This is a genomic window from Azohydromonas australica DSM 1124 (genome assembly GCF_000430725.1).
Lineage (GTDB): Bacteria > Pseudomonadota > Gammaproteobacteria > Burkholderiales > Burkholderiaceae_C > Azohydromonas > Azohydromonas australica.
In genome coordinates this window covers 230781-323886 of the sequence record NZ_KE387205.1, presented here as the reverse complement: position 1 = coordinate 323886, position 93106 = coordinate 230781, and the positions used below count along the sequence as shown (strand labels likewise).

Below are 93106 nucleotides of genomic sequence, written 5' to 3'. Positions count from 1 at the left end.
TCGGCCATGGTGCCCGCCGGCACGCCATGGCCTGCTTCCTTGAACAGCGCTTCCAGCTGGGGCCGCAGGCCGCACTCCGGTGACGACGTGACCCAGGGGATCGCGGCCAGCTCGGCCAGGGTCTTCGGTGCGGGTGTGTCCGCAAACCGCGGCGGCAGGACGGCGACGAGGTCACAAGCGGTCAGGCGCACCAGCTCCAGGCCCTCGACCTCAGCCTGGTCGCACAGTGCGTAGGCGCAGTCAAGCTGTCCGCGGCGCACGGCCTGCAGCGTGCGCATCAGCACCGCCTGGTACAGCTGCAGCGCCACCTGCGGGTGCTGCCCGGCCAGGCGCACGAACACGTCGCCCAGCCGCAGCGACAACGGATCGCTGACCGCTGACCGTGCCCGGGCTTGCCCACGGATCCGCACCGCGGCCGCCTGCATGGCCTGGGCCGCGGTGATCGTGCGCTGCGCCTCGACCAGCCGACAGCCGGGATTGCAGACAAACCGGCGTCAGGCTGAATAGCAGGAGTCGGCCAACTGCCGACGGAGAGCGTGCCTTTTCGACCGCCTCTTCAAGGCTGCAAGCCGCCCTTCGCTGACTATGTCGCTGGAGCTGGCATGTGCCCTTGGGAGACCGAGGCGTTGCGGCTAAACGGACTTGCGATGTGACCTGATGAAGGCAACCCTGCGACGGCACGTCGCTAGCGGCCCAGCTGGCGCCATAGCGCCGGCTCTACCGTTGCCGCGGCCATCAGGCCGCCCATGAACGCCGCCTGCACCCCCGGTCCCGTCACGTCCTGGCCCGCAAGCAGAAGGCCCGGCACCGGCGTTCGAAGCCTGAGCGCATCGCTGCTCTGGCGCTCGACGGACATCTCAACACCGTACATCGACCCTCCGACCGCGCGCACGAAACGCCGCTGTGTCAGCGGCGTGGCCGCCTCGTAGAAGCGCACCATGGGCGCCAGCGTCGGGAAGTGCCGGTTGAACTGCCCGAGCAGCCTCTGTGTCACCCAATCCTTGAACGCGGCGTAGTCATTGCTCAGCTGCGGTTCGTCAAGCCAGGTTGCGAAAGCTGCGCGGTCAACGACAGCCAGTACCTCAGCAGTCGGCGAGCCCTTCCATGCCGGATCCTTCAACGATGGAAAACTGATGAACAGTCCCGGCGCGTCCTCGTCCGCCGGTTGCCGCCAGACGCGATCGATATCCTCGCTGTCGTAAATCCAATGGTTGGCGGAGGTCGCGCCGGCGCCGGAGATGTCGCCTTCGAAGCCGATATACAGTGCCACGTAGCCCAGTCCAGGTGCGAGCCGGCTCGCCTGCTCACGCCACGCGGGTGCGACCAAGGCATCCAGACGGGCCAGTGTATTGGCGAGACCGATGTCGGAGATGACGTGCTCGGCACGCTCGATGGCCCGCGAGCCACCTTCCACCACCTCGACCCCGACCGCCCGCTCATTTTCGACGAGGATCTGTCGGACTTCGGCCCCGAGACGGCATTCGCCCCCCGCGGCGCGCACCGTGGGCAGCAAGCTTTCGGCGAAGCGCGCCGGCCCACCGACCGGGTAGTAGGCGCCACCGTCGTATGCCCCGGTCACCAAGGCGTGCTCGATGAACGGGGCGGTCGTCGGCGGTGCACCGTAGTCAGCCCAGCGGGCGCCGAGCACGGCGTGCAACCGCGGGTCGGCAATGTCCGCCAGTTGGTCAGCCAGCGTATGCCTGGACCACCGGTCGGCCTGCCTACCGCGTAGAAGCCGAAAGCCCCAGGCGATCCACGCCGGAAGGTCGTGCGACGCCATCAAGGCCATACCGGCCTTGCGAGCCTCATGGCAGGCGTGAAACCAATCGTCGATGGCCGCCCCCTCGCCGGGGAAGCGCCCGTGCAAAGCTGCACGATAGGCGGCCTCGGGATGTGGGATGCCGAATTCGAAGCCGGGCAGGTGCACGATGTCGTAGGGGTTGACGCACGGTGCGAATCGCAGCGATCCGTCGCCAAGCCATTCCAGCAGTCTGCGAAACTGGCCTTCAGGACCCTCCTGCGGGCCGACGCCGCTGACATAGTGCACGCCCGTGGCGAACACCCAGCCCTGTCGTCGAAACGTCTGCGTCTGCCCGCCCGGCACCGTGTGCTGTTCGAGCAGCAGCACGCGCTTGCTTCGCTTGGCGAGAGCTGCGGCGGCGGCCAGGCCGCCGATGCCGGATCCGACCACGATCGCGTCCCACATACCACCCCCGTCAACCAAGGCGCTCAGTCTTGGGCGCTCGGGCACCGTGGCACTTGATGGAACTCAATTTTTCGCGCTGCGAGTGATCTCGAAGGAAGCGGACGTGTTGCCGCAGGCGATGGACCGCCCTCGATGGCTTTCTGTACGGCTTGGCTCAAGCGTTGCCTGCCTCATGGCCGGAGTTCTGCCGTCTACGGCGCTGGTTGGGCGGCCGCTCCCGCTGCGAAGCGGGTGTTCCCAACGGCGAGTTGAATGCTGGCAACGGGCACAAAGCGGGATCTTGGTGAGATCGTCACTCCACCGCTGCCCACCCCTTTTCTGGCTGAGGCTGCGGATCTTCCAAGATGGGCGGCCATGGCGCCTTTAGTTCGACTGCGGCTTATCTCGACCAAGCGTCTGTGCCAGCGCGGCAGTCACCGCCACCAGGAGATTCAGCGCCCGCTGCGCCATGGTGCGCTGCTGAGCTGCGCCGGCGCGCCGCATGGCGACTTCTCGGCTCTCTGCAAGTCATGCACTGCACATTGCTGCGCGCTGCCGCCCTGACCGCGGCAGCCACCGGGGTGGGACCAGAAACACGGTGCCACCCTCCAACGCTCAGCAGCACGACGGCCTTGCGGTGAATCAGTCGGACCGGCTGCTGCCCATCCCGGCCAAAGCAAGCCCGGGCCTTCAGCCGACGTGAACGGCGCGCTCTGTTGGCTGGCGCGGCTCCAACGAAACTTCGGTGAAAAGCAGTGCCGCATCGCTCCAGTCGCACTCGGCCTCGACGCGCGTGAGCGCATCGACCGATGACTCTCCAAGGAGCTTGAATCTCGACTCGCTCGCAATCCGGTCGCGCTTGAAAAACGGCCTCAACAGCGACATTTCCTGCTCCTGCTTCTGAATCAATTTCGACTTCAACGGAATTGGCGTCGATTTCGATGACAGAAGAATGACGTGTCTTTGCGGCGTACCAAGGCAATGCCCCTTACCTGCGTGGCTGGCGTCCGGGGCAAGCCTGCTTCAACGCAAGCCCACCTCGCATATGGACACCGACTGTCACTGAACACCACCCCGGCGCGGCAGGCTCCCCAGGAAGGCAACGCATGGCAACCGCTGCCTGGAGTGCAGCGTGCCCGCCGCACTTCCTGTTCACTCCTGCAGCGGCGGGCTGAAGAGCGCGTTGGTGAGCACCGGGTCGCCAAGGTCCACGGCCGGCGCGGCTGGCGCCGGGGGCGTGGCCGCCGCAGGCGCAGCCACGGCGGCGGCCGGCACCAGCGTCCAGCCCTGGGCGAGCAGCCCCTCGTAGGCCAGGAAACGCAGCCGGTTGACGCGCTTGGGTCCCTTGTTGAAGCGCACCAGGTCGTCGTAGAGGCGCGGGTTGTCGTCGCGTGACATCTCGAACAGCATGCTCAGCGTCCCCTGCTCCTTGCCTGCGCGCGTGCTCATGCCGCTTCTCCCCCGCCGGACGCCGCCGCGTCGCCACCGGACGCCGCTGTCTCGGCGGTGGCCGAGCGCATGAAGTTCATGCCTGCGAGCTGGAAGCCGCGCACGTTGGCAAAGATCGGCTCGCGCACCTCGTGGATGCGGTGCCGCGGGAAGGCCTCCCGCACCGCCTTGCGGTACAGGAAGGCCCCGCCGCCCACCAGCACGATGTTCTGGAAGCTGTAGTCGGCCGGGATGCGCTCCAGCATCGCGCCCACCGCGCGCTGGGCGTGGGAGTGGGCGACGGGCATCAGGCGCGCGATGTCGAAGGGCTTCTGGTAGACCATCGGGCTCTTGCCGCTGCGCAGCGCCCGGTCGATGGCGTCGAAGTCGGTGTACGGGATGCCGATTTCGGTGCCGATGTCCTTGGCGATGACGCGCAGGATGTCGCTCACGCCGCGCGACACCGAGTCGCTGGTCTTGAGCACCAGCCGCATGCCGCGCGCCACGAGCCAGTCGAAGGTGCGGGCACCGGGATCGATGATCAGGCTCTGCTCGTGGGCGATCGTGCCCATGCGGCCGTGCGTGGCCGCGTAGTACAGCAGCGCGCCCTGCGGCTGCGCCACGGCGAAGGCCTTGCGCACCTGCACCGAGCGGCCGCCGCCGATGTCGTGGCTGCCCACCATCGCGCGCTCCAGCGCGGCCTTCTTCGCCATGAAGTGCCCGACCGGCAGGCCGACCACCAGCAAGTCGATGGCCGGCACCTTCATCAGCGCCAGGGCCCCGCGCAGCAGCGCCATGTACTCCGGCGTCTCGGTGTAGCGGTCGTGCAGGTGCGTGCCGCAGAGGTTGTCGCTGGCCAGCTCGACCTCGGGCCCGACCTCGTAGAACAGGCCGTTGACGGGGATGGCGATCGTCCTGCGCCGCTCGGCTGCCGGCAGCGTGGCCGGGTCGCGTGCGCTCGGGTAGGCGATCGACGGGATGACGCCGCAACGGATCTCGCTGCCCGAGACCCCGGTGACGAACTTGGTGTTGCCGAAGCCGACATCCACCGCCCTGACGACGTTGTCCATGGCGGGACTCCTCGATGGGTTGAAGAACGGCCAGCATTCGCCGGCCGCACAGGCCCCGCCATGCGAATGAAACGTCCTGGACACGGGCTTTCGCGCCCAGGTCCGGACGCTGCGGGAATCCGGTGCGGCTGCGGTCCGGCTGCCGGCCGACCTGCCGTGGCGGTCGGCGCTTGATGCTGCCGTCGCCGGGACCAGGGTCCCACCCGAAAGCGCCTCGTCAAGGACACGGTTCGCAGCGGGTGCTTCGGTGAGGCCTGCGACGGGGTTCTTGTGCGACCAGCGCGGAACCAGAGGCCGCATGCCGGGTTGTCAACCCAAGAGGAAGGACCGCCTCGAACGGCCTTTGTGCGAATACGCGCGGATAAACGCGCGAGTTGCGCCCTGGTGTCGAAAGCCCCCCGAAACCACTGCCCTTTCGACGGGTCCGCGCGCTCCCACGGGCGTCCACTGCAGTTTCTCCCACAGGCTCCTTGCCCTGGACACATCGCGTCGTCGAAAAGGCGTTGCGGTCGTTACCCGCCCATGCAGCACGCCGGCCGCTGTCGGCATGGCCGCCATCCCGATGGATGTCACGGCCCGAGTGGTTCCTTGCAGGCCCTGGGGCCTGCACGCCCACGCGCTGGGCGCATCCCGCTGGATGCGTCCCGGCGCAGAGTCCCGCGCCGGCCCCCGAGGCCGGCGCCGAGCTCCGCCTTCCTCGTCGAGCACGTGCCCGGCACCGCGCGCGGCCATGTGGCCGAAGGGCTCCCCGCGCGTCCCTCGCTCGTCAACCCGGACGCACCCTGGAGACACCGGTCAGGGGTGCAACCCATGCGGGTGGAAGGCGATGTCCGAGAAGAAACCGATCCGATGAGGCGACCAGGCCACTGTGCCAGGCACCGGTGGCGTCGACCCGGCAGCGGGTCATCGCCATCGCCCTCCCCCGCGATCGCCGAAATTCGTGCGCGGGCCGGATCAGCTGTCCATTTTTAAGACCGACCGGGCCGGCTCACGCGGAGCCGGCGAAGCCCTGGGTGGCGGCAGTGCGCTCGTGGTCGCGCACTGTCGTTGATGCGGCGACCACGCCCTGCCGGGGACCGGAGTCCACCCCGGCAGGTCCTCACGCGCGGACTCTGGCCGGCGCTCCGAAAGGTCGCGCTCCTGTCCAACGAGGAGGCCCTGCATGTCCAGGACACCGAAGAGCTCCAGCCGGCGCAGCATCCACAAGGGGGCCATCGCGCCCGGCGTCCACATCGGCCAGCCTGAACGCCGACGCGACTGGACCAGCGCCAGTCCGGCCGAGATCCTGGCACGCCATCCGCCCGGCAGGTTCAAGCCGCTGGAGGTGCTGGAGGTACTGATCAAGCTCTTCAACGCGAACCACACGGCGCTGGACAAGAAGGTCTCGCACAAGACCAGGCACGACCGTGCGGCGTTCCTGCGCCGCTTCTTCCGTGACCTCAAGGCCAAGGCCGGCTTCCGGACGCTCCCCGATCCGCGCAACCTGGGCTACCGGCATGTGCAGGCGATGGCCCGGGTGTGGCAGCAGGAGCGGCTGGCGCCGGCGACGATCCAGACCTACCTGAGCTTCCTGCGTGGACTGGCGCTGTGGCTGGGCAAGCCGGGCCTGGTGCGCGAGCCGGAGCATTTCGGGCTGAGGCCGGACGAGTACCGGCGCCACGAGGCCGCGGAGCGCGACCGCAGCTGGAGCGGCCACGGCATCGACGTCGACTCGCTGATCGAGCGGATCGCCGACCACGACCGCTACGTCGGGGCCCAGCTGGCGGTGATGCGCACGTTGGGACTGCGGCGCAAGGAGGCCGTGATGCTGCGCCCGCGTGCCTGCACCGTGCCTTTCGAGGCACTGGGACTGCTGGAGTCGGAGCGGGCAGCGGATTTCTACGTGCGCATCAAGGCGGGCGCCAAGGGCGGCCGCATGCGGCTGATTCCGCTGGATTCGCCGCTGCGCCTGTCGGCGATGGCCCGGGCCGAGGCCGTGGCCGAGCACGCCGACGCGCACCTGGGCAACCCCTCGCTGGATCTGAAGCAGAACCTGCGGCGCTTCAATAACGTGCTGGCCAGGTTCGGGCTGACGTGGCGTGAGCGCGGGGCGACAGGACATGGCCTGCGGCACGAGGCGGCGCACAGCGCATTCGAGGCGGTGACCGGCGAGCCTCCACCAGTCCGAGGTGGCGGCCCGCTGGCACCGGATGCCGAGCGCGCAGCACGGCTGCACGTAGCCGAACTGGCAGGCCATGCGAGGCTTCGGGCGTCCAGCGCCTACCTGGGGGCAATCCAGCGCCAGCAGCGACATCCTGTGCCACGACCAGCGCCCTCCCCAGTGGACGCCGTTTCATCCGATCCGCCCGTTCGGGTCCCGGAATCCTGAAACTGTCGCGCATGAGGAGCGAACCGTTGCATCGGTCTTGCCCAGAACCGGCCGCGAAGACTCCAGCCCATCATCGGCAGCGACCTTCCCGACCGGGAAGGTGCGGGCACGGATGACAGGACAACATGGAACGTGTCCATGTCTGGGCCATACGATCGGCTGTCAACGCATGGTCGCCGGCACATCACGGAACGGTGCCGGCAGCGCTGCACGCGGGGCTACTCCCCGGGATCCAGCCCCGGCAGGAACTCGATGCCGGTTCGCTGCACCAGCTCGCGGTAGCTGATCGGTTTGCTGGCACGGGCTTCGTTGGAGTTCTCGACCCAATGGCCCCAGGCCCTGTTCACCCCGGCGTCGTACACCAGCTTGTAAAGGTGCGAAGGCACCCATACCCGCCCCTTGCCGATGACCTGCGCCCCGCTGCGGCCATACACCGGCCCCGTGTAGACGTACACCGGCCCCTTGGCACGCTTGACGTACTGGCGCGTCGCCTTCTCGATGTCAGCCCAGACGCCGCGATTGTTCTCGGGTGCCTGGGGAACCATGTTCGCAAGGGAGAAAGACTGTGCCATCGCCTGCGCCGTGGGCATGTCGGCCGCCGGCGCCATGTGCCCTCGGTCGTAGCCCGAGCCCTTGTAGTCCTCCAGCGTCGCGCGCTCGGCCTGAGGCAGCCGGGCGTCGGCGAAGAACCTGTTCGTGCGCTGCTCGTCGGCAGCGTCCTGCAACTGGGCGACGGTCAACCGCTCGACCGCGAACACGGGTGTCTTCGTATGGCCGGAATGCAGGATGGCGAAGGCGTCGTAGCACAGGTCGCGCGGCAACCTGGCCTGCAGGTCCGGCACGCGCGGCAGCTGTCCTGGAAAGAATTCCCGGCACTTGTCGAAGCCCGTGACCGGCTCCGCCGTTGTCGCGACCGCATCCGGCTTGGGCGCTGTGCCTTGGAGCTTGTCCTTGTCGCAGGCGACAAGCACCAGCGCGCACGCCGCGGCCAGGAAGAGAGGAAAGGTTTTCGTCATCATCGTTCGCGAACTGCCCGGCACCTGCTTCAGGAACTTGAAGGGGCTGCTCCGGCCCGGGAGCCGCGGCCCGTCACTGACTGTACCGGGTTCGAGGCCGGGCCTCGAATCGCAAGCCGACGCCGCCGAGCAGCGGGAGCCCGGTGGCCGCATCGCTCCATGCCGTGACGGCGATCCTTGGCTTGCCGTTCGTAGGAATGCGACGCTGAATGCTAACGGGAGCGCCCAACGAACGCCGCCCGCGCCGGCGCGTGGACGTTTCGATACCCACGCATCATTCCGTGCTTGGCTGCAGTCGCTGACCGGAGCGGACACGCACGTCTCCCCAGCAACGGAGACAGGTCCGGGACCGTGCAATCCGACCGTGCGGAGCATGATCTCCGGTCGGCGGATGCAGAAGAGAGGGCGGCTGCTGGTCCGGATGGCCGTGCCACCTTCCAGAAGCACCGCCAGGCCGGCCCGGGTCGTGTCCCGTCATGTGTGCAAGGCCACAACCCGCGCCTGCTGCCCGGAGCACTTGCCGGCATGCAGTCGCAGCCCCGCGCACGGCATTCCCGTGTCCGGCCGGGGGCTCCAGGAAGGACTGCCCCCTGCCCCATCGCAACTGGGCCGGCCGTTGCACCCGGTACGATCAAGGACACATCAACTGTTCGAAGGTCAGCCACCAGCGCCAGCCGGTGCATTGCCAGGAGTCGCCGTTGCAGTCCCTCGCCCCTTGCCCGTTCTGCACCCTGCCTGCGCAGCGTGTGCTCGCCGAACGCCCCACCGCCTGGCTGATCCGGGACGGTTTCCCGATCAATCCCGGCCACTGCCTGGCCATCCCGAAGCGCCACGTCGGCTCCTGGTTCGAGGCCACGGAGCAGGAGCGTGCCGATCTGATGTCGCTGCTCGACGAGGGCAGGCGTCTGGTGGACGCCGAGTTCAGGCCCGCGGCCTACAACATCGGCATCAACGACGGGCCGGCCGCCGGGCAGACCATCTCCCACCTGCACGTGCACCTGATTCCCCGCTTCCAGGGCGACGTCGCGGACCCGCGCGGCGGCGTGCGATGGCTCATTCCCGAGCGTGCCGACTACTGGTCCGGCCGCGCACGGGACTGAGGGCGTGTACGAGAAGCTGATCCGCGACCTGATCCCCGAACTGGCCCGTGCGGAGGGTCGGGAGCTGCAGGTGCGCGTGGCCCGGGACGCGGAGCTGGGCCGGCTGCTGTCGCGCAAGCTGATCGAGGAGGCGAGCGAGGTCGGCGAAGCACTGGCCACGGGCGATCGTGCGGCACTGGTGGAGGAGCTTGCCGACCTGCACGCCGTGCTGCAGGCGGTGGCGCACCGCCACGGCATCGCGTACGAGGAAGTCGTCGCGACTGCAGAACGCAAGGAGGCCAGGCGCGGCGGCTTCGACGCCGGCCTGGTGCTGGGCGAGCCGGCACCCAGGACGCAGCGGCTGCACGTGGGCGGCGGCCACACCCTGGTGGACGCGCTGCGGCACGAGCTGAAGCATTGCCGCGCCGCAGGCTTCGCCGTGGCCTTCGTGATGCGAAGCGGCCTGGAACTCATGGAAGGCGCGCTGCGCGCGGCGCTGCTGCGCGGTGCCGACATCCGCCTCCTCACCACCGACTACCTCGACGTCACCGAGCCCGAGGCACTGGAGCGCATGCTGCAGTGGAGCGGCCGCTTCGAGGCCCGGGTGTTCAGCCATCCGGACCGCAGCTTCCATCCCAAGGCCTACTGGTTCGAGCGTGCCGACGGCAGCGGCCGCGCCTTCATCGGCTCGGCCAACTTCTCGCGCATGGGCCTGCGCGACGGCGTGGAGTGGACCTGGTCGGTGCTGGACATCGATGCGGGCCACCCGATGGCCGAGATCCGCCACCGCTTCGACGAGCTCTTCCACCATGAGCACGCGCAGCCGCTCTCCCCCGGCTGGCTGCAGGCGTACCGCGCCCGGCGCGTGCCGCGCGCCTGGACCCCGCGCAAGGCCCCCACGCGCACGCAGCCACGGCCGGTGCAGTCGCTCGCCCTCAAGGAGCTGGAGCGGCTGCGCGCCGACGGCGAGACACGGGCGCTGGTGATCGCCGCCACCGGCCTGGGCAAGACGTTCCTGGCGGCCTTCGACGCCGCAGGGGCCGACCGGGTACTGTTCCTGGCCCACCGGGAGGAACTGCTGGTGCAGGCGGCCCGGGCCTATGCCGACCTCTACCCGGGCCGCACGCAAGGCTTCGTCATGGCCGGGCGCGAGGACATCGGGTGCGACATCGTGCTGGCCTCGGTGCAGACGCTTTCCCAGCCTCGCTGGCTGGCGAGCCCGGAGCTGGCACGCTTCGACTACGTCGTGGTGGACGAGTTCCACCACGCCGCGGCCGACAGCTACGCGCGTCTGCTGGACGTGCTGCAGCCGCGCTTCCTGCTGGGGCTCACCGCCACGCCCTGGCGCGGGGACAACCGGGACCTGATGGCACTGTGCCATGGCAACGTGGCCTACGAGGTGGGCCTGTTCGACGCCATCGGCTACGGCTGGCTGGTGCCGTTCCGCTACTTCGGCGTGGCCGACCGCATGACGTACACGAGCGAGATGCTCACCGGCGCGGGAACCTACGACACCGAGCAGCTGACACGGGCCTTCAACACGCCCGAGCGCGCGGCGCTGGCGCTGGAGAAGTACCGTGCCCACCCGTCGCGCGCCGCGCTGGGCTTCTGCGTTTCCATCGCGCACGCCGACTTCATGGCGCAGGCCTTCAGCGCCGCCGGCATCCCGGCCGCCCCCGTGCATTCCGGGCCGGGCTCGACGCCGAGGCAGGAAGCCATCGACCGGCTCACGAGCGGCGCGCTGCGCATCCTGTTCACGGTGGACCTCTTCAACGAGGGCGTGGACATCCCCTGCGTGGACCTGGTGCTGTTCCTGCGCCCCACGGAGTCCATGGTGGTGTTCCTGCAGCAGCTCGGGCGCGGCCTGCGCCTGGACGACGGCAAGCAGCACCTCACCGTGCTGGACTTCATCGGCAACTACCGCCGGGCCCACTACAAGCTGCCGTTCCTCGTCGGCGGGCACGGCGAGGACACGGCCAGCGCCAGCACGGCGCTGGAGGTGCTGCAGCGCTGGCAGCAGGGCGTGCGCCCCGAGGGCATGCCGGAGGGCGTCACGGTCGAGCTGGAGCCCGTGGCGCTGGAAGCCCTGCGCCAGAGCCTGCGCACCGCCTCGCCGCTGCGTGCACTGGTGCTGGAGGACCTGCGTTCCCTGCACGAGCGGCTGGGCCGCATGCCGACGCTGGCCGAGGTCGAGCGCCTGGGGCGGTACGGACCCAGACAGTGCAAGCAGGCCCTGGGCTGCCGGCGCTGGCACCAGGTGGCCGTGGCCCTGGGCCAAGCCGACGAGGCCGACATGGTGCTCGACGTCCAGGCCGGTGCCTTCCTGGAGGAAGTCGAGACGACCAGGATGACGAAGTCGTTCAAGATGGTCGTGCTGCTGGCCATGCTGCAGGGGCCGCACTTCCAGGCCGCCATCGGCATGGAGGCTCTGGTGGCCTTCTTCAGGCACTACTTCGCCGAGGAGCGGCACCGGCTCGACATCAACGGCACGGACGTGCAGGAAGGCGAGGCGGCGAGCGACGCCACCTGGAGCGGCTACCTCCTGTCCAACCCGATCAACGCCTGGGTCGGCGGCAACACCGGCAAGCCAAGCCCCTACTTCGCCTTCGACGAAGCCACGCGCGAGTTTCGCTACATCGGCCCACAGCCCGATGACCCGGAACCTTTCCGCGCAGCGTTGCTGGAGCGCGTGGATTGGCGGCTGGCCGAGTATTGGGGCCGGCCATCACCGGGGCGGTTCGTGTTTTCGGTGATTCCGACAGCCAGTGGCAACGGCCTGTGCGTGATGTTCCGGGACGGCACGAACCGCGCCGGGCTTCCGGACGGCTGGCATCCGGTGCGCATCAACGGCCGCTACGCCTACGGCAAGTTCGTGAAGATAGCGCTCAACGTTCTCAAGGTCACACCGACCGACGACTCCTCGGAGCCCAACCTGCTGACCGAAGAACTGCGGCACCTGCTCGGCGTAGCCGATGGCGATGTCCGGGGCAAGCGTCTGCGCGTGCGTCTGGTACCCCTCCCGGCCGAGGGCTCCTGGAGCATCGAGGCCGCATAAGCAACTTCGGAACATGGAGCAGATCAAACGCGCGCCACGAGGCAAGAGGATGGAAGCCGAGCACTGCTGGAGAAATCCCATGGCACGTTACGGCTTAGGGCCGCCGGAAAGCTCAAGGCATCCAAACACAGCTTCACGGACTGCGATCGATTATCCTGCCAAGCATTGGCAGCTGGACTTTACTGATATTTCCCGAACAGGCACGAGACAAACGATCTTATCCGGCACCACATCTGCTGCCGGCACATATCCTTGCCGCAAGAGCACTACCCTTTTGCACGAAACTACATAACAGCCAAACCAGGACAGGCATGTCGACAAGGTACATAACAAACAACGGCACCAACGCCGATCACCTCACGCTGATCAACCGCTGCTTCGCTTCGGCAGAACGCTTCGATTGCATGATTGCATTTGCCAAGGAATCCGGCTTCTCGACAATCATTGAAAAACTCAGGAAGGCATTGGAGCGCGGAATCACTGCTCGCTGCGTCATCGGTCTCAGCTTCCATCAGACTGAGCCATCCGTATTGGCTCAGTTGCTGAGCCTCTCGAGCCAGCATGACCTCACGCTGTACATAAGCCATCCGGAAAGCAGCGTTACCTTCCACCCGAAGGTCTATTGCTTCCGTGGAAAGACCAGCTCAAGGATCGTGATCGGGTCCGCAAATCTCACGAACGGCGGCCTTCGCACGAACCACGAGTCATCGATCTTCATCGAGGACTCTGCAGGGAGCATTGCCAAGGAGATATCGTCCCAGATTGACAGGCTGATCAGCTCGAATGCGATCATCGAGGCGCGACAGGAAGAGCTGGAAGCGTATAAAAAGAAGTATCGGCTGTTCCGAGTTCACCATCGCATTGCAGATGCGAAGGCCAGGAAAGCCCTGCAATCCTCCACCAGTCCCTCTTCCGTGCTCCACGAGATCCTCCGGGAAATTAAGAATGACGAGACAGACAACGGCTTCGACAGCCAGGTCGAAAGACGCCTGCGCTCCAGGAACAAGGCAAGGGTCAGACTGGCGCGGATCAGGAACCTTACCGGCATAAATGCGCGAAGGTTTCTAGAGCATTACGAGCAGCTCACATCGGGGCTCTGGCACTCCGGTGGCCTCCACAGAGGCAAGAACATCGTGGCGACGAAATCCAGGGTTTTCCAGATGGCACTGCAGGACCTCCATGGCAGGAAAGGACTTACGCCGAGCGAGGCATATCGCCTTCTTCACGAGCGATTTTCCGGCGTGAACAACGCCGGCGTGAACGTGATCACGGAAATACTCCATACCATCGACAACGAAAAATTCGCGGTGATGAACCAGAACTCCGTGGCCGGGATGGAGACGGCAGGATACACCGGCTTCCCGGCGAAGCCGACAAAAAGGAACGTGGACGCGGAGCTGTACGAGCAGTTCTGCAGCAGTGCCAGTGCGGTCCGCGACAGTCTCGGACTCGGAAACTTCACCGAACTGGACACGCTGTTCAACTACACCTACTGGAATTAGCCAGAGCGGGACAACCGCTGCCGCTCCCTCCGGCTGGCCCTGACCCAGCTGGCACGGGATTCGCCATGTCTGTGGTCTGTGGGCGTCGAGCCTCGCTCGCCGCGCCACAGCACGGGAGCAACATGGCTGACATCGTCGAGCCGGCAACACGAAGCCGGATGATGGCCGCTATCCGCGGCAAGGACACCCGACCTGAAATGACCGTGCGGCGATACCTGCACGCGGCAGGACTACGCTACGTCGTGCATGACCGCACGCTCCCTGGCACGCCGGACCTTGTATTTCCCGGACGCCAAACGGCCGTCTTCGTGCACGGGTGCTTCTGGCACCGTCATCCCGGCTGCCGGTACGCGACGACGCCGGCGACGCGCCAGCAGTTCTGGGAAGACAAGTTTGCGACCAACGTGAGCCGCGATCGACGCGCGACGGATGCCCTAGAGGCAGCAGGCTGGACGGTGATCACCGTGTGGGAATGCGAGACGCGGTCACCCTGCTTTCTTGAAGAATTGACCCGTAGGCTGAAGGACGTCCCACTGGTCAGGCACAGAAGGCTTAGCGACCGCCCAGGCAAACGTCGATCAACTCGAGCAAGCCGCGCCCCCTGAACCGCCCTCGTTAGGCTCCACGATCCCAGCAGACCGTTCTGCGATGTCGGAATCTCTGCGAACCTGCAATCTCGCGGGCAGCAGTATCCGTGCTCTCCGGGGAGGGGAAAGTAAAGCGTTCCCACACGATCCTATCCAATCGGCAGCTTACGGCAGCAATCTTCGCTGCTGTCTACAACCCCGTACCCAACTGTCGTGCCGGCGGTTGTAACATACCTTTACGTACCAGCAGCCTGTCGGCATGACGATCGACTCCTAGCTTGCGATGCCTGCCGCTGTCCCGACGGTGCGCAGGTAACGTCCGCGGTGTTGGCCAGGAAGTTATCCGTCCGCTCTCCGGTCATGCTACCGGACAAGGTCGCTGCGGGTGTAGCAGCAGACCAGCGTCCGGGCACACGGCCGAAGTTACCGCAGATGCTCCCCCGAGCCGTTAGGCCAGCACGAGTTGGCCGCGGAGGTTGCCGTGGGTCCGAGGCCCCGCCACTCTTCGCCGAGAACCCGTCAGGTGACGGACGACCGCCTCCATAACGGGTGGGCAGACGCCGTTGCCCAGCATCTTGACTTGGTCGCGCCGCGAGCCGTGGGTGAAACGGTACGAAGACGGGAAGCCCATGGCCGCACGGAGTTCCTCGACATGCAGCATTCTCAGGTATGGTTCCGCTCCCTTCCACGTAACTAGGCCGAATCGGTCGAGCGTCGTGAGCGTCCTGATTGGGCGGTCCAGCGGCTGCCACCCGCCTGCGCCGTCAGTTCCGTAGTAGACAATCAGAAAAGGTACGCCAACGCCCAGCTCCGCGATCGCCCTTTCGGCGCGTGCGATGGTGGCCGCAGCTCTCTTGTCGCGGTACAACGGACGCGAAGGCCACCTGTCGGTGAGGTCCACGAACGACCGTGCCGGCTTGTGAACCATTCCTGTCGGAAGCGGAACAGGAGTTGGCTCCGCGTGCCTCTCGCACAGCAGGAATAGACGGCTACGCGTCTGCGGGACGCCAAAGTCTGCTGAATTGATGACCTGAGGACACACCCCGTACTCCAGCTCGTGCAGCTTGCCGATCAAGGGCCGGTAGCCGAACCACTTACGCATCTCGACAACGTTCTCGATAACAATCCAGGTGGGCTTGAGATCCTCAATGAAATTGAATATGTAGTTCGCGGACTGGCGGCTTTCCTCGCAACGGGGAGCGTTGCCCTTTGCAACTGAATGGTTGGTGCATTCCGGCGAGGCAAGCAGGAGATCGACCTTCTTCCGTCTCAGGAACGGATCCGGTCGACTTTCGGCATGGAGCCGCTCGGCGATCGCATGAACATCCGGATGGTTGTCCTTGAGAGTCCGGGTCGCGAGTTCCCAGGCATCGATCGCGCCCACGAGCGTGGCCCCGGCCTGGACAGCTCCCTGACTGGAGCCGCCAGCGCCGCAGAAGAGGTCTAAGGCATGTATGCGCATCCATGGGATTGTGCCTTTTTCGCCGGGAAGACGGCTAAGGCCGACCACTCCGGACACCTCTTTGCGGTCTCTTGGCTCGCCCATTGAAGTCGGCCGACTGGGGCAGGACGCCAAGCAGCGGGTCGCAGGCATGGAAACCGCCTCTACGGCTGCATCCGGAAGACCATACAGTGGGACACCGTTCTGGCGGATCTACGGCCCCCTGAATGAAGCGACATGCTCGTTCCCTAGCCACGGTATCGCTCTAGGTACGGCACGCAAGCACAACTCGGGCATGAAGGTCCCTGGCAGCACAACCTTGCTGCAGCTCCCGGTCAGGCCAGCTCTGGAATCCCTGCAGAAGGGGCTGAGAATGTTGAGCCCATTACAAGTTCGCGGCACTCCGGCTTCTTGGCCCATTCAGAGATAAGCCGCCCGTTCGCGCTCCGTACAAGGATGTCGTTTACCTCACCGGCCCAGACCTGGATCTGCGCCATGAGTTCACTGGAGAGTGACTGCGTGTTCCAGACGCGTTCAAGATCGATACGCCCCCCCAGCCTGTCCGCCAACACCGAGACGGTATAGGCTGCGATGTTTGCCTGACCAGCCTTGAACGCACCGCGTGAATACTTTGCAGTCTCCCGGAAAATCTTGGCCTTTGCGATCATTGCCTTGTAATCGCCAGCGGTCGGCAGCGGTGGTTCGGAGCCGTCCGAACCCGCCAGTGATTCCATGAACTTGTCAAAGTTCTTCTGCGAGCCTAGGCTGACGATGTCCGGACGCCTGTCCCAGGCGACAAGGTATTTCGCCAAATCGGTCTTGGTGATGCGTCTGGACAGCGGAATGGTTTCCTTGAGCACCCTCAGCCTTGCATCCGTGTTGCCTTCGCGGGCAAGCATCGTGTTGTAGCTGCCAGCTGCCCGTTCGTAGAACCAGCGTCCGACGCCATCGGGACAATACACGCGCAGTGAAAGTCTCTCGACCTCGATGTGGAAAGGCTTGTTCGCCGACAGATCCGACTGCCGCACCGCGTTCTGGGTGTTGGCGTAGCGAGAGATGTCCGAGATGAGGGCCTCTTCACTAGCTGGGTCATCGTCCCTCTTCATCACGATGATCTTGGCCGGTACGCGCACCTTCGACAGATCGGTCTGGGTGTGCTTTCTCTTGGTGAAGTAGATCGATGCCGTCGTCTGGCCGCCGTTCACGATTTGCAGACCCTTCAGCCACGAGACACCCGTCACTCCAGCTCCTGCATCGGCAAGCCGCATTTCGTCGGCAACGATGACAATGCCGTTGTTGTAAGCCATGAAACGGCCTGGTGCCGAGCGTAGCGTGCCCTGGATGCCAGCATTGACGCCTTTTGGCCTGACGCTGAGGAACGAGCGCACATTGGCCTCCAGCAGTCGGGGACCGAACTTCTCGTAGAGGAGACGCAGTGCCTCGCCAGGAATGGCTGTCAGTGCGTAATCGCAGTCCTCGGTGCCACCAGGCACAAACACGCAGGGTATCGGGCCGCCGGAGATTTCGTTGAAGTCGACCACTAGCTCGTCGCGTGGTTTTCCCTCGGACCAGTGCCGGTGCAGCCGCTGGATGTCCATCACCTCTAGCCGCACCGCCTTGCCGCCAATCTCACGGGTCTGGAAAGACTTTGACTTGGCAACCTTATCGGTAAGCACGAACACGCGTATCTGCTCTAGGTCGTTATAGATGCTCCGGACCGTCTCAGCCAGAGACCGAGCATCATGGGTCTCGTCAAGTTCCTGGGCGAGCCGTCCTTCGGCACACAGCGAAAGAAAGCGGACGCACTGCTCCACGACTGCCTTCGTATCGGTATCGGACACGGAAACGAGTTCCTCGACACCCTCGTAGAGGCTGGCGAACAGGTCAAGCCGATCCATTTCCTCGGACAGCGCGTATCCATCAAGCCGGAGCTTGTGACGCCCGATCCTGCACGAGACCCTGCATGGCTGAGGATCGGACGTCATGCCGATGTCCTCCATGTGCTGGGTCACCTTTTCGAAGAAGGCGTCCTCGGCAAACGTCTGTGCTTTTACCTCGGCCTGGAGGTCACACAGGAAGTCTTGCAATTCCATGGTCAGAGGATTCCCAGTTTCTTCAATGCGTCGTGAAGCAGGATTGCCGGTCCGGGGACAGCAGCAAGATCAATGTCGTACATAGCGCTCAGCACACCAGGGGGCATGAGCGAAGGGGTAAGGCGTGGGAACCCGGGTACTACCTCGAAGATCGAAGTCTTGTCCGTAATGAACTTGCGTGCGTAACGATCGGCATGCATGTCGAGGTAACCCGCAGCGAGTAGCCGGTCGGACAGGAGCCGTCGCGCCTCCGGATCGCCCGCGGTAGCGGTACGAGCATCAGCAATCACCTCCGGAAGGGCTTTGCCCGAGGCAGCGAGCCGTAAACGTCGGCCGGCGACGAACAACGGCTTGCGTGTGGAGTCGTCGAGCTGCTGCAGTGACCCAATGCGCGCGGGCATGCCGGCCGTCGAAAGTGTGGTCTTGGCTTCGATCGCTCCGGTACCGAGTTCGAAATCCTGGATGCCGCCCAGAGGGCCGACCCAGGCCTCCGCCGCCGTCGCCACTGGGACACCAGCAGCGACGATGTCCGACATCAACTTCAGCTCGCCGACAAGCCCGATCTCCGACTCCGGCGTGAGGGACCCTCCATCGCGCCGCATGAACTCCTGCCAAGCGCGTACCCGCCCCAGGAACACGCGCAGCATGCGAGTGCACCCACTGCCGCTCTCCGCATCAAGGGCATAGGTCATATCGCGTGCCATTGCGAGGAACAGTTCTTGGCTGCCCGACGCCGCACGGGTTAACGCGAGCCACGTTCTCCCGTCGCCGTGCAGGTCAAGGCGTTCCACGTTGAAGCCATGTCCGCTGGGAAGGTTCTCGGCGGCCGGTAGCGTGACCGTGCCGAAGCACGCCAGAAGTGCCTCTTCGTTACCAGGCGCGCGCCTGCCTGCAGCTAGCGGACACATGCCCGCAGGCGCAATGGGTATCGTGCGCCAGCCCGATCCTCCAGGGCCTGATAGGGACCGCCACGCAAGAAGGAACTCGTCACTCGGACGGACCATAATCCTCCCACGTGTAGTGATCGACTTGGTACTTGACCGTCACATCAACCAACCGGCTTGACGGGAAGCTGATGCCAAAGGCGATGACGGGCTCCTTGCGCGCCTCCAAAGCCTTGCATTCCGACTTGCCTGGATCCAGTGGATAGAGCAGCAAGAGTCCGCGCTCAGGAGTCCCGGGAATGCCTGCTCCACTACCCAGGCCCCGTACACGACGGACGGCCCGGCCACTAGGGATATCCGGTCGCACCTGCGGCTCGCCAGTATTGCGCCTTGCGGGAGCAGCTTCAAACGCAGCACAGGTGATATCGAGAGCTGCCTTCCACGCCTTTTCGTCCAGATCGATGGCCTCGTCCCGTGGGGAGAGCAGCCGACCGATGGAATAGCGATCTGGCTTGCTTACCTCGGCCTTGCGCTTGAGCGTCCCGTCAATGTGCACGCCGCTTTCAAACGTCCAGGGATTGCCATCGCCTCCCCCAAGCATCGCGACTGTCCACGAGGTGAGTTCGCCCCTCCTGCACATCGCGCGCACGAAGCCCGCCAGCAGCACGCTGTTGACCTTGCGAGCCGCGGGATGCGTCACGTAGGCATCGAGGAAATCGGCCACGAGGTCAGCAGACACTCTGTTCCAGAGTGCTCCCACCCACTTGTGGTCCCCGCTCTCGCGTCTCCTCAAGATCGTTGGGCTTTCCGAGGGCTTCCCCATCGCCGCAAGCAGTTCCTCCGTAGCACGCAGGTTGGTGTCCAGCGGGGCCTTGTCCTTGTGCAGAGCGACGGTCTCCAGTAGCTCTCCGCTGAACGAAAGCTGCAGCGGCTTGGCGGTCCTCATTTTCAGGGGAGAGGTCACCAGCATGACTGGATGCGACCTCACCTTGAGACCGTAGTCCATGGGCGTTGCGCCGCGCTCGGACATGTCCTCAAATTCCGCGCGCAGCTCTTCCGAGGCATCCGCAATGTGGCCAAACCACTCAACGAGTTCCGGTGTCGTGTAAAGCCTGCAGAGGTCGACGTAGCCGGGGCGGTAGCCGAACCAGCGCCCCATCTGCATCAGCGTGTCATACATTTTCGTTGTCCGGACGAAGTAGCTGACGCACAGTCCCTCGAGAGTCAGACCGCGGGACAGCTTCTCGCCGCCGACGGCAATCACCTTCAATCCCGTGCCACGTCGCTCTTCATAGTCAAGAGCGTCCTTGGCCGAACCATTGATCATGCGCACCTCGATGTCCGACAGAATGTCTGCCAGGACCGAGCGGATTTCCTCCCATGACGGAACACGTGTCTCGCCATCGCCCTCTCCCAGAAGTGGGGCGATGGCGTTGCTGGTAGGGACAAAGTCCCGCTCCCACTGTGTCCTGAGCTGCTCCAGCAAGCCGGAGTCATCGATGCCGCGGGTGATCTGCTGCCGCATTCTCAGCACCGTCGCCCTAACCTGCTCGACCACACGTTTCTGCACTTCGGTCAGCCGAGTCACGTGGATCAGCATCGACGAATGCTCCGACCGCTGCCCACGACAGCTGCGCGCCGCGCACGCTAGGACGAATGCCCGGATAGCTTCCTTGAGCGAGGGCGGGGGCGTTTCCTGGCCGGCGAATACCGGGAGGTGGGCCTTGTCGTGCTTCGGGGGCATCCAGCCACCCGGCGCATCCTCGTTCACATTGTCCCGGAACTCCCGCATCAACGGCAGGCCGCCCTCGCGCCCATCCTCGGTGCACCGACCAAAGATGCGCGCCGGACCGACGTAGTTCGACGGTGCAGCGAGGTTGATGATGAACGACTGGGGAAAGAGGTCCGGTCCTTCGTGGACCGTGCTTCCCCGGCGATGGATAAAGATGTTTGCGAACGGGGTGGCGGTGTAACCGACGTAGGCCTTTTTCTCGAAGGAGTGCAGGATCCTTCGGATTAGACCATTGATCACCTTCGGCTGGTGTTCCTCGTCAGGCTTACCGTCAGCGTCGAAATGCTGCTCGCCAGTGTCCACTGATGCATGGTCCGCCTCGTCATCAATGACGAGCAGCGGCAGGTTCGAAACCACCCGCCGGCCGGTTACCGCATCCGTTGCATCGGTAACGTGTGCACGGATCCATCTGAGGAGTTCCGTCAGTACCGTCTTCTGCTTCTTGACAACGAAAAGCCAGGGGCGCTCCTCCGGCGAGATGCCGATGTGCCTAGCAGCACTTGCCTTGAAGTCGCCATCGTCCGCCCTGGTCGTCGCGCAATTAGGCCTGATCCTCGGGTCACTGTCGATCTCGGCGACACCGATGGGTCTCACCTTGTCCCGATCTGCAGAGGTCTCGAAACCGAGGAAACCTTCCTCCAGGCGGATCTGGGTCTGGGACCGGAGGTTGTTGTGCAGGCCGGCCAGCACGATGATGATCTTGTAGCCAGCATCAGCAGCCTTGCAGACGAGTCCAGAATAGCTCGCGGTCTTGCCTGACTGGACATGCCCAACGACCAAGCCACGACGGTCCCATGCCCCGGGACGTCTCGGATCCTCCAGTTTCGCCAGGATGCCGTCAGTGGACTCGTCAAGTCCGCCCACTACCTCAACCGAGAGCTTGCGCTCCAGGTAAGCCCGATAGCGGTTCCAGTACCGCCAGTCTTTCTTGCGCTGCGCGTTGAGCCAAGCAACGTGTCCTTCGCTGTCTTGAAGCGAGGAGTCCCGGCCGACCCAGTGGCTGAACCGGCGCACGAGTTCAGCGGCCGCTGCCTCCACATCGATGCCGTCGGGAAAGGAGCCTGCGAGGATAGCGGCCGCGACCCTTGTCTTCTCCAGGATGAGAGCAGCCGTGATCGGCGTCCTCTCCTTCTCCGCCTGCAGCATCGTCTGCGCGATGGTCATCACGTGGGCCAGGGCCCTGTCGTTGTCGTTCTCGTTCATCGAGCTTTCAACCAATCCTTGTCCGGTCATTGCTGCTATTGCCACGCAGGGAGGCAACAAGCGCGGGATAGTTCTGGAACGGTTCCGTGGCCATGAGCAGCCGCTTGGCCGCCTCGTCGCTCATGCCGCGGCGCCCTACCATGTCCGCGTAGAGGATGCCTGCGATGCCAACTATGGTCTCGTCGGGTTCACCGGCGAACCCGGTCCGCGGTGTCTCACGGCCTTCTGCCGTGTCCAGCCAGATGCGCTGCACGGGAACCGTTTCCTCTATGACACGCAGCATGGCACGCACGAGCGGACAGATCTCACCGGCGACTTCAAGTACGGCCGCGACGGCAGGATGCTTCTCGTCAATTCGATAACGCGTGCCGGACCGCGTGCGAACGGCCTGCCAGGCCGGTTCAACAGCTCCGCCCCTGGGTCCCGTTACTGGAGAGCCGCGGAATGCGAAGACCTTGCGGGCACGCTCTCGCGTCCTCTCGGCCAAGTCGGTGAGCCAGGGTCGCAGGGACACCGGCGGTCGAGCGGAGGACTTCCGAATGTCGATCTTCCAGGCGGCGTCGGCGGTGTTCGGGATGTCCAGTCGTATGCGCGCCAGCCGGTGGGCCTCCTCGCGGTTCCACGCCCGTCCGGTACCCAGTCCGAGCCATCCGCCCGCAACCAGCAGACGCTGGTTGCGATAGACATAGAAGCCTTGCTGGGCAGTCCAGCCTTCCGGTCCCGCCATTTTCGTGAACTCGTCGGCGCTGAGTCTGTCCTGATGCGGAAGGACATGGCATTCGACCTCGACAGGACCCGCGACGGTGAAAGTGCGCGCCAGCGACGATGTCCACGGCTTGGCCGGGCTGCCGGTCATGAACGGGTCCCAGGGCTCGACTCGACGTCTGTTGATCAAGAGACGAAGCCTGGGATGGCTGCCCTCGAGCAGCCGATGGAACACCATGGCCAGATGGGCCTCGACCCGGTCGATCATCGCGAGGAAATCGTCGGGGGTGTAGCCAGGGGTGACGACCCGATCCAGGCATTCCCAGAGCACGAGCGTCCCGTGGCAACGTTCCCGAATCGGAGCAAGGCACTCTTCCGATCCTTCTGCAGGCCCCTCGAACAGGAGCCAGTCCGTCCCTGACGTGGCGGCCAACGCATCGAGGTCCCAGCGCAGGCATGAGATGACGCCAGCCTTCGAAGAAGCGACGGTTAGCCGGCGGCACTGCGAGAGCGACGCGGTCTTGAGTCCCATCCCGAACCGGCCGAGGTCACCGGGGTGCCGGACCTGCAACGGGTTCTTGTCGCCAAGCCGCATGGCGCTCTCGAGTTCACCGTCGTCCATCCCCCGGCCATCATCGAGTATCGAAATGCGGCTCCGTGCACCGTCCCAGTGGAAGTCCAAGAGCACCTCGGACGCGCCAGCGGACACGCTGTTGTCGATGATGTCCGCGAGAGCAGCTCCTGTCGAATAGCCGAGGCCGCGGAGCGACTCCAGCATCGCACCGGCCCGGGGCGGCGCGCTTCGGGTCCCTTGCCTCATCGCCAGTAGCCTTTTCCGGGGCAGTGCTCGAAGCCCGACATGACAAGTCGGCGCTCCAACGTCCGATGTGCGGTGGTGGTCACCTTCGCGAGATGCACCCAGACAGGCCCTCCCTCCGGTCTCCCGTCGTCGACACCCACGCCAAGCGCCACGGCCTTTGCCAGCAGCCGATCAAGCACGGCGGACCCGTGTGCTTTTTCCTTATCAACACGGCCGCCTTGCTCTGCCGGAGTGCTGCGCGACGCACCAAGGTTGCCATGCACGCTGTGTTCTGAAGCAGCACGATCCGCGCTCTTCGTCAGCAACCCTGCGAACCGCGCATCAGCCAGACGCCGTAGCTGCTCAAGCGCCTTGGCCTCGACCTGCCGCACACGTTCGCGAGATACGTCGAATCGCTGGCCGATCTCCTCCAGCGTCATGTCTTGTTTCACGCCGAGGCCGAAACGCATGCGGACGATCCGAGAAGACTTGACACTCAGACTGTCGACGAGCCGCGATAGCTCCCGTGCCAGCTGCTTTGACGCGGCATGCTCGAGAGGATCGGTGTCACTTTCGGCTCTGGCATTCGAGGACTGAGTGACTTCGTCGATGTCGATCGACGGTAACGACGCGTTCATGTAGAGGGCTGCCTTTGCCGGATCGAGGCCCAGGATGCGCGCGAGTTCGGCGGTGTCCGGACGCTCCCCGCTTGCTGCCTCTCGTGTCCTCGCCTCGCGGTGCAGAGCCATCGCTGCGTCATATGCATGTGAGGGCAGGCGCACGAGCAGAGCGGATTCGGAAACGCAGTGCGCGACCTGCTGCCGAATCCACCAGGTCGCCATCGTCGAGAACCTGTAGCCCCGGCGCCAGTCGAACTTGTCGACGGCCCGGACAAGGCCAATGTTTGCTTCCTGCAGTAGATCGTCCAGCAGGACCCCGCTGCCCATGTACCGTTTGGCAACAGAATAGGCAAGCTTGAGATTGGCCTGCACGAACTGGTCACGCGCTGCCTTCAGGCTGCGCACGCCGTCGGCAAAGGCACGTGCGGGCCCCGAGGAATCCAACAGCGCTTGGTCAGCGAGACCGAGCAAGAAACTTGGCTGGAGCCCCAGCGAACGCAGAGTGTCGCGCATGGAAGCAATTGACCAAGTATCTGTAGCTTCCTCGCGCAGCATGCCAATGCGACCAATGCCTGCAAAGAAGTTGTCGGCGTCGTCGGCGATAGCTTCCTTCGCCAGCTCCACGTCATCCTGTTCTCTGAGAGCATCGCCATCGCTGCATGCCTTTCCAAGCGGGATGACGTCGTCCTCACCGCCTCCACCGCTGTCACTCATTCCCTCCGGATCGGGAACGGTGTCGCGGGGTCCCACTGCAATCCAGCGCAGCGACCGTACGCCGCTTCTCACAGCCTCGGCCCCCTCCACGACCCTGTCGAGTCCTGCCGGCCACAGCGCCAGCGCGCCGATCATTGTCGACACGGCCTCCTCCATGGCCTTCGCGAGGGCCACTTCTTCGGCAGGATCGAGAAGTCCGAAGCGCTGCGCCTCGCGCATGTAGTGGCGCATCGGATCGGTCCAGTGCGACTCGATGTTGTCGAGCAGGTTCAAGGCCTCCGAGAGAACCTCTTCCTCGTTGGGAGTCTCGACTGGATCCACCAGAATGGTGAAGTCTTCCTCGCGCGACGCATACTCGTCCCGCTCGTCCGTTTCCGCGCCCAGATCGCCCAGGACGAGAAGCAGGGCCTTTTTGAAAGCGAAGGCATCAGCCTCATCCTGCCCTTGACATAGCCGCTCGATTTCCAGAAGGGGAACACTGCCTTCGCGAAGCGCGCGCAGCAGGACGCCACGCACCCCTGCACGCCTGTCCAGTTCATAGACATCGCGCGTCTGTATCGCGCGTTCGGGGAGAAACGCCTCGACGTCGTCCCAAGACGCTGATGAATCCACGGGTCGGTGGTCGCCGATCGCATGCTGGACGCTCGCCGCAGCGCACATCACGGTCTCGTCGTTGGACGGGGGAGGCATGTCCGCTTCAGCTACCCAACCTGAAAGATCAAGGTCATCCCAGGGATCCGTCTCCGGGAGGTCAGCGTCGGGGGCTGCCGTGGTCACGATGCCGGCATTCGCATCGAGCGGGGAGTTTTCGGATGCAGCGGCCTTCCGGACCTCGCCAGGAGGCTCTTTGTCCAAGAGGATCGTTCCGCTGGAAACGTCCAGGGCGCATGCTGATGCGGAGGGAGATGTCGAACGCATGATTGCGGCAGACAGGATGTCCACCACTTCCCGTGCGTCGCCGATCCGGGCATGCGCAAGTGCATCGTTGCCCTCGTTGTCGACCAGCCAGATGTCGACCCCCGCATCGAGCAGCAGCCGGCAGATCTGCACCTTTCCTCTGGATGCAGCGATCATCAGCGGAGTACGCCCCAGCTCGTCGCGGGCGTTCATGTCGTCTCCCCGGCTGATGTGCAGGCGCACCGCGCTTTCGATACCACCTCGGAGAGCGATCTTCAACAGATGTCCAATGGCGCGCGGTGCCAGGACGACCTCAGGAAAGGTCAAGTACGCCGCTCCAGGGCACAAAACGTGCACATCCAGACAAGAGCTTGTCCAGCATGCCGTGCTCGGCGTTTCTCTTTACGGATGGCGGGCTTCAACTGCACTCTCCCGTCCTTTTCAGTTTCTGCTGCCTCGGATACCGTTTCAAATTGTACAGAAGGTGGAAGAACTCTTCGACTGCAATGAATGCTCTAGGAGCTAAATGCAGGGCTTCCAGAGGGGGCCCCGATATGAGCCCCCCCTATACGGAGTGGGTCAACGAATGGTCGTGCAGCTTGGCCTCTGCATCTCCTGGCAGCTCGTGAATACACCGACTTCCTGCTCGTCTAAAACCGCATCCCGTCCGGAAAGGGCAGCCAGCCGAGTTGGCCTCATGGTGTCGATGAAGCCCGCTGATCACGAACGAGCAGGGTTTGGGCAACATCATGAGGAGCTGAACCGCCTTATGAGGGATGTCCCTGAGCTTCCGGGCGGAATCCGACGGGCAATGGGTAGAAGGCTTGGATGTCCCTGAGCTGGCTGGGCGTGAACTGGAAAAGCGGTCACCTCGCCACGCCGGCTCCCTGACCCTGCACTTGGCTGGGTCGGTCCCTCGAAAATGCAGCCGGTCTTACGCGAGCCCGAAGACTCCAGGCGCCATGCGCAACCTCTGCTGCAGGCAGCAGGAATACAGTGGCAAGCGTCCGCCACAGCTCAAAACGTTACCGGCGGCGGTAGAGGCCGCGCGAAACTCCCTTCGCTACCTGCAGGTATCGAGCCTGCAAAGCCTTCACCGGGCCTGGCCCGCTGAAGTCCGGCAGCCGCCGGCGTTGCGGTCGTTACCCGCCCTGAAGTCACCGGGCCATCGCCCGGACTGGCCGCCCATGCGGCCCGAGATCGTGTCCTGCCGTCGGCAGGACCTGGAGTGAAACCGGCGGACCGCCCGGTCCGCCGGACATGTGCCCGGCAGCCACGGTGCCTCTCGCACCGTCGGCCTGCCGGCACCGGGCACGGCCCCGACGTTGGCGTCGAGGGCCTGGCCTTCCATGGCGCGCCTCGCGGCCGCGCCATCGAGCCGCCCGGACCCTCGCGGTCCGGGCATCCCGAACGGGGAACCATGTTCCCCGGTGGGAGCAGGCGTTCCCCTTCGCCCCGTGAAGGAGAACGCGATGTTCGCACCCCGTGTAATGCGAGAGACACGGCCGGTAGGCGTCCTGCTGGGCGGCTCCGGCCGTCCCCTGCCCCCGTGCACGCCTTCGGCGAGGACGGCCGCGCTGCTGGCGCCCGCCCGGCCCCGTTGCCGGGAGGTGCCCGTGGCGTCCGGCCGCCGGCCGGCGGAGGCGGTGGCGTGATCGACGTCTACCGCAGGCGGATCGCCACCATGGTGGTCCGGTTGGCCAGGGAGGATCCCGAACTGGTCAAGGAGGTGATCGCCCGCCTGCGCCGGGACCGCGAGATCGAGTCCGACGACCTCGTCTACCTGGAGCGGATCGCGGACGCCTGGATCCGCGTCGCCGCGGACAACCGCCGGTCGGCCCGCCACTGACCGGCCGGAGCGGACGCGGGGCCGGCCCGGACCCTCCGGCCGGCCACCGCGTCGTCATCAACCCCGAGGGGAGTTCGCGCTCCCCTGCCGGGGTGCGCGGCTCCTCCATGACCGGAGACCTTTCATGAACAGGCATGGAGCCGACCCGCGCGGCCGCGCGGGCCCCGTCGAGATGGAGGAAGAGCGGGCCTGGGTCCGCTTCTACCGGCTGGCCGGCGATCCGGCCATGGCCGCGGAGATCCTGGCGCTGCTGGACACGGACTGGCACGCCAGGCACGAGCACATGGCGCTCTACCTGCTCTGCCGGGAGTCCCTGCGCTCGCACGCCATGCGCAGGGAGCGCGACCGGCGCGTCGGCCGCTTCGTGCGGCTGGCCTGCACGACGCTCGTCGTGACCCCGCTGCGGGCACTGCGCCGGGCGGTGACGCACGGCACCGACCTGGCCGTCGAGTGCCTGCCGGAAACCGCCCCTGCCGAGCCGGCGGTCGCGAAGCTGCGCCAGCTGGATGCCGATGACCGGCAGGCGCCGGCCGCCAGCGACGCGCCGCTGCCGGCGCCGCCCGTGGAGGAGATGCCCGCCGCGACGGGCACCGACGCCACCGGGCCGGCGTGAGGCCTGCGCCGATGGCGGCGCGGCGCATGCAGCCGCCGGGCCTGCCCCGGGGCCCCGTGCCCCGGGGCATCCTTCACCAGGGCCGTTCGCAGCGCGCCCGCGCCCGGTCGATCAGGGAATGCAGGTAGCGGGTCTCCCGCGAGACGCCCCAGTAGTGCGCCTTGCAGCGCGCCACGTAGGCATCCAGGTCGGCCAGCGTGCGGATGCCGGCCGGCTCGATGTCGGTGAGCCTGAAGAACAGGTCCCTCTCCGGGCGCGTGAGCCGGATGTGCTGGCCGAGGCGGATCATGGCGGTGGCATGCATGTCGGGGATGAAGGGCATCTTCACGCGATCCGGCCGTGCCATGCAGGGCATTTCCGATGCATGCGTAACGACTTCTACAGCGCGGCTGCAGTGCGACTGGACTGCCGGTGCAGTCCGACCTGTGCGTGATGGACGAGCGGGCCCACCGCACCGGCAGGCAGGGCTCCACGTGCTGCCCGCAATCCCGCCACCACGCCTGCCCTTGCGCGTGGCGCCGGCGGCGCCGCGAGACCCGGCAGGCCGTCCGGCGCGAGACTGGCGGTCCCTACTGATCCCCGGATCAGCCTCCCGCTGGAGGTTCCTGGCCCAGCCAGGCGTCGCAGTCGATACCTGCCCCATCCTTCGCGCGCCCAGGCGCGCGCCCCGCACGGGAACCTCGTTCCCGCCGGGGAGCGGCGTTCCCGTGCTCCATCACGGAGAACGCCATGGAGAAGCTGTCATTGCTGTCGCATGCGGAGCTGGTCGCCGCGCTTCTGGCGCCTGCCGCTCCCGAGGACGTCATGCGGGCCGCCCGGGCCGACGTGCAGGCGCTGGCCTGCCGCGACGGCGCGGTCGATGCCGCGGGCACGGGCGAGGCGCTGCTGGACCACCGCCTGGCCGTCGCGCGCGAGCTGCTGCTGCGGCGCCTGCGGGCGCGGCTGTGCACCGGCCCGCTGGTGGAGTCGCCCCAGGTGCTGCGCGACTGGTTGCGCCTGCACTTTGCCGGTCTGGAGCACGAGGTGTTCGTCGTGCTGTTCCTGGACACCAGGCACCGCCTGATCGACGCGGTGGAGATGTTCAGGGGCACGCTGACGCAGACCTCGGTCTACCCGCGCGAGGTCGTCAAGGGAGCCCTGGCGCGCAACGCCGCCGCGGTGGCGTTCGCGCACAACCACCCGAGCGGCTCGGTCGAGCCCAGCCACGCCGACGAGTTCCTGACGCAGCGCCTGAAGGCGGCGCTGGCGCTGGTGGACGTGCAGTCCCTCGACCACCTGATCGTCGGCGCCGACCAGGTGGTCTCGTTCGCCGAGCGCGGACTGGTCTGAGGGCACGGCGCGGGGCGCTCCCCGCCGTGCCGCGGGCGGTGTCCGCCCTGGACGGGCCTCGAGGCCCTTCCAGGGCGGTCCCGCCTGCGCCAGCGCGGTTCCCTGCCCCGCGCCTGCCACCGGCCTCGCGCGGGAGCCGGCCTCGGCGACGGCGACTGCGCCACCGGGGCCGCGCCCGGCCTGCCGGTCCCGCCGCGCCGGGCGCCGGGTCCGGCAGCCCCGCTCAGACGAGGTCCTGCATGAGGACGGCCAGGGTCGGTCGTTCCCTCGGGAACATCTCGCGCACGGCGCTGCGCTCGCTGATGCCCAGGATCAGCCCCACCTGCTCCTCGTCGGCACCGCGCTCGTACAGGCGGGTCGCCACAGTGTGGCGGACGGACAGCGCGGTCACGCCCTCGAGCTCCGAGTAGCGGAAGAGCTTGCGGTAGGCCTCCAGGATGGCGCGGCAGAGGTAGCGGTGCTGGCCCTTCTCGCCGTGGTAGATGATCCGGAAACCCATCCCCGACGGCGTCAGGAACAGCGGGCTTTCCGGGTCCAGGCCGCGCCAAGCCTGCGACTCCCCGATGCCATGGCGGCGCTCCAGCCGCTGCGCCAAGTACAGGTCGAGCGCCTCGACGAGCCTGCGGCTGGCGAAGTACAGCGGCCGCGGCCGGCCGTTGTTGGCGGCGCTGGCGGGCAGGACGGACTCGACGCGAACCTCGCCCTGCTCATCCACGTAGTCCTTCACCCGGAGCCGCGCGATCTCCAGCGGCTTGGCGCCGGTCGCGAACAGCAGGTAGAACAGGGCCACGTCGCGCGCGGCCTGCGCGCTGCGGCCGCGGATGCGCTTGATGGCCAGATCCATCTCCTCGGGGGACACCACCCGGCTGGCGCGCGCCGCGGGCGCCGGCGCGGGCTCGAAGCGCTCCAGGGCCTGCAGGATCGCGTCCCGGTGCTCGCGCAGCCGTCCCACGAACGCGGTGCCGCCCTCGCTCAGGCCCTCGATCCCCACCTCCCGGCTGAGGCGGCCGGCCAGGGCCTTGATGCGCCGCTCGACGGCCGTGCGCGTGACCCCGAACTCGGCGGCCACGGCCGCGTACGTGCTGCCGGTCAGCACCCGGCGCAGCATCGCGACGGACTGTGCCGCCGTGTCCGGACCGCCTTCCGTTTCCTCGTCAACCATGCCGTACCTCGTGGCCTGTGGAACGCCTGCACCCTCCGGCCCGGCACCTATGGCGCCGGGTCGATCCGGCAACTGCTGCCGGCCCTCGCCCCGGGATGCGGTGGACGAGGGCCGTCCTGCGGCTGGAACTCTGTCGCGATGTCCAGGCCGCACCGCCCGTGCCGGTCGACCGTTGCCCGCCTGCTCGTCAATCCGGGACTAGGTAACGTGCCAGTGACATCAGGAAAACATGCTACGAAATATTTCCACTGCGTGATGACCCGGTCAGGACAAACCGCCTCCCGCGCCTGCGCGGTCGGCGGTGGACGGGCCTGCCGGTGTGATCCGCCGGCAGGCCAGCCGGGATCGTTCAGCGCCCCTGCTCGGCGATCCAGCGCCGCACGTCCTCGGCGCGCCAGGCCGTGACGCGCTCCGACAGGTGGACCGGCTCGGGGAAGCTGCGCGCCCGCACGCGCCGCCAGAGGGTGGAACGGGACACCGGCACGAAGGCCAGCACCTGGTGCTGGCGCAGGAAGCCGGTGTCGGGCAGGCGTGGCCCGGAAGACTCGGCCACGGGCTGCAGCGGGACGGCCGTCATGGGCCGCGGGGAACGGGTGGAAGAAGCCGCCGGGGCGGCAGAAGGCTTGCGCATGATCGGGCTCCTCGGCGGCACCAGCCGCCGGCAGCCATGACCCGCTCTGTGCTGGCCGCGCCCGGTCGTCGGAAGGCGTGGCCGACGGGGACGCAGGCGAGGCCGCGTGCCGCCGGCGTCCCGGACTGGCGGCACGGATGCTTCACTCGGCGGCGTGACGGATCTCGCCGCTTCGGGAGGCCGCGCGAAGGCGCCTCCGCCGCCCGCGGCCCGGCCAGGGTGGCCGGCGCCGGCTGGCGGCCTGGTCACGGGCAGGTATCGTCTGCGGCGCCCCCGCATGTCCGCGGGAGAGGTCCGGGCGGGATGCGGCGGGCCGTGCCGGCACGGCGCCGCATTCCCGCGGCGGCCGGCGTCCCCGGCATCCGGATGCCCGCGGCGAGGCCGCGGGCGGTGATGGTTCGGTGCTGGCGGTCCATGGCCGGCCTGACAGCGCCAGCGGGCTCAGCGGGTCGGCACGAGCGCCTCGGCGTCGCCCTGCGGTGCCAAGGCATCGGGTGCGACGGCGCCTTCGTCCAGTGAGGCCGGCCCGGCATCGGTGTCGGCGGCCTCGGGCGCCGGAAGGGCAGCCACGGCGGCAGCCGGTGCGGCATCCGGCAGCGGCGGCCGGTCCGGCCCCGCGTGCCGCGAGCCCAGCGCGCTCATGCGCCGGCGCAGCAGGGCCGCGTAGCCGCGCGCCGCGATCGCGATGCTGCGCACCTGCCGCTTCAGCACGGCGCGCTGGGCATCGACCTCGCGCGTGCTGATCACGTCGTGGATCTCCAGCGTCTGCAGCATCGGCATGGCGCGGTCCAGGCGGCCCAGCAGTTCCAGGTAGCGGCGGCCGAAGGAGGACAGCACGGGCACGTCGACCTCCAGCGGCCGCGCGTCGTAGGTGGCCGGGTGCCCGATGCCATGGGCCTGGAACAGCGACTCGGCGCCGTCGATGGCCTGGTCGAGCGCCTGGAGCGCCTGCTCGATGCGCTGCCGCAGCGTCGCCTCGATCCGGGCGATCTCCTCGTGGTCCAGCCGGGTCCGGGCGATCACGGAGATGAAGTGCGTGTTGAGCTGCAGCGTGGCGAACATGCGCACGAACAGCCGCTTGGCCTCGGCGCTGTGGAAGCGCGCCGTCATCTTCACGCTCGCGCCCTCGACGCGCCGGTAGTCCGCGGTCACGCGGCGCGCCAGGATGCGCTCGTTGATCCGCCCCTCGTCCATCATCGCGAGGCGCGAGCCGGGGATGGTCGGCGGCGTCTGGGCTGGCATGGATGTCCTCCGGCAATGGCGATGCTCCGTGCCCAGTGTCTGGCACGTCCTGATCCCGTTTCCACGCGAAAGGCCCCCTCCGGAGCGGCCCATTCGCCATCAGCCCCCTGCCCGGTGCACGCGCCCGGTTGACCGCGGCCGCGCCCGGGTCTACGTTGGATCCACAAGCAGCAGCTGGCCCTGCATCCCTGGCAAGCCCTGGAGACGGTCCCCCGTCGCCGCCGGTCCCCGACCGGCGCACGGACCCGACGACACCCGCGTGCGCTTCGGAGGCGGCCCTGCCCCGCCCTCCAAAGCGCACTTCCCCGATCGGTTGCTGGCACACCGATCACGCGGCCATTGCCGCGCCCAGCCAGCCCTGCCACGAGCGACCCGCTGGTCGCCGCCGGTCCCCGCGACCGGCCGATGCCATCCCCCGGGGGCCCGGTCCCCCAAGGGGAGTTCCGCGCGGCCTCCGCATGCCCAGGAGGCCACGATGAAGGACTTCGCCACGGGGCCCGCCCGCGATGCCCGCGGGCAGCCCCTGCGCCGGAACGCGCCTGCCGACGCGCTCGCCGAGGACGCCAGGGTGCCCATGCACGACGCCGCAGGCGCGGCGCCGGGTGGAGGCACCCCGCCGGACCCCTGGTCCGACGAGGAGGTGGTGCTGCTGCACTGGCGGCTGCTCCAGGAGGTCGCGGCCCTGGCCGACCCCGGGACGCCGCTGGAGGCCAAGCTCGACACCCTGCGCTGGGTCTTCACCGAGCGCGACAAGGATGCCGGGCCGTTCTCGTTCGCGAGCTGCGTGCGGGTGGCGGGCTGCAGTCCGCTGTCGCCCATCCCGTACTGCGGCCCCGTGGACGTGGAGGAGATCCGTGACCGCATCCGCCATGGCGTGCGGCGCTGGCTCGCCGCGACGCTGGAGCGCTACCCGGCCTGGGTGCGCGAGGCCGTCGCCCGCCACCCCGGCTGGGTCGAGGTGCAGCTCGCGCGCGACCCGCAGTGGATCAACGAGCAGGTCCGCAGCCGGACCGTCCAGGGCGACCTGTTCGCCTGAGCCCGTCAACGGCCCGCCGCCGCCACCGCGCGGACGGCCCTCGGCCACCCAGGAAGGCACGCCATGCCCGACCTCCACCCCGCACCCGTCTGGGCCGCCACCGCGGCCCCGCGCCCCGTCCTCGCCGGGCGGGGCACCGTCCCTCGATCCGTCGCCCCGGCTGCGGCCGGGCGCGACGGCTGAGGAGCCGCCATGAGGACGGCCCTGCACCGCATGCCGGTCCGGGCGCTGCACCCCGTGTGCGCGCCCGAGGAGCTGGAGGACCTGGCCCGGCGGGCCGGGGATCGCGGCCACGTGTTCCTGATCGCGGGCGCCGACCGCCTCGCCTACCGGCTGCGCTGGCGGCCGGTGGGCGTCGAGGTCGCGCGCCTCGACGACCGCGGGCGGGTGCTGCACGCGCGGCACCTCCCCCTCGACGAGTTCCTCGACCACCCCGTGCTCGAGGCCCTGCACGCCGGCCAGCTGTTCACGGCCCGGGGCGCCTGCGTCCCGCGGCCCGGCTGAGCCGGCCCGAGCCACCGCCGGCGGCCCCCGCGAGGGGCTGCCGGCCTTCCATGGAGACCATCATGCAGATACAGGTCCGGGTCAGCGAGGAAGGCACGCTGCGCAACCAGCGCCATGCCTTCACCGACAGGTACACGCTCGTCACCGAGCTGTTGCAGAACGCCCGCCGCGCCGGCGCCACGCGCATCGACATCGACTTCGACGAGATGTCGGGCCGGCTGCGCGTGTCCGACGACGGTTGCGGGATCGAGGATTTCCAGAAGCTGCTGACGTTCAACGAGTCGGGCTGGGACGAGCCCACGCGGCAGGAGGAGAGCCCCTTCGGGATCGGCTTCTCCCGCTGCCTGTACGCGGCCGCGCGCTGCGTGGTCACGTCCCGGGGACGGCGGATCGACTTCGACACGCGCGCGGCGCTGGAGCGCCAGCCCGTCGACGTGGTCGAGGACCGCACGCCGGCGTCCCGCGCCGGCCGCGGCACCACCGTCGAGCTGCACGGCGTGGAGCTGCCCGACCTGGCCGGGCGCATCGGCCTGCTGTGCGCGGGCTTTCCGGTGACGGTCGCCTTCAACGGCCGCCTGCTGGAGCGTCCCTGGGCACCAGACCGCCTGGCGCTGGCACCCACCCCGATCGGCGGGCTCTGGCTGTGCGGGACACGCGACGGCCGGTCCAGCCCGGACACGGCCGTGTTCCTGCAGGGCCTGTGGGTGCTGCGGCCGTTCGACCCGCGGCCGGGCCGCGTCAACGTCCTGCACCTGGATTCGCGCCAGTTCACGGCCCGCCTGCCGGACCGCGACAAGCTGGTCGACGAGGACGAGCAGCGGCGCCGGATCGACGCCACGCTCGGCGCGGCCTGGCGCGCCGTGCTGGAGCAGGCCAAGGCGCGGCTGCCAGCCGCCGAGTTCGTCACGACGTACCACGCCGCCATGCGGGCCTGGGGACACCTGGACCTGCTGAACGACGTGGACGTGCTGCCAGCCGCGGCGGTGGCCGGGATCGGCAGCTATCCCAGCCGGGACGGCTGTGGCGATCGCGACTGCCTGCACCCCGTGGACGTCGTGCCGACACGCGACGCCATCCAGGGCGGACGTGCCACGCTGGTGGTGCTCGACGACCTGGACGACGACACCGCCGCCTGCTGGATGCTGGCGCGCGCCCGGGGCTTCCTCGTGCTCGACGTGCTGGCCCTGCACCACGGGCACTGGGCGTTCGCCCATGTCCGCTTCCCGGGGCTGCAGCAGGCGCGGGTCCGGCCTGACGGCGTGCACGCGCGCTCATGGCTCGACGGCCGCCAGGCCCGGGCCGAGGTCGTGCTGTGCTCGACCGTCCAGGTGACGGTCGGCGACGAGACGGCGGAGATCGCCGGGGAAGGCGTGCTCCACGGGAACACGCTCTACATCCCCGACGGCGAGGCCTCGGGCGAACCGGTGCGCCAGGTCCGTGACTTCACCGACGAGCACGGGTGCTTCCTGGAGGACGACCTCGACGCCGACCGCCAGGCACTGGCCGACCTGATCGGCCGGCTGCGCTGCGCCGATCCGGGGGCTGCCCTCGGGTCGCTGCTGCGCGAGCTCCGGCCCGAGCGCTTCCCGGCGCTGCACGGCCGGCGCTTCCTCGTGACCGTGGGCACCGACCACGGCAGCCACCGCGTCGAGCTGGTGGCCTGAGCAGCGGGCCTGGCCGATGACATGGCAACCACCCTGTCCCGGCCGCGCCCGCGTGGCGTGCCGAGGCCTGCCCGCAGGCCGCCGGCACGCCGGAGCGGCACGTACGCCCCGCGGCCCGCGGTGCCCGTGCCGCCGTCCCTCACCCGCCCGCGCGGCCCGGTGTTCCGGTCCCGTGCGGCGTCACATGGAGACGAAACGATGAACCACTTCCCGAACCGCCCGGCCCGGCGCGCTGCGCGCGCGCCTGCTGCCGGGACACCGCACCCGGGAGGCCGCCATGGCTGAACGGATGGACGAGTCCCGCATCGAGCGGGTCAAGCAGCGGGCGCTCGGCCGCTGGACGGAGATCCTGCGCAGCCTCGGCGTCGAGGAGCGCATCCTGCAGCGGCGCAACGGGCCCTGCCCGCTGTGCGGCGGCACCGACCGCTTCCAGTACACCGACAAGTTCGGCCAGGGCAACTACTACTGCCGCCACTGCGGCCCCGGCGGCGGCTTCAAGCTGCTGCAGGCCGTGCTGCACGAGGACTTCGCGTCCGTGCTGCGCCGGGTTGAGGCCTGCGTCGGCACCGGCGGCATGGCACCGCCCCGGGACGCCGCCGCGCCCTCGCCCGAGCGCATGCGGCGGCTGATGCAGCGCCTGTGGGACGGGGCCCGGCCGCTGCAGCCGGGCGACCCCGCGGACCGCTACCTGCGCGCCCGAGGCCTGGAGCTGGCGTCGCCGCCGGCCACGCTGCGCTGCCACCCGGCGCTGGGCTACTACGAGCCCGGCCACGACAGCCGGCCCCGGCTGCTCGGCACCTACCCCGCGCTGCTGGCCCGCATCCAGCGGCCCGACGGGCAGGTCGTCAGCCTGCACCGCACCTGGGTGCTGGACGGCGCCAAGGCGCCGGTGCCCGAGCCGCGCAAGGTCCTGTGCCCCGGCATCCAGGGCGCGGCGGTGCACCTGTACCCGGCAACCGACGAGCTCGCCGTCGCCGAGGGCATCGAAACCGCGCTGGCGGTGCACCTGGCCACCGGCCGCCCCGTGTGGGCGGCCCTGGCCGCGGGCAACCTGGAGCGGCTGTGGCTGCCGCAGGGCGTGCGGCGCCTCGACATCTGGGCCGACAACGACGCCGACGGCGGCTTCGAGGGCCAGGCCAGCGCCTACGCGCTGGCGCGGCGCCTCGTGCGCGAGGCCGGCACGGCCACCGCGCTCGACGTCCAGGTGATGGTGCCCCGCACGCCCGGCCAGGACTGGGCCGACGTGTGGCAGGCGCAGGCCCGTGAGCGCGCGCTGAAGGCGGCCTGAAGGCCATGGCACCCCGGCCCGGCACGGACTTGCGCGGCGCGACGCCGCCGGCCGTGCCGCGGCCCGGCGGTGCCAACGCCTTCCCCCTGGTCGCTGTCGCACCAGGCCGTGCCGGTCCGGCACGGCGAAGACAGCCCCGCAGTCGGCGCGCGAGCCCCCTCGCGCGCCCCCTGGGCCGGACACCGCTCCGGCCCGTTCACCCACCCCGGCGGGGCCGCGCGTCCCGTCCGGGGCGTGGCGGCCCCGCTCACTTCCGTGAGGAGCACGAGATGAAGACAGGACGGACCCTGGTGAGCCTGGCGCAGGAACTGGAGCGCCAGCAGCAGTCGAAGAAGGACATGGTGGTCCCCTCGGCACTGATGCACCACGAGACTGACGACGCCGGCGCGACGCGCCTGGTGGTCGAGGAGGATGGCGGTCCCGGCCGCTACGCCATGACGCCCCTGGCCCGGCGCCAGCTGGCCGAGAAGCTGCGCATCCCCTACGCGTACTTCGAGCGCATGCGCGAGGAGCAGCCCGGGCTGCTCGACCGCAACGTCAACGCCTGGCTGCAGCGCGACGAGGACCGGCGCATGCTGCGCACCCTCGACGGCCAGGTGCGGGCCGTGCTGTCGGACCGCTACCGGCGGCTCGACAACCACGACCTCGCCGAGAGCGTGCTGCCGCTGCTGCAGCAGCTGCCGCAGGCGCGCTTCGAGTCGGTGGAGCTGACCGGGACGCGCATGTACCTCAAGGTCGTCACGCCGCGGCTGCGGCACGAGGTGTCGCCGGGCGACGTGGTGCAGGCCGGCGTGGTGGTGAGCAACTCCGAGGTGGGCCACGGCACGCTGTCGGTGCAGCCGCTGCTGTACCGGCTGGCGTGCAGCAACGGGCTGATCGTCTCCGACGGCTCGCTGCACAAGACCCACGTCGGGCGCAGCATCGCCCCCGGGCAGGAGCCCATGACGCTGTTCCGCGACGACACCGTGCAGGCCGACGACCGGGCCTTCTTCCTGAAGGTGCGCGACGTGGTCGAGGCGGCGGTGTCCGAGACGGCGTTCCTGCAGGCCGCGCGCCGGCTGGAGCGCACGCGCGCGATTCCGCTCGCGGGCGACCCGGTGCGCTCGGTCGAGGTGCTGGCCAACCGTTACGCCCTCAACGAGGAGGAGCGCACCGGCGTGCTGCGGCACCTGGTGCTGGGCGGCGACCTCACGGCCTACGGCCTGGTCAACGCCGTCACGCACTACTCGCAGGCCATCGAGGACTACGACCGCGCCACCGAGTTCGAGGCGCTGGGCGGCCGGCTCGTCGAGCTGCCGCCCGCCGAGTGGAAGGCCCTGGCCGAGGCGGCCTGACGCGGCCATGGACAGGCAGACCGGCCCGTGCGACAGCCGTGCGCGGCCGCTCCGCCTTGCGCCGCCGGCCGGATGCGGCTTGCCGCGCCGGCCGGCCGGCGCCCCGGGCCCCGCGGGCCCCGGGCTGCACGGAGTTCCCGGCGATTTCCCGCCCTTGCGCATGGCAATGCGGTGGGTTGCCGGACGCGAGGGGGGCGGCACGCGCCGCCCTCCCCGCCGTGCTGCCTATGCTGCGACGCACCAACGCAGTGCCCACTCGCTTTCCACCGACCCCCTGCATTCCACGACACCCAGCCCGCAAGGGCCTCACCGAAGGACAGCACCATGGACCAGGCTCGGCTCTCCGATGTCCAGCTCACCAACCTCACCCTGCTGCTGACGATCCACGACGCCATCCTGCAGGACCGCACCGCCGCGTGCTGCAAGTTCGGCCTCGACGCCGCCCTGGCCGGGCGCATTGCCACGCTCGGCGTCCAGCAGATCATGGCCCTGGTGGCCAACGTGGGCGACGTCACGCTGTTCCCGGCGCGGCGCGACCTGCTCGCGCTGCTCGACGCGCCGCTGCCGCTGGCGCGGCCGCTTGCCGCGGTGCAGGACACCGGCCGGCTCTGCGCCTGACCTGCCATGGGGAGGACATGCCCATGGACGGATCACGCACGCCGCCGCGGATCGAGTGCCGGCTGCAGGCGCTGAAGCTGGCGCAGGCCTGCGCGGAGCTGGGCGCCCGGGTGCGCACCATCGCGGTCCTCACAGGGCTGCCCGCGCGCGAGCTGCTGGAACTGCTGTTCCCCGACCGGCAGGCCGTGCCGCGCGGCCGCCCGCCGGAGTCGCCGGACTGGTACCACACCGCCAACCTGCTCTACCGGACCGAGGCCTCGATCGCCATGGCGCTGTACCGGCGCCTGCGCGAGGCGGACATCGGCCCCGCCGAGGCCCTGGTCGGCGCCTACCGCCAGTACCGCGGCGTGTGCGAGCCGCCGCACCGCATCAGCTTCGACCGCGCCTTCGACCTGGCCGGGCACACCGACGGGCTCTGGTTCACCAGCGTGCGCAGCTTCTCGCTGGTGGCCTGCCCCGGGTGCCACAGCACCTTCCTGGCCGCCTACGGCGCCATCGCCCTGAGCAACGACGAGTGCCCGTTCTGCAAGCTCGTGCAGCGCTACGGCACCGACACGCGTGTGCAGGCGTCCTTCCCGGTGCGGCCGCTGGCCGACCTGAGCGGCGTGCCGCTCGGCGTGCGCGAGCTGCTGCGGGCCTCCGCGCCCCGGTCGGCGGCCGACCTGGAAGGTGGCGACAGCGGGAAGACAGGAAGCCCGTAGCGGGTGCCGGGCTCGCCGGGACCGTGGCCCGGGAGGGATGGCCGGGCGGTGGATTGGGTGAATCTCGCATGTTGTTTTGCCAGTTTTCCTTGCCATGCCGATCCACGCCCCGGCCATCCACCGTTGCTGTGGACAAGCTTGTTGGCAAGGGGCTGGCGGCTGCCGCAAGTCGTTGATCGGCAAACCTTTCCCCTGCGCTGCCCGATAAATGGGCAGCCGGGCCGGCTGCGGCACCGGCTGCCCGGTGCTCCCAGGCCTGCCGTGCCGCCCCTGGCGCCTTCCGCGTCCCGGACGCAGGAGCAGGCGGCACCGCGCCTGCGTCCGTGCCGGACGGCAACGCCCCCTGATGCCGAAACCCCGGCCGTCCGGCGGCCGTTTCCCCATCGCGCGGCCACGACAGGCCCTGCAGGATCGGCGCTTCCCCAGCACGGAGGAACAGGCATGCCCGACTCCCACCTGCAGGACGAGGACGGCATCGAGGCCGTGCCCGCCGACCAGCTTCTCGCCGCCCACCAGGCGCTGATCGACCGGATCCGGCTGGCCTTCGGCGTTGACCGCGCCACCTTCGACAGCGACATCGCGCCGCTGCTGGGGCGCTACGCCGCCTGCGTCCACCGTCTTCCGGCCACGGCCGGCGGCCACTTCAGCGAGCCGGGCGGGCTGCTGCGCCTCGGCCTGGAGGTCGCCTTCTTCGCGCTGCAGGGCACGGACGCCCACATCTTCGCCGGCCGCTCCACCATCTCGGAGCGGCGCCACCTGGAGCCGCGCTGGCAGCTCGCCACCTTCATCGCCGGCCTGTGCTGCGAGCTGCACCGCACCATCGGACCGCTGCTGGTCCTGGACGCCCATGGCCGGGAATGGCCGGCCTGCCTGATGCCGCTGGCCGACTGGCTGCTCGACCGCGGCCTGGACCGGTACTGCGTGCGCTGGCGCGCCGACGTGCTGCCGGTGCAGGCCCAGGGCCTGTTCGTGCTGCCCCACGTCGTGCCGGCGAAGGTGATGCGCTTCCTGGGCGAGGACAACGCCGTGATCGTGCCCTACCTGCTGGCCGGCGTCGGCGGCCTGTCGCTGTACCGTGACCGCAACGTGCTCGACACGCTGGTGCGCCGCGCCCTCGCGCTGGTGATCGACCGCGATCTCCGCGCCCGGGCCGGTCGCGGCGCCGCGGCCCCGGCCGGCACGCACGTCGCGCGCTGCCTGGTCGAGGCCATGCAGGGCCTCGTGCGCGGCCACGCGGCCTGGGTGCCCAACCGCGACAAGTCGCGCCTGTGGCTGGGCCGGGAGGGGCTGTACGTGACCTGGCCGCAGGCCGCCGTCGACCTCCAGGCGGCACTGGAGGCGGCACAGCTGGCCGGCATGCCCAGGTCGCCCGAGGCCATGCTGGACGCCCTGCTGGACGCGGGCGTGCTGGAGCCCCGCGACGGCGCGTCCGCCCTCTGGCCCATCCAGATCCCGGGATCCCAGGCGCTGGCGGAGGCCGTCAGACTGTCCTCGCCCGACATCCTGCTCGCGGGCGTCACGCCTTGCCCCGCGCCGCTGGAGGTCCCGCTGGCACGCGATCCCGGGCAGCCACCGGCCAGGGCCCGACCCGCACGCGCGCCGTCCGCGCCCGCGGCCATGGCACAGCTGCCGCTGCCCGGAACGGAGCCCCCAGCCGCCGTGGAGGCCGGTGACCGGCCCGATGGCGAGGCGCCCGAGAAGCCGCCCCGGAAGAGCGATGCACCCCGGCGCCGCACCGTCACGCTGGACCCTCCCAGGCGCCTCGATCCCCTGGTTCGGGACGCGGTGGCGAAGGCCGTGAGCGCGGCCGGCAAGGAGCCCCGGTCGCTGGCGTCGCGCACCACGGCGGATGGCTTCTTCGTCCGGATCGACGAGCTGGAGCGGCAGGGCATCGACGCCACGGAGGCCCTGCGCACGCTCGGTGACGCCGGCATGCTGGTCGGGGCCGGCGGGCGCACGAAGGCCACCCTCGCGACCCACGAGATCGACGGCGAGCCCTGCACCGGCCTGGTGATCCGCCCGCGCTTCATCCAGGGCCTGGGCCTGGCGGCCTTCTCGCCCGCCGGCAGCCCGTCCGGGGACTGACGTGCTGGTGCGCCGCTACGAGATGCCCTGGCGGCCGGCCTACGAGAGTTACGCCGCGGCCGCCTGGCTGGCCGCCACCGCCGTGCTGACCTTCGGCGGCGTGTCGGGCGCGATGCCCACGGCCCTGGCCCGGCCGTTGGCGCTGTGCTGCTTCGCCTGCGCCGTGATGCGCCTGGCCCAGGCGCTGCGCACGCTGGTGCTGCGCGCGTCGCTCAGCGGCCGTGCCGTGCAGACCATCGGCACGGCTGAGCTGGCGCGCTGGTGCCAGCGGCCCGACCAGGTGTTCCTCGGCTTCGGCTTCGAATGGCGGCCGGTGCACGCGCAACGGCTGTACGAGCTGGCCAAGGCCGACTACCGGCAGTTCGCGCTGTCGCCGCGCCTGCTGGCCTGGCTGGGCCACGAGCCCGACCCGCAGCCCGACGCCCAGATCGGCCTGCCCTACATCCACGGCGTGGAGCCCGACGAGGGGCCGCTGCACCGGCCGCTGCAGAACTTCGAGGGTGGCACGCTGCTGGTGGGCACCACCCAGTCGGGCAAGGGCGTGGCGCTGGGGTGCCTGATCACGCAGGCCGTGCGCCGCGGCGACGTCGTCATCGTCATCGACCCCAAGAACAGCCGGCGCCTGCGGCGCATCGTGCAGCGCGCCTGCGAGGACTGGCGCGAGCCGGGCACCTTCCTGGAGTTCCACCCCGCCTTTCCGGAGGACGGCGTGCGGCTGGACTTCACCTTCAACTGGCAGAAGCCCACCGAGATCGCCTCGCGCATCCAGTCGATCATGCCGCCCGACACGGCCAGCGCCTTCACGGCCTTCGGCTGGGACGCGGTCAACGTGGTGGTCCAGGGCCTGATCGAGCTGGAGGAGCGGCCCAACCTGGTGAAGCTCACCCGCTACATCGAGGGCGGCATCGAGCCGGTGCTGGAGGGCTCGCTGCGCCGCTACTGCGAGCGCACGCTGGGCCCGGGCTGGCGCGAGCAGCCGGAGATGAAGCGGCTGCTGCACGAGGCGCAGCGCGGCAACCTGAAGCGCCCTTCCGAGGCGGCCAGCACCGAGCTGCTGGCCCTCGTCACCTACTACGAGCAGTACGTCGCGCCGTCCCGGCGCCACAAGGCCATCGACGCGCAGGTGCGCACCTTCCGCCACAACCGCGAGCACTACCAGAAGATCACCGCCAACCTGCTGCCGGTGCTGTCGATGCTGACCTCCGGCGACCTGGGCCGCAGCCTCTCGCCCGACCCGTTCGACGCCGACGACCTGCGCCCGATCATGAACTTCGAGAAGATCGAGCGCGCCGGCCACGTGTTCTACATGTGCCTGGACTCGCTGCCCGACCCGTCGGTGGCCACGGCCATCGGCGCGCTGGCGCTGGCCGACCTGGCCGCGCGGGTGGGCATGCGCTACAACCTCGGCGCCCACCGGCGCATCTCGCTCTTCGTCGACGAGGTCTCCAACGTCATCAACCAGCCGCTGATCGAGATCCTGAACAAGGGCGCCGAGGGCGGCATCCAGACCACCTGCGCCATGCAGACGCTGGCCGACCTGGCGCGGCGGCTGGGCAGCGAGCACGCGGCGCGCATGGCGCTGGGCAACCTCAACAACCTGATCGCCCTGCGCTCCAAGGACCGGCCGACCCAGGACTTCGTGGTCGAGACCTTCGGCCGCACGGCCATCCACACGCTGCGCGTGGGCGTGAGCACCGGCACGGACGCCCACCTGGGCGACTTCTCGTCGAGCTACTCGACGCAGCTGTGCGAGAGCCTCGAGGAGATGGTGCCGGCGGACGTGCTGGGCAAGCTGCCCAACCTGCAGTACTTCGCCTCGGTGTCCGGTGGCCGGATCATCAAGGGGCGCTTCCCGATCCTGGATGCCGACGCCCCGGCTGGCGTGGCGACCGCGGGAGCCGGCCCTTGATCCGCGCCACCGCCATCGTCTCCCTGCTCGGGCTGCTGGTGCTCGTGCTCTGGCTGCCCTCTGCGCTGCCGGCGGAGCGGTTCCTGGCGCGGCTGCGCGCCGAGCACGAGGCCGCCGTGGCCTTCTGGGGACCCGAGCACGCCACGCGGCTGCTGGCCCGGGCGCTCGACACGCAGGACACGGCCCGGGCCGCGACACCGCGAGCCGATACCGACACGGCGGCGCCGGGCGACGTCGGCGGTGCCGTGTCGCGGCAGATGGCCGGCGCGGTGGCTGATCTCTTCGACAACCCCTACTTCCGCTCCATCGACGCCCTGCTGCTGCTGGCCGGCTACCGCGCCGTGGCCCTGGTGGAGTGGCTGCCCTGGACGCTGGTCGTCCTGCTGGCCGCGGGCGCCGACGCCCTGGCCTCGCGGGCCGTGAAGGCCCGGGAATTCCGCCGACTCGATCCCGAGATGTTCGCCGCGCAGGCGTCGGCGGCCGTGATGGCCGGTTGCCTGGCGATGGTCTGCGTCGTGGCGCCGGTGCCGCTGCATCCGCTGGTCATGCCCTGCGCGCCGCTGGTGGTCGGGCTGCTGGGGGCGCGGGCACTGGGATGCTTTCACCAGCGGGGGTGATCAAGAGGCGCCCGCTCCCGAATTGACGGTCGATCAACCGTCCCGGATCGAATGTTTATTGCCAAAGAACGGTTCAATAATGTTTCTTCGGTGATCTGCATGCTTCTTTGAGAACCAGAGCCATGGATCATGAAAAAGAGGACGTGATCGGGGGTGCCTGGCTGGCGCACCACTACGCGATTGCCCTGGCGGCCCAGCTACCTGTCGTCAGCAGCATTGGCAAGCGCCGCACGACCAGGGAAATCAACGGAAGACGGTTCGAGACGTTCGCCGAGGCCTCGTGTCCCGCAGACAGCCTCAGGGGGCATGTGACCTTTCACCTCAAGCACGAGGTGGCTCACGTGGAGCTGCTGGCGCGCGTGTTCGAGCGGATCGACCCGCAGGAACTCGTCGGCTGGGTGGAGAGCGAGCCTACCGGCCAGTACGCGCGCCGCGCGGGATTCCTCTACGAATGGCTCACGGGCCGGGAACTGCCCATATCCGTCGAGCCTGTAGGCCCGCTGGTCGATGCACTGGATCCGGACAAGCTGGTGACGGCCTCGCCGGGCATGGCAGGGTCGAACCACCGCTGGCACGTGCGCGACAACATGCCGGGCAATCGACACTTCTGCCCCATGGTCCGCAAGACGTCCGAGCTACAGCAGGCCATGGCGCTGGATATCCCGGCCCTGCTGCACCAGCTGGAAGAGGAGTTCGACGCAGAGCTGCTGATGAGGCCTGCCGTATGGTTGATGCTGCGGGACAGCCGGTCCAGCTTCAAGACCGAGGGCAAGGCCGACAAGGCAGACCGCAACCAGCTGTTCGCGAACCTGACAGGCCGGCGCACGGGAGTCGGTCCCTTGGCTTTGGACCATGAGACGCTGGCACTGCTGCAGTCGCAGATCCTGGGGCGGCGCACGATGCTGCAGGCGCTCGGCATCCGGCAGTCGCCGGCTTTCGTCGGCGAAGCCATGCGCTTCGAAGAGGTGGTGTCTTACGTGGCGCCGCCGGTGTAAGACCTGCGGCCTATGCTTGAGGGCGTGAAGACCTTTCTCAAGCGCACCCAGGGTCAATCGGGCGTGATGCGCAGCGCGGTGGCGTCCTTCGGATTCGTATACATCCGTCCCCTGGCGGACGGCAACGGTCGAGTGCATCGTTTCCTGATCAACGACATCCTGCGCCGCGACGGCCTCGTGAAGAAACCGGTGATCATTCCGGTGTCGGCGCTCATCGACAACGACTCCGCGGAGCGCCGAGCCTACAACCGTATCCTCAATGCGGTGTCGGCGCCACTGATGCACTTGGTGCGTGACCGATGCCGCTTTGCCCCGGACCGCACGCGCTATCCCGACGGCGTGGTCTCGAACTTCATGTTCGAAGGGAATGACGTGGCGCGCCCGGCCTGGCGACTGCCCGACCTGAGCGCCCATGTCGCGTACCTCTCGCAGGTGATCGCACGCACGATCCAGCAGGACATGCGCAGGGAGTCCAGGTACATGCAGGCCCATGGCCGGGCGCGGCTGGCGATCAAGGAGATTGTGGAGATGCCCGACGTGCTGATCGACCGCGTCATCCGCTCCATCGAGGCCAACGGCGGGCAACTCAGCGGCGCTCTGGCCGAAGAAGTCCCATACCTGCTCAGGGACGGCGTCTGGGTTGAGATCTGCGAGGCCGTGGCCAAGGCGTTCAAAACTGCTCCGGCGCCCGGTGAGCTGTCCAAGCTCCAGCCCCGCCATGGCTGATTCAGGGACGATTCGGGAATCCGGTTAGTGCCCGTTGCCGGCATTCGGCTCGCCATCGCGAACACCCGCTTCGCAGCGGTTGCAGCCATTGGTCGTCGCTGGCCATGGTCACACTGACGGCATCAAGCAGTCGTTGGGCCCGATGACCTGTGCTGGTCCGAATGGCGGCTGTACGAGGGGCAGCAGACAAAGGACCCGGCCCAGGCGGCTTGCAGCTCAGGCGATCGCCCATGCCGCTTGAACTCGCAGAAGACCCACCGGCGACACCCGGTGCCCCATCCAGGTTGCCGAGAAGCAGTCGCAGCAGGGCTCTTCTACGCGGGCCATCCGGGCCCATGGCCCGATTGCAGTGCACTCAGGCCAGGTTGCTGACCCAGTTCTCCAACAACAGGCCGGGCACCCGCTCGAATTCACCGAGGTTGTTGGTAACCAGGGTCAACCCTTCGCTGCGTGCATGGGCCGCGATGTGCAAATCGTTGACGCCAATGGGTCGCCCCGCTTTTTCCAGCGCAGAGCGGATGGCGCCATAGTGCGCAGAGGCCTTGGCAGAGTAGGGCAGCACTTCGAGCAAGCTGGCGAACTCTTCCACCACGGCAAGGTTTTGCGCGACCTTGGCACTCTTCTCGGCACCGTGGTAAAGCTCGCTCAGGGTGATGGACGAGATGGCCATGCGGCCGGCGTTCTCGTTGAACACGCCCATCACCTCGATCGGACGCCGCTTGATGACGTAGATGACGATGTTGGTGTCGAGCAGGTACTTCAGCATCTCGGCGTCGAATCAGTCAGAAGGCTTCACGTTCGGCCTGCTGCTGGGTAGCACGCTCGGCCATGAAGTCCTCGGACACCCGCGGCCCGTTCAGGAAGAACTCGTCCCAGGTGTGACCCACCGGCGAGATGATGCGGTCCATGCCGCGGGCGCGAACCTGAACCTTCTTGACGCCTTCTGGCAGGCGCACATCCGCCGGCAAACGCACGGCCTGAGATCGGTTGTTGGTGAAGACGGACGAGATGCTCATCGCAGACCTCCGAATGGGATATGGCAATAGTATATGCCATTCCTTGGTGAGTTCACCGGTGGATAGCAGGATTCCAGCGAGGCGCCCATTTCTGATGACAGCTTGTGGCCGGGACTTCCTGTTTGGCTATGCACCACAGAACTGCCATCGAAGGCGGCCGCCCGAGGCCACGATGGCTGGCGCGGCCGCGTACGAGCGCCTCAGATTTCCGTCTGCTCGGAGATCTCCAAGGCGTCATCGACCTCGATGCCCAGGTATCGTACGGTTGACTCGAGCTTGGAATGTCCAAGCAGCAGCTGCACGGCGCGAAGGTTCTTCGTGCGCCGGTAGATCAGCGTTGCCTTCGTCCTTCGCATCGAATGCGTCCCATAGTCAGCGCGGTCCAAGCCCAGTTCGTCGACCCAGTGCCCAAGGATCCGGGCGTACTGTCGGGTCCCCAGATGAGGTGAGTCGTGGAGTCGGCTGGGAAACAGGAAATTTTCCGACTTCAAGCCGGCCTGCTTTATCCACGCCTGCAAGACATCCCGAGTGGCCTGCGTGATCTCGAACTGCACCGGGCGCTGGGTCTTGTGCTGCATGACGATCGCGCGTGTCGCCACTTGCTCGCCGTGGCACACGTCCCGGACCCGAAGCGCAACGAGATCGCATCCGCGTAGCTTGCTGTCGATGCCCAGGTTGAAGAGCGCGAGCTCGCGCACCCTGCCTTCCATCTGAAGGCGGACGCGCAGTGCCCAGATGTCCTTCACCTTGAACGGCGCCTTCTGCGCCAACGATCTTGCCCTTGTTCCACGGCTCGCGATGAGTCGCGTTGCCCATGATGGTCTCCCATCGAGTTGAGGGCTACGCAGAATGCGCCTGACGGCATCGGCGGTTCCCGGCCTCGGTCAACCACCCGTGCCGCGAGCAACTCCACTCGATAGTCAGCTTGGTGGAATGCGGGGGAACTCACGCCCTCGGATCGGCCAGGAGCGGCCAGTCTTCAACGACGCTTCCGGCCGACGCATTTTCCTCATTCACCGGACGGCCTGCTCAATCTCCGGCTTCATGTCCTGCGTCAGTTCTGCAGTCATCGGCGGCAGGGTCACCGATCCGCGTGCGCCGTTCTTCTCAATGTCGTCCACGAGCAGCTTCATTTCGGCGATCTCCTTGACCTGCGCTCGGATGATCCCATCGGCCAGCTTGCGCACGCGCGGGTCGCGGATGTCGGCCTTGCGCGCGTTGTTGATGGCGATCGAGTGATGCGGAATCATCGACTTCATAAAGTCGATATCGCCGATCAGCGTCTGCTGGCGATTGATCGCGAGGATGATGACGCCGAGCACGATGGAGCCGACTAGGATTGCCAGCTTCGTTCTTGGCCCGGCGTACATCTTCCACATGAAGGCCAGCATGATGACCGCCATCACGCAGCCCATTACGACCGACGACACCAGCCTCGTGAGACTGAAGGTGGCGTGATCGGCGCTGAAGACCAATTGGTACATCAGCGGAAACATCACGATCGTCGACGTGGCGATCATCGCGAAGAAGCGGCCCCAGCCCATCTTCATCGTCGAGTGGGTGCTTTGGCTCTTGGGGTCCATGGTCGCCTTCCTTTGCTCTGTCAGCAGCGGCTATGGGGCGTGATCAAAGCTGATGGCACTCCTGCTCGCCTTTCAAAACTTGGCAAACGGCATTCCCTAATACAACGAGATCGGTGAAATTTCACCATTGAATGTCGGTTTCGGCATTGGTCACCAACCGCCCTGAGCGGCCGCAACAGGCACGGCACGTTCCGTCACCGGATTCGCCAGCAGTCGTTCACGTTAGAAACTCGGCCGGCCTCGGTCGAGTGACCGGTGAAGGAGGTGGTAACGGTCGGTCGAGGCTGCAAGCTTCGAAGGACAGTTGATAGTCGGATGCTGCCGCGCGAACGGTTGGTGGCGACTGACCGGGTTCAGCCTTGAGGATACGTCGAGTTGGCTTTGGCGAACGACCGTTGGTGGCCGCTTGTCGCCGATCACGAAGCCACAGCGACCGCCGCGCTGACCGGTACAGCCCGGCAGCACACTGGTTCCACCATGCCTTGTCCTGCAGCCGCTGTCGGGACTCCTGCGTCGCCCTGGTTCCAGCTCACCCGGCATTCGCGGCGTGAGCGAGTCCCCATTGCTTCCGGCCAGCGCCCACGCACGGCCGCGAGCTGTTCGGCCTGTAGCCCAGCAACGGCGGCGACGCCATCAGCGTGCTGGAGGCGGCCCTGTTCGCCATTTCAAGCTGGGTGCTTCCGTCGGTCCGCAGGCGGCCCCCTGGCGCCGGACTGCGCCCTGCGTGGTCATTGGACCCCGACCGGGCTCGAATTGCCCATGGACGGCACTGCGACCCTGATCGCGAAATCCCCCCTCGCAGGCCACCCCTTTCACCGGGACCGGCCCGCAGCGGCTGCCTACCCTTCGGCACATGGACTGGACAGCACCCCGCCCGCCACTGCCGATGCCGGAGGAAGCCCGCATGAGCCGCGACCTGCATCCCGCCCGACTCGCCGCGGCACAGGCCGCACCGGACACGGAGCCCTCGGACACCATCGAGACGCGCCTGTGGCTGGAGGAGCACGAGTGGCTCTACGGCCTGCTGCACAGCGAGGACAACGTGGCCCCCATGTTCCGCTTCCCCGACCTCATCGGCGCCTGCGTATCGCTGGTGTTCGCCGATGACGACGCAACCACGCGCATCTTCCAGTTCCTCGGCACGGAGCTCGTGCTGCGCCCGCCCGCCACGCCGCGGCGCCGCGAGTCGATGTGGCGGGCGCAGTACGAGCTGCTGCAGGCCCTGCAGCGCTCGCCGGCGAACCGGCATCCCCATCCCAAGTTCCAGCTCGACCAGCTGACCACCGCCTGCGTCGCGCTGGCGCGGCGCCTGGCCGACGCGGACGCCCGGGTGCTGCACCAGGCGCGCCTGAACATGGCCGACCGCTCCAGCCGATGGCGGCTGCCGCGCCCGGGCTGATCCCCCCGCGCCGCCCACCCGGCGGCCCCAACTGAAACCGCCCCGCCGGCCCGCCGCCGGCATACCCCGGGACCGGATGCGGCCATGGCCGCGCCGGGCCCTGTCCTGCCGCCTGCGCCGCAGGCGACCGACCGCATCGAACCGCGACGGAGCGCGCCATGCGACTGCTGATTGCCGGAGTGATCGTGTCGACCGGGCTGCCCCTGCAGGCCCGGGCCTGCTGGGAGGAGGCGGGCCACCGCTACGGCATCGCGCCCGAGCTGCTGGTGGCCGTCGCGCGGGTCGAGTCCAGCCTCGACCCGCGCGCGGTGAACCGCTCCCACCAGGCGCGCACGGGCACCTACGACATCGGGCTCATGCAGATCAACAGCGCCCACCTGCCCCGGCTGGCGCGCCACGGCATCACCGAGGCCCGGCTGTACGAGCCGTGCACCAACATCCAGGTCGGCGCCTGGCTGCTGGCCGAGGCCTTCGCCCGCCGCGGCACGACGTGGGACGCCGTGGGCTCGTACAACGCGGCGTGCTCGCAGCTCAAGGGCGACGCCTGCACGCAGGCGCGTGCACGCTATGCGTGGCGGGTGTTCCGCAGCCTTCCACGCGGGACGCAGACCGGCATGGCTGCCGTCGCAACCACCGCCCCGGGAGCGGCACCGCGATGACCGGCATCTTCCTCGGGCGCTCCGGTGCCGGGCTCCTGCTGCTGTGCGCGACCCTCCTCGCGGCCTGCACGTCGGCCCGGCAACCGGCATCGCCGCCGCCAGCCGCGTTGGCGCGGCAGCAGGCGCCGGCGCTCCATCCCCGGATCGTGCAGCAGGACTTCGGCCGCGACGCCACCTTCACGACCTGCCTGCCGCCGGACTGCCCGGTGCGCACGACCAAGGTCCTCGCCACCGAGCCGCCGGCGGAGACGCCCGTTGCGCTGGACGGCCTCGCCGCGGGGCTGGATGAGCACGAAACCGTCCTCCTTCCCTCCAGTACCGCGCCGTCGCCCGCGCCGGCCGGGCCGCCCGCCGGCCCGGCCCCGGGCGAGCCGCAGTCGCTGCGGGCCACCGTCCTCTTCGCGTCCGGGTCCGCCACGCTGGACCCGTCGGCACGCCAGGCCCTCGACCAGCTCGCGAGCCGCGTGCCGGCCGCGCGCAGCGTGCTCGTGTCCGGCCACACCGACGGCGCCGGCCCGGCGCAGGTGAACCAGGCGCTGGCCCGGGCGCGCGCCGACGCGGTCGCGGCCCACCTGCGCCAGCGCCAGCCGCAGCTCGCATCGGCGATCCGGGTCGAGGCGCGGGGAGCCTGCTGCCTCGCCGCGCCCGACGACACCGCCGACGGCCGGCGCAGGAACAGGCGGGTCGAGATCCTCGTCGAGCGCCAGGAGGCCGGACCGTGAAGAGCGCCATCGCCGCCACCGCTGCGCGACCACTGCTGCCGTGCCGCGCCCGGCCACCCTGGAGCCACGCGCCGCCCGGCGCCGCGGAAAGCCACGCCACCCGCCTGCCCCTGCCCGTTCCGAACCGCGTACCGGAGGTCCTCATGCCCACCATCACCGTTGCCACCCCTGCCACCCGCCCGCCACGCCGGCGCAACGCCGCCGCGGTGCTGCTGGCGCTCGCCGTGCTGGCCCTGGGCCTCGCGTCGCCCGCGCAGGCCCTGGACCTCGTGGGCTTCACCGGCATCGACGGCCCCATGACCTCGGCGCTCACGCAGATCGCGGCGCTGGGGCCGGGCATCAAGGCGCTGGTCGGCTTCATCGGCTTCGTGGTGGCCCTGATCTCGCTGGCGGCGCTGCGCAACTTCGGGCCAGTGCTGTCCTACGTCGGGCTGGCGATCTTCGCCGCGGTGGGCCTGGTCATCGGCGGCGCCATCATGGGCGCCGTCGTCTGAGCACGCGGCCCCGGCCGCAGGAGAGGCCTGCCATGCACGACGACACCTACATCCCGCGCCGCCTGGACGACCCCTGGAAGATCGGCTTCTGGGACATCGACGTCGCGGCCCCCACCATCCTGGGCCTGTTCGTGGGCTACCTGTCCGGGTCCGGGCTCGCGTTCATGCTGTGCGTGCTCGCCGGCTTCCTGGCCTCGCGCTGGGTGGCCCGCATCAAGGCGGACCGGCATCCGGCCTTCGCCCTGCACTGCCTGTACTGGCACCTGCCCACCAACCCGCTGTCGGCCATGACGGCGACGCCGCCGTCGCACATCCGCCGCATGGTGGGCTGAGCTGCTGCAGGAGGCACCATGGACTTCCCGAGGCTCAGCGCCGACCTGAAGGACCTGCGCCGGCGCAACGCCGTGCTGGGCGTGGCGGTGGGTGCGATGGCGGCGGCGCTGGTGCTGGCCCTGGCGGTGATCCTGTGCCTGCTGGGCACGCAGCGAACCGTGGTCGTGCCGCCTGCCATCGACCGCTCGTTCTGGGTCGCGCGCGACAGCGCCAGCAGTGCCTACCTGGAGCAGATGGCGGCCTTCGTCGCCTGGCTGGTGCTCGACGTCACGCCCTCGTCCATCGACTGGAAGAAGGACGTGCTGCTGGGCTACGTCGAGCCGGACCAGCACGGGGCGCTCAGGACGCGCCAGGAACTGGAGGCCGCGCGCCTCAAGCGCATTAACGCCAGCACTTCCTTCGCGCCGCAGGAGCTGCGGCCCAGTGAGGCGAACCAGTCGGTGGTCGTGCGCGGACGCCTGCGCACGCTCGTCAACGGCCAGGAGACCAGCAACGACAGCCGGGCCTACCTGGTCGAGTTCCGCTACGCGGGCGGGCGCATCCACCTCAAGACTTTCAAGGAGATCGGCCATGAGGCGTCCTGACCGGATCCCGTCCCGCCCCCGCGGCCTGGAGGCCGCCCTGTGCCGGCCCGCCGCCGCGGCAGCGGCGGGCCTGCTGGTCCTGCTGCACGCGCCGCCGTCCCGCGCCCTGCAGGTGCTGGAGGCCCGCGACGGCGTGACGGTGCGGGCTGCGCTGTCGACCCGCGAGCCCACGCGCATCCGCATCGAGGGCACGCCCATCGTCGACGTGTTCGGCAACGTGCAGGCCGGCGCCTGCGGCGACGTGCCCGGCGGCACGCCGGCCGGGACCGGCGCGCCCGCCCGGGGCACGGCCGACCTGGTGGTCGAGTGCGACCGCGACAAGGGCGAGATCTACGTGCGGCCCTCCGCGCGCGGCCGCGACGGCGGCAGGCCGGTCAGCCTGTTCGTGTCCTCGGCGCGCGCGACCTACACGCTGCTGCTGCAGCGCGCCGACACGCCGGCCGACACCATCGTCATCCGCGACCGCGGCGCCGGGCGCACGGGGTCCGCCGCGGACGGGACATCCGCCGCCAGCCCCTCGGCCCACCACGTCCGGACGATGAAGGCGATGCTGGTGGCGATGGCTTCCGACCGGGTGCCGGCCGACATCCGGGTCGAGGAAGTGGACCGGCCGGTGCAGCTCTGGGCCGACACCCGCTTCTCGCTCATGCGCCGCTACGAGGGGCGCGGGCTGTGGGGCGAGAAGTACCTGCTGCAGAACACCGGAGGGGCCGTGATGGTGCTGGCGGAGCAGGAGTTCGACCGCCCCGACAGCAAGGCCGGCGGCCAGGTGCTCGGCGTCGCGGTGGAGAACCACAACCTGCGCCCGGGCGACAGCACCAACGTGTTCGTGATCCGCCGTGGAGGCGAACGGTGAACCGCCCGGCTGTGCTGGACCGGCTGCTGGCGCGCCTGACGCCCCGGCAGCGCCAGTTCGCGCTGCTGGCCGCCCTCCTGGCCGGCGGCGTCGGCCTGCTGTGGGCCGTGTTCGCCCTGGCCGACCACGGGCGTCAGGAGCGGGCCCCGGGACCGCGGGCCAGGGCCGAGGACCACGTCACCCGCATCGGCGTGATGCCGCCGGGCGCCCAGGTCAACCCGGTCGACCAGTGGGTCGGCACGGCGGGCAGCAAGCTGGCCCGGTACGAGAGCGAGCGCCAGGAGCAGGAGCGGCTCAACAAGGACCGCCAGGCCTTCGAGGCCCGCACCATGCAGCGCTTCGCCGAGTTGGAGCAGCGCCTGACGGCGGCCGCGCAGGCCAGGACACCGGCCTCCGCGCCCGCCGCGCCTCCTGCCACGCCGCCCGCTGCGCCACCGGCACCCTCCCTCCCACCGCTGCCCGCGCCCCGGCCGGCCGCGCTCCCGGCGGTGCCTGTCCCGGGCGCCATGCCACCGGGCCTGCCGCCGCTGCCCATGGCCTCGCTGGCCGCGCCGATGCCCGCGCTCGACCCGGAGCCGCCGGAACCGGCGCTCACGCGCGTCGCCGTCTCGCCGCGGGCCGCGGTCGACAAGGCGGGCACGGCACGAGGCGAGGCGACGGCTGCCGGCGACGGCCGCGGCCTCGCGGGCTTCCTGCCCGTGAGCTTCACGCGCGGCACGCTGCTGGGCGGCCTGGACGCGCCCACGGGCGGGCAGGCGCAGTCCAACCCGCACCCGGTGCTCATCCGCCTCTCGGACGACACGGTGCTGCCGAACCGCTTCCGCGGCGAGTACCGCGACTGCTTCGTGGTGGCCGCGGGCTACGGCGACATCAGCTCGGAGCGGGCCTACCTGCGCACCGAGAGCCTGTCGTGCGTGCGCGCCGACGGCTCCGCGCTGGAGGTGCGGATCCAGGGCACGGTCTACGGCGAGGACGGCAAGGTCGGCATGCGCGGGCGCCTGGTCACCAAGCAGGGCCAGATGCTGGCCAACGCGCTGCTGGCCGGCGTCGTCAGCGGCATCGGCCAGGGGCTGGCCACCTCCTCCACCAGCTACAGCACCTCGGCGCTGGGGACGATCGCCACCACCACGGGCGCCGACGCCTACCGCGCCGGGCTGGGCCACGGCGTGGGGCGTGCGCTGGACCGGCTGGCCCAGTACTACATCAAGCTCGCGGAGAACACCTTCCCGGTGATCGAGGTCGATGCCGGCCGCGAGATCGACGTCGTGATCACCAAGGGCGTGCGCGTGGACGTGCCGACGGCCGCGGCCGAGCCCGGCGCCGCCGCGGTCCCGCCCGAGGAACGCTACCTGGAGGCCGACGACGATGGCCGCTACTGATCACCGCCCGCGGCCGTGCGCGGCTGCCCTCCTCGCGCTGCTGGGCTGCGCGCTGGCCGTGCCGGCGGGCGCCGCGCGGCCCGACGAGGCCCGGCTGCTGGACACGCTGCGCCGGGCGCATCCGCAGACCCGCTTCACGCAGGTGACGCGCTCGCCCGTGCCCGGGCTCTACGAGGTGTGGATGGGGGCCAACGTGGCCTACGTGTCGGACCGCAGCCCGCGCCACTTCGTGTTCGGCCGGCTGTTCGACACGCAGACGATGACGGACCTCACGGGCCCGCGCCTCGCGGCGGCCGCCGGCGCCGCCGAGGCCGCGCCCGGCGAGACGCAGCCGGCGCAGGGCGAGAGCGTGGCCTTCGATGCCCTGCCCTGGGCCGATGCCATCACGACCGTGCACGGCCGCGGCCGGCGCCACGTCGCGGTCTTCAGCGACCCAGCGTGCGGCTTCTGCCGCCTGCTGGAGCAGGAGCTCGCGGGCCTGGACGACGTGACCGTCCACACCTTCCTGGTGCCGTTCCAGGGCCTGGAGCGGCCGGTGGCCATCTGGTGCGCCCGCAGCCGCGAGCAGGCGTGGCGGCGCGCGATGCTGCAGGGAGAAGTGCCGGTGCCCGACCCGTCCGCGCGCTGCGAGCACCCCGTCGAGCGCAACGCGGCGCTGGCGCGTCGGCTCGGCGTGCAGGGGACGCCCACCCTGCTCTGGGCCGACGGCACGCGCACCGCGGGCCATGTCGCCCGGGACGTGATCGAGCAGCGGCTCGCCAGCGCGGCGCGGGAGCGGCGGCCATGAGGTGCGGCCCGGACCGCGCCCGGCCGGCGGTGGCGCTCGCCGCGGCGCTGTGCGGCGGCTGCATGAGCCTGTCCGGCCTGGACGGCTCGTCGAGCTACGGCTGCAAGGCGCCCGCGGGCGTGGCCTGCCAGTCGGTCTCGGGAACCTACGCCAACGCCCTGGCCAGCAACCTGCCCGCCCAGCGCGCCCGCGCCGGGGCACCCGGGCCGGCCGCCGCGGGCCCGGCCGCTGCCGGCCTGCCGGCCACCGCGCCGGGGGCGCCGGGATCGGGGCCCGGCACGCTGCGTTCCCCGCCGCGCATCCTGCGGCTGTGGTTCAAGCCCTGGGAGGACGCCGACCACGACCTCTACGACCAGGGCTACGTCTACGTCCAGGTCGACGGCGGCCGCTGGCTGGTCGACCACGCGCAGCGCCTCATCCGCGATGCCTACGCGCCCGTGCGGCCGCCGGTGGCCGTGCGCACGCCCGCCGCGGCGCCGGCCGCGGCCACGCCGCCGGCCGCACCGGCGGGCGACGCGCAGCGCCCGGGCGGCGGGCTGCCCGCGCTGCCCGGCCTGCCGCGCCCGCCGTCCCGCACCCCGCCCAACGAATGAAGGACCGCCATGGACCTGCCCACCCCGCACGCCCCTGCACCGGCCGCGCTGCTGCCGGGACGGTCATGGTTGCGCCTCGGGGTCGCGGACGAGACGCCGGCGGAGCAGTTCAGCGCCTGGCTGCCCTACAGCGCCTACCTGGCCGAGGAGCGGCTCTTCGTCAACCGGGACGGTCCCGGCTTCCTGATGGAGCTGCTGCCGCAATCGGGCGCGGACGAGCGCATGTGCGAGGTGCTGGCCTCGCTCTACGCGGGCTGCCCGAGCGGCACCGGCTTGCAGTTCCACCTGCTCGCCTCGCCGCACGTGCAGGAGCCGCTGTGCCGCTACGCCAACCTGCGCGTCGAGGACGCCGATCAGGGCGAGCGGGCGCGGCAGGAAGGCCGTCCCGTGCGCAACGGCAACCCCTTCCGCCGCCTGGCGCGCCAGCGCGTGGGCCACCTGCTGCGCGGCGCGCAGCAGTCCCTGACGGCGGGCTTCCACTACACGGTGCGCGACTTCCGGCTGATGCTGAGCGTGACCCTGCCCGGCGGCGCGCACGACCCGGCCCGGCACGAGCAGCTGCTGGCGCTGCGCGAGACCATGGCCTCGACGCTGCGCGCGGCGTCGCTGCCCGGCCACGTGTGCGACGCCGCGGACCTGATCGAGTGGTGCGCGCTGTTCACCAACCCCGACCGCCTGCTGCAGCCCGGCGCGCCGCGCCTGCACTACGACGACGGGCGCGAGATCCGCGACCAGATCGTCGACTTCGACACCGTCCAGGACGCCCACCCCGGCGGCCTGACGCTGTGGAAGGCCGGCGGCGGGCCGCGGCTGGAGGCCCGTTTCCACTCCATCAAGTCCTTCCCCGAGCGCTTCGCGCTGTGGCAGATGGGCTCGCTCATCGGCGACCTGATGCAGCCGGCGCTGCAGTACAGCTCGCCCTTCCTGCTGACGCTGGGCGTGCACGTGCTCGACCCGAACCTGGCCCGCTCCGTCGTCACGGCCAACCACGTGCGCGCGACGCAGAACGCGCGCAGCTCCATGGCGGCCGTGATGCCCGACGTGGGCCGCAAGCTGCAGGACTGGGCCGCGGCCGCGCACGCGCTGGACACCGGCAGCAGCCTGGTGAGCCTGTACCACCAGCTGGCCGTGTTCGCGCCGCCGGAGAAGGCGGCGGCCGCCCAGGAGGCCGCCAGCGCCATCTGGCGCGGCCGGGGCTTCCGCATCAACGCCGACGCCTACATGCACCGCCAGGCGCTGCTGGCAAGCCTGCCCATGACGCTGTCGGAGCGGCTGCACCGCGACCTGGCGCGGATGCGGCGCGTGACGCGCAAGACCGTGGCCAACGCCGTGCACCTCGCGCCGCTGGTAGCCGAGTGGCGCGGCACGCCCACGCCGGCCCTGGTGTTCGGCGGCCGCCGCGGCCAGCTCATGACGCTGGACCTCTTCGACAACGACCTGGGCAACTACAACTTCGCCATCGTCGGCGCGCCGGGCTCGGGCAAGTCGGTGCTGATGAACGAGATGGCCTGGTCCTACCGGGCCATCGGCGCGCGCGTGTGGATGCTGGACCTGGGACGCTCCTTCGAGCGGCTGTGCCGCCGCGCCGGCGGGACCTACATCGAGTTCCGCGCCGACGCCGGCCTCTGCCTGAACCCGTTCTCCGCGATCGCCGACATCCACGAGGACATCGACATGCTGGTGCCGGCCCTCGCCCGCATGGCCGCGCCGCCGGGCACGCTCGACGAGGTCCAGTACAAGGCCCTCTCGGCGATGGTGCTGCGGCTGTTCCGCGCGCACGGCAACGACCTCACCATCACCGCGCTGCGCGACGCCTTCCGCGCCGGGACCATCGAGGAGCTGGGCGCGGTCAACGACCCGCGCATCAAGGACCTCGCCCTCATGCTCAACCCGTACGCCCGCGGCGGGCAGTACGAGCGCTTCTTCGAGGGCCGCGCCAACGTCGACTTCGACAACGACTTCATCGTCATCGAGAACGAGGAGCTGCGGCGCCGGCCGGACCTGCACGCGGTGGTCAACCTGCTGCTGCTGCACCGCATCACCGGCGAGATGTACCTCACGCGCAACCGGCGCAAGCTGCTCTTCATCGACGAGCTCAAGCAGCAGCTGGGCGACACCGGCGGCGACGACCCGGTGAAGGCCGCGGTGGTGGAGGAAGCCGCGCGTCGGGCGCGCAAGTACGGCGGCGCCCTGGGCACGGCCACGCAGAGCGCCGACGACTACTACGCCTCGGTGCAGATGGAGGCGGCCTTCAACTGCTCGGACTGGGTGTTCCTGCTGCGCCAGAAGCCCGAGTCGATCGAGATGCTGGACCGCAAGGGGCGGCTGTCCATGGACGTGGCCAGGAAGCGGCTGCTGGGCTCGCTGCGCACCGAGCCGGGCGCGTTCTCCGAGGTCTACGTGTCCTCGCCCGTCGGCGAGGGCGTGGCCCGCGTCATCCTCGACCCCGCCACGCACCTGCTGTTCTCCAACAAACTGGAGGATAACGCGCCGCTGGACGAGCTGCGCGCGCAGGGCCTGGGCATCGACGAGGCCATCGCGGAGCTGCTGCGCCGCCGGGGGCAGGCCTCATGAGACCCGCTCTGCGCCAGGCACTCCTGCAGGCCGGCGTCGCCGCGCTGGTGGCCGGCGCGGCGCTGGCCGGCTACGACCGCTGGGTGGTCCGGCCGGCGCTGCGGGTGGGCGTGGTGGACGTGGGCGAGGTCTACCGGCAGAAGGAGGCCGAGTTCACGCAGATCCTCACGCGCGCCACCGGCGACGAGGAGCGGCAGCAGGCCCTGCAGATGGCCCGCACGTTCGCGCAGCGCCTGCCCGTGGCCCTGGAGGAGCTGCCGCGCGAGTGCGGCTGCCTGGTGATGCTCAGCAGCGCCGTAGCAGCGCCGTCCGCCGGCGTGGTGGACCTGACGCCGCGGCTGCGCCGCAAGGTGGAATCCCCATGAGGCGCCCGTCCGCACCTGCTGCTGGCACCCGGTCGTCCCGCCCGGCGCGGCCCTGGCGCTGGCTGGCGTACCTGGCGGTGCTGGGCATCTGGGTGCTCGCGGGCCTGCGCCTGCTCGCCGACCCGGTGCCGCGGCTGCCGCTGCTGTTCAACTGGACCCCCAGTCTGCCCTGGCGCGTGGCCTGGCTGCACCGCGGCGTGCTGCCCGCTGCGCGCGGCGAGCTGGTGCTCTACGCCTTCGACGGCGCGGCGGCCGACAGCCGCCCGGGCCTGCGCCACCAGCCCTTCTTCAAGGTCGTGCGCGGCCTGCCGGGCGACGTGGTGACGGTGCGGGGGCGGGAGGTGTCGGTCAACGGGCAGGCCGTCGGCGTGGCGCTGGAGCGCACGCGCGGCCAGCGGCCCCTGGAGCCGATCGCGCCCGGCGCCATCCCGCCCGGCCACTACTACGTCCAGGGCACCAGCCCGGACTCCTTCGACTCCCGCTACCGCGCCGGCGGCCTGGTGCCCGCCGGGCAGGTCATCGGCACGGTGACACCGCTGCTGTGAACGCCATGGAGGCCCGCATGCGAGGCATCGGTCCCATCCCCCGCCCGGCCCGGACGGCCCGTGCCATCGCGACCGGGGCCCGGTGGCCGGCAAGGCCGCTCCTGGCCCTGCTGGCCGCGTCGGTCGCGCTCGCGGGCGCGCCGCCCGCGCGGGCCGTTGACCTCGGCAGCCTGGGCCCGACCTACGCCATCACCGAGCCGCACCTGCTGGCGGCCATCGAGCAGCGCCTGCAGGACCTGCAGCGCAGCGGCGAGCTGCAGCGGCTGGCCGCCCAGGCCGCGGCCCGGGGCATCGATGCGGCGCGGCACCCGCGGCCCGTGGAGGGCCTGGCCGCGACCGCCGTCCCCCGCAGCTTCCTGGTGGACCCGAGCTTCACGCTCGACCGCAACGTCCTCGACGCCAGCGGCCGCCTGCTGTTTGCCGCCGGCACGCGCCGCAACCCGCTGGAGGTGGTGCGATTGAGCCGTCAGCTGCTGTTCTTCGACGCCCGGGACCCGCGCCAGGTGCGCCGCGCCCGCGAGATCGCGGACCGGCAGCCGGGCGGCGTCAGGCCCGTCCTCACGGGCGGCTCCTGGCTGGCGCTGATGCAGGCCTGGCGCACGCCGGTGTACTACGACCAGGGCGGGCTGCTGACCCGGCGCCTGGGCATCCGCCAGGTGCCCGCGCTGGTGTCGCAGGACGGGCTGCGCCTGCGCGTGGACGAGCTCGCATTGCCATGAACGCCGCGCGCCTGATTCTCGCCCCCGTGCTGGCGCTGGCCTCCACCCTGGCGCAGGCCGGCGACGCCGCGACCTGCACCGGGCGCTTTCCCAACCCGCTCACCGACATCTGCTGGAGCTGCATCCTGCCCATCAGCATCGGCAGCGCGACGGTGGCCGACCTCGGCGGCCAGGAGGACATCCCCAACCCATCGAACCCGCTGTGCAGTTGCGGCGTCAACCCGAGCGTCGGCCTGTCGGTGGGCTTCTGGGAGCCGGTGCGCCACGTCGAGGTGGTGCGCAAGCCCTTCTGCCTGCCGTCGCTGGGCGGCGTGGACCTGGACCCCGGCCTGCCGGCGCCCGCGGGCGCCCGGTTCACGCGGCCGGAAGGCGACGGCGACGGCGGCAGCTTCTACCAGGCCCACTTCTACCTGAACCCGGTGCTGTACTGGCTGCAGGTGGTGGCGGACTTCCCGTGCCTGGAGCCGGGCTCCTTCGACCTGGCCTGGCTCAGCGAGGTCGATCCGCTGTGGAGCGACGACGAGCTGGCGCTCATCCTGCACCCCGAGGCGGTGCTGTTCGCCAACCCGGCGGCCGTGGCCGCCTGCGCCGCCGACTGCGTGGCCGCGACGGCCGGCTTCGGGCTGGCGGAGCTGTTCTGGTGCGCAGGCTGCCAGGGCGGGCTCTACCCGCTCGACGGCCACGTGCCCTACCACCTGGGCGGCGTGCGCACCGCGGCGCTGCTGGCGCAGCGGCTCACCGCCCGGATGCACCGCGAGCTGCTGGCCTGGGGCTGGCACGGGCCCGCCGGGCTGTGCGGCCCGTACTTCCTGCCCACCATGGACAAGACGGCCTACAAGGCGCAGCTCACCTGGCCCGTCGCCAACACCGCCAAGGAGGACGGCCGCTGCTGCCAGCCTTTCGGCCGCAGCACCATCACCTGGGGCGCCGGCAAGGAGTACCCCGTGGGCGGCGAGGACTTCGCGTTCCTGCTGTTCCGCAAGAGGAACTGCTGTGTGGGCTACTGAGCTTCCCTGCCGGCGCGCGGGCCTGCCGGCCCTGGCGCTGCTGCTGGCCGCCGCCGCGCAGGCGCAGCCCGCGCCCGCCGTGGGCGAGGCCGACATCGAGCGCGCGCGGCGCCAGCAGCCGCAGGTCACCGAGCGCGACATCGAGGACGCCCGCCGCCGCCACCGCGCGCCCTCGGACGCCGAGCTGCGCCGGATCCCGGCCCCGTCCACGCCCCGCATCGACGCCCTGCCGGCGCCGGCGACGCGCGAGCCGGTCGACCTCGGGGCGCTGGCGCGGGGCTTCGACGCCGGCGCGCAGCCGCCGACGCTCGCCACCGTGCCGCAGCCACGCCTGCTGGTCTTCATCAGCCTGTCCATGCCCGAGGCCACGCTCACCCGCCTGTCGGACCAGGCGGCACGGGCCCGCGCGGTCCTGGTGCTGCGCGGCATGGCCGAGGGCTCGATGACGCGCACCGTGGCCCGGGTGCGCCAACTCGCCGGTGCGCGGCAGGTGGCGGTGCAGGTCGATCCGCAGGCCTTCGACCGCTACGCGGTGGCCAGCGTGCCCGCCTTCGTGCTGGTGCGCGCCGGCGCGTCCCTGCCGCCCTGCGCGGGCAGCCTGTGCAGCGGCGGCGACACCTTCGCGAAGGCCGCCGGTGACGTCAGCCTCGACTACGCGCTGGCACGCCTGCGCAGCGCGGCCCCGGCCTTCGCCGCGGACGCCGGACGGTTCCTGGAGCGGCTGGGGGGAAAGCCATGATGCGCCGGCTGGCCTGGGCCGTGGCCGCGTCCTGCCTCGTCGCGGCACAGACGGCCGCCCTGGCCGATCCGCACGAGGAAGGCCTGGCCGCCGGCCGGGCCGCGATCCCCACCGCCCGCGCCAGCATCACGGCGCCCTCCGCCGCGGGCGTCGTGCCCGGCTACACGACGGCCCCCGCCGAGACCCTGTACTACCGCCAGCCCGACCTGGCGGCGCAGGCGCGCGCGCACCTGGAGCGGTGCACCGCGCGGCCGGCGGATCCCGCATGCCAAGCCCAGCGCGGCGCGCTCGAGTCGGCACAGACCCCGCGCCCCGCGGTCGGCCCCGGCGATCCCGCGGTAGCCGCCGCGCTGGACATCTCGCGCAGCCCGTCGGCCCTGCTGGACGACCTGGTCGCCTGGTACGTCGGCTGCACCGGCGCGGCGGGCGCCGCGGGCTGCACCGGCGCCACCTTCTGCGTGCAGGGCCGGTGCTTCGACACGGGCCGCCCGGACGATCCCGACTTCGCGCGCAGCACGACCTTCCTGGAGGCCGCGCGCGAGGCCGGGGTCTACCTCGACCCCGAGGGGCTGCAGGTCTTCGCCGGCGAGGACAGCCGCTGCCGCGACCGCCTGCTGAAGAACTGCTGCGAGAGCAACGAGGCCGGCACCGGCATGACCAACCAGGGCCTGTTCGGCGTCGGGTCGCGCCTCGTCTACGACGTGCTGATGAACGCCGGGAACCGCCGCTTCATCGCCCAGGGCATGCAGGCGCTGCTGATGGGTGGCGGCTTCAGCGGGTCGTTCACCACCTACGGCGTGACCGTCGCCGTCAACGGCACGGCCCTGCCCGCCGGCGCGGTGGTGCTCCACGCCGGCGAGAGCGTCGTCGTGGCCTTCGATCCGTGGACCCTGGCCATCGCCGTCGTCCTCTACGTCGTGATGTCGATGATGTCATGCAGCGCCGACGAGGGCCGGCTGGCGATGAAGGAAGGCGCCCGGCTGTGCCGGACGGTGGGCACGTACTGCTCCTCGTGCATCAGGGTCCTGGGCCGCTGCGCGGCCTGCATCGAGCGCACGACGTCCAAGTGCTGCTTCAACTCCGTGCTGGCGCGCATCGTCAACGAGCAGGGGCGCGTGCAGTTCGGCAAGGGCTGGGGCGAGGCGAAGGCCCCCGACTGCTCGGGCTTCACGGTGGCCCAGGTGCAGGCGCTGGACTTCGCGGCGATGGACCTGTCGGAGTTCTACGCCTCGCTGGTGCCCGTGCTGCCCGACGAGGCGGCGCTGCGGGCCCAGGCGGGCGGCCGCGTGCCGGCCTGCTACTACGGACAAGGGAGGTGCCAGTGAACCGCTACCCGTTGCCCTCGCTGCTGCTCGCGCTGCCGGCGCTCGCCACCGCGCAGCAGCGGCTGCCGGTGCCCGACGCCCGGCCGCTGCTGGTCGCGGCCATCGACGCGCCGGACGGCCGCGCCCATGGCGTCCTGGCCGGCCCGCCGGCCGACGCGATCACCGGCCGCTTCAGGGCCACGTCCCCCATCCACATCGACGTCAGCACCCTGCGCCGCTACGCCCAGCCCGGCTGCAGCCGGCTGAACGTGCGCTTCTGGCAGGACGGGGTGCACCTGCCCGGCGCTGCTGCCCCGCGCCGGCAGACGGTGGACTTCGGCATCGACTACTGCCGCGACGGCCTGCCGCCGCGCTCGCGGTCATGAGGCGCCCCGCCTCCGGCCCGCCGCGGCGCGTGGCCCTCCTCCTGGCGCTCGGCCTGTCCGCTGCCGCCTGGGGCCAGGGCGCGCCGGACCCCTTCTGGGCCGACAGCTGGCGCGGCTGGCACTTCTACGAGGACCCGGCGCCGGACGAGATGCCGCCCGTGCCCCCGCGGCAGGCCGCCCCGCCCCCGGCGCCCGCGTCGGCGCCGGCCCGGCCGGCGGAGCTGGCCGAGCTCGACCGCCTGCGCCAGGCGCTGGAGGACGCGCGCGGCGTCGCCGTCATGAAGCCCACCGAGGCCAACGTCCGGCGCTACATGGAGCTGGAGGCCCGCGTCGTGGCCCGGGCGTCCACCTTCGCCGACGTGGCCCGCCGCGTGGCCTGGACCACGCCGGAGCTGGACCCCACGCTGCAGGGCCGCCCGGTCAACGCCCGGGCGCTGGAGGTGTTCGAGGAGCGGCAGGCCGGCGAGCGCTCGCGCGCCATCGCGGCGCTGGGGCGCGACCACGTGCTGCTGTTCTTCTTCCGCGGCGACTGCCCCTACTGCCACGCCTTCGCGCCGACCCTGCAGGCCTTCCAGCAGCGCCACGGCCTGCGCGTGGAGGCCGTGAGCCTGGACGGCGGCGCCATGCCGGGCTTCGCGCAGGCGCGGCGCGACAACGGCACCGCCACGGCGCTGCGCGTGACGCAGGTGCCGGCCGTCTACCTGGCGCAGCCCTTCACCGGGCGCATCGTGCCCATCGGCTTCGGCGTGATGTCGGAGAGCCAGCTCGTGGAGCGCGTCGCCGGGGCCGCGTCGCCGGATTTCGAGGCCATGGTGCCGGGCGCCGTGCAGCGGCTCGCGCCACCCTGAGGCCGCAGGAGGAACCACCATGCCCAACCGACCGACAGCACGCACCCGGGCCGCGGCGGCGGCCGCCGTGCTGGCCCTGGCCCCGGCGGCCCCGCAGGCCGGCGACCTCAACGCCGAGGTGGACAGCATGTTCGCCAACCTGGGGGCCATCGGCAACTACACCGCGCCCGGCGCCTTCCGCGGGCAGGCCTTCAACACCTACACCGGCGGCAGCCTGTTCATGCGCTCGCCCAGCAAGGTCTACCAGCTCGCGGCCGTGGAGTTCCCCAGCGCCAAGGCCGGTTGCGGGGGCATCGACGTGTTCGGCGGCTCGTTCTCGCACATCTCCGCCGACGAGTTCAAGAACATGCTGCGCAACATCACCGCGGCGCTGCCCGGCATCGCGTTCCAGCTCGCGCTCGAGTCGGTCTCGCCGCTGCTGGGCGGCCTGAGCAAGTGGGCCAAGGGCCTGGAGACCTGGATCAACAACGCGCGCATCAACTCGTGCGAGACGGCCAAGGCCGTGGCCAGCACGGCCGCCGAGGCGGCCGGCTACAGCTCGCAGGAGACCTGCGCCGACCTGGCGATCGAGCTGGGCCTGGAGGGCGACCGCGACGCCGCGCGCCGGCGCTGCGCCAGCGACCGCCCCGGCATCCTGGCCTCCGCCCGCACCTCCGCCGACCCGCGCGTGCGCAACCGGGCGCCCTTCGTCGGCAACCTGACGTGGAAGGCGCTGCAGGCCGCCGGCACCGCCCTCGACGACGGCGAGCGAGAGCTGGTCATGAGCCTGGTCGGGACCGTGATCTACCACCCCGAGGAGGCCGGGCGCGACCCCGAGCCGGTGGCGCCGACCATCACCTCCATCGGCCAGCTGCTGTACGGCCAGGGCCCCGGCACGGGCGGCGACGTGCGCCAGCACCTGCTGCGCTGCGGCGACCACGACGAGTGCGCCGCCGTGACGCTGGACACGGACTACGTGCACACGCCGTTCACGGCCAAGGTCGAGGCCCTGATGCGCTCCATCGCCGACAAGATCGCCACCCGCACCGCCATCCCCAACGACTCGGCCGAGGTCGGCTTCGTCAACCAGACCACCGAGCCCGTCTACCGGATGCTCTCCATCGGCGCCACCATCCCCGGCTCGGGCCTGGCGGAGAGCCTGATCGCGCAGTACCGCGACCTCATCGCCGCCGACTACGCCCACGTATTCCTGGAGCGCCACCTGCGCCTGGGGCTGGCCGCGCTCGACAAGGACCACACCCTGAACCAGGCCCAGCGCGAGCAGGCGGCCCAGCTGCGCCAGCGCGCGCAGGCCATGCTGCTGCAGCTCGCCCAGGAGAAGGGGCTGCTGTACCAGAAGGTCGGCTCGGTGCGCGCCGTGGCCGGCCACCTGGAGCAGCTGGAGCGGCAGCTGCGCTCCAGCATGCCCCAGCACGTGATGGACATGCTGGGCCAGCGCGCCGCGTACGCCCTGCGGTAGCGGCCCCGCCGGGAGACGGCCATGTGGGAGGTCTACGCGTACCAGAACGCCGACAGCCTGTTCGGCGTCTTCAACGCCGCCGCGGCGATCCACGGCGCCGGCGACTACCGCTCCGCGCTGGCGGCCGTGGCCTTCTGCGGCTTCGTGGCCGCCGCGGTGGCCTACGCCTTCGCCCCGGAGAAGCTGCAGGGCTGGAAGTGGCTCGCGACCGTGGTGGTGGTGTTCGCGGTGCTGATCCTGCCGCGGGCCACGGTGGGCATCGTGGACAAGACCGGCGGCTCACCGGTGAATGTCGTGGACAACGTGCCACTGGGGATCGCCGTGCTGGGCAGCGTGCCCAGCACCATCGGCCACACGCTCACGACGCTGTTCGAGACGGCGTTCCAGCTCATCCCCGGGCCCGGCGCGCTGCCGGCCGAGCTGGCGTACCAGGAGAACGGCCTGATGTTCGGCCACCGGCTGATCCGCGAGACCGCCGGCGTGGTGTTCCAGGACCCGGCCTTCCGCACGGACCTGGTCAACTTCATCCACAACTGCACGATGTACGACCTGATCGACGGCACGGTCGACCCGGGCGTGTTCGCCGCGGCGCCGGACGTGTGGGCGCTGATGGCCACGCCCAATCCGGCGCGTTTCAGCACGGTGGCCGGGGTGGACGGCGCGGTGACGGTGGCCACCTGCCCCGCCGTGTACACGAGCCTCGACGGCCGGCTGCCGGCGCAGCTCACGCGGCTGCAGGGCCGGCTGGCGTTCCAGCTCAACCCCACCCTGCCCGGCCCGGTGGCCGCCGCGGCCATTGCCGGGCAGATCCAGCAGGCCTACCTGCGCAACGGCATCGCGAACGCCGCGGCCACGGCCGCCGACCTGATTCGGCAGAACGCCGTGCTCAACGCCATCGAGGACGCCGGGACGCTGGCCGGCCAGAAGACCGCCGACCCGGCCGCCATGGTGCTGGCCGTGGGCCGGGCGCAGGCCATGGCGCAGCAGAACGCCACCTGGCTCAACTACGGCAAGGTGGCGGAACAGGCGCTGCCGGTCATCCGCAACGTGATCGAGGCCCTTACCTTCGCGCTGTTCCCGCTGTTCGTGCTGCTGCTTCTGGTCACCAGCGGGCGCGAGACGGTGATGGCCTTCAAGGGCTACGCCGCGATCCTGATCTGGATCCAGCTCTGGCCGCCGCTGTATGCGGTGCTCAACTACATGGCCGGCGTCTATGCGGCCTACGACCTGGCCGCCGCGGCCGACCTGGGCACCGGCGCCCGGGCGCTGTCGCTGCAGACCGCCTCGACGATCTACGCGCGGGCGATCTCGGGCGAGGCGGTGGTGGGCTACATCGCCATCAGCATCCCCTTCGTCGCCTGGGCGGCGCTCAAGCGCATGGAGAACTTCGGCACCGCGCTGGTGGGCGGGCTGGCGGGGCTGCAGGGCATGCTGGGCAGCACGACCGGCAGCGCAGCGACAGGCAACGTATCGATGGGCAACGTCGCCATGGACCAGGTGCACCTGGCGCCGAACCGCACCTCCGCCTTCATGCGCTCGTGGCAGTCCGATGCCACGGGCGACACCTTCAGCGGCAGCCTGCTCACCGGCCGCACGGCGGCCAGCCTGCTGCGCAACCAGGGCTTCGCCTCGCGGGTGGTGTCGCTGCGCGTCGGCCAGCAGGAGATTACGGAGGCGAGCCGGCAGGCCGAGGCGGCGCGCAGCGAACTGGTGGCCGCGGGCACCGAGCGCTCCGTGGTGCTGGCCGAAGCCTTCGGCAAGGGCGTCGTGCGGCTGCATTCGTCGCGCAGCGCGTCCGGCTCGACGAGCAGCAGCTTCGAACAGATGGGGGAGACGCTGAATCGGCTGGACCAGATCACGCGCGGGGTATCCGACAGTACGGGGCTGTCTCAAACCCAAGTCGCGCGCATTGCGTTCGGAGCGGCAGCACATCTTGGCCTCAATACCGGCGCTGTTGGTGCTTCCGTGCAGGGTGACGCCAGCAAGAGCTACCTATCTGGTCTTTCTGCTGACCAGCGCAAGGTTCTTGGCGCAATGACAAACGAACAGCTTGCAGAGTTCAAGCAGTTCGGCGACCGCGTGTCGCGCGACAGTTCTTTTGTCCGGGCCGTCTCGGATGACGAGCGCCAGTCCAGCGAGCTGGCGTCCCGTCTGGCCACCTCGACATCACGGATGGCCCGTGCCCAGGCAGCCTACGGCGAGCGGACCGCGCTCACCGAGCGCCTTTCCGCCGCCCGCGAGCGGGGCGAAGCCATAGCCATCGACATTGCCCAGGACCCGCACAACCTGGAGATGTTCATGCGCTACGCCGAGCGCCACGGCGGGAACAGTGCCGCGGCCCATGCGCTGCTCGACGCCGAACTGGCGCGCCAAGCGCTCCCTCCGACACCGGTATTCACGGATGGAACATCCGTGCCTACGACGTTCAACGACCTGCAGCGTGTCCACGCCTCGGACACAGCAGCGCAAGGCCTGAATCCGGACCTATCAGCAGCACATCGCGCGAACAGGGCCCGCATCGGCGGTGGTCCGGAGACCATGACTCCCGGCAGCCCGGATCCGGCCGTATCGGTCCCCGCACGCGACGACATCCAGCGGCACGGAGCCGAGATTCGACACCGCGCGCAAGGCGCAGCACAGGACTTCGACTCGAGAGCCGAAATCGTCCGGAATCCGGATGGCACCGTTGCGACAAGAAAATCACTCCTGCTGCAATCGGGCCGGCAAGCCACCAACGATGCCAGCGCTACGCTTGACGACGCAAAACAAGTCGCACGTGATCTGCTCAACAAGAAGTAGTAGTCAGTCCTGCCGGTCGGGATCGAACATATGGCGGTTTAGCTCGGCTGACGGCGGTTTCATGAACGGAGGATGTCCTCTATCACGCCAGTAATCTCGCTCCAAATCTCGGCCTAATATTTCGCTATCAAAAGGTTGAGGCAATCGCCTTATTGATTGCTTCGACCTATTCTGTATTCCGATTCCGGACAAGGCTCCACCGATGGCAACGCCGGCCACCGTGCCGATGACTGTCATAAGGATGCGTACGCCCCAAGTCTCCTCCACAGTCGCAAGCAGGCCAACCGCGGCGCCCAGCGCCACGAACAGCAGGAAGATGGCTTTCCGCATTGCTTGTCTCAGATGACGCACTCAGCGTAACGCGCCATATTCAACCTGCGTGTTCACGCTGGCAACAGTTCTCGCCGTATTGATCGGGACGGCTGCAAGACCGTCACGGACCACGCCGTGTCGAAGCCCGACAGCCGTGCCCGCGCAGTTCTTTCCCGAAACACCGCGTCAGGTGGCGCCCACCCGCGAATTCCGGTTCTCACCCCATTGCCGGCGAAGGAATGCGGAACGAGCGCAGCACATCGGCTTCAAACTGCCGTTGACCGCCATGGAGGATCTCATGTCGCCCCGCGCCGAATTCGTTGATGCCCTGTTCGACCGGCTCACGCTGCGGTACGGCCACGCCTTCCTGGAGCGCTGGGAGGGACTGGCGCTGGACGCCGTGAAGGACGACTGGGCTCGAGAGCTGGCTGTCTACGCCGATCGGCCCGAGGCCATCGAGCACGCGCTGGGGCTGCTAGACCCGGACGAACCGCCCACCGCCACCCGCTTTCGTGACTTGTGCGGCACCGCACCGGCGCCGGCTTTCCGGGCTGGTCCCGAGCCCAAGGAACCGCAGCGGGCCGCCGAGGTTCGGCGCAAGTGCCTGCGCCCTGTGACGCCCAGGACTGGCCGTGAGCGCGCGTGGGCTGCCGATCTGGTACGCCGAGCAGACGCTGGCGAGCGCGTAGCCAAGTACAACCTGCGCATGGCACTGGAAGCCCTGGGTCGCCAGGATTGATGGCAATCAACCTAGTGCTCCGTCACGGTTGCACTGTGGGGTAAAGGCGCTTGAGTTTGATACGGGCGTCGGCGGTGGTGAAGCGCCAATCGATGGCGGCATGGCTGGCGTTGCGGCGAGCTTCCCAGGCGGCCACCTCGCTGACCAGATGAGCGCGGCTGTCCATGCGCTCGCCCAGGCACTGGCGCGCCAGGATGCTGAGCTCGAGCTCCGCCATGTCGAGCCAGCTGCCGTGCTTGGGCGTGTAGTGGATCTCCAGCTTGGTCGCCAGGCGCCGTGCCTCAGCCGGGGCGAAGGCCTCGTACAGGGAAGCCGGGCCATGGGTGTTGAGGTTGTCCATGACCAGCACGATGCACAGGGCGTGTGGGAAGTGCACGTCCACCAAGTCCTTGATGACGTGGGCGAAGTCCACCGCGGTGCGCCGCTCGGTGACATCGACATGGCGCCAGCCCTCCAGCGGCGCGTAGAGCATGAACATGTTGGCCGTGCCGTGGCGCTCGTATTCGCAGTCCTGGCGGCAAGCCACGCCCGGCTGCAGCGGCAGCGGCTCGCGCACCTCACCCAGCAGCTGTTTGCTGGCCTCGTCCAGACACACCAGGGGCCGCGCCGGGTCGTGGGGCCGCTGGTACACGTCGAGCACGTCCTCCATGCGGCAGACGAACTCGGCATTGGACTTGGGCGGGATGCACCAGCAGCGCTTCAGCCACGGCTTGAGAGCGTTTTTTTGAGTGTGCGGCGCACGGTTTCCCGGGAGATGGCGTCCACGACGTGCAACTCGATGAGGCGCTGCTTGAGCAGCAGCAGGCTCCAGCGCTCCTGCCCCTGGGGCGGCTCGCTGCAAGCCAGCGCAATGAGTTGCGCCTCGCCTGCGCCATCGAGCGTGCGGGCCTTGCGATGCGCCTGGGGCCGGCGGAACACCGCGGCCTGCCAGCCTTCTTCAGCGCAGTGCCGGCGAACTCGGCGAACCGTCGCCACGCAACTGCGTAACTGCTCGGCAATGGCCGCATCCGTGGCCCCATCGGCCGAGCGCAGCAGGATGCGAGCGTGCAGTCGCTCCCGAGTCGAGCGCCGGTACGAGCGAGCCACGCGCTCCACCGCCGAGCGGTCCTCGGCACTGAGTTCCACCGGATGCTGCTTGGCCGACATGACTGTCTCCCGCTTGCCTGACCCGGGTCAGACCCTTCTCCGCAGCAAACGTTTCATTGCTACGGCGGCGGAGCACTAGTCCGCTGGGAGCACTTACGACGAAGACGTCGTAGCAGGTGAAGTTAGCCCGCGTCCTGCGGTGCTCCAGCGCATTTAGGTTTCACCTTTCAAGCGTCAATATTCAACGACCACTTATGTCAAGTACGGCGAACAACAACGTGCGCACGGACAATTTTGTTTTGCAAAACGGCTCCGCTTAACTGCAAATAGTTGAGATATTTCAAAGCCGACACTGGAGTCAATGTGATCATCCTGCCAAATCATCGGCCGGCTTGACGCACAAGAAAATTTAAACTACTCGGAACGAAAACTGTGGGTATTATCGGCAGGCTGGACGTCATGCTTGGGCAGCAGCGTTCTTTCGTTCACCGAAGCTGTACTGGAATCAATATCTGACCGGCTGGTTCCGGACGGACCAGAAAGCTTGGGGAGTCGGTCGATGCTTACTGTGCTGACTCCAGGTACCGCCTGTACCAGCGTCGGCCCCACCGGCTTGAACACCGGAGCAGCAACTGCAGTACGCGCGGTCTGCTTGCCCAGCCGCGACCCGGGCAACGGCTTGCCGTGGACGGCCAGTTCATGCCGCTCTGCAGGCGAAAGCGCCTGGTAAGCCTCCCAGGCAGCACGCCGCTGTTCCACGCTGAGGCGCCGGATCTGCTGAAACTGCAAGCGAGCCCGGCTGCGGTCCTCGTTTGTCATGCGCGCCCAGCGGCTCATACGCCGCTGCAGCCGCTGCTGGTCGTGATCCGAGAGCAGGGGCCAGCGCCGGACGATCTCCAGCCACTTGCTTTGACGCATGGGCTCCAGGGTGTCCCAATCCGCTTCCAGCGGCGCCAACGCAGCACGTTGCGCGGGCGTTAGCGCAACCCAGGTCGATGAGGGCTGCTCGATAGCCACCGGCCGGGCTTGCGCTGCAGACGCAGCCTGGGCCGCCACAGTGGACGCCAGCACCAAGCTCGGCACGGACAGGAGCAGGCACCAGCGACAAGAGGTGGTCAGCATGGTTGGAGCGCTCCCGTCAGTTCCTGCAAAAGATGGAAATACATTTGAACAATAACACTCAACCCATGCCAACGCAGGACGGGGAAATACCGTCGGTAGACTCTTGCCCGGCCCACGGCCCACGGCCTACGCCGAGCCGATCAATGCCGAGTGCGTGTGGCCCTGCGGAATTTACCTGCTGCCGCTCGTGTACCTGGCGTGATCGCCGGCCTACGGCCGGCGGGCCGGGGCCAATTTCTTCAGTGCCACCAGCGCTGGAGTGGCAGAACATTCCGCCGCCTGCACCCAATTTCAACCAGCCGCCCCGGCCGCTGCAGAGCGGTGTAAGACCACGCGCCCGATCCGGGCTCCGCGCACACCCTGCCCGACGCCATGCGGGACCAGCCGCAGCCGGACGCCGGCGATGCCACCGGTAGCACTCCACCGTGAGCACCGCCCACGCCAAAGCCGCCGCGCCGCCGGACACGGCGCAACTGGACATATCGATCTTCCTGGCCACCGAGCTGATGTACTTCAGCAACCTGTTCGCCGCCGATACCTGGGGCCACACGCATCGGAGCGAGGATTTCAGCGTCGCCAGCCGCCATACCCACATGGTGCTGGGCACACTCAACACGGCGGCGCTGCTAACGCTACTGCTGCTGAGCCTGGACTGCGCCTAAGCCGCCGCCGGGCCGACTCTACCTAGTGATCAGCCTGGCCATCGTCGAGTTCAAGTTGGCGCCGGTGCTGGAGCTGTTCATGGGCCTGGGCCGTGGCGCCGCTGTTCAGCCTGGGCAGCGTTGATTCGCCATGCGCGTGAGGGAGCCGGTGGCCATGCAGCAGCCGCAGCAGTTGCGGCCACTGCTCCAGGCCGGTCAAGAGCATTGAGCACCGCAGCGCCGGACGCCTCCTTACCCGCTGCCAGCCAGCGCCGCATCATGCGGAGCTTTCCTCGTGGCCGTGCGCTTGGGACACGCATCGGTGCATGCGCTCGATTTCATCCGGCGTGGGCAACGCGGTGGATCGACGTTGTCGGGCCCGATGATCGCCGGCTTGTCAGGTGCAAGTTCGAGCCGGCCCTCCGCGTCGAAACACACCCATCCGTACCATTCACTTACTCGCCGGAGGTCCTGGCCTTTCAGGACCTCGACATACCAGTCGGCCAGCCTGACCCGGCGGTTGGCCATCCGCGGCCACGACTTCTGCCCCTGCGCCAGTTGCACATAGGTGTCATGGTCCAGCGTTATCACGCTGCCTTCGTCGAGCAGGAAGGCGAGAGAGCGGTACGCGGGGGAGATGCCGGGTGCGGTCATGACACACATGCGGGCAAGGGTCGTTCCCTTCATGGCGGTGCGCCGGGCTCGGCTCGACTTCGCGGGGCCAACCGGGCCAAAGGCTTGTACGACCATGCCGCCGGCCTGGTTTTGAAGCGATGGGCCTTGAGACTTCCATCGTGGGAAGGTTCAGACTCACTTCCACTGTGGTCTGCCAATGGAGAAACGACATGATTGCCTTCGAAATCAACGACATGACCTGCGGCCACTGCGTTGGCGCCATCACCCGGGCCGTGAAGGCCACCGATCCCCAGGCGCAAGTCGATGTGGATCTCGCACGCCACCTGGTGCAGATTGATTCCGCGGCACAGGTGACGCAGCTGCGCCAGGCCATCGAAGACGCGGGCTACCCGGCCCGACCCGTGCCGGTGGCAACCGCCCTGCGCGGAGCCACCTCGCCGAAGCGCGGCGGCAGATGCTGCTGCGGGTAAGGTCGTTCGCGCGCTGCAGCCAGCGAACCACGCGGACTTTGTGAAAGTGGCACCCGCCATGACGCCGGCGCGACCCTCGCCGGGCACAGTCACGGCGGTGTGGCGTCGACCCCTGCCAATGCCATGCACGGCACCTTCGCGGGGAAATCACAGGCGATCCGGTGGCCTGGACGATCTGCTCGCGGCAGCTGTAGCGGTCGGCGACCAGCAGCGCGTCCGGCGCCAGGAGGCGGCAAGCCGCCTTTCCCTTGAGCACCGCAGTGCCTGGTTGGCTTCAAGTCAAATGCCCAGCAGGGCTGCGAGCTCCTTCGTCGGCAGCGTGCCGGTCTGCGTCACCACGCGGTCCGAGTTCTCGTTGCGCCCTGCGATGTAGGGCACTGACTGCACGCCCAGCAGCTCCAGCAGTTTTGTGTTGGCCTGCACCTTATCGCGTTCAGCGGCAGTGCCCGACGTCGCCACGAGGCCCTTGCCACCAGAGAGCAGGTCCGCTTCATGCCGCTCCATCGCTGCGCCCGGGTCCTGCGTCGCAAGGATGGCGGCGCCCTGCTGCAGGCTTGCGTCGTTGAGCAGCGCCACTGGAATCCACACGAAACGCACCCGGTCCTGCAACGGCTTGGTCGCTTGCCACAGGCGGCCGCAATGCGGGCACTGCATGTCGAAGAATACGTAGGCGACCTTCCTCGCCGTTGGCGAACCCACCGAGAAGCCGGCGGCGGTCTGCGCCAGTCCGACCGGGTCGCCCAGGCGCGTAGACCGCTTCTTCTCATTTTCAACCCGGGCGTCACAGCCGTACAGGGCTGCCGCGGCCAGCCCGATGAGCGCTCCGAGCGCGGCACGCCGGTCCAGTGTCAAGCATGCTCGCATGATGGGCTCCTGATTCAACGCCTGTCCTTGAGCCCGGAGGACTGCGGAAGCGCCGTACCCGTCGAGCCCAGTTCGTGTTGCAGCCACCGCGCCAGCATGCGGCGCTCGTAGCGCAACGGCTCCCCCGTGTTGGGGATCGGCTGCTGCAAGTAGGTCGGATCGCTGACCGAGGCGATGGACGAGCGCTGGACGCTGTCCACGTCGCGCAGCGTGTAGCGCAGCTCGATGCGGGGCCAGTCCGCGGTGTCCTCCAGCACCCTCAGGGGCTGCGGCTGCTCCTGCACCCGCAGCACGCGTCCCGCGAGATCGATGTCATCAACTTCCAAGTGCAGCGACTGCCCCAGCCGCAGCCAGCGGCCGGCCTCGCGCTGCAGGAAGGCACGCAGCATGTTGAGGTTGGCCCGGGCATTCGCAGCGGTGGTGCCGGCATCGCGGTAACGCTCCGGCTGGACGAAGACGACCTCAACCGCGCCGTCCCCGGCGGCCTGCGGCCGCGCTGCGCAGGTAGCCAGCCACGGCAATGCAGCCACTACCAAGGCTGCGCCGAAGCAGCTGCGGGGAAACATGCCGGCTCCTGGTCCGGACGGTGCCCGGTGTGGCGCCTACTTGCCCGAGGCCATGTAGGCGTCGATCATGGTCTGCTGCGTGTCCAGCAGCGCCTTGTTGATGCGCTTCATGCTCTCGTTGCGGCGGTCGCTTGCCTTGTCGTCGGCCAATGCGTGCGCGGCATCGCGCAGGTCCTGCGCCGCGGCCTGCAGCCGGTCCATCGCCTTCTTGTAGTCGCCCTCGTTCGCCCCGGCCGTCAGCAGCTCGGGCGGCAGGCTCGCCATCGCCTGGTGGGTGCGCAGCAGCGCATTGTTGGCGTCCTTGATCGCCTGCGTGCGTTTCGGTCCCACCGGCGCCTGCGCCATGGCATGAATGGCGTCGCGCAGCCGCTGCGCTGCCGCTTCGAGCTCGCGGATCGGCTTGGCGTCGGCCTGCTTCGCGGAAGTGGCCTTTCGGGTGCCGCCGGGCGCGCTGGCGCCTGGCATGGCGGCGCTGTTGGCCGCGCCACCGGTGCCGCTGGCCGTCGTGCCCGGTGCACCCTGGGCCAGTGCTAGCGAACAGCACAAGGCCAGGGGAACTGCCAAAGCTGCCTGGAACGATTTCGTGCTCATTGCGGTCTCCTCAGTTCAGTGGTTGAGCGCGCATTGCAACGGCATGCGGAGCAGCTACGGTGCCCGGCATCACTGCCGACCGAGCCGGTCGGTGAAGCTCAACTCGATGCTGGAATTCGCTCCCTGCGGCCACGCCCGGATGCGGAAATCCAGCACCTCACGTGGCAGGAAGTCATAGACGCCGAGGTAGGAGACCATTCCGTTGGCGGAGACCTGGCGCAAGACCACGCTGGTGGGCACGCCCATGGGGTTGTGCGCGGTTACGTCGACGCGGGCCGGCACGTTGCGGGTCTCGCTGCCAAGCTGGCGCTGCACCGTGACGTTGAGCACGGCCTTGCCCGGACCCAAGGGAATGTCATGCTGGCGGCGCATGGACTCGGGTAGGGCCTCGGCGCTCACGGTGCTGGCACGCAGCACGTAGTTGCCCTGGTGCTTCTCGTGCGCCTGCCCCCAGGCGAGCACCGGAGCGAGGGCCAGCACGGCAAGGCTGGCCCGCGATGCTGCGCGGCCGGCAGGAGAATCTGCCCGTTGCGTGAGAAATCGATTTTCGAAGCTCAACATGCCTGCTCCTTGTGGCGCCACGGCATGCACTGACTGCAATCAGCGTTCCGCCATCCGCCGCAAGGCGCCCGCGCGTGCCGCGGCACAGCGCTTGCAGCCCGTTGAGGCCATCGTGGCCCGGAGAACCGACATGCAACGCCGCACACCTGTTCGAACCCTTGTCCTGGCCTTATGCGTCATGACGCTCGGCCCGGCGCTGGCCAACGACGGCATGGTCAACGGCTGCAGGATTACCGCTGCCACGCTGTGCCCCGAAACCCGTCTGGCCGGCGCCGACCTGAGCCAGGCTACGCTGAGCCATTCCAACTTCCTCGGAGCCGATTTCACCGGCGCCAACCTCTCGGGTGCCCGGCTCCAGGAATCCAACCTCAGCCAGGCGCGCCTGCCACAGGCCAATCTCGAGCGCTCGACGCTGGACAAGGCGGACTTCCGGGCCGCCGAAATGCAGCGCGCTTCGCTCAAGGCGGCCAGCCTGGTGGATGCAAGCTTCGAGAACGCCCGGCTTGCAGGTGCGGACCTGTCGAACACAAAGGCCGCCGGCGCGAGCTTCCATGGCGCCATCCTGCGCGGCGCCAGCCTGCGCCAGGCCGACTTGCGCCGGGCGAACTTCAACGCCGCCGAGTTGCAGGACGCGTCGCTGCAGGGTGCCGACTTGCGCGGCGCAAATTTCGAGGGCGCGAACCTGTCGGGCGCGGACCTGACGGGCGCAAGGCTCGACGGCACCACACGCTGGCTCGACGCCATGGTGCAAGGCTGCAAGGGCTGCCCGGATGCACAAGTTGCACGGTGAACCAAACGCCGCGGCGGCATTCAAACGTCAAGGAGACTGCGCCCAAAAACCGGCACAGCAAGTGCTGCGGGCGCCGTCCCGTGTTTCACAAGGAGCTCCGCACATGAGACACCACCTCTCGACACTGGCCACGGCAACCCTGCTGGCGGTTTCCGTGGCTTCATGGGCTCAACAGTCCCAGGCGCCGCGACGCTCCGGCGCTTCGCCAGGCGGCATGCCGCACGCGCAGACCGAATACCGCGGTCCGGTGGTCTGGGTCAACACCAACGTCGTCGTGGGGACCATCACCGACATTCAGCCGCAGCAGCGCATGCTCACCGCGCGCACGGAAGACGGCCGACTCATCACCATGGCCGCCAGCGCCGATGTGCATAACTTCGACCGCCTCAAGCGCGGTGACTTGGTCACGATCCGCTATACCGAAGCCGAGGCGGTGACACTGGTCAAGCACACTGGTCAGGACGGTCCCGGCATCCGCTCCATGGTGGAAGCTTCGTCCGGCACGCAGGCGCCTCAAGGTGCGGCGAGGCCCGCCATCGGCGCGACAGAGCGAACCACGCTCGTGGCCAACGTCTTCGACATCGACCGCCAGCGCGGCATCATCACGTTGCGCGGTACGGGCGGGGAGGCCATCGACATCCGGGCCAATCCGAAGGCACTGGAGCAGATCAACAAGAACGACCAGGTGCGCATGACCTATGTGCAGTCCACCGCCGTCGAGATCCGCCCCGGCAACACCCGCCCGACGGGTCCGCTTCCGGGGCAGCAAGCCGGCTCGGGCAGCGGCAGCACGTCCCGCTGACTGCCGGCTCCCGGGCCATCCAAGGCCCGGGGCTCACGAAGGCGCTCTGGCAGCGCCTTCGCGCTACAGCCTTACCAGTGCATCACGAGTTGCCGGTGGCCGGATTCCGGCACCGTCACCTGCCGCTGCTGCTCCTGCCCTTGGTACGTGGCTTCCACCTGATAGCGTCCGCCGGGCAGGTCCACCAACATCATTGGCCCTTCGCTCACGGTCGAAACCACCTGATGACCCTTCTGGTCACGGATGACCACATCCACGTCGGCGACGTAATCGCCGTTGCGGGTGGCGAAGGTCATGCCGAGGCCATATTGCGACGCAGCCTGACGCATCGCCTGCTGCGATGCGGCGCCCGCCCCGCCAACAATCACTTCAGGGCCTGCTTGCTGCGACGCCGCGAGCGCAGCGCCCGAACCCATGAACAGGGCCGCGCCGATCACGATGGCCGTCATGCCGATCTTCATGGCTCGTTTCCTTTCCGATTCGAAAAAACACTTGTGAATTGCCGTTGCCATGATCGTCACCCCGTGCAGCTCACCCTAGCCGAGTGCACCTCCTCGAACCAACCCAGCTTGGAATCGTCAAGCTTGGGATAATGCTGCCCCGCCGACAGCGTCGCCGTGCGGTCCTTGTAGTTCTCGTTGTCATAGGTGACGACACGCGCCTTCGGCCCCACCACCGCGCTATCCCATTCGCGCCATGCTGGTCCGGGCACGTCCATCTTGGCCATGTCGATGGGGCCCACGAGGGTGAGCGAGGCACCGCGGTAGTTCTCTCCGTCGTAGAACCTGACCCAGCAGCCGTTGCCCAGGCTCTCGCTGCTGCCCTGTGCCGCGGGCATCAGCACCAGCACGGCGTCCACCTTGGGCATGGCGCTCTTGTCCGCTTGCGCCGTCGCCTGTGCGGACCGATCAGGCTTCTTGTTGTCGGCGGTGCCCTCGGCCATCACGGCGCCGCTGAGCACCAATGAAACTGCCGTAGCGGCTGCAACTTTCTTGAATGCCATGTCTGACTCCTTTTCAACGGTTTGCAAGTCGGCGCGATGCCCTGCTTCCCCATTGACACGATCTGCCCCTCCCGGGACCGGCAACGCCGTACCGGAGTGAGACCATGAAGAATGGTTTGTACAAATGAAAGTTGCATGACACCGCACCACTTGACTGCTCAACGAGGGACATGCCCTGTGCGTTGACTGTCCGAGCCGGGAGTCGGCTCATATCATTTGTACAAATTGTGTTTTGGAAGTTCCGTCGCCATCGAGCACCTGAGGGCACGAGGCGCATGCGTCGTGAGCGCGATGCCGACAACAGGCACGTAGGGAGTGAAACACAGGCCTTGGCATGGCGCCGGAGCGCCGCTTCCATGGCCGGCGATGAAGAAGGTGGCGCGTCTATGGCGTCCCTGCGCCCGCCGGCAGCCTGGACGCCGACGGGCGCTGGTCATGCAGTCGCTTCCCGCGACGGCCTTACCCTGAGCAGCTCACCCGGACGGACTCGATGTCCTCGAACCAGCCCAGCTGGGCATCGTCGAGGCTGGGGATGCGCTGTCCCGCGCTCAGCGTTGCGGTCCGGTCCCGGTAGTTTTCCTTGTCGTAGGTGGCGACCTTGGCTTTCGGACCCACGATGGCGCTGTCCCACTCGCGCCACGCGGGCTTGGCAACGTCCATCCTGGGCAGGTCGACCGGCCCCACCAGCGTCAGCATCTGGCCACGGAAGTTCTTGCCGTCGTAGAACCTGACCCAGCAGCCGTTGCCCAAGCCGTCGCTGTTGCCTTGCGCGGCCGGCATCAATACCAGGATGCCGTCGAGCCGCGGGTCGGTGGCGTAAGGCGCTGGCGCGACGGCCTCGCCGACCCGGTAGGGCTTGTTGACTTCAAGGTCGCCCTGGGCAGACACAGTGCAGCCCAGCGACAGGAAGAGCCCGGCTGCCAGGACGACATTCCTCGTGAACATGCCCATCTCCTTCACGGTAGTGCACCGGTGACCGACTGTCCGGGCTTTCGATTCGCCCGCAGAGCCAGCGTCGATGGGATGGCGGCAACACCCATTCCACGAACCTGACAGGGAAACAAGCATTCGTACAAATCCAGGCGCTCATCAACACGCGTGTGGAGAAACCGCCCAGTCCCAACCCGCACCGAAATCCGGCAAAACTTATTTCGGACAAATGTTCTGAAACTTTTGCCTGTACTGCGTACAAGGTCACATGTCGGCCAGGGGCACGTGTGCCGCTTCCTCGTCGGCACGCAGCTCAGTGAGCAGTGCTTGCAGATCCGTATGAAGCCGCTTGAGCGTGGCGGCTTCCATGGCATGCAGCGCGCTGGGCAGCACCCCCTCGAAAGGGCCGGGTACAGCTTTCAGCGCCCTGGTGCCGGCCGGCTTGAGCTTGAGGCGGACCACTCGCTTGTCTGGTCCATCCTTGAACGACACGATCAGCTCCCGTTCGATGAGGCCCTTGACGAGGTTGCTGGCGGTGGACTGGTGGATGTCCATGGCTTGAGCCAGCTCCGTGACCCGGATGCCGGGATGGTCGCGGATCACGCTGAGCGCCCACACCTGCGCCCCACCCAGGCCAACCTTCTTCTCCACCTGCTGGAAATGCGTCTTGACGGCGTTGAACACCTGGCGGAACTGGCGCAGGACTTCCCCGGCCAGCTGTTCGTGTCTGGATGGCTGCGCTGGAGAGGATTTCGGACCGCGTGCTGTGGACATGAAGCAAGACGTCATTGGAGAGAGGCTGTCCGGCATTTTTCCGGGAAACGGGATGCTGTGTGCTGCGCCGCATCGAACTTGGGCCTCCCCGAGCTGTGCCGTGACCCGGCGCGGTGACGGCGGCAATGCCAGCACCCGTGGCGATCGCGTCCGGCGACACGGGAGCTGCCCGTTGGTGCGTCGCCGTCAAAGGGGGACGTGCCCATGGATGCCTTGCTGCTGTCTCGCCTGCAGTTCGCCTGGGTCGTGGCTTGGCACGTCCTGCTGCCGGCGTTCACCGTCGGGCTGGCCAGCTACGTCGCCACGCTGAAGCTGCTGTGGTAGCTGACCGAGCGCGATGTCTTTCGCCGCCTGTCGGCCTTCTGGATCAAGATCTTCGCCGTCTTCTCCGGCATGGGCGTGGTCTCGGGCATCGTGATGCACTTTCAGTTCGACACCAACTGGTCGCGCTACTCCGATGCCGCGGCCAACCGGCTGGCGAAGCGGGTGCGCAGGCGGCGGATGGCACCCTGCAGCACGCGGATGAGCACCAGGCTCGCGGCGATGATCAGCAGTACGCGCAGGCCCACCAGCACCGCGCCGCCCAGCAGCCCCCACAGCAGCGCGTCCTGCGCCAGCAGTTCTTGGGTCATGCCCTGGTCTCCGTCAAGGTGTCGAGGAAGGTTCGGCGCCACCAGTGCACATCGTGGCACCGGATCTCGGCCAGCAGCCGCTTGTGGCGCACCTGGCGCTCTTGCAGCGGCATCTGCAGCGCGCCCCGTATCGCCTCGGCCGTGGCCTCGGTGTCATAGGGGTTGACCAGCAGTGCATCGGTGAGTTGCTCAGCTGCGCCGGCAAAGCGCGAGAGCACCAGCACGCCCGGGTCGGCCGGGTCCTGCGCCGCGATGAACTCCTTGGCCACGAGGTTCATGCCGTCGCGCAGAGGCGTCACCAGCGCCACGCGGCTGGCGCGGTACAGGCCCGGCACGCGGTTGCGCGCCATGGTGCGGTGCAGGTAGCGCACGGGCATCCAGTCCAGGTCGCCGAAGTCGCCGTTGATGGCCCCGGCCAGCCCTTCGAGCTCGCGGCGGATGTCGCCGTAGGCGTCGACTCCCTCGCGCGAGGGCGCGGCAACTTGGATCAGCGTCGCGCTGTGGCGCGCTTCAGGATGGCGCTCCAGCAGCGCTTGCATGGCACGCAGGCGCTGCGGCAGCCCCTTGGAATAGTCGAGCCGGTCCACGCCCACGAGCAGCCTGCGCTGTGCGTACTGCTCACGCAGCATGGCCAGCGTCTTCTGTGCCGGCGCGGCCTGTGTCATCGCCTCGAACTCCGCCACGTCGATGCCGATGGGAAATGCGTCGGCGCGCAGCACGCGGTTGAAGGCGCCGAACAGGTTGTCCGAGAGCAGGTCCGCGCGCGCCTCAACCGCGAGATAGCGGCGCAGGTGGCTGAGATCGGCCTGGCTTTGCAGCCCGACCAGGTCATAGGCGAAAAGCGAGCGAATGAGCCAGTCGTGCGCAGGCAACGCCGCCAGGATCAGCGGTGGTGGCAGCGGGATGTGCAAGAAGAAGCCGATGCGCTGGTGGCAGCCCAGCGCGCGCAGATCCGCGGCCAGCGGGATGAGGTGGTAGTCGTGTACCCACACGACGTCGTCGGGGTGCAGCAAGGGGCGCAGCTGCTGCGCGAACAGGCGGTTCACGCGCCGGTAGCCCTCTAGGTGGGCGGCGTCGAACTGCGCGAGGTCCAGCCGGTAGTGGAACACCGGCCACAGCACCCCGTTGGCGTAGCCGCGGTAGTACCGGTCGTGGTCGGTGCGACCCAGCACGACGGTGGCCAGCGTCACGCGCCCTGCCTGCTGCGTGCGCAGCTGGCTAGCTGCCGAGCAGCCGTCCTCGGCGACCTCGGCATCGGCCCCGAACCACAGCCCGCCCGAGGCTGCCAGCACATCACCTAGCGCGACTGCCAGCCCGCCGGCGGCCACGCGGCGCGGGTCGGCCACGCGGTTGGAAACGACGACCAAGCGGCTCATGGCGCCTTCCCGGCGCCGCAAGCGGCCTTCAGGTGTTGCACGGCCCGTGTCAGCCAGAATCCGAACTCCCGCGGTACGGGCAGCCGATACTCCGCCAGCGTCTCGCCCGGGCCGACCTTCACCGTCACGCCACCGGCAGCCAGCACCGCCTCGAACGCGCTCTCGTCCGTGACGTCGTCCCCGAAGAACCACGGACGCCGATGCTGGAGCGGGCGCTGCTCCAGAAAGCGTCGCACCGCGGCCGCCTTGCTGGCGCCACGCGGCTTGAGTTCCACGACCATCCTGCCGCGCTGCAAGGCCATGCCCTGCGTACATGCCAACGCCTCGCTCACCGCCTGCAGACACTGCGCTTCAAGTTCCGGCGCCTGTCGATAGCGCAACGCGATGGCGCCGGGCTTTCGCTCCGGATGCAGCCCCGGGAACCGGGCGCAAAGCTGCCGCAATGGTCCGGCGGCCGCCTCCAGTGCCAGCCCCGGGCCACGGCGCGCAGGGGCGTCCAGAACGCGCCACTCGGCGCCATGCACGCCCGCGGCACAAAGCCCGGGCGGCTTGAGCAGGACGTCGATATCGGCCAGCGCACGACCGCTCATGATGGCCACCGCCCCGTCGCGCTGCTTCGCCAGCCACAGCAGCACCGGCGGTAGCCCCGGATCCACCACTGCTCCCAGCGATGTAGGTGCAAGCTCAACCAGAATGCCGTCGAAATCGAAGAACGACGCACAACCGGTCTCCGGCCTGCCCGGACGGGCTTCCATGCTGGGCAAGACTCCCTGCGGGTACCTATTCATCACCTTATATTACATTGGTACAAATTTATTTCCAGCTGATGCGACGGGTATTGCTGGCGGTCCGGTCGCCCGTTGCCGATTGCGCGGCACTGTCCGAGGACATCGACCAAGCCACACGTCCCGTGCGACGCACTGACCCGGAATCGGGGGACCGCGTGTTGCCGTTGTACCGGTTGCAAGCAGCCACGCACGGGCAGGTGCCAGCGCTTCATCTTCGGCAAGGCAGGCACACGCGATGCACCAAGCAAGGCAGGAGTCATCGAAAGTTTGTATGCCATTGCCTGTGCATGAGCGACAGTTCGAATTGCGCTTCCCGTCTCTTTTTCGTGATGGCTACGCGCTGGCCTTCCCGTGCGACGCCGATGGCCGGGTAGACGTTGATGCGCTGAACGAGCCCGCAAAGGCCAACTATTTGTTTGCGCGCGCGATGATCGGGCGCGAGTTCGCCTGGCCAGTGGTACGACGGAATTGACGCCGGCGCGAGCGGCTCGCGGTCACAGTGGCCAACGTCGAATTGACCATGCAAGTGCCAATGGATCGTCAGCAGGTCTCGCGCTCGATTACCTGCGAAGTCGCGTCGGCTCGTGAGCTCGATTGACAGCTGCCCGCAGCCGAAAGTCGTCTGCCGCAGCGAGCGACCGGACCCGATCCGTCGATTTTTCGTTAGCAGCTGGATGCAGTTGCGAGGGTTGCAATCCCAGTCGTCGGCTGGCACCACCATATACATTTGTGCAATATTTTCTGCACATGCTGCCACTCTTTCATGCAACGCGAAAATCGTGGGCGTGGCGGCGTTCGACATTGCCGCCTACTTCAGCGTGATACGCGTTTCCGCCGCAAGTCTGGGGCGGGCTGTGGTCGGAGCAGGCCATGGTGCCGATCAGCACGCCGACCGGCGGGGGCTCTCTCCCGTCGCTGGCCATCGGCACGGGCATCGGGCACGACATCGCGCTGCTGTGAGGCCCACGGGCCGGCGCGTCGTTGCTGCTCGCGCTGGGCATGACTGCGTTCCTGACCGCGGTGATGCGCGTGCCGATGACGGCCTTCATCACCATCTTGAAAATGGTGAGCGGTCACGCCATGGTGCTGAGCGTGATGGCCAGCCACGCTGGGCGCCGGCCTGGTGTCGAACTGGACCAGCCATTCGCTGAACGAGCTGCTTTCACCGCCCTACATTGCTCGCGCGGCGCCCCGGGCGCCAACCCGGTCCGCGTGCCGGCGTCGGCGGCCGAGGTACACGCCTCAGCGCAGCCGCCGCGCCAGGCGCAACACGGATTGCTGCAGCGCGACGAGCACCGCCATGATGGCTAGCGCGGTGATGAACAGCACCAGGCCAGGCTCTGCTTTCCCGCGGACTGCAGGCCGAAGCTCAGCGCAGTGGACACTGCGGGCGGCTGCATGAGCCTGAAGGCCACTATGCCCCTGCTCACCACCAGCATCTACAGCCTAGCCGAGAGGTAGCCCGCCCCCAGCACCGCATGGCACAGCCAGCCGCTGCCCGGCGCCGCAAGCTGCGACAGCACCAGCGTGCGCACGCGGTTCATCTCGTGCTGTGGGTCGAGGTAGATCAGGAAGGCGCTGGAAGCCAGCGACGCGAACAGCAGCCGCTGCCGCGCCAGCACCTCCACGAAGGCCAGCACCAACAGCACCGTGGCCCTGGGCAGCAGCGCCAGCAGCAGCTCGCCGCGCAGCCCGCCGCGCCGCGGCGAGCGCTCAACGGCCATGGGACAACCTTTCCGGCGCATCGGGCACCGTGGCACGCCCGTGCAGTGCGGGCTCCTCGGCAGCCTGATCGTCCTTCATCTCGCGGCTCAGGAAGTAGTTGAGCGCGGTGCGGATGACGGCGATGGCCGCGAGCTTGCCGATGCGCTCCCAGGTCGGCGCCGCCGAGGTGGACTGGATGTCGGCCGCCAGCTGCAGCTTCGGCGCCAGTGTCAGGAAGCGCGCGAAGGAGAGGCGGATGGGCGTGAAACTCGTGCCGCCGACATCAGTGCGTGGCGAAAGAGCCCGAACACGGCCACCCCGATGCCCACGGCAATCACCAGCGCGCCCAGCGTCTCCACCAGCAGGCGCAGCCACTCCGCGGATCTTTGGACGACTCCTTCGACATCGGCATAGCTCACGGACATTCCCTCGACTTCACGGTGGGTGGTGAACACGAGTGCCTGCGCACAAGGCCTGTCGGCAAGCACTGGACGGGCAGGAGCACCCTGCGTGCCTTTTCCTTTGGGCTGTACGGGCCAATCTCGGTACGGCGTGTGCTCCAGCAGCGGCACCACTGCGACGTGCGTACCGATGACGCCGCTGCTCATCTTCTCCCTGGCCCTGCTCACCGCCGTGCTGGTTTCATGCTTGGCCGCGCGCACGGTGCTGTCGGTGTCGGTGCTGTTCATCGCGGTGGGCTACGTGCTGGCGCAGCCCGTGTTCGGCGTCCAGGGCTGGCCGCCGTCGCGCGGCGAGGTCCAGCAACTGGCCACGCACGCGCTGCTGGCGGTGCTGTTCACCGACGGCATGCGCATCGGCGTGCGCGAGCTGCGCGAGCTGCGCGAGGCCTGGCACCTGCCCGGGCGCGCACTGCTGCTCGGGCTCCCCCTGACGCTGCTGGCGCTGGCGGTGCTGGCTCACTTCGTGGCCGGGTTGGGATGGCTGGATGCCCTCCTGCTGGGTGCGGTGCTCACACCCACCGACCCCGTCTTCGCGTCGGCGCTGGTGGAGCAGGAGGGCGTCCCGAAGCCGCTGCGCCGGCTGCTCAATGTGGAGAGCGGTGTCAACGACGGGCTGGCCCTGCCCATCGTGATACTGCTGATCCAGATGCAGACACCGGAGCCGCTGCAGCCGGTCCGGCTGCTGTTGGAGGTCGCCAGCGGCGGGCTGATTGGCTTGGCCTTGCCCTGGCTTGCGCGGTGGCTGCGCCCGCGCGGCCTTCACCTTTCCCGCGACACGCGTCCGCTCTACGCGCTCGCCGTGGGCCTGATCGGCATTGCGCTGGCCAGGGCGGTGGGGGCCAACGAATTCCTGGCCGCGTTCTTCGCCGGGGTGGCGTTCGCCTCGTTCGACCCGGAGTTGCGCGACGCCTTCCAGGATCTGGGCAAGCGCCTCAGCGAGATCCTGAAGCTGGGCACGCTGCTGGTTTTCGGTGCGCTGCTGTCGCACGAGGCGATGGCGTCGTTGCCTATCATGGACTACGTCTTTGCGGCGCTGGCGCTGCTGCTGGCCCGCCCGCTGGGACTGCTGCCAGCGCTGCTGCACAGCGAGCTGAATCTGGCACACCGGGCATCGGTCGCGTGGTTCGGCCCCAAGGGCTTTGCCTCGCTGGTCTACGCCGTCATGATGCTGCACGCGGGCGTGCCGGAGGCCGAACGTCTGTTTCACATTGCCGCGCTCGTCGTCACCGCGTCGATCGTGCTGCATTCCACCACCGACGTGCCGATGGCGCGATGGCTGGAGCGGCGCGAACGGCAACGGTCTTCGGCTTGACGCCGATCCTTGCGTGGCCGATCAGCCCCTGCAGCGGGCCTACCAGCGAAATCCGAGGGCTATCAAGCGCTGGAAGCGCGAAACCTGGCCAACCATTTAAAGGACTCGACTTGGCTGGTGATGAGGACCGAGGGCGAGCTGCAAGCCTGGGCGCGGCACGTGTAGTGGGGCGTGCTGGCCTTCCTCGTGCTCATCAGCGTGTGTGCGCCGTGCATCGATGGGTCTGAGAGAACCCGGCGGCCGCCCTGCCGGACGGGCAGGCGCACCGCCCGGATGCCGTGACCCCGGGCTCCTTTTATGGTTGGCCTCCCCTCCTCGCGCCTGGGGCGTGGCCCCGCGTCGCCGGTACAGGGATTGCCTTTCGAACCTACGGCTTTGCCGTTTCCGCGTCTTATGTGCCGACGCCATCGATTTGCACTTGCCCTCGCCCTCGCCCTGGCCTTGCCCCTGCTGCTTGGCGCTTGCTCTGCGTTCAAGCCGAAGTCGGACGAGGAGGTGGCCGCGGCCCGCGGTGAGACGCCGGCCGAGGGGCCGCCGCGCTACGAGATCGTGGTTGAGGCGCCGCGCGCGCTGCGCGACCTCGTGGCCGACAACCTCGACCTGGCGCGCTTTCGCACTGTGCCTGTCGAACAGGGTCTGACCGATGAGGAGCTGGCGCGGCTGGTGGCGCAGGCACCCGAGCAGGCGCGCACACTGCTGCGCACCGAGGGCTATTTCAACGCACAGGTGCAGGCCAGCCTGGAGCCGCCAGCTGCCGATGGGAAGCTGCCGCGCGTGGTGGTGCGCGTGGAGCCCGGGCCACGCACGCAGATCGAGTCGGTGGACCTGGGCATCCACGGCGAGCTGCGCCGGCGCGCTGAGGCAGGCGAGCCTGCGGCCGTCAAGCTGCGCGAGCGCGTGCACGAGCGCTGGGCGCTGCCCCCCGGCGAGCCCTTCCGCCAGGACGACTGGACCGGCGCCAAGAACGCCGCGCTGGTCCAGCTCCAGGCCAACGGCTACCCGGCCGCCGCCTGGACCGACACGCAGGCCCGCGTGGTCAGCGCCGAGCAGCGCGCCTCGCTCACGGCCCAGGCCGACAGCGGGCCGCTGTTCCACCTGGGCGGGCTGCGCATCGAGGGCGTGCAGCGCTACGGCGAGATGGCCGTGCGCAACCTGGCCGACTTCGCGCCGGGCGAGCCCTACAGCGAGCAGAAGCTGCTGGAGTACCAGGACCGGCTGCGCCTGAGCGGCCTGTACGAGGGCGCGGCGGTCAGCATCGACACCGACCCGGCGCTGGCCGCGGCCACGCCCGTGACGGTGCGCGTGCGCGAGCAGCGGCTGCAGAACGCCACGCTGGGCGTGGGCTACAGCAGCGACACCGGCCCGCGCTTCTCGCTGGAGCATTTCCATCGCCGCCCCTTCGGCCTGGACTGGACCGCGCGCAACAACTTCGCGCTGGGCAGCCAGCGCAAGCTCTGGGAGTTCGACGTGCGCTCCTACGCCCAGCCCCGGCTTTGGCACAACCTGGTGGCGGGCAACGTGGAGACGCTCAAGAGCCTGGACGAGGACCGCTTCTCCGCGCGGCTGCGCGCGGGCCGCACGCAGGACCGCAACCGGCTGGAGCGCACCTACTACGTGGAAGCGCAGCACGCGCGCGTGGACTCGCCGCTGGGCCGCAGCGAGGCGCAGTCGCTCACCGGCAATGCCGACTGGACCTGGCGCAACGTGGACAGCCGGCTGCTGCCCACGCGCGGCCAGGCCGTGATCCTGCAGACCGCCCTGGGCTACGCCCGCGCCAACCAGGCTGACAGCGGCCCCTTCGGGCGCCTGTACACGCGGCTGCTGGCCTTCCGCCCCTTCGGCGACGGCTGGAACGCGCGGCTGCGGGTGGACCTGGGGCAGGTGTTCGCGCGCACCGGCGTCGGCGTGCCGGACCCGCTGCTGTTCCGCGCCGGCGGCGAGGAGTCGGTGCGCGGCTACGCCTACCGCGGCCTGGGCCCGGTGGTCAACGGCGTGGTCACCAGCGGGCGCTCGCTGTTCACGGCCAGCGCCGAGGTGGCGCACCCGATCTCGCGCAAGCTGCCGGCGCTGTGGGGCGCCGCCTTCATCGACGCGGGCAACGCCGCGGACCGCTTCTCCGAGCTGAACCCGGCCGTGGGCGTGGGCGTGGGCCTGCACTACCGCAGCCCGGTCGGGCCGCTGCGGGTGGACCTGGCCTACGGCGTGGACGACGCGCGTTTCAGGCTGCACGTGACGGCGGGGGTGACGTTCTGAAGACCGTGGGGGCTCCAGCAACGGCGGTGGCGTTGCAGACCGAAGCCCCGGCACCACGTCCCCTCGCCCGCATTTCCTTTTCCGACTCCTGATCCATGGCCGCTTTCAATCCCTCCGCCGCGCCCGACGCCGCGCCGCCTCCCCCGCCGCCCCGGCGCCCGCACCGCCTGCGCCGCGCGCTGCTGGCGCTTGCCGTCCTGCTGCTCCTGCTGGTCCTGGCCGTGGCGTCCGCGCTGTGGTGGAGCCTGCGCACCGAGCGCGGCACGGCCTGGGCGCTGGGGAAGCTGCCGGGCGTGACGGTGACGAACCCGCGCGGTTCGCTGCTGGGCGACTTCGGCGCCGAGGGCGTCACGGCGCGCTGGGGGCGCGGCGGGGAGATCCGGCTGGTGGACGTGAGCTGGACCAACCTGCGCGTGGGCCGCTTCCGCCTGGCCGGCCAATACGCGCAGGTCGCCTTCGACACGCTCTCCGCCCGCCAGGCCTTCCTCACGCTGCCCGCCCCCGAGGAGCCGCCGCCGCCCAAGTCGCCCCCGCCGCAGCAGATGCGGCTGCCGGTGGCGCTGGAGGTCGGCGCGCTGCGCATCGGCGAGTTCCACGCCGCGGCGCTGGCCGGCGAGCCGCTGCGCGAGCTGCAGGCCGCGCTGCACGTGGGCGAATCGGGCGGGCGCCAGCACCGCATCGACGGCCTCTCGCTCTCGCGCGGCCCGCTGCAGATCAAGGGCCGGCTGCAGCTCGGCGCCGACGCCCCCATGCCGGTGCAGGCCGACCTGACGCTGGCGCAGCCCGCCACCGGCGGACTGCCGCCCTGGGGTGCGGCGCTGCAACTGCGCGGGCCGCTGGCCCAGCTCTCGGCGGACGCGGCGCTGCAGGTGCGCACCGAGCCGGCGCAGACGCTGCTGGGCGCCGCGACGCTGGCACCCTTCGCAGAGTTCCCACTGACGCGGCTGCAGGCCCGGGTGCAGGCGCTGGACCTGTCGCTGCTGGCGCCCGCGGCGCCGCGCACCGCGCTCAACGGCCAGGCCGTCGTCGAGCCCAGCCCGCAGAAGAGCCTGCTCCAGGCCCGCCTGGACCTGGACAACGCCCTGCCCGGCTCCTGGGACACCGGCCGCGTGCCGGTGCGCGAGCTGCGGCTGGCCGCCCTGGTGGACCCCAACGACCTCGGCCGCCTGCAACTCAACGACCTGCAGGCCTTGCTGGGCAGCGCCAACGCCCCGGCCGGCCGCCTGCTGGGCCAGGGCCGCACCGAGGGCGACGGCTGGACGCTGCAGACCACGCTGGAAGGCGTGCGCCCGGCACGGCTGGATGCGCGTGCCCCGGCGCTCACGCTGGGCGGACGCCTGGACGCCACCGGCCGCGGTTTCAGCCTGGCCGCCGCGCCGGCCGCCGCCTCGGCGCCCTCCGCCCCGTCCACGCCGGCCAGCGCCCCGGCGGCAGCCACCGCCGCCGCGCGCGCCATCGACCTGCGCGGCGACCTGTCCGGCGCGCTGGAGGCGCCCGGCGGCACGCAACCCCTGAAGATCCAGCTCGATGCCGGCTGGCAGTCCCAGGCCGCCGCGACGCTGGTGGAGCTGCGCCGCCTGGACGCCGGCGCGGGCGCGGCGCGGCTGACGGCCCAGGGCCGGATGCGCCAGCCGTCCACCGGCGCGCCCTGGCAACTGGACAGCCGCGCCACGGTGGACGAGCTGGACCTGCGCCCCTGGCTGCCCGCCACCCTGGACAGCCCGCTGCGCCGCCGCCCAAGCCGGCTCGCGGCGCGCATCGAGGCGGCGGTGACGCTCCCCAGCGCCGGCCCCACGGGGGACGTGCTGGCATGGCTGTCCACGCTGCAGGGCCAGGCGAAGGTGAGCGTGCCGCCCAGCCAGCTGGCCGAGCTGCCGCTGCAGCTGGAATCCACGCTGCGCGGCACCGGCACGGGGCTGCAGGTGGCGCTGGACGCCGACATCGCCGGCAACGCCGCCCGCGCCGAGGGCCTCGTCGCGCGCAATCCGGCCTCGGACCATTGGCAGGCGGCGCTGGACGCCCCGGCGCTGCAGCGCCTCGCGCCGCTGGCCGAGCTGCTGCCGGCACCCGCCCCACCGGCCAAGGCGGCCGGCAAGGGCCAGGCGTCGAAGAAGGCAACGCCCACTGGCGGCACAGCCACGGCCGGCAGCGCGCCGGCGCGTCCGCTCGGCGTGGCCGGCGCGCTGCGCGCCGACCTGAGCGTGGACGGCCGCTGGCCCGCGCTGCGCAGCCAGGGCCAGGCCAGCGCCGAGGGTCTGTCTCTGCCGACCTTGCGCCTGCGCAGCGCCCAGGCGCGCTGGCGCGTGGCCACCTCGGGCGACGCGCCGCTGGACGTGGACGTGCAGCTCGCCGACCTGGCGCTGGCCGGCGCCGAGCAGTGGCAGCGCGTGCCCAGCTTGAACCTGCGCGTGGACGGCAGCACCCGCGCGCACCGCGCCTCGCTGACGGGCGAGGTGGCCGCGCAGCCGCCGGAGTGGACCGACGTGCTGCAGCCCCCGCCGCCCGGCGCGGCCGGGGCCCGCACCCGCTTCGCGCTGGAGGCACAGGGCGGCCTGCTGCAGTCCGGCAGCGGCACGCTGCCCGCGACGCTGCGCGGCTGGCAAGGCCGGCTGCTGAAGCTGGACGCACGCCGCGCCGGCGCCTCGGACGCGCTGCTGCAGGCATCGGACGTGGGGCTGGAGTTCCGCCTTGCCGACGGCAGCCAGCCCGCGCGCTTCGCCATGCAGCCGGGCCGCGCCCGGGTGCTGGGCGCGGGCGTGCAGTGGAGCGCGGTGCGCTGGCAGGCGGGTACGGCCGGCGCGCCGGCGCTGATCGACGCTGCCGTGACGCTGGAGCCGCTGACGGTGGCGCCGCTGCTGGCGCGGCTGCAGCCGGCGCAGGGCTGGCAGGGCGACCTGGAAATCGAGGGCCGCGCGGTGCTGCGCTCCGCGCCCGCGCTGCAGGTGGACGTGCTGGTGCAGCGCCGCCGCGGCGACCTGAGCCTGGCGGCCGGCGGCAGCCGGCGGCCCATGGGCCTGAGCGCGCTGAGCCTGTCGGTGCAGGCGCAGGGCCACACCTGGAACGCGGCGGCCGGCGTGGCGGGCCAGCAGATCGGCGTGCTCTCCGCCGGCGCCAGCGCCCAGACCGCGCCGGACCAGACCTGGCCCGGCGCCGACACGCCGCTGCAGGGCAACCTGGAGCTGCGCGTGGCGGACCTGGGCGTGTGGGACCCGTGGCTGCCCGTGGGCTGGCGCCTGGGCGGCTCGCTGGAGGCGCGCGGCCGGGTCACGGGCCGCGTGGGCGCGCCGGAGCTGGCCGGACGCCTGGACGGCAACGGGCTGGCGGTGGGCAACTTCGTCGAAGGCGTGCGCGTGCGCGACGGCGAGCTGCGCGTGGCGCTGCAGGGCGAGCAGGTACGCATCGAGCGTTTCATTGCCCACGCCGGCGACGGCACCGTGCGGCTGGAAGGCGGCGCGCGGCTGGGCGAGGCGCCGGCCGTGGACGTGGCCGTGGTGGCCGACCGCTTCCAGGCACTGGGCCGGGTGGACCGGCGCATCGAGGTGAGCGGCCGGGCGCAGGCGCGGCTGCAGGAGCGCGCGCTGTCGCTGCGCGGCGGCTTCAAGGTGGACCAGGGCCTGATCGACCTGGGCCGCAGCGCGGCGCCGGCGCTCTCGGAGGACGTGGTGGTGGTGGACGACCCCGCGCTGCAGCCCAAGCCGGCCAAGGGCACAGGCCAGCCGCAGGCGCCCATGCGCATGGACCTGGACCTGGGCCTGGACCTGGGCAGCAACCTGCGCGTGCGCGGCAAGGGCATCAACACGCT

The 93106-nt window shown here is 69.5% G+C and carries 88 protein-coding genes and 2 pseudogenes (1 of these 90 running past the window's edge); 51 read left to right on the top strand and 39 right to left on the bottom strand.

Translation table 11 applies throughout. The features are described 5' to 3' along the window. The 5 genes from H537_RS45510 to H537_RS0125410 form a co-directional block, all read right to left on the bottom strand. The coding region (locus tag H537_RS45510) for a LysR family transcriptional regulator substrate-binding protein (RefSeq protein WP_169517092.1) at window positions 1-410 on the bottom strand (410 nt) is incomplete at its 3' end. A gap of 275 nt (window positions 411-685) precedes the next feature. Beyond that, window positions 686-2206: a phytoene desaturase family protein gene (locus tag H537_RS0125425; protein ID WP_043459967.1), complete on the bottom strand. Its 1521-nt coding sequence runs from the start codon at window positions 2204-2206 to the stop codon at window positions 686-688. 669 nt (window positions 2207-2875) lie between these two features. Next, a complete protein-coding gene (locus H537_RS0125420; protein ID WP_029000090.1) occupies window positions 2876-3094 on the bottom strand; it encodes a hypothetical protein in 219 nt (72 codons plus the stop codon). Between the two features lie 243 nt (window positions 3095-3337). Continuing rightward, window positions 3338-3634, bottom strand: coding sequence for a hypothetical protein (locus H537_RS0125415; RefSeq protein WP_029000089.1), 297 nt, complete (start codon window positions 3632-3634; stop codon window positions 3338-3340). After that, window positions 3631-4683, bottom strand: coding sequence for a PRTRC system protein D (locus tag H537_RS0125410; RefSeq protein ID WP_029000088.1), 1053 nt, complete (start codon window positions 4681-4683; stop codon window positions 3631-3633). Before H537_RS0125410 ends, H537_RS0125415 begins: the two co-directional genes overlap by 4 nt. Before the next feature lie 1162 nt (window positions 4684-5845). On the opposite strand from H537_RS0125410, the gene H537_RS45505 reads away from it, so the two are divergent. Then, complete coding sequence (locus H537_RS45505; protein ID WP_051243244.1) at window positions 5846-7051, top strand: integrase domain-containing protein; 1206 nt, start codon at window positions 5846-5848, stop codon at window positions 7049-7051. A 218-nt stretch (window positions 7052-7269) separates the two neighbouring features. Here H537_RS45505 and H537_RS45500 read toward each other — a convergent pair whose 3' ends face one another. Next, the gene (locus H537_RS45500) at window positions 7270-8067 is read right to left on the bottom strand and encodes a DNA/RNA non-specific endonuclease (protein ID WP_441293987.1); all 798 of its coding nucleotides are present in this window, start codon (window positions 8065-8067) and stop codon (window positions 7270-7272) included. A 698-nt stretch (window positions 8068-8765) separates the two neighbouring features. Here H537_RS45500 and H537_RS55910 point away from each other — a divergent pair. From H537_RS55910 to H537_RS51535, 4 genes are all read left to right on the top strand, one after another. After that, the gene (locus H537_RS55910) at window positions 8766-9167 is read left to right on the top strand and encodes an HIT family protein (RefSeq protein ID WP_029000087.1); all 402 of its coding nucleotides are present in this window, start codon (window positions 8766-8768) and stop codon (window positions 9165-9167) included. Between the two features lie 4 nt (window positions 9168-9171). Beyond that, window positions 9172-12201 carry a DEAD/DEAH box helicase family protein gene (locus H537_RS45495; protein ID WP_051243243.1) on the top strand — a complete coding sequence of 1010 codons (3030 nt, stop codon included), beginning with the start codon at window positions 9172-9174 and terminating at the stop codon, window positions 12199-12201. A gap of 311 nt (window positions 12202-12512) precedes the next feature. Beyond that, window positions 12513-13703 (top strand): phospholipase D-like domain-containing protein, encoded by a 1191-nt coding sequence (locus H537_RS0125385; protein WP_051243242.1) that lies wholly within the window; start codon window positions 12513-12515, stop codon window positions 13701-13703. Window positions 13704-13825: 122 nt separating this feature from the next. Beyond that, complete coding sequence (locus H537_RS51535; RefSeq protein ID WP_084150943.1) at window positions 13826-14308, top strand: very short patch repair endonuclease; 483 nt, start codon at window positions 13826-13828, stop codon at window positions 14306-14308. Window positions 14309-14738: 430 nt separating this feature from the next. On the opposite strand, the gene H537_RS45490 is transcribed toward H537_RS51535, so the two are convergent. The 6 genes from H537_RS45490 to H537_RS49695 all read right to left on the bottom strand — a co-directional run bounded on the left by H537_RS45490 (window position 14739) and on the right by H537_RS49695 (window position 25765). Beyond that, window positions 14739-15752, bottom strand: a complete 1014-nt coding sequence (locus H537_RS45490; RefSeq protein ID WP_051243241.1) for a DNA cytosine methyltransferase — start codon at window positions 15750-15752, stop codon at window positions 14739-14741. Window positions 15753-16066: 314 nt separating this feature from the next. Beyond that, entirely contained in the window at window positions 16067-17824 is a 1758-nt protein-coding gene (locus H537_RS0125375) for an AIPR family protein (RefSeq protein WP_029000085.1), read from the bottom strand. Between the two features lie 2 nt (window positions 17825-17826). Continuing rightward, the gene (locus H537_RS0125370; RefSeq protein WP_029000084.1) at window positions 17827-18828 is read right to left on the bottom strand and encodes a PD-(D/E)XK motif protein; all 1002 of its coding nucleotides are present in this window, start codon (window positions 18826-18828) and stop codon (window positions 17827-17829) included. Next, window positions 18812-21703: a Z1 domain-containing protein gene (locus tag H537_RS0125365; protein WP_029000083.1), complete on the bottom strand. Its 2892-nt coding sequence runs from the start codon at window positions 21701-21703 to the stop codon at window positions 18812-18814. Before H537_RS0125365 ends, H537_RS0125370 begins: the two co-directional genes overlap by 17 nt. 7 nt (window positions 21704-21710) lie before the next feature. Beyond that, window positions 21711-23186, bottom strand: a complete 1476-nt coding sequence (locus tag H537_RS0125360) for an ATP-binding protein (protein WP_043459965.1) — start codon at window positions 23184-23186, stop codon at window positions 21711-21713. Window positions 23187-23224: 38 nt separating this feature from the next. Further along, on the bottom strand, window positions 23225-25765 hold the full coding sequence (locus H537_RS49695; protein ID WP_156901930.1) for a sigma-70 family RNA polymerase sigma factor: 2541 nt from the start codon (window positions 25763-25765) through the stop codon (window positions 23225-23227). Between the two features lie 1324 nt (window positions 25766-27089). Here H537_RS49695 and H537_RS0125350 point away from each other — a divergent pair. After that, on the top strand, window positions 27090-27287 hold the full coding sequence (locus tag H537_RS0125350; RefSeq protein ID WP_029000081.1) for a hypothetical protein: 198 nt from the start codon (window positions 27090-27092) through the stop codon (window positions 27285-27287). Between the two features lie 124 nt (window positions 27288-27411). After that, window positions 27412-27900 (top strand): hypothetical protein, encoded by a 489-nt coding sequence (locus H537_RS0125345; protein ID WP_029000080.1) that lies wholly within the window; start codon window positions 27412-27414, stop codon window positions 27898-27900. A 73-nt stretch (window positions 27901-27973) separates the two neighbouring features. Here the strand turns inward: H537_RS0125345 and H537_RS0125340 are convergent, their stop codons facing one another. Beyond that, entirely contained in the window at window positions 27974-28246 is a 273-nt protein-coding gene (locus tag H537_RS0125340) for a hypothetical protein (protein ID WP_238446796.1), read from the bottom strand. 383 nt (window positions 28247-28629) lie between these two features. Here H537_RS0125340 and radC point away from each other — a divergent pair, with 383 nt between their 5' ends. Further along, window positions 28630-29229, top strand: a complete 600-nt coding sequence (radC, locus tag H537_RS0125335) for a RadC family protein (RefSeq protein ID WP_051243239.1) — start codon at window positions 28630-28632, stop codon at window positions 29227-29229. 223 nt (window positions 29230-29452) lie between these two features. Here the strand turns inward: radC and H537_RS0125330 are convergent, their stop codons facing one another. The 3 genes from H537_RS0125330 to H537_RS0125320 form a co-directional block, all read right to left on the bottom strand. After that, entirely contained in the window at window positions 29453-30391 is a 939-nt protein-coding gene (locus tag H537_RS0125330) for a tyrosine-type recombinase/integrase (RefSeq protein WP_029000077.1), read from the bottom strand. Between the two features lie 349 nt (window positions 30392-30740). Then, complete coding sequence (locus H537_RS0125325) at window positions 30741-31022, bottom strand: helix-turn-helix transcriptional regulator (protein ID WP_238446795.1); 282 nt, start codon at window positions 31020-31022, stop codon at window positions 30741-30743. 441 nt (window positions 31023-31463) lie between these two features. After that, entirely contained in the window at window positions 31464-32264 is an 801-nt protein-coding gene (locus tag H537_RS0125320) for a DUF1845 domain-containing protein (RefSeq protein WP_238446794.1), read from the bottom strand. A 475-nt stretch (window positions 32265-32739) separates the two neighbouring features. Between H537_RS0125320 and H537_RS45480 the strand changes: the two genes are divergently transcribed. The 12 genes from H537_RS45480 (at window position 32740) to H537_RS55900 (ending at window position 45741) form a co-directional block, all read left to right on the top strand. Continuing rightward, complete coding sequence (locus H537_RS45480) at window positions 32740-33300, top strand: hypothetical protein (RefSeq protein WP_051243238.1); 561 nt, start codon at window positions 32740-32742, stop codon at window positions 33298-33300. A 192-nt stretch (window positions 33301-33492) separates the two neighbouring features. Next, entirely contained in the window at window positions 33493-33804 is a 312-nt protein-coding gene (locus H537_RS53385) for a hypothetical protein (RefSeq protein ID WP_029000074.1), read from the top strand. A gap of 62 nt (window positions 33805-33866) precedes the next feature. After that, window positions 33867-35468, top strand: a complete 1602-nt coding sequence (locus H537_RS0125305; RefSeq protein ID WP_029000073.1) for an ATP-binding protein — start codon at window positions 33867-33869, stop codon at window positions 35466-35468. A gap of 277 nt (window positions 35469-35745) precedes the next feature. Beyond that, entirely contained in the window at window positions 35746-36756 is a 1011-nt protein-coding gene (locus H537_RS0125300) for a DUF7146 domain-containing protein (RefSeq protein ID WP_029000072.1), read from the top strand. Between the two features lie 269 nt (window positions 36757-37025). Next, complete coding sequence (locus H537_RS0125295) at window positions 37026-38090, top strand: DUF932 domain-containing protein (protein ID WP_029000071.1); 1065 nt, start codon at window positions 37026-37028, stop codon at window positions 38088-38090. A gap of 324 nt (window positions 38091-38414) precedes the next feature. Then, window positions 38415-38708 (top strand): flagellar transcriptional regulator FlhD, encoded by a 294-nt coding sequence (locus tag H537_RS54605; RefSeq protein WP_029000070.1) that lies wholly within the window; start codon window positions 38415-38417, stop codon window positions 38706-38708. A gap of 23 nt (window positions 38709-38731) precedes the next feature. Further along, window positions 38732-39409 carry a FlhC family transcriptional regulator gene (locus tag H537_RS54600; protein ID WP_051243236.1) on the top strand — a complete coding sequence of 226 codons (678 nt, stop codon included), beginning with the start codon at window positions 38732-38734 and terminating at the stop codon, window positions 39407-39409. A 441-nt stretch (window positions 39410-39850) separates the two neighbouring features. Next, the gene (mobH, locus tag H537_RS45470; RefSeq protein WP_043459961.1) at window positions 39851-41494 is read left to right on the top strand and encodes a MobH family relaxase; all 1644 of its coding nucleotides are present in this window, start codon (window positions 39851-39853) and stop codon (window positions 41492-41494) included. 1 nt (window position 41495) lies between these two features. Beyond that, complete coding sequence (traD, locus tag H537_RS0125275; protein WP_029000069.1) at window positions 41496-43403, top strand: conjugative transfer system coupling protein TraD; 1908 nt, start codon at window positions 41496-41498, stop codon at window positions 43401-43403. Then, a complete protein-coding gene (locus H537_RS0125270; RefSeq protein WP_029000068.1) occupies window positions 43400-44020 on the top strand; it encodes an IncC plasmid conjugative DNA transfer DtrJ family protein in 621 nt (206 codons plus the stop codon). Before traD ends, H537_RS0125270 begins: the two co-directional genes overlap by 4 nt. A gap of 107 nt (window positions 44021-44127) precedes the next feature. Continuing rightward, window positions 44128-45015, top strand: a complete 888-nt coding sequence (locus H537_RS55905; protein WP_238446793.1) for a hypothetical protein — start codon at window positions 44128-44130, stop codon at window positions 45013-45015. Window positions 45016-45039: 24 nt separating this feature from the next. Beyond that, on the top strand, window positions 45040-45741 hold the full coding sequence (locus H537_RS55900; protein ID WP_441293986.1) for a Fic family protein: 702 nt from the start codon (window positions 45040-45042) through the stop codon (window positions 45739-45741). 355 nt (window positions 45742-46096) lie between these two features. On the opposite strand, the gene vapC is transcribed toward H537_RS55900, so the two are convergent. From vapC to H537_RS0125245, 4 genes and pseudogenes are all read right to left on the bottom strand, one after another. Continuing rightward, the gene (gene vapC, locus H537_RS0125260) at window positions 46097-46507 is read right to left on the bottom strand and encodes a type II toxin-antitoxin system tRNA(fMet)-specific endonuclease VapC (RefSeq protein ID WP_029000067.1); all 411 of its coding nucleotides are present in this window, start codon (window positions 46505-46507) and stop codon (window positions 46097-46099) included. 16 nt (window positions 46508-46523) lie between these two features. After that, window positions 46524-46757 (bottom strand): type II toxin-antitoxin system VapB family antitoxin, encoded by a 234-nt coding sequence (gene vapB / locus H537_RS0125255; RefSeq protein ID WP_029000066.1) that lies wholly within the window; start codon window positions 46755-46757, stop codon window positions 46524-46526. A 200-nt stretch (window positions 46758-46957) separates the two neighbouring features. Then, window positions 46958-47573, bottom strand: a pseudogene (locus H537_RS45460) (tyrosine-type recombinase/integrase). Window positions 47574-47770: 197 nt separating this feature from the next. After that, entirely contained in the window at window positions 47771-48340 is a 570-nt protein-coding gene (locus tag H537_RS0125245) for a DUF305 domain-containing protein (protein WP_029000065.1), read from the bottom strand. A 904-nt stretch (window positions 48341-49244) separates the two neighbouring features. On the opposite strand from H537_RS0125245, the gene H537_RS0125240 reads away from it, so the two are divergent. From H537_RS0125240 to H537_RS0125140, 21 genes are all read left to right on the top strand, one after another. Further along, a complete protein-coding gene (locus H537_RS0125240) occupies window positions 49245-49739 on the top strand; it encodes a hypothetical protein (RefSeq protein ID WP_029000064.1) in 495 nt (164 codons plus the stop codon). A 158-nt stretch (window positions 49740-49897) separates the two neighbouring features. After that, complete coding sequence (locus H537_RS45455) at window positions 49898-50398, top strand: lytic transglycosylase domain-containing protein (protein ID WP_051243235.1); 501 nt, start codon at window positions 49898-49900, stop codon at window positions 50396-50398. After that, window positions 50395-51120 carry an OmpA family protein gene (locus H537_RS49690; RefSeq protein WP_051243234.1) on the top strand — a complete coding sequence of 242 codons (726 nt, stop codon included), beginning with the start codon at window positions 50395-50397 and terminating at the stop codon, window positions 51118-51120. Before H537_RS45455 ends, H537_RS49690 begins: the two co-directional genes overlap by 4 nt. Then, complete coding sequence (locus H537_RS0125225) at window positions 51117-51614, top strand: hypothetical protein (RefSeq protein ID WP_238446791.1); 498 nt, start codon at window positions 51117-51119, stop codon at window positions 51612-51614. The genes H537_RS49690 and H537_RS0125225 overlap by 4 nt, the downstream gene beginning before the upstream one ends. A gap of 32 nt (window positions 51615-51646) precedes the next feature. Then, window positions 51647-51946: a type IV conjugative transfer system protein TraL gene (gene traL, locus H537_RS0125220; RefSeq protein WP_029000062.1), complete on the top strand. Its 300-nt coding sequence runs from the start codon at window positions 51647-51649 to the stop codon at window positions 51944-51946. A gap of 18 nt (window positions 51947-51964) precedes the next feature. After that, the gene (traE, locus tag H537_RS0125215) at window positions 51965-52531 is read left to right on the top strand and encodes a type IV conjugative transfer system protein TraE (protein ID WP_029000061.1); all 567 of its coding nucleotides are present in this window, start codon (window positions 51965-51967) and stop codon (window positions 52529-52531) included. Then, window positions 52518-53387, top strand: coding sequence for a type-F conjugative transfer system secretin TraK (locus H537_RS45445; RefSeq protein ID WP_084150940.1), 870 nt, complete (start codon window positions 52518-52520; stop codon window positions 53385-53387). The genes traE and H537_RS45445 overlap by 14 nt, the downstream gene beginning before the upstream one ends. Further along, entirely contained in the window at window positions 53384-54766 is a 1383-nt protein-coding gene (locus H537_RS0125205) for a TraB/VirB10 family protein (protein WP_029000060.1), read from the top strand. Before H537_RS45445 ends, H537_RS0125205 begins: the two co-directional genes overlap by 4 nt. After that, window positions 54753-55553, top strand: a complete 801-nt coding sequence (locus H537_RS0125200; protein WP_029000059.1) for a DsbC family protein — start codon at window positions 54753-54755, stop codon at window positions 55551-55553. The genes H537_RS0125205 and H537_RS0125200 overlap by 14 nt, the downstream gene beginning before the upstream one ends. Continuing rightward, window positions 55550-56146, top strand: coding sequence for a TraV family lipoprotein (locus H537_RS0125195; RefSeq protein ID WP_043459959.1), 597 nt, complete (start codon window positions 55550-55552; stop codon window positions 56144-56146). The genes H537_RS0125200 and H537_RS0125195 overlap by 4 nt, the downstream gene beginning before the upstream one ends. 9 nt (window positions 56147-56155) lie before the next feature. Beyond that, on the top strand, window positions 56156-58720 hold the full coding sequence (traC, locus tag H537_RS0125190) for a type IV secretion system protein TraC (protein ID WP_029000057.1): 2565 nt from the start codon (window positions 56156-56158) through the stop codon (window positions 58718-58720). Beyond that, entirely contained in the window at window positions 58717-59085 is a 369-nt protein-coding gene (locus H537_RS0125185) for a hypothetical protein (protein WP_029000056.1), read from the top strand. Before traC ends, H537_RS0125185 begins: the two co-directional genes overlap by 4 nt. Continuing rightward, window positions 59082-59630 carry a conjugative transfer signal peptidase TraF gene (gene traF, locus H537_RS45440; RefSeq protein ID WP_051243233.1) on the top strand — a complete coding sequence of 183 codons (549 nt, stop codon included), beginning with the start codon at window positions 59082-59084 and terminating at the stop codon, window positions 59628-59630. Before H537_RS0125185 ends, traF (H537_RS45440) begins: the two co-directional genes overlap by 4 nt. Window positions 59631-59647: 17 nt before the next feature. Next, entirely contained in the window at window positions 59648-60349 is a 702-nt protein-coding gene (gene traW, locus H537_RS0125175; RefSeq protein WP_084150939.1) for a type-F conjugative transfer system protein TraW, read from the top strand. Next, window positions 60346-61356, top strand: coding sequence for a TraU family protein (locus tag H537_RS0125170; RefSeq protein WP_029000054.1), 1011 nt, complete (start codon window positions 60346-60348; stop codon window positions 61354-61356). The genes traW and H537_RS0125170 overlap by 4 nt, the downstream gene beginning before the upstream one ends. Beyond that, window positions 61343-62095, top strand: coding sequence for a type-F conjugative transfer system pilin assembly protein TrbC (gene trbC, locus H537_RS0125165; RefSeq protein ID WP_029000053.1), 753 nt, complete (start codon window positions 61343-61345; stop codon window positions 62093-62095). Before H537_RS0125170 ends, trbC begins: the two co-directional genes overlap by 14 nt. Beyond that, window positions 62092-63420, top strand: coding sequence for a conjugal transfer protein TraN (gene traN, locus H537_RS0125160; protein WP_029000052.1), 1329 nt, complete (start codon window positions 62092-62094; stop codon window positions 63418-63420). Before trbC ends, traN begins: the two co-directional genes overlap by 4 nt. Next, window positions 63417-63785, top strand: coding sequence for a hypothetical protein (locus tag H537_RS0125155; RefSeq protein WP_238446790.1), 369 nt, complete (start codon window positions 63417-63419; stop codon window positions 63783-63785). Before traN ends, H537_RS0125155 begins: the two co-directional genes overlap by 4 nt. Window positions 63786-63814: 29 nt before the next feature. Further along, window positions 63815-64633, top strand: coding sequence for a conjugal transfer protein TraF (traF, locus tag H537_RS0125150; RefSeq protein ID WP_238446789.1), 819 nt, complete (start codon window positions 63815-63817; stop codon window positions 64631-64633). Between the two features lie 19 nt (window positions 64634-64652). After that, a complete protein-coding gene (locus H537_RS0125145) occupies window positions 64653-66092 on the top strand; it encodes a conjugal transfer protein TraH (RefSeq protein WP_029000049.1) in 1440 nt (479 codons plus the stop codon). 21 nt (window positions 66093-66113) lie between these two features. Further along, complete coding sequence (locus H537_RS0125140; RefSeq protein ID WP_029000048.1) at window positions 66114-68891, top strand: conjugal transfer protein TraG N-terminal domain-containing protein; 2778 nt, start codon at window positions 66114-66116, stop codon at window positions 68889-68891. A 3-nt stretch (window positions 68892-68894) separates the two neighbouring features. Here H537_RS0125140 and H537_RS51525 read toward each other — a convergent pair whose 3' ends face one another. Next, window positions 68895-69221 carry a hypothetical protein gene (locus H537_RS51525; RefSeq protein WP_084150937.1) on the bottom strand — a complete coding sequence of 109 codons (327 nt, stop codon included), beginning with the start codon at window positions 69219-69221 and terminating at the stop codon, window positions 68895-68897. 136 nt (window positions 69222-69357) lie between these two features. On the opposite strand from H537_RS51525, the gene H537_RS0125135 reads away from it, so the two are divergent. Beyond that, the gene (locus tag H537_RS0125135) at window positions 69358-69942 is read left to right on the top strand and encodes a hypothetical protein (RefSeq protein WP_169517091.1); all 585 of its coding nucleotides are present in this window, start codon (window positions 69358-69360) and stop codon (window positions 69940-69942) included. A 22-nt stretch (window positions 69943-69964) separates the two neighbouring features. On the opposite strand, the gene H537_RS51520 is transcribed toward H537_RS0125135, so the two are convergent. Then, a protein-coding gene (locus tag H537_RS51520; protein WP_156901928.1) for an IS630 family transposase occupies window positions 69965-71088 on the bottom strand; the annotation gives its coding sequence in 2 pieces (ribosomal slippage) (window positions 69965-70668 and window positions 70668-71088; 1125 coding nt in all). A gap of 354 nt (window positions 71089-71442) precedes the next feature. Further along, entirely contained in the window at window positions 71443-72150 is a 708-nt protein-coding gene (locus H537_RS45435) for a DUF3106 domain-containing protein (RefSeq protein WP_051243232.1), read from the bottom strand. A 425-nt stretch (window positions 72151-72575) separates the two neighbouring features. Here H537_RS45435 and H537_RS0125110 point away from each other — a divergent pair, with 425 nt between their 5' ends. Beyond that, window positions 72576-72812, top strand: coding sequence for a hypothetical protein (locus H537_RS0125110; protein ID WP_029000044.1), 237 nt, complete (start codon window positions 72576-72578; stop codon window positions 72810-72812). Window positions 72813-73043: 231 nt separating this feature from the next. On the opposite strand, the gene H537_RS0125100 is transcribed toward H537_RS0125110, so the two are convergent. Continuing rightward, window positions 73044-73478 (bottom strand): hypothetical protein, encoded by a 435-nt coding sequence (locus tag H537_RS0125100; RefSeq protein WP_156901927.1) that lies wholly within the window; start codon window positions 73476-73478, stop codon window positions 73044-73046. A gap of 158 nt (window positions 73479-73636) precedes the next feature. Here H537_RS0125100 and H537_RS0125095 point away from each other — a divergent pair, with 158 nt between their 5' ends. Further along, the gene (locus H537_RS0125095; protein ID WP_029000042.1) at window positions 73637-73897 is read left to right on the top strand and encodes a heavy-metal-associated domain-containing protein; all 261 of its coding nucleotides are present in this window, start codon (window positions 73637-73639) and stop codon (window positions 73895-73897) included. A 279-nt stretch (window positions 73898-74176) separates the two neighbouring features. On the opposite strand, the gene H537_RS45430 is transcribed toward H537_RS0125095, so the two are convergent. The 4 genes from H537_RS45430 to H537_RS0125075 all read right to left on the bottom strand — a co-directional run bounded on the left by H537_RS45430 (window position 74177) and on the right by H537_RS0125075 (window position 76479). Next, on the bottom strand, window positions 74177-74749 hold the full coding sequence (locus H537_RS45430) for a thioredoxin fold domain-containing protein (RefSeq protein ID WP_043459955.1): 573 nt from the start codon (window positions 74747-74749) through the stop codon (window positions 74177-74179). Between the two features lie 26 nt (window positions 74750-74775). After that, window positions 74776-75327 (bottom strand): DUF3016 domain-containing protein, encoded by a 552-nt coding sequence (locus H537_RS45425; RefSeq protein ID WP_051243231.1) that lies wholly within the window; start codon window positions 75325-75327, stop codon window positions 74776-74778. Window positions 75328-75363: 36 nt separating this feature from the next. Then, window positions 75364-75918 (bottom strand): TrbL/VirB6 family protein, encoded by a 555-nt coding sequence (locus tag H537_RS0125080; RefSeq protein WP_029000041.1) that lies wholly within the window; start codon window positions 75916-75918, stop codon window positions 75364-75366. A 69-nt stretch (window positions 75919-75987) separates the two neighbouring features. Further along, a complete protein-coding gene (locus tag H537_RS0125075) occupies window positions 75988-76479 on the bottom strand; it encodes a DUF4426 domain-containing protein (RefSeq protein ID WP_156901926.1) in 492 nt (163 codons plus the stop codon). A gap of 130 nt (window positions 76480-76609) precedes the next feature. Between H537_RS0125075 and H537_RS0125070 the strand changes: the two genes are divergently transcribed. Together H537_RS0125070 and H537_RS0125065 are read left to right on the top strand one after the other, a co-directional pair. Then, complete coding sequence (locus H537_RS0125070; protein ID WP_029000039.1) at window positions 76610-77269, top strand: pentapeptide repeat-containing protein; 660 nt, start codon at window positions 76610-76612, stop codon at window positions 77267-77269. Window positions 77270-77372: 103 nt separating this feature from the next. Then, a complete protein-coding gene (locus H537_RS0125065) occupies window positions 77373-78071 on the top strand; it encodes a hypothetical protein (RefSeq protein WP_156901925.1) in 699 nt (232 codons plus the stop codon). A 71-nt stretch (window positions 78072-78142) separates the two neighbouring features. Here the strand turns inward: H537_RS0125065 and H537_RS45420 are convergent, their stop codons facing one another. From H537_RS45420 to H537_RS0125045, 4 genes are all read right to left on the bottom strand, one after another. Continuing rightward, window positions 78143-78532 (bottom strand): carboxypeptidase regulatory-like domain-containing protein, encoded by a 390-nt coding sequence (locus H537_RS45420; RefSeq protein WP_051243229.1) that lies wholly within the window; start codon window positions 78530-78532, stop codon window positions 78143-78145. A 56-nt stretch (window positions 78533-78588) separates the two neighbouring features. Beyond that, complete coding sequence (locus H537_RS45415; protein ID WP_156901924.1) at window positions 78589-79074, bottom strand: beta/gamma crystallin domain-containing protein; 486 nt, start codon at window positions 79072-79074, stop codon at window positions 78589-78591. A 459-nt stretch (window positions 79075-79533) separates the two neighbouring features. Then, entirely contained in the window at window positions 79534-80019 is a 486-nt protein-coding gene (locus H537_RS49685; RefSeq protein ID WP_169517090.1) for a beta/gamma crystallin domain-containing protein, read from the bottom strand. Between the two features lie 249 nt (window positions 80020-80268). Then, complete coding sequence (locus H537_RS0125045) at window positions 80269-80814, bottom strand: MarR family winged helix-turn-helix transcriptional regulator (protein WP_238446788.1); 546 nt, start codon at window positions 80812-80814, stop codon at window positions 80269-80271. Between the two features lie 168 nt (window positions 80815-80982). Between H537_RS0125045 and H537_RS51515 the strand changes: the two are divergent. Further along, window positions 80983-81249, top strand: a pseudogene (locus tag H537_RS51515) (cytochrome ubiquinol oxidase subunit I); the annotation flags it as partial. Here H537_RS51515 and H537_RS54595 read toward each other — a convergent pair. The 4 genes from H537_RS54595 to H537_RS56575 form a co-directional block, all read right to left on the bottom strand. Continuing rightward, complete coding sequence (locus H537_RS54595; protein ID WP_029000036.1) at window positions 81228-81410, bottom strand: hypothetical protein; 183 nt, start codon at window positions 81408-81410, stop codon at window positions 81228-81230. The pseudogene H537_RS51515 and the gene H537_RS54595 sit on opposite strands and share 22 nt — an antisense overlap. Then, the gene (locus H537_RS0125030; protein ID WP_029000035.1) at window positions 81407-82786 is read right to left on the bottom strand and encodes an alpha,alpha-trehalose-phosphate synthase (UDP-forming); all 1380 of its coding nucleotides are present in this window, start codon (window positions 82784-82786) and stop codon (window positions 81407-81409) included. Before H537_RS0125030 ends, H537_RS54595 begins: the two co-directional genes overlap by 4 nt. After that, on the bottom strand, window positions 82783-83541 hold the full coding sequence (gene otsB / locus H537_RS45405) for a trehalose-phosphatase (RefSeq protein ID WP_064736046.1): 759 nt from the start codon (window positions 83539-83541) through the stop codon (window positions 82783-82785). Before otsB ends, H537_RS0125030 begins: the two co-directional genes overlap by 4 nt. Window positions 83542-83830: 289 nt before the next feature. After that, the gene (locus tag H537_RS56575) at window positions 83831-84376 is read right to left on the bottom strand and encodes a hypothetical protein (RefSeq protein ID WP_156901923.1); all 546 of its coding nucleotides are present in this window, start codon (window positions 84374-84376) and stop codon (window positions 83831-83833) included. 179 nt (window positions 84377-84555) lie between these two features. Here H537_RS56575 and H537_RS53375 point away from each other — a divergent pair, with 179 nt between their 5' ends. Further along, window positions 84556-84885, top strand: a complete 330-nt coding sequence (locus tag H537_RS53375) for a hypothetical protein (RefSeq protein ID WP_156901922.1) — start codon at window positions 84556-84558, stop codon at window positions 84883-84885. Window positions 84886-85013: 128 nt separating this feature from the next. Here the strand turns inward: H537_RS53375 and H537_RS55100 are convergent, their stop codons facing one another. The 3 genes from H537_RS55100 to H537_RS55890 are packed head-to-tail and all read right to left on the bottom strand — an operon-like array spanning window position 85014 to window position 85967. Further along, complete coding sequence (locus H537_RS55100) at window positions 85014-85298, bottom strand: HPP family protein (RefSeq protein WP_211235072.1); 285 nt, start codon at window positions 85296-85298, stop codon at window positions 85014-85016. Next, window positions 85288-85494: a DUF1622 domain-containing protein gene (locus H537_RS56875; protein WP_375136337.1), complete on the bottom strand. Its 207-nt coding sequence runs from the start codon at window positions 85492-85494 to the stop codon at window positions 85288-85290. Before H537_RS56875 ends, H537_RS55100 begins: the two co-directional genes overlap by 11 nt. A 14-nt stretch (window positions 85495-85508) precedes the next feature. Then, window positions 85509-85967 (bottom strand): hypothetical protein, encoded by a 459-nt coding sequence (locus H537_RS55890; protein ID WP_238446787.1) that lies wholly within the window; start codon window positions 85965-85967, stop codon window positions 85509-85511. Here H537_RS55890 and H537_RS0125005 point away from each other — a divergent pair. The 3 genes from H537_RS0125005 to H537_RS0124995 all read left to right on the top strand — a co-directional run. Beyond that, window positions 85927-87051 (top strand): cation:proton antiporter domain-containing protein, encoded by a 1125-nt coding sequence (locus H537_RS0125005; RefSeq protein WP_211235070.1) that lies wholly within the window; start codon window positions 85927-85929, stop codon window positions 87049-87051. The genes H537_RS55890 and H537_RS0125005 overlap by 41 nt on opposite strands. A gap of 441 nt (window positions 87052-87492) precedes the next feature. Beyond that, window positions 87493-89304, top strand: coding sequence for an autotransporter assembly complex protein TamA (locus H537_RS0125000; protein ID WP_051243226.1), 1812 nt, complete (start codon window positions 87493-87495; stop codon window positions 89302-89304). Between the two features lie 95 nt (window positions 89305-89399). Beyond that, window positions 89400-93106, top strand: partial view of a translocation/assembly module TamB domain-containing protein gene (locus H537_RS0124995; protein ID WP_029000032.1) — the 5' portion only. 640 nt of this gene lie beyond the right edge of the window; only the first 3707 of its 4347 coding nucleotides appear in the window; it begins with the start codon at window positions 89400-89402; its stop codon lies off the right edge, out of view.

Bases quoted from the DNA above. Each gene is read 5' to 3' on its own strand.
- H537_RS0125425 (WP_043459967.1), bottom strand. From the start codon at position 2,206: ATGTGGGACGCGATCGTGGTCGGATCCGGCATCGGCGGCCTGGCCGCC.
- H537_RS0125415 (WP_029000089.1), bottom strand. From the start codon at position 3,634: ATGAGCACGCGCGCAGGCAAGGAGCAGGGGACGCTGAGCATGCTGTTC.
- H537_RS0125410 (WP_029000088.1), bottom strand. From the start codon at position 4,683: ATGGACAACGTCGTCAGGGCGGTGGATGTCGGCTTCGGCAACACCAAG.
- H537_RS45505 (WP_051243244.1), top strand. From the start codon at position 5,846: ATGTCCAGGACACCGAAGAGCTCCAGCCGGCGCAGCATCCACAAGGGG.
- H537_RS45500 (WP_441293987.1), bottom strand. From the start codon at position 8,067: ATGACGAAAACCTTTCCTCTCTTCCTGGCCGCGGCGTGCGCGCTGGTG.
- H537_RS0125385 (WP_051243242.1), top strand. From the start codon at position 12,513: ATGTCGACAAGGTACATAACAAACAACGGCACCAACGCCGATCACCTC.
- H537_RS51535 (WP_084150943.1), top strand. From the start codon at position 13,826: ATGGCTGACATCGTCGAGCCGGCAACACGAAGCCGGATGATGGCCGCT.
- H537_RS45490 (WP_051243241.1), bottom strand. From the start codon at position 15,752: ATGCGCATACATGCCTTAGACCTCTTCTGCGGCGCTGGCGGCTCCAGT.
- H537_RS0125375 (WP_029000085.1), bottom strand. From the start codon at position 17,824: ATGGAATTGCAAGACTTCCTGTGTGACCTCCAGGCCGAGGTAAAAGCA.
- H537_RS0125370 (WP_029000084.1), bottom strand. From the start codon at position 18,828: ATGGTCCGTCCGAGTGACGAGTTCCTTCTTGCGTGGCGGTCCCTATCA.
- H537_RS0125365 (WP_029000083.1), bottom strand. From the start codon at position 21,703: ATGAACGAGAACGACAACGACAGGGCCCTGGCCCACGTGATGACCATC.
- H537_RS0125360 (WP_043459965.1), bottom strand. From the start codon at position 23,186: ATGCTGGAGTCGCTCCGCGGCCTCGGCTATTCGACAGGAGCTGCTCTC.
- H537_RS0125345 (WP_029000080.1), top strand. From the start codon at position 27,412: ATGAACAGGCATGGAGCCGACCCGCGCGGCCGCGCGGGCCCCGTCGAG.
- H537_RS0125340 (WP_238446796.1), bottom strand. From the start codon at position 28,246: ATGGCACGGCCGGATCGCGTGAAGATGCCCTTCATCCCCGACATGCAT.
- radC (WP_051243239.1), top strand. From the start codon at position 28,630: ATGGAGAAGCTGTCATTGCTGTCGCATGCGGAGCTGGTCGCCGCGCTT.
- H537_RS0125330 (WP_029000077.1), bottom strand. From the start codon at position 30,391: ATGGTTGACGAGGAAACGGAAGGCGGTCCGGACACGGCGGCACAGTCC.
- H537_RS0125325 (WP_238446795.1), bottom strand. From the start codon at position 31,022: ATGCGCAAGCCTTCTGCCGCCCCGGCGGCTTCTTCCACCCGTTCCCCG.
- H537_RS0125320 (WP_238446794.1), bottom strand. From the start codon at position 32,264: ATGCCAGCCCAGACGCCGCCGACCATCCCCGGCTCGCGCCTCGCGATG.
- H537_RS45480 (WP_051243238.1), top strand. From the start codon at position 32,740: ATGAAGGACTTCGCCACGGGGCCCGCCCGCGATGCCCGCGGGCAGCCC.
- H537_RS53385 (WP_029000074.1), top strand. From the start codon at position 33,493: ATGAGGACGGCCCTGCACCGCATGCCGGTCCGGGCGCTGCACCCCGTG.
- H537_RS0125305 (WP_029000073.1), top strand. From the start codon at position 33,867: ATGCAGATACAGGTCCGGGTCAGCGAGGAAGGCACGCTGCGCAACCAG.
- H537_RS0125300 (WP_029000072.1), top strand. From the start codon at position 35,746: ATGGCTGAACGGATGGACGAGTCCCGCATCGAGCGGGTCAAGCAGCGG.
- H537_RS0125295 (WP_029000071.1), top strand. From the start codon at position 37,026: ATGAAGACAGGACGGACCCTGGTGAGCCTGGCGCAGGAACTGGAGCGC.
- H537_RS54605 (WP_029000070.1), top strand. From the start codon at position 38,415: ATGGACCAGGCTCGGCTCTCCGATGTCCAGCTCACCAACCTCACCCTG.
- H537_RS54600 (WP_051243236.1), top strand. From the start codon at position 38,732: ATGGACGGATCACGCACGCCGCCGCGGATCGAGTGCCGGCTGCAGGCG.
- mobH (WP_043459961.1), top strand. From the start codon at position 39,851: ATGCCCGACTCCCACCTGCAGGACGAGGACGGCATCGAGGCCGTGCCC.
- vapC (WP_029000067.1), bottom strand. From the start codon at position 46,507: ATGCTGAAGTACCTGCTCGACACCAACATCGTCATCTACGTCATCAAG.
- vapB (WP_029000066.1), bottom strand. From the start codon at position 46,757: ATGAGCATCTCGTCCGTCTTCACCAACAACCGATCTCAGGCCGTGCGT.
- H537_RS0125245 (WP_029000065.1), bottom strand. From the start codon at position 48,340: ATGGACCCCAAGAGCCAAAGCACCCACTCGACGATGAAGATGGGCTGG.
- H537_RS0125240 (WP_029000064.1), top strand. From the start codon at position 49,245: ATGAGCCGCGACCTGCATCCCGCCCGACTCGCCGCGGCACAGGCCGCA.
- H537_RS45455 (WP_051243235.1), top strand. From the start codon at position 49,898: ATGCGACTGCTGATTGCCGGAGTGATCGTGTCGACCGGGCTGCCCCTG.
- H537_RS49690 (WP_051243234.1), top strand. From the start codon at position 50,395: ATGACCGGCATCTTCCTCGGGCGCTCCGGTGCCGGGCTCCTGCTGCTG.
- traL (WP_029000062.1), top strand. From the start codon at position 51,647: ATGCACGACGACACCTACATCCCGCGCCGCCTGGACGACCCCTGGAAG.
- traE (WP_029000061.1), top strand. From the start codon at position 51,965: ATGGACTTCCCGAGGCTCAGCGCCGACCTGAAGGACCTGCGCCGGCGC.
- H537_RS45445 (WP_084150940.1), top strand. From the start codon at position 52,518: ATGAGGCGTCCTGACCGGATCCCGTCCCGCCCCCGCGGCCTGGAGGCC.
- H537_RS0125200 (WP_029000059.1), top strand. From the start codon at position 54,753: ATGGCCGCTACTGATCACCGCCCGCGGCCGTGCGCGGCTGCCCTCCTC.
- H537_RS0125195 (WP_043459959.1), top strand. From the start codon at position 55,550: ATGAGGTGCGGCCCGGACCGCGCCCGGCCGGCGGTGGCGCTCGCCGCG.
- traC (WP_029000057.1), top strand. From the start codon at position 56,156: ATGGACCTGCCCACCCCGCACGCCCCTGCACCGGCCGCGCTGCTGCCG.
- H537_RS0125185 (WP_029000056.1), top strand. From the start codon at position 58,717: ATGAGACCCGCTCTGCGCCAGGCACTCCTGCAGGCCGGCGTCGCCGCG.
- traF (WP_051243233.1), top strand. From the start codon at position 59,082: ATGAGGCGCCCGTCCGCACCTGCTGCTGGCACCCGGTCGTCCCGCCCG.
- traW (WP_084150939.1), top strand. From the start codon at position 59,648: ATGCGAGGCATCGGTCCCATCCCCCGCCCGGCCCGGACGGCCCGTGCC.
- H537_RS0125170 (WP_029000054.1), top strand. From the start codon at position 60,346: ATGAACGCCGCGCGCCTGATTCTCGCCCCCGTGCTGGCGCTGGCCTCC.
- traN (WP_029000052.1), top strand. From the start codon at position 62,092: ATGATGCGCCGGCTGGCCTGGGCCGTGGCCGCGTCCTGCCTCGTCGCG.
- H537_RS0125145 (WP_029000049.1), top strand. From the start codon at position 64,653: ATGCCCAACCGACCGACAGCACGCACCCGGGCCGCGGCGGCGGCCGCC.
- H537_RS0125140 (WP_029000048.1), top strand. From the start codon at position 66,114: ATGTGGGAGGTCTACGCGTACCAGAACGCCGACAGCCTGTTCGGCGTC.
- H537_RS51525 (WP_084150937.1), bottom strand. From the start codon at position 69,221: ATGCGGAAAGCCATCTTCCTGCTGTTCGTGGCGCTGGGCGCCGCGGTT.
- H537_RS45435 (WP_051243232.1), bottom strand. From the start codon at position 72,150: ATGCTGACCACCTCTTGTCGCTGGTGCCTGCTCCTGTCCGTGCCGAGC.
- H537_RS0125100 (WP_156901927.1), bottom strand. From the start codon at position 73,478: ATGAAGGGAACGACCCTTGCCCGCATGTGTGTCATGACCGCACCCGGC.
- H537_RS0125095 (WP_029000042.1), top strand. From the start codon at position 73,637: ATGATTGCCTTCGAAATCAACGACATGACCTGCGGCCACTGCGTTGGC.
- H537_RS45425 (WP_051243231.1), bottom strand. From the start codon at position 75,327: ATGTTTCCCCGCAGCTGCTTCGGCGCAGCCTTGGTAGTGGCTGCATTG.
- H537_RS0125080 (WP_029000041.1), bottom strand. From the start codon at position 75,918: ATGAGCACGAAATCGTTCCAGGCAGCTTTGGCAGTTCCCCTGGCCTTG.
- H537_RS0125075 (WP_156901926.1), bottom strand. From the start codon at position 76,479: ATGTTGAGCTTCGAAAATCGATTTCTCACGCAACGGGCAGATTCTCCT.
- H537_RS0125070 (WP_029000039.1), top strand. From the start codon at position 76,610: ATGCAACGCCGCACACCTGTTCGAACCCTTGTCCTGGCCTTATGCGTC.
- H537_RS0125065 (WP_156901925.1), top strand. From the start codon at position 77,373: ATGAGACACCACCTCTCGACACTGGCCACGGCAACCCTGCTGGCGGTT.
- H537_RS45420 (WP_051243229.1), bottom strand. From the start codon at position 78,532: ATGAAGATCGGCATGACGGCCATCGTGATCGGCGCGGCCCTGTTCATG.
- H537_RS45415 (WP_156901924.1), bottom strand. From the start codon at position 79,074: ATGGCATTCAAGAAAGTTGCAGCCGCTACGGCAGTTTCATTGGTGCTC.
- H537_RS49685 (WP_169517090.1), bottom strand. From the start codon at position 80,019: ATGTTCACGAGGAATGTCGTCCTGGCAGCCGGGCTCTTCCTGTCGCTG.
- H537_RS0125045 (WP_238446788.1), bottom strand. From the start codon at position 80,814: ATGCCGGACAGCCTCTCTCCAATGACGTCTTGCTTCATGTCCACAGCA.
- H537_RS54595 (WP_029000036.1), bottom strand. From the start codon at position 81,410: ATGACCCAAGAACTGCTGGCGCAGGACGCGCTGCTGTGGGGGCTGCTG.
- H537_RS0125030 (WP_029000035.1), bottom strand. From the start codon at position 82,786: ATGAGCCGCTTGGTCGTCGTTTCCAACCGCGTGGCCGACCCGCGCCGC.
- otsB (WP_064736046.1), bottom strand. From the start codon at position 83,541: ATGGAAGCCCGTCCGGGCAGGCCGGAGACCGGTTGTGCGTCGTTCTTC.
- H537_RS56575 (WP_156901923.1), bottom strand. From the start codon at position 84,376: ATGTCGAACGCCGCCACGCCCACGATTTTCGCGTTGCATGAAAGAGTG.
- H537_RS55100 (WP_211235072.1), bottom strand. From the start codon at position 85,298: ATGGCCGTTGAGCGCTCGCCGCGGCGCGGCGGGCTGCGCGGCGAGCTG.
- H537_RS55890 (WP_238446787.1), bottom strand. From the start codon at position 85,967: ATGAACAGCACCGACACCGACAGCACCGTGCGCGCGGCCAAGCATGAA.